Source organism: Burkholderia pulmonis (assembly GCF_984667975.1).
The window spans coordinates 2,675,710-2,787,718 of sequence record NZ_OZ480186.1 but is presented as its reverse complement, the minus strand read 5'-3'; the positions used below and the strand labels follow the sequence as shown (position 1 = coordinate 2,787,718).

Annotated in this window: 104 protein-coding genes and 2 tRNA genes (1 of these 106 cut by a window edge); 60 read left to right on the top strand and 46 right to left on the bottom strand. The window is 66.0% G+C overall.

The window, feature by feature from the left end; translation table 11 throughout:
* Together AC5LXK_RS12930 and AC5LXK_RS12925 are read right to left on the bottom strand one after the other, a co-directional pair.
* Positions 1-499: the 5' end (the start) of a porin gene (locus AC5LXK_RS12930; RefSeq protein ID WP_493389168.1), read on the bottom strand. It extends 578 nt beyond the left edge of the window; the window shows 499 of its 1,077 coding nt (coding positions 1-499); it begins with the start codon at positions 497-499; its stop codon lies beyond the left edge, outside the window.
* Between the two features lie 561 nt (positions 500-1,060).
* Positions 1,061-1,987, bottom strand: coding sequence for a LysR family transcriptional regulator (locus tag AC5LXK_RS12925; RefSeq protein WP_493389167.1), 927 nt, complete (start codon positions 1,985-1,987; stop codon positions 1,061-1,063).
* 133 nt (positions 1,988-2,120) lie between these two features.
* Here AC5LXK_RS12925 and AC5LXK_RS12920 point away from each other — a divergent pair, with 133 nt between their 5' ends.
* On the top strand, positions 2,121-2,618 hold the full coding sequence (locus AC5LXK_RS12920; protein ID WP_493389166.1) for a GNAT family N-acetyltransferase: 498 nt from the start codon (positions 2,121-2,123) through the stop codon (positions 2,616-2,618).
* A gap of 64 nt (positions 2,619-2,682) precedes the next feature.
* Here the strand turns inward: AC5LXK_RS12920 and AC5LXK_RS12915 are convergent, their stop codons facing one another.
* The 4 genes from AC5LXK_RS12915 to AC5LXK_RS12900 all read right to left on the bottom strand — a co-directional run bounded on the left by AC5LXK_RS12915 (position 2,683) and on the right by AC5LXK_RS12900 (position 5,879).
* On the bottom strand, positions 2,683-3,462 hold the full coding sequence (locus tag AC5LXK_RS12915) for an ABC transporter ATP-binding protein (protein WP_493389165.1): 780 nt from the start codon (positions 3,460-3,462) through the stop codon (positions 2,683-2,685).
* 18 nt (positions 3,463-3,480) lie between these two features.
* The gene (locus AC5LXK_RS12910) at positions 3,481-4,194 is read right to left on the bottom strand and encodes an ABC transporter permease (RefSeq protein ID WP_282505738.1); all 714 of its coding nucleotides are present in this window, start codon (positions 4,192-4,194) and stop codon (positions 3,481-3,483) included.
* The gene (locus tag AC5LXK_RS12905; RefSeq protein ID WP_089468159.1) at positions 4,191-4,880 is read right to left on the bottom strand and encodes an ABC transporter permease; all 690 of its coding nucleotides are present in this window, start codon (positions 4,878-4,880) and stop codon (positions 4,191-4,193) included. The genes AC5LXK_RS12910 and AC5LXK_RS12905 overlap by 4 nt, the downstream gene beginning before the upstream one ends.
* 216 nt (positions 4,881-5,096) lie before the next feature.
* Positions 5,097-5,879, bottom strand: coding sequence for an ABC transporter substrate-binding protein (locus tag AC5LXK_RS12900; protein ID WP_493389164.1), 783 nt, complete (start codon positions 5,877-5,879; stop codon positions 5,097-5,099).
* 364 nt (positions 5,880-6,243) lie between these two features.
* Between AC5LXK_RS12900 and AC5LXK_RS12895 the strand changes: the two genes are divergently transcribed.
* A complete protein-coding gene (locus AC5LXK_RS12895) occupies positions 6,244-6,942 on the top strand; it encodes a pirin family protein (RefSeq protein ID WP_493389163.1) in 699 nt (232 codons plus the stop codon).
* Between the two features lie 70 nt (positions 6,943-7,012).
* On the opposite strand, the gene AC5LXK_RS12890 is transcribed toward AC5LXK_RS12895, so the two are convergent.
* Positions 7,013-7,570, bottom strand: a complete 558-nt coding sequence (locus tag AC5LXK_RS12890; RefSeq protein ID WP_493389162.1) for a periplasmic heavy metal sensor — start codon at positions 7,568-7,570, stop codon at positions 7,013-7,015.
* A 224-nt stretch (positions 7,571-7,794) separates the two neighbouring features.
* On the opposite strand from AC5LXK_RS12890, the gene AC5LXK_RS12885 reads away from it, so the two are divergent.
* Positions 7,795-8,520, top strand: a complete 726-nt coding sequence (locus tag AC5LXK_RS12885; RefSeq protein ID WP_006493394.1) for a response regulator — start codon at positions 7,795-7,797, stop codon at positions 8,518-8,520.
* On the top strand, positions 8,504-9,820 hold the full coding sequence (locus tag AC5LXK_RS12880; RefSeq protein ID WP_493389161.1) for an ATP-binding protein: 1,317 nt from the start codon (positions 8,504-8,506) through the stop codon (positions 9,818-9,820). The genes AC5LXK_RS12885 and AC5LXK_RS12880 overlap by 17 nt, the downstream gene beginning before the upstream one ends.
* 42 nt (positions 9,821-9,862) lie before the next feature.
* Here the strand turns inward: AC5LXK_RS12880 and AC5LXK_RS12875 are convergent, their stop codons facing one another.
* Positions 9,863-10,129, bottom strand: a complete 267-nt coding sequence (locus tag AC5LXK_RS12875; protein WP_493389160.1) for a double-stranded DNA-specific endonuclease — start codon at positions 10,127-10,129, stop codon at positions 9,863-9,865.
* Between the two features lie 506 nt (positions 10,130-10,635).
* Here AC5LXK_RS12875 and AC5LXK_RS12870 point away from each other — a divergent pair.
* The 9 genes from AC5LXK_RS12870 to AC5LXK_RS12830 all read left to right on the top strand — a co-directional run bounded on the left by AC5LXK_RS12870 (position 10,636) and on the right by AC5LXK_RS12830 (position 22,118).
* Positions 10,636-12,393, top strand: coding sequence for an ABC transporter permease (locus tag AC5LXK_RS12870; protein ID WP_493389159.1), 1,758 nt, complete (start codon positions 10,636-10,638; stop codon positions 12,391-12,393).
* A gap of 22 nt (positions 12,394-12,415) precedes the next feature.
* Complete coding sequence (locus AC5LXK_RS12865; protein WP_493389158.1) at positions 12,416-13,753, top strand: ABC transporter ATP-binding protein; 1,338 nt, start codon at positions 12,416-12,418, stop codon at positions 13,751-13,753.
* A 572-nt stretch (positions 13,754-14,325) separates the two neighbouring features.
* Positions 14,326-17,325, top strand: a complete 3,000-nt coding sequence (locus AC5LXK_RS12860; protein ID WP_493389157.1) for a type VI secretion system Vgr family protein — start codon at positions 14,326-14,328, stop codon at positions 17,323-17,325.
* Between the two features lie 95 nt (positions 17,326-17,420).
* Positions 17,421-18,107, top strand: coding sequence for an ankyrin repeat domain-containing protein (locus tag AC5LXK_RS12855; protein WP_493389156.1), 687 nt, complete (start codon positions 17,421-17,423; stop codon positions 18,105-18,107).
* Positions 18,108-18,121: 14 nt separating this feature from the next.
* A complete protein-coding gene (locus AC5LXK_RS12850) occupies positions 18,122-19,018 on the top strand; it encodes a DcrB-related protein (protein ID WP_493389155.1) in 897 nt (298 codons plus the stop codon).
* A gap of 10 nt (positions 19,019-19,028) precedes the next feature.
* Positions 19,029-20,372, top strand: coding sequence for a PAAR domain-containing protein (locus AC5LXK_RS12845; RefSeq protein ID WP_493389154.1), 1,344 nt, complete (start codon positions 19,029-19,031; stop codon positions 20,370-20,372).
* Positions 20,373-20,416: 44 nt separating this feature from the next.
* Positions 20,417-20,848 (top strand): hypothetical protein, encoded by a 432-nt coding sequence (locus AC5LXK_RS12840; RefSeq protein WP_493389153.1) that lies wholly within the window; start codon positions 20,417-20,419, stop codon positions 20,846-20,848.
* Positions 20,849-20,911: 63 nt separating this feature from the next.
* On the top strand, positions 20,912-21,394 hold the full coding sequence (locus AC5LXK_RS12835; protein ID WP_493389152.1) for a tetratricopeptide repeat protein: 483 nt from the start codon (positions 20,912-20,914) through the stop codon (positions 21,392-21,394).
* A gap of 55 nt (positions 21,395-21,449) precedes the next feature.
* Positions 21,450-22,118, top strand: a complete 669-nt coding sequence (locus tag AC5LXK_RS12830; RefSeq protein ID WP_493389151.1) for a hypothetical protein — start codon at positions 21,450-21,452, stop codon at positions 22,116-22,118.
* Positions 22,119-22,278: 160 nt separating this feature from the next.
* Here the strand turns inward: AC5LXK_RS12830 and AC5LXK_RS12825 are convergent, their stop codons facing one another.
* Both AC5LXK_RS12825 and AC5LXK_RS12820 read right to left on the bottom strand, forming a co-directional pair.
* Positions 22,279-22,773, bottom strand: a complete 495-nt coding sequence (locus tag AC5LXK_RS12825) for a hypothetical protein (protein WP_493389150.1) — start codon at positions 22,771-22,773, stop codon at positions 22,279-22,281.
* Positions 22,770-23,321 carry a hypothetical protein gene (locus tag AC5LXK_RS12820; protein WP_493389149.1) on the bottom strand — a complete coding sequence of 184 codons (552 nt, stop codon included), beginning with the start codon at positions 23,319-23,321 and terminating at the stop codon, positions 22,770-22,772. The genes AC5LXK_RS12825 and AC5LXK_RS12820 overlap by 4 nt, the downstream gene beginning before the upstream one ends.
* 287 nt (positions 23,322-23,608) lie before the next feature.
* Between AC5LXK_RS12820 and AC5LXK_RS12815 the strand changes: the two genes are divergently transcribed.
* From AC5LXK_RS12815 to AC5LXK_RS12805, 3 genes are all read left to right on the top strand, one after another.
* Complete coding sequence (locus tag AC5LXK_RS12815; RefSeq protein WP_493389148.1) at positions 23,609-23,806, top strand: hypothetical protein; 198 nt, start codon at positions 23,609-23,611, stop codon at positions 23,804-23,806.
* A gap of 138 nt (positions 23,807-23,944) precedes the next feature.
* Positions 23,945-25,366, top strand: a complete 1,422-nt coding sequence (otsA, locus tag AC5LXK_RS12810; RefSeq protein ID WP_493389147.1) for an alpha,alpha-trehalose-phosphate synthase (UDP-forming) — start codon at positions 23,945-23,947, stop codon at positions 25,364-25,366.
* Positions 25,359-25,952, top strand: coding sequence for an AAA family ATPase (locus AC5LXK_RS12805; RefSeq protein ID WP_493389146.1), 594 nt, complete (start codon positions 25,359-25,361; stop codon positions 25,950-25,952). The genes otsA and AC5LXK_RS12805 overlap by 8 nt, the downstream gene beginning before the upstream one ends.
* A gap of 30 nt (positions 25,953-25,982) precedes the next feature.
* Here the strand turns inward: AC5LXK_RS12805 and AC5LXK_RS12800 are convergent, their stop codons facing one another.
* Both AC5LXK_RS12800 and AC5LXK_RS12795 read right to left on the bottom strand, forming a co-directional pair.
* Positions 25,983-27,350, bottom strand: a complete 1,368-nt coding sequence (locus AC5LXK_RS12800) for an MFS transporter (protein ID WP_493389145.1) — start codon at positions 27,348-27,350, stop codon at positions 25,983-25,985.
* A gap of 185 nt (positions 27,351-27,535) precedes the next feature.
* On the bottom strand, positions 27,536-27,916 hold the full coding sequence (locus AC5LXK_RS12795; protein WP_493389144.1) for a DUF5594 family protein: 381 nt from the start codon (positions 27,914-27,916) through the stop codon (positions 27,536-27,538).
* A 117-nt stretch (positions 27,917-28,033) separates the two neighbouring features.
* Here AC5LXK_RS12795 and AC5LXK_RS12790 point away from each other — a divergent pair, with 117 nt between their 5' ends.
* Entirely contained in the window at positions 28,034-28,435 is a 402-nt protein-coding gene (locus AC5LXK_RS12790) for a hypothetical protein (RefSeq protein ID WP_059499108.1), read from the top strand.
* Positions 28,436-28,630: 195 nt separating this feature from the next.
* On the opposite strand, the gene AC5LXK_RS12785 is transcribed toward AC5LXK_RS12790, so the two are convergent.
* Complete coding sequence (locus AC5LXK_RS12785) at positions 28,631-28,951, bottom strand: hypothetical protein (RefSeq protein ID WP_493389143.1); 321 nt, start codon at positions 28,949-28,951, stop codon at positions 28,631-28,633.
* Between the two features lie 143 nt (positions 28,952-29,094).
* Between AC5LXK_RS12785 and eco the strand changes: the two genes are divergently transcribed.
* The gene (eco, locus tag AC5LXK_RS12780; RefSeq protein WP_493389142.1) at positions 29,095-29,595 is read left to right on the top strand and encodes a serine protease inhibitor ecotin; all 501 of its coding nucleotides are present in this window, start codon (positions 29,095-29,097) and stop codon (positions 29,593-29,595) included.
* Between the two features lie 30 nt (positions 29,596-29,625).
* On the opposite strand, the gene AC5LXK_RS12775 is transcribed toward eco, so the two are convergent.
* Positions 29,626-30,249: a TetR/AcrR family transcriptional regulator gene (locus AC5LXK_RS12775; RefSeq protein WP_493389141.1), complete on the bottom strand. Its 624-nt coding sequence runs from the start codon at positions 30,247-30,249 to the stop codon at positions 29,626-29,628.
* Between the two features lie 115 nt (positions 30,250-30,364).
* On the opposite strand from AC5LXK_RS12775, the gene AC5LXK_RS12770 reads away from it, so the two are divergent.
* On the top strand, positions 30,365-31,105 hold the full coding sequence (locus tag AC5LXK_RS12770; protein ID WP_493389140.1) for an SDR family NAD(P)-dependent oxidoreductase: 741 nt from the start codon (positions 30,365-30,367) through the stop codon (positions 31,103-31,105).
* 51 nt (positions 31,106-31,156) lie between these two features.
* Here the strand turns inward: AC5LXK_RS12770 and AC5LXK_RS12765 are convergent, their stop codons facing one another.
* Positions 31,157-31,489 (bottom strand): hypothetical protein, encoded by a 333-nt coding sequence (locus tag AC5LXK_RS12765; protein WP_493389139.1) that lies wholly within the window; start codon positions 31,487-31,489, stop codon positions 31,157-31,159.
* A 464-nt stretch (positions 31,490-31,953) separates the two neighbouring features.
* On the opposite strand from AC5LXK_RS12765, the gene AC5LXK_RS12760 reads away from it, so the two are divergent.
* Positions 31,954-33,102 carry a right-handed parallel beta-helix repeat-containing protein gene (locus AC5LXK_RS12760; RefSeq protein ID WP_493389138.1) on the top strand — a complete coding sequence of 383 codons (1,149 nt, stop codon included), beginning with the start codon at positions 31,954-31,956 and terminating at the stop codon, positions 33,100-33,102.
* Positions 33,103-33,262: 160 nt separating this feature from the next.
* Here AC5LXK_RS12760 and AC5LXK_RS12755 read toward each other — a convergent pair.
* Positions 33,263-33,339, bottom strand: a tRNA-Met gene (locus AC5LXK_RS12755).
* A 745-nt stretch (positions 33,340-34,084) separates the two neighbouring features.
* Here AC5LXK_RS12755 and AC5LXK_RS12750 point away from each other — a divergent pair.
* From AC5LXK_RS12750 to AC5LXK_RS12740, 3 genes are all read left to right on the top strand, one after another.
* The gene (locus tag AC5LXK_RS12750; RefSeq protein WP_172411440.1) at positions 34,085-34,225 is read left to right on the top strand and encodes a hypothetical protein; all 141 of its coding nucleotides are present in this window, start codon (positions 34,085-34,087) and stop codon (positions 34,223-34,225) included.
* 14 nt (positions 34,226-34,239) lie between these two features.
* Positions 34,240-34,533 (top strand): hypothetical protein, encoded by a 294-nt coding sequence (locus tag AC5LXK_RS12745; protein WP_493389137.1) that lies wholly within the window; start codon positions 34,240-34,242, stop codon positions 34,531-34,533.
* A gap of 115 nt (positions 34,534-34,648) precedes the next feature.
* Positions 34,649-35,890, top strand: coding sequence for a hypothetical protein (locus AC5LXK_RS12740; RefSeq protein ID WP_493389136.1), 1,242 nt, complete (start codon positions 34,649-34,651; stop codon positions 35,888-35,890).
* A 59-nt stretch (positions 35,891-35,949) separates the two neighbouring features.
* On the opposite strand, the gene AC5LXK_RS12735 is transcribed toward AC5LXK_RS12740, so the two are convergent.
* Entirely contained in the window at positions 35,950-36,543 is a 594-nt protein-coding gene (locus AC5LXK_RS12735) for a recombinase family protein (RefSeq protein WP_493389135.1), read from the bottom strand.
* 157 nt (positions 36,544-36,700) lie between these two features.
* Here AC5LXK_RS12735 and AC5LXK_RS12730 point away from each other — a divergent pair, with 157 nt between their 5' ends.
* The 11 genes from AC5LXK_RS12730 (at position 36,701) to AC5LXK_RS12680 (ending at position 46,364) form a co-directional block, all read left to right on the top strand.
* Positions 36,701-38,278, top strand: coding sequence for a TIR domain-containing protein (locus AC5LXK_RS12730; RefSeq protein ID WP_493389134.1), 1,578 nt, complete (start codon positions 36,701-36,703; stop codon positions 38,276-38,278).
* Between the two features lie 151 nt (positions 38,279-38,429).
* Positions 38,430-39,494, top strand: a complete 1,065-nt coding sequence (locus tag AC5LXK_RS12725; protein ID WP_493389133.1) for a hypothetical protein — start codon at positions 38,430-38,432, stop codon at positions 39,492-39,494.
* A gap of 73 nt (positions 39,495-39,567) precedes the next feature.
* The gene (locus AC5LXK_RS12720) at positions 39,568-39,828 is read left to right on the top strand and encodes a helix-turn-helix transcriptional regulator (RefSeq protein ID WP_493389132.1); all 261 of its coding nucleotides are present in this window, start codon (positions 39,568-39,570) and stop codon (positions 39,826-39,828) included.
* Positions 39,828-40,304: a hypothetical protein gene (locus tag AC5LXK_RS12715; RefSeq protein ID WP_493389131.1), complete on the top strand. Its 477-nt coding sequence runs from the start codon at positions 39,828-39,830 to the stop codon at positions 40,302-40,304. The genes AC5LXK_RS12720 and AC5LXK_RS12715 overlap by 1 nt, the downstream gene beginning before the upstream one ends.
* A 370-nt stretch (positions 40,305-40,674) precedes the next feature.
* On the top strand, positions 40,675-40,851 hold the full coding sequence (locus AC5LXK_RS12710; protein WP_493389130.1) for a hypothetical protein: 177 nt from the start codon (positions 40,675-40,677) through the stop codon (positions 40,849-40,851).
* Positions 40,844-41,146 (top strand): hypothetical protein, encoded by a 303-nt coding sequence (locus AC5LXK_RS12705; protein WP_493389129.1) that lies wholly within the window; start codon positions 40,844-40,846, stop codon positions 41,144-41,146. Before AC5LXK_RS12710 ends, AC5LXK_RS12705 begins: the two co-directional genes overlap by 8 nt.
* Positions 41,139-41,351 (top strand): hypothetical protein, encoded by a 213-nt coding sequence (locus AC5LXK_RS12700; protein ID WP_493389128.1) that lies wholly within the window; start codon positions 41,139-41,141, stop codon positions 41,349-41,351. The genes AC5LXK_RS12705 and AC5LXK_RS12700 overlap by 8 nt, the downstream gene beginning before the upstream one ends.
* On the top strand, positions 41,344-41,691 hold the full coding sequence (locus tag AC5LXK_RS12695) for a hypothetical protein (RefSeq protein WP_011545898.1): 348 nt from the start codon (positions 41,344-41,346) through the stop codon (positions 41,689-41,691). Before AC5LXK_RS12700 ends, AC5LXK_RS12695 begins: the two co-directional genes overlap by 8 nt.
* A gap of 9 nt (positions 41,692-41,700) precedes the next feature.
* Complete coding sequence (locus AC5LXK_RS12690) at positions 41,701-42,027, top strand: hypothetical protein (RefSeq protein ID WP_009906778.1); 327 nt, start codon at positions 41,701-41,703, stop codon at positions 42,025-42,027.
* A gap of 127 nt (positions 42,028-42,154) precedes the next feature.
* Positions 42,155-45,016: a DUF927 domain-containing protein gene (locus tag AC5LXK_RS12685; RefSeq protein ID WP_493389127.1), complete on the top strand. Its 2,862-nt coding sequence runs from the start codon at positions 42,155-42,157 to the stop codon at positions 45,014-45,016.
* Positions 45,017-45,734: 718 nt separating this feature from the next.
* Entirely contained in the window at positions 45,735-46,364 is a 630-nt protein-coding gene (locus AC5LXK_RS12680; RefSeq protein WP_493389126.1) for a hypothetical protein, read from the top strand.
* Between the two features lie 119 nt (positions 46,365-46,483).
* Here AC5LXK_RS12680 and AC5LXK_RS12675 read toward each other — a convergent pair whose 3' ends face one another.
* The 3 genes from AC5LXK_RS12675 to AC5LXK_RS12665 form a co-directional block, all read right to left on the bottom strand.
* Positions 46,484-47,698, bottom strand: coding sequence for a tyrosine-type recombinase/integrase (locus tag AC5LXK_RS12675; RefSeq protein ID WP_493389125.1), 1,215 nt, complete (start codon positions 47,696-47,698; stop codon positions 46,484-46,486).
* Positions 47,699-47,861: 163 nt separating this feature from the next.
* Positions 47,862-47,936, bottom strand: a tRNA-Arg gene (locus AC5LXK_RS12670).
* 147 nt (positions 47,937-48,083) lie between these two features.
* Complete coding sequence (locus tag AC5LXK_RS12665; RefSeq protein WP_034190709.1) at positions 48,084-48,266, bottom strand: rubredoxin; 183 nt, start codon at positions 48,264-48,266, stop codon at positions 48,084-48,086.
* A gap of 198 nt (positions 48,267-48,464) precedes the next feature.
* Between AC5LXK_RS12665 and AC5LXK_RS12660 the strand changes: the two genes are divergently transcribed.
* From AC5LXK_RS12660 to AC5LXK_RS12640, 5 genes are all read left to right on the top strand, one after another.
* The gene (locus tag AC5LXK_RS12660; protein WP_493389124.1) at positions 48,465-48,869 is read left to right on the top strand and encodes a DUF4399 domain-containing protein; all 405 of its coding nucleotides are present in this window, start codon (positions 48,465-48,467) and stop codon (positions 48,867-48,869) included.
* A gap of 265 nt (positions 48,870-49,134) precedes the next feature.
* The gene (locus tag AC5LXK_RS12655; protein WP_493389123.1) at positions 49,135-51,084 is read left to right on the top strand and encodes an ATP-binding cassette domain-containing protein; all 1,950 of its coding nucleotides are present in this window, start codon (positions 49,135-49,137) and stop codon (positions 51,082-51,084) included.
* Positions 51,085-51,304: 220 nt separating this feature from the next.
* Complete coding sequence (gene parE / locus AC5LXK_RS12650; protein WP_493389122.1) at positions 51,305-53,287, top strand: DNA topoisomerase IV subunit B; 1,983 nt, start codon at positions 51,305-51,307, stop codon at positions 53,285-53,287.
* 69 nt (positions 53,288-53,356) lie between these two features.
* Positions 53,357-55,678, top strand: a complete 2,322-nt coding sequence (gene parC / locus AC5LXK_RS12645) for a DNA topoisomerase IV subunit A (protein WP_493389121.1) — start codon at positions 53,357-53,359, stop codon at positions 55,676-55,678.
* Positions 55,679-55,925: 247 nt separating this feature from the next.
* Positions 55,926-56,384 (top strand): CopD family protein, encoded by a 459-nt coding sequence (locus tag AC5LXK_RS12640; RefSeq protein ID WP_493389120.1) that lies wholly within the window; start codon positions 55,926-55,928, stop codon positions 56,382-56,384.
* A 47-nt stretch (positions 56,385-56,431) separates the two neighbouring features.
* Here the strand turns inward: AC5LXK_RS12640 and AC5LXK_RS12635 are convergent, their stop codons facing one another.
* The gene (locus tag AC5LXK_RS12635; protein WP_493389119.1) at positions 56,432-57,316 is read right to left on the bottom strand and encodes a LysR family transcriptional regulator; all 885 of its coding nucleotides are present in this window, start codon (positions 57,314-57,316) and stop codon (positions 56,432-56,434) included.
* 112 nt (positions 57,317-57,428) lie between these two features.
* Between AC5LXK_RS12635 and AC5LXK_RS12630 the strand changes: the two genes are divergently transcribed.
* On the top strand, positions 57,429-57,875 hold the full coding sequence (locus AC5LXK_RS12630; RefSeq protein ID WP_309291370.1) for a multidrug/biocide efflux PACE transporter: 447 nt from the start codon (positions 57,429-57,431) through the stop codon (positions 57,873-57,875).
* A gap of 41 nt (positions 57,876-57,916) precedes the next feature.
* On the opposite strand, the gene AC5LXK_RS12625 is transcribed toward AC5LXK_RS12630, so the two are convergent.
* The 7 genes from AC5LXK_RS12625 to AC5LXK_RS12595 all read right to left on the bottom strand — a co-directional run bounded on the left by AC5LXK_RS12625 (position 57,917) and on the right by AC5LXK_RS12595 (position 66,274).
* Positions 57,917-59,125 carry a chromate transporter gene (locus AC5LXK_RS12625; protein ID WP_493389118.1) on the bottom strand — a complete coding sequence of 403 codons (1,209 nt, stop codon included), beginning with the start codon at positions 59,123-59,125 and terminating at the stop codon, positions 57,917-57,919.
* Between the two features lie 203 nt (positions 59,126-59,328).
* The gene (locus AC5LXK_RS12620; RefSeq protein ID WP_493389117.1) at positions 59,329-61,668 is read right to left on the bottom strand and encodes a bifunctional diguanylate cyclase/phosphodiesterase; all 2,340 of its coding nucleotides are present in this window, start codon (positions 61,666-61,668) and stop codon (positions 59,329-59,331) included.
* Positions 61,669-61,884: 216 nt separating this feature from the next.
* A complete protein-coding gene (locus AC5LXK_RS12615) occupies positions 61,885-62,769 on the bottom strand; it encodes a PhzF family phenazine biosynthesis protein (RefSeq protein ID WP_493389116.1) in 885 nt (294 codons plus the stop codon).
* A 13-nt stretch (positions 62,770-62,782) separates the two neighbouring features.
* Entirely contained in the window at positions 62,783-63,241 is a 459-nt protein-coding gene (locus AC5LXK_RS12610; RefSeq protein ID WP_006478174.1) for a RidA family protein, read from the bottom strand.
* 42 nt (positions 63,242-63,283) lie between these two features.
* Complete coding sequence (locus AC5LXK_RS12605; protein ID WP_493389115.1) at positions 63,284-64,465, bottom strand: aminotransferase-like domain-containing protein; 1,182 nt, start codon at positions 64,463-64,465, stop codon at positions 63,284-63,286.
* Positions 64,466-64,617: 152 nt separating this feature from the next.
* Positions 64,618-65,526, bottom strand: coding sequence for a DMT family transporter (locus tag AC5LXK_RS12600; RefSeq protein WP_493389114.1), 909 nt, complete (start codon positions 65,524-65,526; stop codon positions 64,618-64,620).
* A gap of 55 nt (positions 65,527-65,581) precedes the next feature.
* Complete coding sequence (locus AC5LXK_RS12595) at positions 65,582-66,274, bottom strand: VOC family protein (protein WP_493389113.1); 693 nt, start codon at positions 66,272-66,274, stop codon at positions 65,582-65,584.
* A gap of 230 nt (positions 66,275-66,504) precedes the next feature.
* Between AC5LXK_RS12595 and AC5LXK_RS12590 the strand changes: the two genes are divergently transcribed.
* From AC5LXK_RS12590 to AC5LXK_RS12575, 4 genes are all read left to right on the top strand, one after another.
* Positions 66,505-67,965 carry an aminotransferase-like domain-containing protein gene (locus AC5LXK_RS12590; protein ID WP_493389112.1) on the top strand — a complete coding sequence of 487 codons (1,461 nt, stop codon included), beginning with the start codon at positions 66,505-66,507 and terminating at the stop codon, positions 67,963-67,965.
* 158 nt (positions 67,966-68,123) lie between these two features.
* Positions 68,124-70,022 (top strand): molecular chaperone HtpG, encoded by a 1,899-nt coding sequence (htpG, locus tag AC5LXK_RS12585; RefSeq protein WP_493389111.1) that lies wholly within the window; start codon positions 68,124-68,126, stop codon positions 70,020-70,022.
* Positions 70,023-70,030: 8 nt separating this feature from the next.
* The gene (locus AC5LXK_RS12580; protein WP_493391222.1) at positions 70,031-70,627 is read left to right on the top strand and encodes a chorismate--pyruvate lyase family protein; all 597 of its coding nucleotides are present in this window, start codon (positions 70,031-70,033) and stop codon (positions 70,625-70,627) included.
* The gene (locus AC5LXK_RS12575) at positions 70,627-71,103 is read left to right on the top strand and encodes a DNA-deoxyinosine glycosylase (RefSeq protein WP_493389110.1); all 477 of its coding nucleotides are present in this window, start codon (positions 70,627-70,629) and stop codon (positions 71,101-71,103) included. Before AC5LXK_RS12580 ends, AC5LXK_RS12575 begins: the two co-directional genes overlap by 1 nt.
* Positions 71,104-71,144: 41 nt before the next feature.
* On the opposite strand, the gene AC5LXK_RS12570 is transcribed toward AC5LXK_RS12575, so the two are convergent.
* Positions 71,145-71,399, bottom strand: a complete 255-nt coding sequence (locus AC5LXK_RS12570) for a hypothetical protein (RefSeq protein ID WP_493389109.1) — start codon at positions 71,397-71,399, stop codon at positions 71,145-71,147.
* Between the two features lie 143 nt (positions 71,400-71,542).
* Between AC5LXK_RS12570 and AC5LXK_RS12565 the strand changes: the two genes are divergently transcribed.
* The 4 genes from AC5LXK_RS12565 (at position 71,543) to AC5LXK_RS12550 (ending at position 75,402) form a co-directional block, all read left to right on the top strand.
* Positions 71,543-72,460 carry a class I SAM-dependent methyltransferase gene (locus tag AC5LXK_RS12565; RefSeq protein WP_493389108.1) on the top strand — a complete coding sequence of 306 codons (918 nt, stop codon included), beginning with the start codon at positions 71,543-71,545 and terminating at the stop codon, positions 72,458-72,460.
* 199 nt (positions 72,461-72,659) lie between these two features.
* Complete coding sequence (locus tag AC5LXK_RS12560) at positions 72,660-72,902, top strand: DUF3311 domain-containing protein (protein ID WP_493389107.1); 243 nt, start codon at positions 72,660-72,662, stop codon at positions 72,900-72,902.
* Complete coding sequence (gene mctP / locus AC5LXK_RS12555; protein WP_493389106.1) at positions 72,899-74,449, top strand: monocarboxylate uptake permease MctP; 1,551 nt, start codon at positions 72,899-72,901, stop codon at positions 74,447-74,449. Before AC5LXK_RS12560 ends, mctP begins: the two co-directional genes overlap by 4 nt.
* A gap of 431 nt (positions 74,450-74,880) precedes the next feature.
* Complete coding sequence (locus AC5LXK_RS12550) at positions 74,881-75,402, top strand: hypothetical protein (RefSeq protein WP_493389105.1); 522 nt, start codon at positions 74,881-74,883, stop codon at positions 75,400-75,402.
* A gap of 55 nt (positions 75,403-75,457) precedes the next feature.
* Here the strand turns inward: AC5LXK_RS12550 and AC5LXK_RS12545 are convergent, their stop codons facing one another.
* The 5 genes from AC5LXK_RS12545 to AC5LXK_RS12525 all read right to left on the bottom strand — a co-directional run bounded on the left by AC5LXK_RS12545 (position 75,458) and on the right by AC5LXK_RS12525 (position 80,587).
* Positions 75,458-75,913, bottom strand: a complete 456-nt coding sequence (locus tag AC5LXK_RS12545; protein WP_493389104.1) for a VOC family protein — start codon at positions 75,911-75,913, stop codon at positions 75,458-75,460.
* A 241-nt stretch (positions 75,914-76,154) separates the two neighbouring features.
* Entirely contained in the window at positions 76,155-77,108 is a 954-nt protein-coding gene (gene tal / locus AC5LXK_RS12540) for a transaldolase (RefSeq protein WP_493389103.1), read from the bottom strand.
* Between the two features lie 168 nt (positions 77,109-77,276).
* Complete coding sequence (locus AC5LXK_RS12535; protein ID WP_493389102.1) at positions 77,277-78,488, bottom strand: benzoate/H(+) symporter BenE family transporter; 1,212 nt, start codon at positions 78,486-78,488, stop codon at positions 77,277-77,279.
* Positions 78,489-78,543: 55 nt separating this feature from the next.
* Positions 78,544-79,719, bottom strand: a complete 1,176-nt coding sequence (locus AC5LXK_RS12530; RefSeq protein WP_493389101.1) for a vWA domain-containing protein — start codon at positions 79,717-79,719, stop codon at positions 78,544-78,546.
* A 25-nt stretch (positions 79,720-79,744) separates the two neighbouring features.
* Positions 79,745-80,587 (bottom strand): AAA family ATPase, encoded by an 843-nt coding sequence (locus tag AC5LXK_RS12525; RefSeq protein WP_059236665.1) that lies wholly within the window; start codon positions 80,585-80,587, stop codon positions 79,745-79,747.
* Between the two features lie 245 nt (positions 80,588-80,832).
* Here AC5LXK_RS12525 and AC5LXK_RS12520 point away from each other — a divergent pair, with 245 nt between their 5' ends.
* Together AC5LXK_RS12520 and AC5LXK_RS12515 are read left to right on the top strand one after the other, a co-directional pair.
* Complete coding sequence (locus AC5LXK_RS12520; protein WP_048249237.1) at positions 80,833-81,192, top strand: c-type cytochrome; 360 nt, start codon at positions 80,833-80,835, stop codon at positions 81,190-81,192.
* Positions 81,193-81,232: 40 nt separating this feature from the next.
* Entirely contained in the window at positions 81,233-81,592 is a 360-nt protein-coding gene (locus AC5LXK_RS12515) for a c-type cytochrome (protein WP_493389100.1), read from the top strand.
* 108 nt (positions 81,593-81,700) lie between these two features.
* On the opposite strand, the gene AC5LXK_RS12510 is transcribed toward AC5LXK_RS12515, so the two are convergent.
* A complete protein-coding gene (locus tag AC5LXK_RS12510) occupies positions 81,701-82,168 on the bottom strand; it encodes a DUF1841 family protein (RefSeq protein ID WP_493389099.1) in 468 nt (155 codons plus the stop codon).
* 179 nt (positions 82,169-82,347) lie between these two features.
* Between AC5LXK_RS12510 and AC5LXK_RS12505 the strand changes: the two genes are divergently transcribed.
* Entirely contained in the window at positions 82,348-83,277 is a 930-nt protein-coding gene (locus AC5LXK_RS12505) for a DMT family transporter (protein WP_493389098.1), read from the top strand.
* A 100-nt stretch (positions 83,278-83,377) separates the two neighbouring features.
* On the opposite strand, the gene nth is transcribed toward AC5LXK_RS12505, so the two are convergent.
* Positions 83,378-84,022, bottom strand: a complete 645-nt coding sequence (nth, locus tag AC5LXK_RS12500; RefSeq protein ID WP_493389097.1) for an endonuclease III — start codon at positions 84,020-84,022, stop codon at positions 83,378-83,380.
* Positions 84,019-84,927, bottom strand: a complete 909-nt coding sequence (rsxB, locus tag AC5LXK_RS12495; protein ID WP_493389096.1) for an electron transport complex subunit RsxB — start codon at positions 84,925-84,927, stop codon at positions 84,019-84,021. The genes nth and rsxB overlap by 4 nt, the downstream gene beginning before the upstream one ends.
* Positions 84,928-85,178: 251 nt before the next feature.
* Here rsxB and AC5LXK_RS12490 point away from each other — a divergent pair, with 251 nt between their 5' ends.
* A complete protein-coding gene (locus tag AC5LXK_RS12490) occupies positions 85,179-85,811 on the top strand; it encodes a TetR/AcrR family transcriptional regulator (RefSeq protein WP_493389095.1) in 633 nt (210 codons plus the stop codon).
* Between the two features lie 84 nt (positions 85,812-85,895).
* On the opposite strand, the gene AC5LXK_RS12485 is transcribed toward AC5LXK_RS12490, so the two are convergent.
* Both AC5LXK_RS12485 and AC5LXK_RS12480 read right to left on the bottom strand, forming a co-directional pair.
* Positions 85,896-87,371 carry a polyhydroxyalkanoate depolymerase gene (locus AC5LXK_RS12485; RefSeq protein ID WP_493389094.1) on the bottom strand — a complete coding sequence of 492 codons (1,476 nt, stop codon included), beginning with the start codon at positions 87,369-87,371 and terminating at the stop codon, positions 85,896-85,898.
* Positions 87,372-87,582: 211 nt separating this feature from the next.
* On the bottom strand, positions 87,583-89,412 hold the full coding sequence (locus tag AC5LXK_RS12480) for a glycoside hydrolase family 15 protein (RefSeq protein WP_493389093.1): 1,830 nt from the start codon (positions 89,410-89,412) through the stop codon (positions 87,583-87,585).
* Between the two features lie 165 nt (positions 89,413-89,577).
* Here AC5LXK_RS12480 and AC5LXK_RS12475 point away from each other — a divergent pair, with 165 nt between their 5' ends.
* The gene (locus AC5LXK_RS12475; RefSeq protein ID WP_493389092.1) at positions 89,578-90,822 is read left to right on the top strand and encodes a lactonase family protein; all 1,245 of its coding nucleotides are present in this window, start codon (positions 89,578-89,580) and stop codon (positions 90,820-90,822) included.
* Between the two features lie 112 nt (positions 90,823-90,934).
* Here the strand turns inward: AC5LXK_RS12475 and AC5LXK_RS12470 are convergent, their stop codons facing one another.
* Both AC5LXK_RS12470 and AC5LXK_RS12465 read right to left on the bottom strand, forming a co-directional pair.
* A complete protein-coding gene (locus AC5LXK_RS12470) occupies positions 90,935-95,500 on the bottom strand; it encodes a DNA translocase FtsK (protein WP_493389091.1) in 4,566 nt (1,521 codons plus the stop codon).
* A 177-nt stretch (positions 95,501-95,677) separates the two neighbouring features.
* Positions 95,678-96,223 (bottom strand): META domain-containing protein, encoded by a 546-nt coding sequence (locus AC5LXK_RS12465; RefSeq protein ID WP_493389090.1) that lies wholly within the window; start codon positions 96,221-96,223, stop codon positions 95,678-95,680.
* Positions 96,224-96,436: 213 nt separating this feature from the next.
* On the opposite strand from AC5LXK_RS12465, the gene purT reads away from it, so the two are divergent.
* From purT to AC5LXK_RS12445, 4 genes are all read left to right on the top strand, one after another.
* Complete coding sequence (gene purT / locus AC5LXK_RS12460) at positions 96,437-97,651, top strand: formate-dependent phosphoribosylglycinamide formyltransferase (protein WP_493389089.1); 1,215 nt, start codon at positions 96,437-96,439, stop codon at positions 97,649-97,651.
* A gap of 18 nt (positions 97,652-97,669) precedes the next feature.
* A complete protein-coding gene (locus AC5LXK_RS12455; RefSeq protein WP_493389088.1) occupies positions 97,670-97,855 on the top strand; it encodes a DUF6726 family protein in 186 nt (61 codons plus the stop codon).
* Positions 97,856-97,940: 85 nt separating this feature from the next.
* On the top strand, positions 97,941-98,321 hold the full coding sequence (locus tag AC5LXK_RS12450; protein ID WP_493389087.1) for an MliC family protein: 381 nt from the start codon (positions 97,941-97,943) through the stop codon (positions 98,319-98,321).
* Between the two features lie 452 nt (positions 98,322-98,773).
* Positions 98,774-100,276 (top strand): DEAD/DEAH box helicase, encoded by a 1,503-nt coding sequence (locus AC5LXK_RS12445; protein WP_493389086.1) that lies wholly within the window; start codon positions 98,774-98,776, stop codon positions 100,274-100,276.
* A gap of 225 nt (positions 100,277-100,501) precedes the next feature.
* Here AC5LXK_RS12445 and gluQRS read toward each other — a convergent pair whose 3' ends face one another.
* Together gluQRS and AC5LXK_RS12435 are read right to left on the bottom strand one after the other, a co-directional pair.
* On the bottom strand, positions 100,502-101,395 hold the full coding sequence (gene gluQRS / locus AC5LXK_RS12440; RefSeq protein ID WP_493389085.1) for a tRNA glutamyl-Q(34) synthetase GluQRS: 894 nt from the start codon (positions 101,393-101,395) through the stop codon (positions 100,502-100,504).
* 19 nt (positions 101,396-101,414) lie between these two features.
* A complete protein-coding gene (locus AC5LXK_RS12435) occupies positions 101,415-102,269 on the bottom strand; it encodes a sulfurtransferase (RefSeq protein WP_493389084.1) in 855 nt (284 codons plus the stop codon).
* A gap of 216 nt (positions 102,270-102,485) precedes the next feature.
* On the opposite strand from AC5LXK_RS12435, the gene dnaE reads away from it, so the two are divergent.
* From dnaE to AC5LXK_RS12420, 3 genes are all read left to right on the top strand, one after another.
* Positions 102,486-106,016 carry a DNA polymerase III subunit alpha gene (gene dnaE, locus AC5LXK_RS12430; RefSeq protein ID WP_493389083.1) on the top strand — a complete coding sequence of 1,177 codons (3,531 nt, stop codon included), beginning with the start codon at positions 102,486-102,488 and terminating at the stop codon, positions 106,014-106,016.
* Positions 106,017-106,323: 307 nt separating this feature from the next.
* Complete coding sequence (locus tag AC5LXK_RS12425; protein WP_493391221.1) at positions 106,324-107,409, top strand: glycosyltransferase family 9 protein; 1,086 nt, start codon at positions 106,324-106,326, stop codon at positions 107,407-107,409.
* A gap of 132 nt (positions 107,410-107,541) precedes the next feature.
* Complete coding sequence (locus AC5LXK_RS12420; RefSeq protein ID WP_493389082.1) at positions 107,542-108,720, top strand: glycosyltransferase family 9 protein; 1,179 nt, start codon at positions 107,542-107,544, stop codon at positions 108,718-108,720.
* Between the two features lie 127 nt (positions 108,721-108,847).
* Here AC5LXK_RS12420 and AC5LXK_RS12415 read toward each other — a convergent pair whose 3' ends face one another.
* The 3 genes from AC5LXK_RS12415 to AC5LXK_RS12405 all read right to left on the bottom strand — a co-directional run bounded on the left by AC5LXK_RS12415 (position 108,848) and on the right by AC5LXK_RS12405 (position 111,977).
* Complete coding sequence (locus AC5LXK_RS12415) at positions 108,848-110,128, bottom strand: O-antigen ligase family protein (protein ID WP_493389081.1); 1,281 nt, start codon at positions 110,126-110,128, stop codon at positions 108,848-108,850.
* Between the two features lie 133 nt (positions 110,129-110,261).
* On the bottom strand, positions 110,262-111,104 hold the full coding sequence (locus AC5LXK_RS12410) for a glycosyltransferase family 2 protein (RefSeq protein ID WP_493389080.1): 843 nt from the start codon (positions 111,102-111,104) through the stop codon (positions 110,262-110,264).
* A gap of 120 nt (positions 111,105-111,224) precedes the next feature.
* Complete coding sequence (locus AC5LXK_RS12405; protein WP_493389079.1) at positions 111,225-111,977, bottom strand: glycosyltransferase family 2 protein; 753 nt, start codon at positions 111,975-111,977, stop codon at positions 111,225-111,227.
* Positions 111,978-112,009: the final 32 nt, after the last annotated feature.

Genomic DNA, 112,009 nt, shown 5'->3' with positions numbered 1-112,009 from the left:
ACGAGAACTGGCCGTAGAAGTCGAGGCCGTAGAGCGACGGCGACTGGTACGACACGTTGTTGCTGGTCTTGTTCCAGTTGCGGCCGCGGACGAGCGAGGCGGTCGACCAGGCCGACTGGCCGAACGGGTCGAAGTCCCACACGCCGTTGGCGATCGCGAGTTCGCGACCCAACAGCAGCGTACCGTAGCGGTCGTTCGAGATACCGACCGTCGCATAACGATCCCAGATCGAGCCGCTGAAGCCGCCGGTCATCGTGTTGAACGCGCCTTCGAGGTGGAACAGCACCTTGTTGCCGCCACCGATGTCTTCGCTACCCTTCAAGCCCCACAGGCTCGTGCCCCAGTCGCCGCTTTCCGCGCGCACTTGGTGGCCGTTTTGCAGGCCGTTCATGTACTCGATGCCTGCATCCAGGCGGCCATACAGCGTGACGCTGCTCTGCGCGTGCGCCGTCACCACCCCAGCAGCCATCAGCGCGGCCGCGACCAAAGCTTTCTTCATCGTCTCCTCCATACCCTGTCAAAAAGTCAACCCAGAACTGCACGAGATGCCCGGAGCGACAAGCGCCGGGCAAAAGCGGGATAACCAGGGAGACCTCGTGCAGGGCCGGTAAGCGCAGCACGCGGGCAAGCGGACGGAAATACCGTTGAGCGGTCCCGCGCAGCCGGGTCGGCCTGCAGGGTCTCCTTGTAGTGTCGTGAAGCTAAACTACATTTCACGAACTTCGTTTTGCTACTTTGGTTACTAATTTAGCAAAAATACAATTTTGTGGCGATGGAAATCGTTGTTTGACTAACCGCTGTCGCCAAATTGCCATGCAACACGGTGCGCAACAGGTACACCAAGGGTTCGCAACTACCGGAAAACCCTTGTCCCGTAAGGGAGACACGATTTCTGCGGACATGGGTCAAGGATTGCCACTATTGACGTTGCCGGGGCGCGAGCGTAAGCGCGAAAGTCGCGAAATTGGTAAGTATTTCGTAATGAATTCCGCGCTTTCGACAGATGCCGGCTGGCGCCTGAAGCCCTGTCGTACAAGGCGTGCGGCCGGGCGTCCGGAATTCAGCCGGGGCTCGGCCGTGCGTCGAGCAACTGGGCGCGAATCCAGCGGTGTGCATCGGTGCGCGCATGCTTGGCATGTGAGTAGACCTTCACCGTGTAGCGCGGGATCTCGAACGGCGCGGGGAAGACGCGGATCGGCGCCGCGTGCCGCAGCGCCTGCGCCGCGCGGTTCGGCACGGTCATCAGCAGTGACGATTCGGCAATCACGAACGGCGCGGCCAGCACGGTCGGCAACTGTACGGCCACGTGCCGCGCGAGGCCGAGCCGGTCGAGCACATGGTCGACGACGCCGCGCGATTCGTTCCACGGCGTGACGACCACGTGGCGTGCCGCGAGATACTGGTCGAGCGTCAGCCGGCGGCCGATGTCGGGGTGCGCGGCACTGGCGATCACGACGTAGTCGTCGGAGAACCAGTCGAAATCCTCGATACCCGGTGCATCGGCCGCCGATTCCTCGTGATAGCCGAGCGCGAAATCGATGCGGCCGGCCGCGAGTTCGTCGACCGAAATCTTCCGGTCGGAATGGACGACGCGGATCCGCAGGTGCGGCGCGACGTGCTGGATGCGGGCCAGGAACGCCGGCAGCACGGCGAACGCCGTGTAGTCGGTCGCGGCGAACACGAACGTGCGGTCGCTTTGCGCGGGATCGAACCGGCGCGCGCGGGCGAGCCCCTTCGACATCGCGTCGAGCGCGTCGCCGGCCCAGGTGGCGATGTCGTCGGCGCGCACGGTCGGCTGCATCTCGTTGCCGAGGCGCACGAACAGCGCATCGCCGATCGCGTCGCGCAGCCGCGCGAGCGCATGGCTCAACGCGGACGGGCTCAACGCGAGCTCGTGCGCGGCCGCTGCGACCGACCGGTGGCGGTACAGCGCGTCGAACACGAGCAGCAGGTTCAGGTCGAGGCGGCGCAGGTCAGGATGCATCATGTTCAGGTCTGGATGAATAAACTGCACTTCCTGCAGTCACCGCGTGAACGTAGCATGACGGTTTGATCGGCGCCAGCGCGGTTCTGTGCTGCCGCCTTCCGTTTCAGATCCGGGCCGGAGGAGGGCTCAACCCGTGCAAATCGATATCCGTTCCGCGACCGTCGCCGACGTACCGCTGATCCTGCGCTTCATCACCGAGCTGGCCGTCTACGAGAAGGCGGAGCACGAAGTCGTCGCCACGCCCGCGTCGCTCGAACGCAGCCTGTTCGGCGAAGGGTCGCCGGCGCGCGCGCTGATGTGCGAGGTCGACGGCGAGCCGGCCGGCTTCGCCGTGTATTTCTTCTCGTACTCGACGTGGCTCGCGCGCCAGGGGCTCTATCTCGAGGATCTGTACGTGTCGCCGCGTTTTCGCGGGGCGGGCGCCGGGTTGCGGCTGCTGAAGGCGCTCGCGCGGATCGCGGTCGAATCGGGCTGCGGGCGTTTCGAATGGAGCGTGCTCGACTGGAACGAACCGGCGATCCGCTTCTACGAGAGCGTCGGCGCGGCGCCGCAGAGCGAATGGGTGCGCTACCGGCTGGCGGGCGACGAACTGCGCGCGTTCGCCGACGGCGCGCCGGTGAGCGCCGCGTAAACGCAAAACGGGCGCCGCGCGGCGAACCGCGGGGCGCCCGTCCGGGCATCGTGAGATGCGTGCGTTACTTGAGGCTGCCCGACAGGAACCCGCGCAGGCGTTCGCTCTTTGGATTGGCGAATACCTCGGCCGGCACGCCTTCTTCCTCGACGCGGCCCTGATGCAGGAACATCACGTGGTTCGACACGTTGCGCGCGAAACCCATCTCGTGCGTGACGACGATCATCGTGCGGCCTTCCTCGGCGAGCTTCTGCATCACCTTCAGCACTTCGCCCACCAGCTCCGGGTCGAGCGCCGACGTCGGCTCGTCGAACAGCATCACGTCCGGATGCATCGCGAGCGCGCGCGCGATCGCCACGCGCTGCTGCTGGCCACCCGACAGGTGCGACGGATACTGCTTCTCGACGCGCGGCGCGAGGCCGACCTTCTCGAGATACTCGCGGGCGCGATCCTCGGCTTCCTTCTTCGGGAGGCCCAGCACGTTCACGGGCGCTTCCATCACGTTCTCGAGCACGTTCATGTGCGACCAGAGGTTGAAGTGCTGGAACACCATCGACAGCTTGGTACGCACGCGCTGCAGCTGTTTCGAATCGGCCGCGCGCAGTGCGCCCGTCTTGTCCTTCGTGGTCCGCACTTCCTCGCCGTCGACGACGATGCGGCCCGCGTTCGGCTGCTCGAGGAAGTTGATACAGCGCAGCATCGTGCTCTTGCCGGAACCGGACGAGCCGATCACGCTGATCACGTCGCCGGAGTTCGCCTTCAGCGACACGCCTTTGAGCACCTCGTTGTCGCCGTACCGCTTGTGCAGATCGTCGACGAAAAGCTTCTGAGTCTGGGAATTCATCAATAGTCCTGCGAAAACTTACTTGCCTTGCGGGCGCAGATACGCGAGCCAGCGGCGCTCGGCCTGGCGGAACAGCCACACGAGCGTGAACGAGATCACGAGGTAGAGCAGGGCGGCGATGCCGAACGCGTGGAACGACATGTAGGTCGCCGAATTCACGTCGCGCGCGATCTTCAGGATGTCCGGCACGGTCGCGGTGAACGCCACCGTCGTCGCGTGCAGCATCAGGATCACTTCGTTGCTGTACAGCGGCAGCGCACGGCGCAGTGCCGACGGCAGGATCACGCGGCGATACATCGTGAACGTGGACATCCCGTACGCACGCGCGGCTTCGATCTCGCCGTACGACGTCGCCTTGATCGCGCCCGCGAAGATCTCGGTGGTGTACGCGCAGGTGTTCAGCGTGAACGCGAGCAGCGTGCAGTGCATGCCGTCGCGGAAGAACGCGTCGAGCATCGGCGTGCCGCGCACGGCCTGCAGGCTGTAGAGGCCCGTGTAGCAGAGCAGCAGCTGCACGTAGAGCGGCGTGCCGCGGAACACGTACGTGTACAGCCACACGGCGCTCGACAGCCACTTCTTCTTCGACACGCGCGCCACGGCGAGCGGTACCGACAGGCAGAAGCCGAGGCCGATCGACACGACGAGCAGCCACAGCGTGATCGCGACACCGGTGATGCGATAGCCGTCGGTGTAGAGATAGTTGCGCCAGTATTCTTGGATGAGTTCGATCATAGGTCAGCCTTGCGGACACCGGTCGAGTAGCGCTTTTCGAGCCACATCAGCACGAAGTTCGAGATCGTCGTGATGGCGAGGTAGACCGCACCCGCGATCAGCGTGAAGAAGAAGAACCGCAGCGTGCCCTTGCCGGCATCCTGCGACGCCTTCACGACGTCGGCCAGGCCGATGATCGACACGAGGGCGGTCGATTTCACGAGTACCTGCCAGTTGTTGCCGATGCCCGGCAGCGCGAAGCGCATCATCTGCGGGAACATGATCCGCGTGAACACCTGCCAGTTCGTCATCCCGTATGCGCTGCCGGCCTCGAGCTGGCCGCGCGGCACCGACAGGAACGCACCGCGGAACGTCTCGGTGAAGTACGCGCCGTAGATGAAGCCGAGCACGAGCACGCCGGCGAGGAACGGGTCGATGTCGATCTGGTCCCAGCCGAGCGCGTCGGTCGCCATGTTCAGCCAGATCTGCAGGCTGTAGAACAGCAGCAGCATCAGCACGAGGTCGGGTACGCCGCGGATCAGCGTCGTATAGACGGTGCCGATGCCGCTCGTCACGCGGTTGCGCGACAGCTTCGCACCGGCGCCGAGCAGACCCAGCAGGAAGGACAGCGCAAGCGAAAGCACCGCCAGTTTGACGGTTTGCCAGGTGCCTGCGAGGATCAGCGGGCCGTAACCTTGTAGAAACATATGTGGTCCTTGACGGCGCACGCGGTGCGCCGCGAAAGACGCGCCCGCCAAGCTGCGCGGAACGCCCCGTGCGTATCATGACCGTCCGCCCCGGCAACGGTGCCGGGCGAGCCCGTCGCGCGAGCGGCGGGCAAGGGGGCGGGCGGCGCGTGGTTGACTGCCTTTACTGCCGACTGCGGGGCCGCCCCCGCATCCGTTGCTTCTTCCGGTCTGCGCTCAGCGGGCCGGAGCCGAATAGACGCTGAACGAGAAGTACTTGTGCGACAGCCGGTCGTACGTGCCGTCCTTGTGCATGTCGGCCAGCGCCTTGTTGATCTTGAGCTTCAGGTCCGTATCTTCCTTGCGCAGGCCGATCGCGGTACCGTCGCCGATCGTCTTCGGATCCTTCACTTCCGGCCCGGCGAACGCAAAGCCCTTGCCGCGCGGCGTGCGCAGGAAGCCGTAGTCGGCCTGCAGCTCGTCCTGCAGCGTCGCGTCGAGGCGGCCCGAGCCGAGATCGGCGTAGACCTGGTCCTGGTTCTGGTAAGGAATGATCGTCACGCCCTGCGGTTCCCAGTACGCCTTCGCGTAGGTTTCCTGCGTCGAGCCCTGCTCGACGCCGACGCGCTTGCCCTTCAGCGACGCGATGGTCGGCAGCAGCGGCGAGCCGGTCTTCGCGATCATGCGCGCCGGCGCGTCGTACACCTTGTCGGAGAAGTCGATCTGCTCGCGGCGCTTGTCCGTGACGGTCAGCGACGACACGATGACGTCGTACTTCTTCGCCTTCAGCGCCGGGATGATCCCGTCGAGATCCTGCGCCACCCACACGCATTTCACGTTGATCCGCTTGCAGATTTCCTTGGTGAGATCGACGTCGAAACCGACGATCTCGCCGCTCGGCGCGGTCGACTCGAACGGCGGGTAGCTGGCATCGACGCCGATCCGCACGGTCTTCCACTCCTTCGCGAAGGCGCTGCCCGCCACGAGGGCGAGGGCGGCGCACAGGGCGGCCTTCTTCATTTCCATCCTTCTGTTGCTGACTTTCCGGGGGCGCTCGCGGCCGGTCGGACCGGGCGCCGCGGCGTATTCTAGACGGCCAAAAATCGCCGAACGGCGCTTGGGCGTTGGCGGCCGCCGGAACGGCGAACGCCAAAAGGGCGGTATTTTACCCGAACGCGATACCCGGAAAACCGCAATCCGGCCCGATCGATCGATTCTTCGATTCGGCTGTTGCGACAATCGTGGTATTCGCAACGAGTATTACGATCATTGGCGACGCGGGTGCAACGATGCGGTGCGCCGGCGGCGGATTGTGGCGCGTTCGGCCTCCTACTAAAGTCGAGGTAAACCCGAACAAAGAATCTGCCCCCGGAGTGTCCGCCCCATGTTCCAGATCCGCCGCGCCGAAGACCGCTGCCGCTCGCACCAGGGCTGGCACGAATCGAGTCACAGCTTTTCGTCCGCAGGCCGTGCCGCGAACACGCATCCGCCGGTCGGTGCGCTGCAGGTGCTGAGCGAGGACCTGATCGCGCCGACGCGCGGTTTCGGGATGCAGCCGCGCCGCGACGTGGAGATCCTGACTTACGTGCTGGACGGCGCGCTCGCGCACCGCGACAGCCTCGGGTGCGGCGCGATCGTCCGTGCCGGCGGGATCCAGCGAATGAGCGCCGGCACGGGGCTCGTGCACAGCGAAACCAACGCATCGTGCGACCGGCCGCTGCATCTGCTGCAGATCTGGCTGCAGCCGGCCGAGCGGGGCGGGCGGCCCGGCTACGAGGAGCGGCACTTCGCCGACGACGAGAAGCGCGGCCGGCTGCGGCTCGTCGCGGCGCCGGACGGCGGCGGCGGGGCGCTGTCGACGCGGGCCGACGCCCGCATCTTCGCGGGGCTGATCGACGGCGACGAGGCGGCTGCGTTCGATGTGCCGGCCGGGCGCAGCACCTACGTGCACGTGGTGCGCGGCGACGTCGAGGTCAACGGCCGCGCGCTGGCCGCCGGCGACGGCGCGCGGATCGGCGGCGTGGACGCGGTGGCGTTCGCGCGCGGCCGGTCGGCCGAGGTGCTGCTGTTCGACGTCGCCTGAAACGTAAAAAAGGGGGCGCAGGCCGGTGCCTGCGCCCCCTTCGGCGCCGCTCGGGGAGCGGCCCGCCGGCTTACTGCGCCGGGGCCGACGCGGCCTTCGCCGCGCGGTGTTGCTGCCAGCGTTCCTTCATCTTCTCGTGGCGCTGCTCCATCTTCGCGAATTGCTGCTTGAGCGCCGTGCTGACCGTGGTCTTCTGCTGGTCGTTCAGGCCGTTGTAGAACGCGAGCCATGCGGCGGACGACTGCTCGCGCAGTTGCGCGTTCTGCTGCTCGGCCTGCTGGCGTGCGGCGTGCATCGCGCTCAGGTCGAGGATCGGCTGGCTCTGCTGCGCCTTGAACTGCTCGCGCATCTGCTCGTGGCTCTTGCGCATCGCTTCACGGTTCTGCTTCATCGTGTTGACGGCCGTCTGCCATTGCTGTTCCTGCGACGCGTTGAGCTTCAGCTGATCGTGCAGTTTCATGATCACGCCGAACGGGCCGCCGTCGTGGTGGCCGTGCCAGCCTGCTTTCTGGTGCATGCCGGGGCCGCCCGGCGGCGGCGCATCGGCCGATTGGGCATGCGCGGTGCCGAATGCGAGAGCGAGCACGGTGGCGGCCGCGATGGCCACGCGGGAAGTCTTCTTATACATTTCAGAAACTCCTTGTATCCAAAGGGTCCGGCGATGCGGTGCCGGGAAAGCCGTGTACCGCATCCGGTAAGACGCAGGTTAGCGATGCAGGCCGCGGCCGGTGTTACGTGGGAAGACAGCCCGGTTACCGTGCATTACAGTTCCCTTGCGCGGTAACCCGCAGTAACCCTTTCGTCCCTTTGTTTCGTTCTTTGACTCCGCCCCCGCGCGGTAAACTTCGAGCCATGACTACCCAGATCCTCATCGTCGACGACGACCAAGAACTCCGAGACCTGCTGCGCGACTATCTCGTGCGCCAGGGGATGGAAGTGTCCGTGCTGCACGACGCGGCCACGCTCGAGAAGCGCCTCGAGCGCGAACGGCCCGACCTGATCGTGCTGGACCTGATGATGCCGGGCGTGGACGGCCTGACCGCGCTGCGCCAGCTGCGCGCGGCCGGCGACGACATCCCCGTGATCATGCTGACCGCCCGCGCGGACGACGTCGACCGCATCGTCGGGCTCGAGCTCGGCGCGGATGACTACCTCGGCAAGCCGTTCAACCCGCGCGAGCTGCTCGCGCGCGTGCAGGCCGTGTTGCGCCGCCGCCGTGCGACGCCGTCGGCGGCCGCGCCCGAGCAGCGCGAGCCGTTCGCGTTCGGCCGTTTCCTGCTTGACTTCCAGGCGCGCACGCTGTCGGTCGACGGCAAGCCGGCCACGCTGTCGAGCAGCGAATTCGCGCTGCTGAAGATCTTCGTGAACCATGCGCTGCGCACGCTCACGCGCGAGCGACTGCTCGAGCTGCTGCACGGCCCCGAGTACGACGGCACCGACCGCGGCATCGACGTTCAGGTGTGGCGCCTGCGCCGCATCCTCGAAACGGATCCGTCGACGCCCCGCTTCATCCAGACGGTCCGCGGGCGCGGCTACGTGTTCGTGCCCGACGGCGAGGCCCATGCGCAAACCCATTGATTCACTGTTCGGGCGGCTGGCGCTGCTCGTCGTCGGTGTCCTGCTCCTGTCGCACTTCGCGTGGTTCTTCGCGATGCGGCTCGAGCGCAACCAGATGCAGACGCGTTATGCCGTCGAGGAAGCCACGTTCCTCGTCGACGCGGTGCGCCAGCACGTCGCGCGCACGCCCGACCAGCCGCTGCCGTCACGTGTGCGGCTCGTGGCGCCGGGCAGTGCCGACGTGCCGACCGGCGGCGATTCAGGGCTGCCGCCGCCGCTCAAGCGGTTCCGCGACGATGTGAGCGACCGGATGCCGGCCGGCACGCAGGTCCAGATCGGCGCACCCGGCCATCCGCCCGTGCTGTGGGTGAAGGAACCGACCGACAACAACTGGATCGTGGTGCCCGTGCAGCCGCTGCGCCCGCCGCGTTCGCTCGACCGGATGCTGCTGTGGCTCGGCACGATCTTCTCGGCCGGCGTGATCGCCGCGCTGTTCGCGGCGTGGCAGTTGCAGCAGCCGCTGCGCTCGCTCGCGCGCGCGGTCGCGCGTTTCGGCCGCGGGCAGCCGGTGCCGCCGCTGCGCGAGCGCGGCCCGCGCGAGCTGCGCCAGCTCACGCACGGTTTCAACCAGATGGTGGAACAGGTGTCGCAGGCCGAGAGCGATCGCGCGGTGATGCTGGCGGGCGTCGCGCACGACCTGCGCACGCCGCTGGCGCGGATGCGCCTGCGGGCGGAAATGATGGATGACGCGCGGTTGCGCGACGGCGTCGTGCGCGACGTCGACTCGATGTCGCACATCGTCGACCAGTTCCTGGTGTTTGCGCATGGCGGGGCCGATCGCAGCGAGCCGGTGCCGGTCGACCAGACATGCGAGCGGATCGCGCGCAGCTATCGCGCGGTCGCGCCGAATGCGCCGACGGTCCAGACGCGGCTGGAGGCCGATCCGGGCTTCCGGCTGCCGACGGCGACGCTCGACCGGATCCTGTCGAACCTGCTGGACAACGCGCATGCGTACGGTGCGCCGCCCGTACTCGTCGAGACGGCGCGCACGCCGGCCGGCTATGTGTTGTCGGTCAGCGACAGCGGCGGCGGGATCGCCCCGCGTGACCTTGCGGCCGCCACGCGGCCGTTCGTGCGGCTCGATCCCGCACGTGGCGGGAACGGCCACAGCGGGCTCGGCCTCGCGATCGTCGAGCGGCTCGTGCTCAGGCTGGGCGGCGCGTGCGACATCGGCAACCGCCCCGAAGGCGGGCTGCGTGTGTCGATGACGTTCCCGTTCGAGGTCGTGCCGAAGGACGAACCCCACGCCCAGGCCGCATAAACGGCTGCGGCGCCTGCCCGTCAGGGCAGGCGCCGCGCGGCATCATTCGCCGAACAGCGAGCCGAGCGTCTCGGCCGCGTTGCTGTCGATCGTGTTGTAGGTCACTGTGGTGGCCTCGAAGATGTACACGGTCGTATACCGGCCGAGGCGCTCCAGGATTTCCTCCTGCAACGATTCCGGCACGATGTTCATGTTCAGGTACCACGCCGTCGACGACAGCCGTGTCTGGAACGACCCGTACTCCTGCATGAGTTCATAGAACGCGTCGGCATCCTGATCGCGGCAGACGATCACCAAGTTTCCTGCCATTCCCTTCCTCCCGCTCGTCGGTCGATCCCCGGCGGCCTGTTTACACGGGGAACGCGCGTGCGTTGCCACGAGACGGCCGAAACAGGCCCCTGGGGGCTAACCCCGATCATACCTGCTTCGCCGTATCCGGCTGCTGATGCGCGACACGGATTGCGCTTGCGTGCGGCTGGCGGGTTCCCGGCCGGGCCGGATCACGGCATAATTCGGGCCTGCGCCGGCCGAAGGACTGCGGCCGGGCTGTTCCGTCCGCGCGCCCGCCACCCGCCGCGTGCCGGGCACGATCCGTGCGCCGCCTGCGCCGTCCCCGGACGGTTGTACCTGAAATACAGGTTGGTGTAGTGTCGTGCCGTCGCGGGCCGGCTCGACCGGGCCGCGGCAGCGCATGCACGCACGGCGCCTCGCGCCTGCGCGAGATCGTCAGTCAATCGAATTACCGCGCCCGTGCGCTTTGCCATGAATCAACATCGACTGCCGGCTTCGTTCGGCCTTACCGGGGAGGGCGCCTGATGGACGTCGGATTCTTCAATCCGAACCGGACCGCCAACGCATCCGCGTGGCGCGTGCTGCCCAACCGGTGGGACTTCATCGCATTTCCGCTGATCATCTGCCTGATTGCGATGGCGGTCGTCGGCTTTCACGAGACGATGGCGCCGATCGGCGTGCTGCAGACACAGAAGATCTCGCTCGATCCGTCGAACCTGCCCGAATACGCACTGCGTACCACGCTGCGGATGCTCGCCGCGATGGTCGCGTCGCTCGTGTTCACGCTCGTCTACGGCACGCTCGCGGCCAAGAGCCGCCGCGCGGGCATGGTGCTGATCCCGATCCTCGACATCCTGCAGTCGGTGCCGGTGCTCGGCTTCATCTCGTTTACCGTCACGTTCTTCCTCGCGCTGTTCCCGAGCCGCGTGCTCGGCGCGGAGCTCGCGGCGATCTTCGCGATCTTCACGAGCCAGGCGTGGAACATGACGTTCAGCTTCTACCAGTCGCTGCGCACGGTGCCGCGCGATCTCGACGAAGTGGCGCGGAGTTTCCACCTGACGTCGTGGCAGCGGTTCTGGAAGCTCGAAGTGCCGTTCTCGATGCCGGGCCTGATCTGGAACATGATGATGTCGATGTCGGGTGGCTGGTTCTTCGTCGTCGCGTCGGAGGCGATCACGGTCGGCAACCAGACGATCACGCTGCCGGGCATCGGCGCGTATCTCGCGCAGGCGATCTCGGACAAGAACCTCGGCGCGATCGGCTGGGTGATCGTCACGATGACGGTCGTGATCCTCGCGTATGACCAGCTGCTGTTCCGCCCGCTCATCGCGTGGGCCGACAAGTTCCGGATGGAGAACACCGCGTCGGGCGATGCGCCGCAATCCTGGCTGCTCGACCTCGTGCGCCGCACGCGCCTGATTCATCAGCTGCTCGTGCCGGCCGGCTGGTTCTTCGCGAAGGCCGCGCGGATTCCGCTGCGCCTGCCACTGTCGGGCGCGATGCGGTTTTCGCTGCCGCGCGTCGAGAGGAAGGCGTCGCGCACCGTCGACATCACGTGGGCGATCCTCGTGCTGCTCGGCACGGCCTATATCGTGTGGCGCGTCATCAGCTTCGTCGCGACCGGCGTGACGATGGACGAGGTCGGCCACGTGGTCGTGCTCGGGCTCATCACGCTGCTGCGCGTGGTCGTGCTGATCGCGATCGCGTCCGTGATCTGGGTGCCGATCGGGGTGTGGATCGGGCTGCGCCCGAAGCTGGCCGAGAAGCTGCAGCCGCTCGCGCAGTTCCTCGCCGCGTTCCCGGCCAACCTGCTGTTCCCGGTATTCGTGATCGTGATCGCGCGGTTCCACCTGAACGCGGACATCTGGCTGTCGCCGCTGATCGTGCTCGGCACGCAGTGGTATATCCTGTTCAACGTGATCGCCGGTGCAACCTCCTACCCGAACGACTATCGCGAAGCGGCGACGAATTTCCGCATTCGTGGCTGGCAGTGGTGGCGGCAGGCGATCCTGCCCGGCATTTTCCCGTACTACGTGACCGGCGCGATCACCGCATCGGGCGGCGCGTGGAACGCGAGCATCGTGTCGGAAGCCGTGCAGTGGGGCAACACCAAGATCGAGGCGCACGGCCTCGGCGCCTACATCGCACAGACCACCGCCGCCGGCGATTTCCCGAAGATCATCCTGGGCATCGCCGTGATGTCCCTGTTCGTCACCCTGTTCAACCGCCTGCTGTGGCGCCCGCTGTATGCCTTCGCCGAAGCGAAGCTGCGGCTCGACTGAGACCGATTGAGAGCGAAACGCGATGCACAATCCGAATGCTGTAAACGCCCCCGTCCAGACGTCCCAGCCGCCGCGCCTCGGTGAGGAAATCCTGCGGGTCGACCACGTTTGCCGCGGCTTCAACAAGACGCAGGGCGAACTGCTCGTGCTCGACGACGCGAACCTGTCGCTGCGCGAAGGCGAGATCGTCGGGCTGCTCGGCCGTTCCGGCTCGGGCAAGTCGACGCTGCTGCGGATCATCGCCGGCCTGATCGAGCCGACCGGCGGCGAAGTCAGCTATCTCGGCAAGCCGCTGAGCGGCCCGGCCGAAGGCGTCGCGATGGTGTTCCAGACCTTCGCGCTGTTCCCGTGGCTCACGGTGCTGCAGAACGTGGAAGCCGGTCTCGAAGCGCTCGGCGTCGGTGCGCGCGAGCGGCGCGAGCGCGCGCTCGCCGCGATCGACCTGATCGGCCTCGACGGCTTCGAGAACGCGTACCCGCGCGAGCTGTCGGGCGGCATGCGCCAGCGCGTGGGCTTTGCGCGCGCGCTCGTCGTCGATCCGACGATCCTGCTGATGGACGAGCCGTTCTCGGCGCTCGACGTGCTGACGGCGGAAACGCTGCGTACCGACCTGCTCGATCTGTGGACGCAGGGCCGCATGCCGATCAAGTCGGTGCTGATCGTCACGCACAACATCGAGGAAGCCGTGTTCATGTGCGACCGGATCCTCGTGCTGTCGTCGAACCCGGGCCGCGTGATCGCCGAGATCAAGGTGCCGTTCAAGCATCCGCGCAATCGTCTCGACCCGGCGTTCCGCAAGCTCGTCGACGACATCTACGCGAAGATGACGGCGCGCCAGACCAACGAGGCGACGAAGAAGGGGCTCGAACTCGGCAGCTGGCTGCCGCAGGTGTCGACCAACCTGATGGCCGGCCTGATCGAGACGCTCGCGATGGCGCCGTACCACGGCCGCGCCGACATGCCGGAAATCGCGCGCACGCTGCACCTCGAGGTCGACGACCTGTTCCCGATCGCCGAAGTGCTGCAGTACCTCGGCTTTGCGGACGTGCGCGAAGGCGACGTATTCCTGACGCCGCCGGGGCGTGTGTTCGCGGAATTCGGCACGCAGGAGCGCAAGCTGATGTTCGCCGATCATCTGCTGAAGCACGTGCCGCTGGCCGCGCGGATCAAGAAGGTGCTGAACGAGCGTCCGGGCCATCGCGCGCCGCGCGTGCGCTTCGAGCAGGAGCTCGAGGATTTCCTGTCGGACGGCGCCGCCGAGGAAACGCTCGACGCGGTGATCGACTGGGGCCGTTACGGCGAAATCTTCTCGTACAACGACCAGACCGAGATCTTCAGCCTCGAGGACGTCGAGTCCTGAAGCCGGCGAAGTCGGTCGAAAGCATCCGTCGGACATCGCACGGATGCTTGCCGCGGTTCGAATCGACCGCTCCCCTCAACGGGCCGCACGGCCCGTCCACGGCGTTCGCAACGAGCGCCGGGCGTGACCCCCGGCCACTGCCCACTTGAGCACCTGATCGTGCCCCTGCCGGGGGTACGGGCGCATGGCATGCGTCAAGCATGCCGCGCCCGGTTCGATCTTCGCGCCGCCCCCTCGCTCACGACCGGCTGCGCCATGCGGTCCGCCCCCCCCGTTGAATTGCGCCGCATCGACTCATTCGTTTTCCGGTGTACGCCGCGCGCCGGCCATTCATCGCAGGCCGATCGCGTGCGATGCGTCCGACAGGCGTGCAATTGCTGTCGGTGCTGGCAATAGATATTGGGGATCGATCATGATTGTCGCTGCTCCTCGACATTAAATGCTGACAAATGGTTATGAATTTTCTTGCGGTTTGATATATTTGGCGCCTCCAAGGTGGCTGAGAGCGCCTTGTTGGTGCAATAGCGTCCAGGTCGCGGCGGGTTCGCCGGACAAAAAGAACGAGGTTAATGATGAGTTTCGCAGCAAACGGAAACCCCGAAGGGACGGGAGGGGGCGGTGCGGCCTTGGCCGGCGGCTTGGGCAACCTGGGTTCGATTGCCGGAATGGCGGGACAACTGGGGGCGCTGACCGGCATGCCCGGTGCGGGGCTGCTTGGCGGGGCCGCGAGCGCGGTGCAACTGGCGCAGACCGGCTTGTCGTTGATGGGCAAGGCGCCGGAGTCGATTGCCGAAGCCATCAACAGCCTGACGGGCGGGCTTCCGCGTCTGACCCAGGACAATCGCTTCATCACGATCGAAACGCCGCTCGGTCCGGACGTGCTGCTGGTCAGCGCGGCGGTCATCGACGAACACGTCAATCAGCTGACCGAAACGCATCTCGACCTGCTTTCCCATCGCAACAATATCGAACCCCAGGAAATTGTCGGGCAGCGGGTCAAGATCACGCTCGAGCCGCAGAGCCGCAATTTCAGTCTGACGCGCGTCGTGACGTCGGCGGCGGATACCGAGACGAAGCGATATTTCGACGGTTACGTCGCGTCGTTCGGCCGGGTCGGCAAATCGGGCTCGGTGACCCGTTACGAAATGTCGATCGTGCCGTGGTTCTGGTTTCTGACGCGCTCGACCGATTGCCGGATCTTCCAGAATCAGACGCCGCAGGACATCCTGGCCGACATTTTCCGCGAGATGGGTTTTGCGGATTTCGAGTTCGCGATGCAGGGCGAGCGTCCGAAGCTCGAATACATCGTCATGTACGACGAGTCGTACTACAGTTTCTGCTCGCGCCTGATGGAGCAGGAAGGGCTGATCTGGACGCTTCGCTACGAACAGGACAAGCACGTTCTCGTGATCGGCGACACCAACGCGGTGTTTCAGCCGATTCCGAACCTGAAGACCATTCCGTACGAAGCCAACAGCGCCGCCAGCGAGCAGAACGGCATCGATCGATGGGACGAGGCGTTCAGTTTCCGGGTCGGCAAGATCACGTACCGGGATTTCAACTATAACCAGCCGTCCTCGCAGCTGATGCATGTCGAGGTACCGACGGTCAACCTGAAGCACCCGAACATCCAGACGACGGAGCGTTACCAGTTCCATTCGCTGTATGACCACGGCGACGACGGGCAACGTTACGCGTGCTATGCGATGGAAGCGGAAGAGGCGCTCGCACATCGTTTCAATGGCGCGGGGCATGCGCACGGCATGACGACGAACGGGCGATTCACGCTGGTCAATCACGGCACGTCCACCTACAACAACAAGGACTTCGTGATCCTTCGCGTTCGACATCAGGTGGCGAACGACTATACCCAGCAGACGTCGAAACTGCCGTATCACAACACGTTCACGTGCCTGCCGATCGATATCCCGTTCAGGCCGGAGCGGCGTACGCCCAAGCCGCACATGCAGGGCACGCAGTCCGCGATCGTGGTCGGGCCGAAGGGCGAGGAAATTCACACCGACGGCAGCCGGATCAAGCTGCATTTCATGTGGGACCGGCGCGGCAAGCTCGACGGTTCGGACTCGATGTGGGTGCGCGTGTCGCAACCTTGGGCCGGCAAGGGCTGGGGCGGATCGGCGATTCCGCGGATCGGCCAGGAGGTGCTCGTCTCGTTCAACCAGGGCGATCCGGACAACCCCATCGTCGTCGGGCGCGTGTTCAACGGCGATTCGGGCAACCCGTATCACGGCAGTGGCGGCCAGACGATGGGGATGCGTAGCCAGACGCACAAGGGCGACGGCTTCAACGAACTGCGCTTCTCGGACGTGAACGGCTCGCAGGAAGTTTTTCTGCATGCGCAGAAGGACATGAAAACGATCGTCAAGGACAGCGAGTCGCACACGGTCGAATCCGGTGCGCGGAACGTGTCGGTGCTGAAAGGCGACGAGAGCAAGCATGTCGCGGAAGGCAACCTGTCGGAAAAGATCGCGAAAGCGCGCTTCACCACGGCCAACAGCGTCGGCGTGCAGGCGCTGGCCGGCGATGCCGGGCCGGGCAAGCAGAGCTATCAGGCGACCGACGAGATCGAGCATCGCGTGGGCGCGAGCGTCGTGACGCTGAAGCCGGACAGCATCAAGCTGTCCCACGGCGCATCGAGCATCCTGATCAACCAGAGCGGCATCTTTCTCGACGGCCCGGTGATCCACCTGAACCAGGGGCTGTTCGTGACGCCCGAGCAGGCGATGGCGATCGAGTGGGCCAATCAGCAAGCGATCATCGCGGCGGGTCTCGCATCGGCCGATCCGAAGGTGCAGGCAGCGGCACGCAAGCTTCAGGCGACGGTCAAGGCGCAGCAACTGGCCAAGCTCGCGGAGGCGGTGTACACGCCGGGCACCGCGCCGCCGGGCTGGAAGAACGTGTCGAACGATCCGGAAGCTCTGAAGAAATTTGGCCTGAGGCCGCAGGACCTCCAGATTCCCGGCAGCAATTTCGGATCGCAGGTCTATGCGCCCGATCCCGCGGTGTTCGGCGACAGCATGAAGCCGACGCTGGCCTTCAAGGGAACGCAGCCCAAGGTCAAGGAGGACTGGTCGAACAACCTCAACCAGGGGCTGGGAGACAATTCCCCGTACTACGATCGTGCGGTGACGCTCGGCAAGAAGGTTTACGGCTCCGGAAATGCGGCTGGCCTCGACTTCACCGGTCATTCGCTCGGCGGCGGGCTGGCCTCGGCCGCATCGCAGGCCAGCGGCGCCGGTGCGACGACTTTCAACGCGGCGGGTCTCAATGCCGAGACGCTGCCGCTGTACGGCGCAACGCCGCGGTCGTCGGCCATCACGAACTATCGCGTCGACGGTGACATCCTGACGGGTGTGCAGGAAGGTACGCTGGGGCCGATCAGCGACGTGACGTCGCAATTGATGCCGAAGGCCGTCGGCGAGCAGATCACCATTCCCGGCACCAGCGTGACGACCGTCCAGCGGCACATGATGGGACAGGTGACGAGCGGGCTGAATACGACCGTCGCCGAGCAGCAATCGTCGCTGCTGAGCCAACTTCAGGGACATTGATGAAATACAGCAAGGTCATCGCCGCGGGCGCGGTTGTCGCGGTCATCGGTTTGTCGTCGCCGTTCTGGTGGCCGACTCAAGCACAGGAAACAAAAATGGCAGACTTCAAACGTTACCCGCCCGAAGACTTTTTCGCGGGACCGCAACTCGAGCTGGCGCGTGCCATTCGCGACGGGAACCTCGAGCAGGTCAAGGCGCTCGCGACGCATACCGATCTCGCTACGCTCGGCAACAAGAAGGCCAGCCTGTTGTCGTTCGCGGTGCAGGAAGCCGTGCCGGTGAAGACGGATGCCGCGAACGTGCGCCTGCAGATCGTCAGCGAACTCGTCCGCGACGGCGCCAAGCCCGAACAGCCGTTCGGCGAGAACGGCGCGAACGTCGCGTATCTGGCCGCGCGGGCCGACACGCCCAACCTGCTGAAAGCGTTGCTGGCCGGCGGCATGAGTGCGGATCTCAGGTATGACGGCGATACGCCGCTGCTGTTCGCCACCTGCAAGGACACGCTGTTGCCGCAAATGAGCGTGCTGGTCGAGCACAAGGCGAACGTCAATCTGCGGGATTCGATGAAGGAAACCGCACTCTACGAAGCGACGCGCCTGCGGCAGTGGGACGTCGTCGATTACCTGCTCGCGCACGGCGCCGATCCGTCGGTGAAGAACGATAACGGCCTCGCGTACGCGAAAGTCCTCGGCGACGAGCTGCAGCAGACGCCGAAAGGCTCGCCGCAGCTGGGCCGCATCGAAGCCATTCACAAGCGTCTCGTCACGGCCGGCGTGCAATAACTGCCGCCTGATGGATGCGCCGGCTGCGCCCGTGCAGCCGGCGAACAGTTTCAATCCGGCGCCTGCCCCGACGGGCAGGCCGAACCGAGAAGAGCATGCCCGAATATCAGATGAACGATGCCGTCATTCAGTTGCCGGCGCACTTCAAAGACAAGACGATTCACCTGTTCACGGTCGATGAGGCGGGTAGCAGCGGATTCACCTTCGTGGTTTCGCGTGCGCCGATGGAGCAGGACGACACGGTCGACACGTTCGTGACGCGGCTCGTAGCGGAGATGCGCAAGTCGCTTCCGCGTTTCGAACTGAAGCAGCTGGAGAACCGCGAAATCGACGGCGAGACCGCGCGCGAAATCGACTATCAGTGGGTGTCGGAGGGTTCGCCGCTGCATCAGCGCCAGACGGTGGTGATGTCGCCAAAGGCGGGGCGCGAGCGCATGGCGATCAGTTTCATCGGCACTTGCCCGAAGTCGTTTACCGAGGACAAGAGCAAGGAGTACAAGAGCCTGCTCGCGAGCGTCGTGCTGGCCCGGCCCGACCGGGCGGCCTTCGTGCCGACCGCGCTCGGCCAGGACGCGGCGGGCATCGTCTTCGTGCTGCATGAGCCGAGCGCGACGTTGTACGTGCTCACCGGCATGGCCGAGCTGTATCGGCACGACGTCACGGAAATGTTCGACGACACCGCATTCTTCGGCCCGGGCGGCGAACCGCTGGCGTTGCAGCCGGCCCCGGACGGGCGGCAGGGCTGGCGGGCATCGGACGGCCGCCAATTTGCGCTCTGGAACGTGGATCCGCGCGAGCACGCGCCGCTGGGCGAACGGCTTGGCAAGGTGACGGCGGTGAAGGGCATGGTCGGCATGCAGAACGTCGAGGCCGTGCGTGCGTATCTGAGCGCGGTTGCGAACGCGGGCTGAAGGGGGGCGCGTGGATACATTGCTTGCTGCTGCGCGGTTCGGCGATCCGATCGCGCATACGGCGTCCAAGGGATGGATGATCGCCGGGCTGATCGCCGGCGCGGTGATCGGGGCCGTGGCGGTGGTCGCAACGGGCGGCGCCGCGTTGACGGTGATTGCCGCAGTCGCGGCGGGCGCTGCCGCGGGCGGCGGACTCGGCGAAGTGCTGGGCACGATGTCGTGGGCGCCCCGGCATGTCACGGGAAGCCTGATAAAGGGCTCACCCAACGTCTTCATCAACAGTCGCGCGGCGATGCGGGCCATCCTGAGCCTGGGTCTGTGCAGCGACCATGCGGGACCGCCGCAGGTGGTCGCGCAGGGTTCGTCGACGGTCTACATCAACAGCCAGCCGGCGAGCCGCAAGGAAGACCGGATGATGTGCGGCGCGTTGATCAACGACGGATCGCCGAACGTGTTCATCGGTGGCCCGGCGGTCGGGGAGTTCAATCCCGAGATCCCGGCGTGGGTCAACTGGACGATGGCCGCCGTGGGCATTGCCGCCGCGGCCGTCCTCGCGGGGCCGGCGCTGGCGATTCTCGGCGCGGCCGGCGGCTTTCTCGGCGGCGAAGTCGGCGGGTGGCTGGGTGGGAAGATTTTCGGCGAGGGTTCCGACGGACAGAAGTGGTCGATGCTTGGAGGAAGCTTGCTGGGCGGGTTCGGGGCGGCGAAGGGCGCGGGGTTCATCGGCGGGGCGAGGGGAGCGGGCTCCGTGGCTGGCGAACTGTCGGCGCTGGAGGCTACCGAAGGTGCTGCGGGCGCGACGGAGCAGCCGACGATTTCGTTGTTCGGGGTGCGTGGTGGCGGACGGGTGTCCGACGTCGAAGGCGGGATGCATCCGTATCAGTACACTGGCCACGTCGGGTACTCGTTGGACGGAGGCAAGACGATATGGGGCTTTGGCCCGGCAACGGGAGATGCGAGCGCGGCGGAAGTGTTTGCTAATCTGAAGGGATCGGGCAGCTACCCCGGGATGCTTACCCCGGATCAAGACGCATTCATCGCAATCGCGAAAAACCCGATGGCCGCTCGTGGTGGTGGCGGAGCGCTACAGACTGTGTACGAGCAAAAGATACCGGTCACGCAAGAGCAGTACGAATCGATACTGGCGGCGCATGAGGAACTGGTTGCGCGTGGGCCGATGGATGACATTCGGTATCAGTGGCCCCCCAAGTCTGGCGAATGGCCGGAAAACAACTATAACTGTGCAACGTTTCCAGGTCGCCTCGGCATTCCCATTCCCGAAGGGACAGGGAAATTGCAGAACTACATGCCGGAGCTCGAGAAAGTCGGCACGCCTTGGACGCCCGGGAATTAAATCTTATGAATGTGTCAGAGAGCCTCTATTCAGTCGCTGCCGGAATGCACGACCTGGTGTTCGTGTCCGTTCTCGGTTCGCCGAGTCCGCACGTTTTGCGCGCAAGAATCGAGCAGATCTATTCCTGTGGAAGGGGCATCACACCCGATCGTCTCGGGACGGAGTTCGAGTTTTACAGCGGACCTGCGACGTGGGGGAACGTACCACTCCAGATCGGGGAGCGGGCCCTACTCTTCGTGCATCAGGTGTCCGGCGTGTTCAACGAATATCCATGGCGCGGCCACATGGTCCTGGAGGACATTGATGGTGAATCGTACGCGCGGTTGCAGATTCCCGAGCTGTGGTTGAGGGCAGATATCCCGGAAGCCGTGAAAGCTGCGGCGGGTCCGCATCCAACCAGGCGAAACGCGTCGATTGTCCGGTTCAGTGTGCTTGAGAGTTACCTCAAAGATCTCGTCGAGAAATCGGTTGGCTGAGCCGTGGCGGTTTCCGGACGGCGAAGCGGATAATGAAGTGCGAAGTTTTTGGAGCTGAATTGAATGACCGATAAGAATCCCGATTTTTCACCGATTCGCATGCGGGCGCGCGGGTTTGTGTCGCAGGGGCGCATCGAGGACGCGCTTGGGCTGTACGGCGACATCCTGAAAATTGCGCCGGAAGATGCGGCGACGTATGCCGATCGCGGTACGACTTTCGCGATGATCAAGAAGACGGATCTCGCGTTGAACGATCTGAATCGCGCCATCGAGCTGGGATACACGGACCCGTCGGCGTACTGCACGCTCGCGACGATTTTCCTCGAAGGCGGCGGCTACCAGAAGTCGCTGGAGTATTTCGACAAGGCGCTGAAGCTCAATCCCGATCAGCCTTTCGTCTATTTCAACCGTGCAAGGGCATACGAGACGCTGGGCGACGTCAAGGCTGCGATCGCCGATCTGGAGCGGTGCCTGACCTACGACCCGGACGATGCGCTGTCCGCGAAGATCAAGGAACGGGTGGCGCAGCTTCGCGCACGCGTATAGTGGCTGCCTCCGGGCAACTTGCTTGGGAGCAGTTGCGATGTTAAGGCGTGACAGGTTGCCGTACACCGCGCTGCCGTCACCACTGGCAGCGTTGATCCCCGAGGCCGTCTTTCTGAAGGCGTTCGAGAATGCCGAGTCGACAACGGTGATCGTTTGGTACGCCGACGCGAAAATCGGCCGCCAGCATGAAGTCGAGTTTTCGCCGGAGCTGGGGCGCCTGCTGTCACGCGGTGAGCGCGAAGCACGATTCCCGCTGGAGCGGCAGATCGTTCTGCAAGACGGGATCCGGGTGCAGATGGGCAATCGACTCGAGGTCGATACCGACGTTCGCCATGAAACCTATGCCGCGTACGATCCGGTGACGTCGTCGAGGCTTGCAGTCGACGAGCAGATGTTCTTCATGCCGTTTCTGGCCGAGCCTGAGACCGTCGTTCGGCAAGCGATCGAAAAAGCGAGGTTCCCGAACACTTATGCGGGATGGAGCGCCATCGAGCGCACTCGATATTGGGTCGGCGTGCTGTATCGTGCGAGGCGTCAGACGGGGGAGTCGGGAATCGATGAAGATGAAGCTTTCAGGCCTGCGTTGTTGACGCAGATGAGAGCGGTGGATCCCGATGTCGACGGGATCCTTGCGGCGGTCCTGGCCGAGCTGAGCCGAATGGAAATGATCGGCCCGGATGTCATGCGGGCTGCGTTCAATCAACGGACAGGCGCATCGATCTGATTGCCCGGACCGGAACGTTGCGTACCCCTCGATTGACCTGGGCCGCCGTCAGGAGCGCGATGGCTGGCCTGCGCTCCTGGCGATGAATGAGTTGTCCGCGAGGATCAGGGGCAGCATGACCCGCCAGGGCGCCGCGTACGATGCGCCGCGCATCGCGCCACTACTGCAAATTCCCCCACCGGTCGACCGCCGGTTCCGCCGACGCCCACTTCCAGTGCGTGCCTTGCTGGCACGCATTCGCGAAATACCAGTCGGCCTTGTCGCCGTCCTTCACAGAGAACGCGAACTCCTTGCACAGCGCGAGCGCCGTCGAGTAGGCGCGCGCGACGCGCACTTCGCCTTCGCCGTTTTCCAGCGGCAGCGTGTTCTTCACCTTCCACGGCTTCACTTCGCCGACGGCCAGGCTGCCGACCACCTTCGCGATCGCGTCCTGCTGGTTCTGATGGAGCTGCTTCATCGTGCGGTTGACGGCTTCGTCGGTCGCGGCCTGCACGGCAATCCCGACGCCGATGCCGACCGCCGGATTCGCGGTAACGAGGCCCGTCGCCGCGCCGGCCAGTGCGCCGCTCGCCGCGCCGACCGACCCGCAGCCCGACAGCGCGGCGGTGGCCGCGCACAGCGCGCCGATCGCCGCGATACGGATCGCGACGCTCATTGCAGCGCGCCCCAGCGTTCGGTCGCGGGTTCTGCCGATGCCCATTTCCACGCGGGACCGTCGCGGCAGATCGTGGCGACGTAGAACGCCGATTGCGCGGCCTTGTCGGCCTTCGCGGGCGTGTCGACCGCGAACACGATTTCCTTGCAGTCGAGCGGGCCGACGCTGATCATCCGGCTGACCGTCACGCGGCCCTGCTCGTCGTCCTCGATCGGGAACGAGTGGTGCGTCGACCACGGCGCAACGCCGCCCACGTCGAGCGGACCGGCCGCCTTCGCGATCTGTTCCTGCGTGTAGCGGTGCGCAACGCGCTGCGTGTACTGGACGCCTGCCCGTGCGCCGGCGACGGCGCCGAGGCCGATGCCCGTCGCGACGGCCGCGTTGTTGGTGACCTTGGAAGCGATCGCGGCGCCCGCGATACCGGCGCCGGCTGTCGCGCCTTCGCTGTACAGCGAATTGCAGCCGGACAGCAGTGCGGCCGTGGCGATTGCGGCCAGCACGATGCGCGCCGACATGGCCCGGCGCGGCGATTCGAAACGAATGTTCATCCCTGAGTGCAAGTCCTGTCTGGGTGAGCGGCGACGCATGCACGCCCCGATGCCGTGTCATTGTTTCGCAATTGTCATAGGAAAACTGCAAAGCTTTGACAAATCACCGGCCGGCGTGCGCGCGCGTACGCGCGGCGCTATTGTCGAATAGATGATTGACGAGGGGTCGAAACGTTACAAATTGAAGGTAATTGTTACCTCGGCGCGCAAGGAACCGACCTAGACTGTTTAGTTATGGAATGTTTCTGCGACGGCTTCGAGCCGCACCGAATATGAGACACCCAGCCATGCGTCGTTCGAAACGGTTGTCACACCGGCCGCCTGAAGCGGAGTCCGACCGCCCGCGTCCGCAGACCGACGCGCCGTCGGCGCCGCCCGCCGGCGCACCCGACGAGACGCCGTCGGACGGCGATCACAACCAGGGCGGTGCCCGCCCGGAAGGGCTCGACTATCAACGCGACCTCGGCCAGGAGCAGGACGCCTGATTTTGTCGTCGCCGCATTCCACTGCCGTATTTCATTGCATTTCTCGGAACTGAATCGCCGCGCGGCCGCCTTCGGGCCGTCGCGTCAGCATGGGCGTGCGTCGCGCGCCAGCCAATCGAATCGAGGAGGGGAAGCCGCATGAGCAGATTGATCGTGGTATCGAACCGTGTCGCCGCCGGCGAGGACACGCGCCCGAGCGCGGGTGGCCTGGCCGTTGGTGTGATGGACGCGCTGAAGGAAACGGGCGGCGTCTGGTTCGGCTGGAACGGCGAGATCGTCGGGGCGCCGGACGCCGAACCCGCGATCCAGCGGGACGGCAACGTGACCTACGCGACGGTCGGGCTGACCCGGCGCGACTACGATCAGTACTACCGCGGGTTCTCGAATGCGACGTTGTGGCCGGTATTCCATTACCGCGGCGATCTCGCACGCTTCGACCGTCAGGAGTACGCGGGTTATCTGCGCGTGAACGCGATGCTCGCCAGGCAGCTCGCGGCGCTGCTGCGGCCTGACGATCTGATCTGGGTGCACGACTACCACCTGTTGCCGTTCGCGCATTACCTGCGCGAGCTCGGCGTGAAGAACCCGATCGGCTTCTTCCTGCACATCCCGTTTCCGTCGCCCGACATGCTGCGCCTCGTGCCGCCGCACGAGGAACTCGTGAAGTTCATGTGCGCGTACGACGTCGCGGGGTTCCAGACCGAGAGCGACAAGCAGGCATTCACCGACTACATCGAGCGGCGCGGAATCGGCGCGGCGAGCGACGACGGGATGCTGCATGCGCACGGTCGCGTCGTGAAGGTCGCCGCCTATCCGATCGGCGTGCATCCCGACGCGATCGCGCAGGCGGCCGTCCAGTACGGCACGCGCAAGCCGGTGAAGATGCTGCGCCAGGCGCTCGACGGCCGCAAGCTGGTGATGAGCGTCGACCGCCTCGACTATTCGAAGGGGCTCGTCGAGCGCTTCCAGTCGTTCGAACGGATGCTCGCGAATGCGCCGGGCTGGCAGGGGCGCGTGTCGCTGTTGCAGATCGCGCCGCCGACGCGCTCCGATGTGCAGACCTATCAGAACATCCGCGAAACGCTCGAAGGCGAGGCCGGCCGTATCAACGGACGCTTCTCGCAGCTCGACTGGACGCCGATCCAGTACCTGAACCGCAAGTACGAGCGCAACCTGCTGATGGCGTTCTTCCGGATGTCGCAGGTCGGCTACGTGACGCCGCTGCGCGACGGGATGAATCTTGTCGCGAAGGAATATGTCGCGTCGCAGGATTCGGCCGATCCGGGCGTGCTCGTGCTGTCGGAGTTCGCGGGCGCGGCAGCCGAGCTGACCGGTGCGCTGCTCGTCAATCCGTACGACCTGTCGCAGATGGCCGAGGCGCTCGAACGCGCGCTGTCGATGCCGCTCGCGGAGCGGCAGGCGCGTCACGAGGAGAACCTCGCGCGGCTACGCGAGAACGACCTGTCGGTCTGGCGCGATACGTTCGTCGCCGACTTGCGCAGCGTCGCGGCGACTGCGTCGGTCACGCGGCGCGCAGGCCGGCGGGTTGCGCATGCGTGAGGTCGAGCAGGGCGCCGGTGTCGAGGACGACGCAGCCGACGATGCCACGGGCCGTTTCTTCGTTGTGACGGGCGGCCCGGGTTCGGGCAAGAGCACGTTGCTCGATGCGCTGGAGCGCGCCGGTTTCGCGCGCTCGCAGGAGGCCGGGCGTGGCGTGATCCGCGACCAGATGGCCGTCGACGGCCGCGCGCTGCCGTGGCGCGACCCGGCCGCGTTCGCCGAGCTGATGCTGAGCTGGGAGATGCGTTCGTACCATCTCGCGCGGCAGGCGCGCGGGCCCGTGTTCTTCGATCGCGGCGTGCCCGACGTGGTTGGCTACCTGCGGCTGACCGGGCTGGCGGTACCCGCGCATGCGGAAGCTGCGGCCCGGCGTTTCCGCTATCACCGGCGCGTGTTCATCGCGCCGCCGTGGCCCGACATCTATGCGCAGGACACCGAGCGCCGGCAGGATTTCGCGGAAGCCGTGCGGACCCATGACGCGATGGTCGATTGCTACACGTCGTACGGCTATCGGCTGATCGAGCTGCCGTGCGTGAGCGTGAAGGCGCGCGTGCGCTTCGTGATGGGCGCGCTCGATGCCGCGTGACGCGTATCGCGGGCGCGGCGCGCGACTGTATCAGCTCGCCGTGTCCGGGCTGGGCGACGCGATGCGCAGCATGCTGACGACTGCGGCTACCGCCGCGAAAACCGTCGCGACATAGAGCGCGATCGTCGGCCCGCGATCGGGCGCAAGCCCGAAAATCAATGCGACCAGCGCGGCGCCGAGCGTCTGGCCCGACAGGCGCGCGGTGCTCAGCATGCCGCCCGCGCCGCCGCTGCGCTCGCGCGGTGCCGACGACAGCATCGCGCGATTGTTCGGCGACTGGAACAGCCCGAAGCCCGCACCGCACAGCGCCATCCGCCAGACGATGTCGACGGTGCCCGGGTGCGCACCGATCGTCGCGAGCGACAGCAGGCCGGCCGCGAACAGCGCGAGCCCGACCCCACCGAGAATGCCGGCCGAATAGCGGTCCGACAGCACGCCCGCGAGCGGTGCCGCGAACACGATCACGAGCGGCCACGGCGTCATGTAGAGACCCGTCTCGACCTGCGAGAAGCCGAGCGAGTTCTGCAGCCAGAACGGCAGCGCGACGAACGCGAGCATCTGCGACGTGAACGACGCCATCGACGTGTAGATCGACAGCGCGAACATCGGGATGCGCATCAGGTCGACCGGCAGCAGCGGCGCCGGCTGCGACAACTGGCGCTTCACGAAGAAGTAGCCGACGACGAACGCGACGGCCAGCTCGGCCACGACGTACGCGTGACCTTCGCCGTGGCCGAGCCCGTCGACGGCCGTGATCAGCAGGCCGAACACGCAAGCGTTCATCAGCGCGCTCGGGAAGTCGTACGGCGCGTCGTGCAGCGGGTTGGCCGGCAGCGCGCGCAGGCTGCCGAGCACCGCGGCGATGCCGATCGGCACGTTGACCGCGAACAGCCACGGCCACGACGCGAACGACAGGATCGCGGAGGCGACCGTCGGCCCGATCGCCGACGACAGTGCGACCACCATCGCATTGATCGACAGCCCGCGCCCGAGCATCGACGACGGGTAGATCATCCGCACGAGCGCCGCGTTGACGCTCATGATGCCGGCCGCGCCGAACCCCTGGATCACGCGCATCACGGCCAGCATCGGCAGCGAGCCGGCGAGCGCGCAGCCGAGCGAGGCCGCGGTGAACAGCGCGAGCCCGGCGATGTAGATGCGGCGATAGCCGATGCGCTCGCCGAGCGACGCGAGCGGCAGCAGCGTGATCGTGACCGCGAGCTGGTACGCGTTGACGATCCAGATCGACGCGGCGTCGGATGCGTGCAGGTCGCGTGCGATGGTCGGCAGTGCGACGTTTGCGATGGCGCCGTCGAGCACGGCGAGTGTGATGCCCAGGGCGACGCAGACGATCGCCCAATAGCGTTGCGGAAGCGGCAAGCCGGTATCGGCGTTCATGACGGGAGCGAAAGCGTGGTTGTCCGCGCGCCCGGTTGCCGGTTGCGTGCGCAACCATGGACAAGGGTGGAGGCGGCGATGAACGGCCCGGCCGGCGCGGCGGCACCGGAGCGGGACCGGTCGAGTGTATCACCGGGCCGCGTGACGCGCCGCCGACCCGCGCGGCTGCCGGCCCGCGCGCGCACTCAGCCTTCGAAGTCGAGGCCGCCGAGCCGCACGAGCGGGTCGGCCTGCGTGCGCGACGCGAGATCGATGTCGCGCGCGCCCTGCCACGCGCCGAGCTTCTTCGGCAGCGCGGCCAGGTAGTGCTCGAAGCGCTGCGGGCCGTCCGGTTCCATCAGCCGCTCGATTTCGTCGGTGTCCCAGGTCAGCTCGAGATTCAGTGGATGCACGAAGCCGCTCACGTGCTCGTGCTGCGCGCTGCGGATCTGCACGCGCGTCGGGTGCCCGTGCCCGCCGTACGGGACGACATCGGTCTGCACGTGCTCGGCGAAGAACGCGGCGATCGCCTGCGCGATGCGCGGGGCGAATTCGGTATCGAAACGGCGGGCGGTTTCGGGCTGCATGAAGGCGTCTCCTGTATGCCGAAAATCGTAGCACGGCCACGCCGCGTTTCGGTGCGCGTGACACCGGTAATCGCGCGTTACCACTTGCTGCATCTATTACGGCCGCGTACCGCCACAATGCATCGCATCCAGTACCACTTCGCGTGGGAGTCCATCATGAAAAAGATTGCCGCAGTGTGTGTCCTCGCCGGTTCGCTCGCCGTGGCGGGCCCGGCGTCCGCGCATGGCCGCGACGGGGGTGCCGTCATCGGCGCATTGATCGGCGGCGCGGTGCTGGGCGCGATCGTGACGTCCGCGATGAATCCGCCCGTCGCGTATCAGGCGCCTGCGTACCAGGCACCGGCCTATCAGCCGCCGACGTACTACCAGGCGCCTGCGTACCAGCAGCCTGCGTATCCGACGTATCAGCAGGCGCAGTACCAGGACGACGGCCCGAACTATTGCTACGACCGCTACCAGCGTGCGTACGTGTGCGGTGCGCCGGTGCAGGGCGGCTACGCGCAGCCGGCCGGCTGGTAAGCGGACCGGACGGACGCGCGAGCGGGTGCGATGCCGGGCGGCCGGCACCCGCGAACGTTCGCTTCGCCGCACCGGACGACGAAAGGCCCTCGCATCATGCGAGGGCCTTTGTCTTTTGCGCGGCTGGTTCGTTGATGGCGTGTGCCGCCGGTCGTCGGCGGGCCGTGTGCGGATACAAACGGTTGCAATTGCACCTTAGTGGCGATGGCCGCCACCGCCGTCGCCGCGACCGCGTCCGCCGCCGCCCCCTTCGTTCCAGTCGCCGCGACGTCCGCCGCCGTGCCCCCAGCCGCCGCCGCGGTTGCCGTCCCAGCGATGGTAGTCGCGCCGGCCGCGATCCCAGTCGCGTCCGCCGCCACCGCCCCAGATGTTCACCGTACCGTACACGGGGGACGGGGCGTATGCGTAGCCGGGATCGGAATAGTAGGGCTGCCCGTAGCCGTATCCGGCGTCCGGGGCGACGACGCAGCCGGCCAGCAGGGTGGCGACGCCGGCGGCAGCAATGAGCTTCAGCATGATGTTCTCCGTGGGTTCCCTTATAAGTACCGCGCAAGGGGATTGGAGGCTGTTTGCAATTGTGTCTGTAAATTACGGCTTAGTAAGGTCCGGATACGAAAGTGTTAGCATCCGAGGCTCATTTGTTTTTCAGGAGCACATCGATGAAATTCGCGATCCGGGCCGCACTGGCCGCCTTCTGCGTGACGACTGCCGCCGCGTGCGTGGCCGGGCCAGCATCCGCGCCGGCCGTACCGGCCGAGTCGATCAAGATGTTTCCGCAGGCAGCGGCCGGCCAGCAGCGCGTCGTGATCGCGCTGCCCGCGCTCGAGAACGAGGGCGATGCACGCGTCGAGCTGATGATCGGCAAGACGCTGCAGACCGACTGCAACCAGCAGTGGTTCGGCGGTGAGCTGAGCGCCGAGGACGTGAAGGGTTGGGGCTACACGTATTACCGGCTCGCCGACGTGAAGGGTCCGGCGTCGACGTTGATGGCGTGCCCGGGCCAGGCGCCGCAGCAGCGATTCGTGCAGGTACGCGGCGATGGCCAACTGCTGCGGTACAACAGCCGCCTGCCGCTCGTCGTCTACGTGCCGGACGGCTTCGAGGTGCGCTATCGCGTGTGGCATGCGTCGAAGGACGTGCAGCACGCGGCGAAGCAGTAACGCCTGCCGGCGCGGCGGCGGCCTGCCGTATTACGTGCCGACCGCGTGGCCCGTCCCGACGAGCACCGGCCATGCGGCCAGCGCGGCCTGTGCGACGTCCTCCAGATCGCGGCGGCTCGCGCCGTCGCGCGCCTGGATCGACATGCCCTGCTGAACCGTCACGTAGTAGCGGGCAATTGCATCGAGGTTCGCGTGTACCGGGATCTCACCGGTCGCGACGCCTTGCTGCAGGCGTTCCCGCAGCGCCTCGACCGCGCCTGCGCGCATCGCGATCAGCGTTTGCCGGACCGTATCGGAGCGCTCGGCCGGATGCAGCGCCGACAGCACGACCAGGCAGCCGGCCGGCTTCGAGCGCCGCGTGAACACGCGCGCCGTATTCATCAGGTAGTTCTGCATGGCGTCGTGCGCGCTGCCTGCCTGTTCGACGCCATCCCAGATTTCCCGCCCCTCCGTTGCGCCGTAGTGCTCGAGCGCCTGCCGGAACAACGTTTCCTTGCTGCCGAACGCCGCATACAGGCTCGGCGACGCAATGCCCATCGCGGCCGTCAGGTCCGTCATCGACGCACCCTCGTAGCCGAGACGCCAGAACACCTGCATCGCTCGATCCAGCGCCGCTTCCTTGTCGAAGCTTCTTGGTCGGCCCCGTTCAGCCATTGCGTCCGTCCTGTCGGTGATATCTGTATCAATCGATAAAATAAATCAATTGACTGTGCGGCGCAACTTGCCACATTCTGTGTCGGTCGTTACATAAATTAGGAAAGGAACCGACATGAACCGACTTCAGGGCAAGCGTGCACTCATCACGGGCGGCAGCCGCGGCATCGGGGCGGCGATCGCGAAACGGCTGGCGGCCGACGGCGCGGACGTCGCGATCACTTATGAAAAATCGGCCGAGCGGGCACAGGCCGTTGTCGCGAGCATCGAGGCGCTGGGCCGTCGCGCCGTTGCGATCCAGGCCGACAGCGCCGATCCGGTGGCCGTGCGCAACGCGGTCGACCGTGCAGCGGAGACGTTTGGCGGGCTGGACATTCTCGTCAACAACGCCGGTATTTTCCGCGCGGGCGCGCTGGGCGACCTCACGCTCGACGATATCGACGCGACGCTGAACGTGAACGTGCGCGCGGTGATCGTCGCGTCGCAGGCGGCGGCGCGGCATCTCGGGGAGGGCGGGCGCATCGTGTCGACCGGCAGTTGCCTCGCGACGCGCGTGCCCGACGCGGGGATCAGCCTCTATGCGGCGAGCAAGGCCGCGCTGATCGGCTGGACGCAAGGGCTTGCGCGTGACCTTGGCTCGCGCGGCATCACGGTCAACATCGTGCATCCGGGTTCGACGGATACCGACATGAATCCCGCCGATGGCGAACATGCGGGCGCGCAGCGCTCGCGGATGGCGATTCCGCAGTACGGCAAGGCGGATGACGTCGCGGCGCTCGTGGCGTTCGTCGTCGGGCCGGAAGGGCGGTCGATCAACGGGACCGGACTGACGATCGACGGCGGTGCGAACGCGTAAAGGCCGGTGCCCGGCGTGAGTTGGCCGGGCGGCGGCGGGTGCTCGTGTGCGTTACGGGCAGCCGAGGCGCTGGTGCTCGGCTTCCAGGTCGGCCCGTTTGTCATAGGCGCGCAGTTCGTTGCGCGGCTTGCCGTCCGGGCCCATCCCGCGCACGACCTTCTGGCCGCGGTCGGGCGAGTGCGTTACCGCGTCGATGCCCGTGGCCAGTTCCCGGCAGCGGGTATCGGAGGATGCGGTTTCCTGGCGCGGTGCGGCTGCGGCCGTGACGTTGGCGATGCCCGGGCTGACGTAGCGCGGTTTTGCAGGCACCGTGCCGGTATCGGTGGCGTTCGCCGTGCAGGTCAGGGCGGAAAGTACGGCCAGCGCCGCGAGGGTTCGAATCATGGTCGAGTCCGAGTACGGGCGAAGGTTCGGGATTCTACGCAATGCGCGGTGCGTGTCTGCGGCGATTGGACGAAGTGCGATCGCATGTCGCATGTCACGGCGATGAATCGGCGAGGATCGCCAACGGCTTGTGCACGGGACATACAGTGTGGCGGGGGGGACGAAGGTCTCATTTACAAAGGGGCCGCGCATACATACGATGGCGCCATCTCGGGCTCGTCAGAAATCCTATGCGTACAGTCGATCGGGCGATGCTCGCCGCGTTTTGCCTTGGCCTTGCCGCGTGCGGCGGGGGTGGCGACAATGCGGCGCCGGCGGTGCAGACCGTTGCGGGCACACCCGTTTCGCCAGCATCGCCCGCCGAACCTGCCAGCGCGGCATCCGGTACCCCGCCCTCGTCGACAAACCCCGCCAGCCCCGCGCCGGCGTCCAGTCCGGCCGGTACGACGCCAGGCGCGGCACGCTTGCCCACGCAGGGTGCAAATCCCGTGCTCGTTGCCGACGTGACCGTCTATCCGGCTGCCGACGGCAGCGATCAGGCTGACGCGCTGCAGAACGCATTCGACAGCCTGAAGGCCGGCCAGCGCCTCGTCATCGCGCCGGGGCGTTACGTCGTCGGGCATTCGCTCACGGTGAGCGTGCCACAAGCCGTGATTTCCGGATACGGCGCGACGCTGGCCGCGACGAATCCGGCGGACCAGACGATCGTGATGAGCGGCACCGGTTCGATGCTGGTGGGCGTGACGCTGGCCGGCACCGGCACGACGCGGCTCACGACGCCGGCCTCGACCAAGGTCGAGGTGACGGGCGCGGGTGTCCAGGTGTTGCACGTAACGATCGACGGCGGCGCGAGCGCGGGGATCTTCGTGTTCGGCGGCAAAAGCGTCGCGATCGTCGGCAATACCGTCCACGCGACGCTGGCCGACGGCATCCATGCGACCTACGGGTCGGCCAACGTGCTCGTGCAGAACAATACGGTGACGGACACCGGCGACGACCTGATCGCCGTGGTCAGCTATCTCGGCGACGGCCGCATCACCAGCAACGTGCTGATCGACCATAACGCGGTGTCCGGCAACCCGTGGGGGCGCGGCATTGCGGTGGTTGGCGGGCAGGCCGTGACGATCTCGAACAACACGGTCGACGGCGTGCAGAAGGCGGCGGGCATCCTGGTGGCGCAGGAGGACAGCTGGAACACGTACGGTGCGTCGAACGTCGTGATTTCCGGCAACGTCGTGACCAACATCCAGAATTCGAACGTGAACAACGGGCTGCAGCCGACGCAGCAGGCGGCGATCGAACTGGATACGTGGACGGGCACGGTGACGAACGTCGCGGTGACGGGCAACAGTGTGTCCGGTTCCGGGTATGCCGGTTTCCGGGCGTACGGGAATGTGTGCTCGTTCAGTGTGACGGGGAATACGTTCTCGTCGATCGCCGGTACGGCGGTGTCGCTGTTGGCGAATGGGTGTGCGGCGAGTCAGATCGTTGTCGCTGCGAACCGGTCGGGTGACGGTAGCTTGATGGCGGAGCCTTCTGGGTCGTCGGCGAAGGGGACGTTTACCGTGACCGGTGCGGATGCGAGCCTGATGCCGCAGGTAGCCACATTCTGATCGTCCGGGATCCCTCCGAACAGGAGCGATTCCTCCGACTGCAGTCGCTATGGCGCGATGTTCAGCAAGGAATTTGTGCCGTTCTGGTGCGGTTGATTTCCTGTACGGCAGCTACGGCGAAGAAAAAGCCCGCTTGCTTTCGCAGAGCGGGCTTCGGTATTGGTTGCGGGGATAGGATTTGAACCTATGACCTTCGGGTTATGAGCCCGACGAGCTGCCAGACTGCTCCACCCCGCGACACGTAGTGTACTCCATACTGTTGCAGTGCGTCAAACGATTGGCGATATGGTTGCCGGCAGAAGGCTGGCGTCTGGCTACCTTGAGGTCGGTAAGCGCCATGTGCCGATGTCTCGAGGGCTGAAGGCGGTGTTTTACGAAGCCACCGGAACAGCCCTGAATCGAGCGTTGTTTCCGCTGGTGGTCGCTGATCGATGGTCGCGGCTTGCAACAAAAGCCGTACGCGCAAGCGCGATGGGGTTCCTGTGGCGAAGCTGGTGAAACTTGGGAGGTTCTCTGGTCCCCCGACAGAATTCATATCTTTCGGCTGTACAGGGCCTCCCGACGAACTCTAACTGTAGATACCAACGGAAATACCAACACGCGTTCGAGCGTAGGCTTCGGCAGGTCGACGATCCGGTGTATGCACCCTGCCTTGCCGCCGGAAAGCCAAATATTTTTGGAGAGTTGGAGATAGTTGCGCGTTTTCGCTCGTCAGCCTTGTCGGGTAAGGCTTTATCTATCTCCAAGTCTATCTCCAACACACCCAAAATCTTGGAGATAACGCTGGAGACACTGCTCGGTCCATAGCTTCGTAAGCCGCCCCTGCCACTGGAACTTCGCGCGCAAAGTGTCCCCGTGCCGCCAGCATCCCGGCGGCCAATGGGGCTTCGCTACGACCTTGAGTGTTGAAAAAGGACAGGTTTCGCCATAGGATCATTGTGCCTGCTGCAGGTAGGCAAACTAATCCGATCAAGGGGCGATCATGGCTACGGGGAAAAAGGCTGCATCGGACGCCGCAAAAATGCTGCGTGACTCGAAATCGACGAAGAAGCAAAAGGAAGTTGCTGCATCAGATCTTGCGCAACGTAAGGGAGCGCCTGCGGATAAAAAGAAGAAAAAATAATCACTGGGGGCTATATGAATTATACCGTGCGTGTGGAACTTCATGGTGTCAAGCATGATTCTGAGAAATACACTGATCTGCATGATGAAATGAAGGGTCAGGGATTTACCCGTAGCGTGAAAATAGATGGTGTTTCATATCGATTGCCGACGGCGGAGTATAGTCGCATATCGGATGAGGCGAAGACCCAGATTTTAGATAGGGCAAAAACGGCAGCGCGTAATGTGATGGGTTCGGATGGTAAATATTCAGTTCTTGTGACTGGTGATGAAAATCCGCGTGCTCAACACAATTTAGAGAAAATTTGACGGGCATTTATTGTGCGTGTCGTGATCTCCGCTCATTGTTTGAGCGGGGGTTGTCTCTGTTATTGATGCGCTATCGGAATGTGTGCGTTGATGGTTGGGTTGGCGATATTTTGAAATGATAAAGCGATTTCTGTCGAAGTGCTCCCTTTGTGGGCATGCAAATACTTTAAGAGTCTCTATAGGGATTAATGCAAGGCAGCGTCATGCATTTGAGTGTCAGGGGTGTGGTGAGGAAGCGTTTATTGAACTGGAAATCGATTTTGTTGATCGCGAGTCAATCGAAATTCCAGGGTTTGGGAGTATTTCGGGGCCACGAATAACGAGTGCCAAGTTGGAGAATGCAGGGTGGACTGATGAAGAAGGGACGATCACTAATCTTGATCCGTCTTTTCTGGTTCCAGAAGAAGAGCTGCATAAAGATCGCGTTTTTGCTTGGATGCATTCGCTTAACGATGTTGCGAAATTGGCGGAGAAGGATGGTCCCAGGCACAGGGATATAATTGACGAGATTGGCATGTCTCGTGGTATACGAGAAGGGATCTCGGCGGCGATTAAGGCAGTTGAACTCCGTAGGCGTGGTCGCGATGATCTTGCGAAGGCCAAGCTCGAAGAGTTATCTAAAATTAGCGGTATAGAGATCCGCAATGTCGCGCATGCGGTTGGAATGATTTCTTCGGCAATTCTAGGAAAGGGCGCGGCTGATGATGTCTATGGGATCACGGCTGCGGCCAATCGCGCATTTGAATTAAGTGCGGAACAATTCGTAAGGATGCGCGTTAGTCTTATGACTGATGTGGCGAGCGACTTCTTTGAGCGTCAACTGATCGTGCTGAAGGACTACTTGCGCGGGTATGATCAGTTTAATCAGGCGTGGGTTTACGCAGCTCATGGATTGCCTGTTGATCAGAGGCTTCAGCCTTCGGTGCGTGGGTTGGATGCGGTTCGCATGTTTTACGGGACTGCTTTTGAGCATCTGTCGTCCGGGCTTGTTCTTCCTGCATGTATCAATAATATATTGAGTGGTCGGCCATTTGATCAATTCTCTAGTATGGATTTGAAAAAATACCTGACTACGGACAAGGCGGGGCGTGCTCGGTGTATCGAAGGGCGGCCTGAATTTGCACCGCTGTGGAGTGAACTCGATAGCACCTTGAGAAATGGATCCTATCATCAAGGTTTGCGTTTGAGGCAAGGCTCAAAGTACATTATTCAATATCGTACGGGGGATTCGCAGAGCTGGAGGGAGATTTCGTATGCGGAATATTTGCTTAGATGCAACAAAATTATGATGTGTTTGATGAAATTGTTGGTGCTCCAGATTTTTGTATTCAGGCCTGCTGCTTTCGAGGAAAAGTAAATAGTGTTCTTCTGGCGTGTTGGGTTAAGCGTGATGGGAAAGCTGGATTTGTTGGAAAGTTACTTTGATATTGGATCGTGCATCGTGTCGCGTACTCGCATAATCGTTTGACGACTTGTGCGGTAACGCTTGGCGATGCCTGCTACAGGCTCTCCTTCATTCAACAGTTTTCGGACTTCGTCTTGTTGATGCTTGTCCAATGCCGGTGGGCGGCCCATCGCTTTTCCCTCCGATCTTGCCCGCGCAATTCCAGCTTGGGTTCGTTCGATTAGCAAGTCGCGCTCGAATTCCGCAACGGCGTTCAGAACTTGCATTGTCATGCGGCCTGCCGCGCTTGTTAGATCGACACCTCCGAGCGCGAGACAATGAATCTTGATGCCGCGATCGGCCAACGCTTCAACGGTTGCACGGACGTCCATTGCGTTACGTCCAAGGCGATCAAGCTTCGTCACAATCAGCACATCGCCTTGCTCCATCTTCAGAAGCAATTCTGCAAACCCCGGTCGCTGGTCAGCGCTTACGCTTCCAGAGATGCTTTCAGTAATGATGCGGCGCTTGTCGACTGTGAAGCCTGCCGCCTCGATTTCGCGAAGTTGGTTGGCTGCGGTCTGATCGATTGTGCTGACTCGGGCGTAGGCAAAGGTACGTGACATATTCGGCAATTGGCCTGTTCGGAATGGGTGTCCGAATCATACCCTATGTCCGAATATCTGTTGGCCTAGTTTTTGGACAGGGCTGTGTCACTATGTCCGAAACCGTTCGTTTTCGGACAGTGGGTCATTGGGCGAACAGACGGCTCGCAGTAGAATCGTGAACATCATCAGACTAAGCGCGAGCCATATGACTACGAACGCCACGGAACAAGTGCCGAAGCTTCAATTGCAGGATGTCTTTAAGAAGAGCGGGGTTCCCACGCATACCTTTGTTGAACCCAGCGAGTTCAATCGCCTGGTAGTGGCGTTACGCACTCCGGGGCGCGGAATCATCATCGAAGGGCCGTCGGGAATCGGAAAGACCTCTTCGGTTCGGCGGGCACTTGAACAAATGTCGGAGGCCTCGTACACCTTTCTGTCGGCTCGGCGTCCGCCAGACGTTCCGCTGATCGAAGATTTGCCGAACATGAGCAAGATCGGGCTCGTCATTGTCGACGACTTCCATCGGCTGAGGGGCGATATCAAAGGGCGTTTGAGCGACATGATGAAGCTACTGTCTGATGAAGAGGATCAGCACAGCAAGCTTGTCCTTATCGGCATAAATCGCGCCGGTCAGTCGCTAATCGATCATGGTGAAGATCTGCTGCATCGTGTGGAGAACATTCGATTTGGTCGCACCAACATCGAGCGAATTGTTGCTTTGATTGAACGAGGGCAACGAGCGTTGAACTGTACCTTTGCCGCCGCCGAAGCGTTGGCCGAGGAAGCCGAGGGTAGTTTTGCAATGGCGCAGGTTCTCTGCCACGAAGCTTGCTTGCAAGCCGACGTGTTGGAGTCCGGTAGTACCAACGTACAGGTGACGGCTAGTGTTCCCGCTATCCGTGAAGCTGTTATCCGTGAATTGTCACCGGCATTTTTCCCGGCCGCGCGTGATTTTGCTACGGGCAATAAGCTACGTCGGGAGGGGCGTGCTCCGTATCTTCATCTGCTGAAGTGGTTGTCGAACACTGCCGAGGGAAGTCTTGATACTAGGGAAGCGCTGCGTGCAAACCCCGCGCTCAAGGGCAGCGTGTCGCAAGTGATCGAAAAAGGACATCTTTCGACTTTGCTGGATGGTAACGAACGTCTCTCGAAACTGCTCCATTTCGACGAGCGAAGCCAGCTCCTCAGCTCTGAGGATCCAAAGTTTCTGTATTTTATTCGACACCTAATTTGGTCGAAATTTGCACGTCAAGTCGGTTACGACAAGATTGACTTTGCGTCAAAGTATGATTTCGCTCTGTCGTTCGCTGGTGAGGATCGCGACGTGGCAAAACTTCTCTTTGACAAGCTGCAAGCCCATGAAATGCAGGTGTTTTACGACGAGCAGGAGTCGCATCGCATTCTCGGGAATGATGTTGAGCAGTATCTTGAGCCGATCTATCGTACAGAGGCAAGCTATGTTCTGCCTATCGTCAGTCAAAAATACCCTGTCAAAGTATGGACAAAATTTGAATCTGATCAATTTAAGGATCGATTTGGCAGCAACTCGGTAATCCCGGTATTCCTCAATGATTTTCGCCCTACGCAATTTGATGTGACTGGGTCGGTTGGCTACCTGACAATCAGCGCAGGTGAGCATCTTGCGTCGGATGCTGAACGAGCGGTAGACAGCTTGTGCCGGAAGATTACTGAAGAGCGCGCCGCACGTGATGCTATTGACGACGCGGAGCAACCCGATCTCTTTGATCAGTAAGCCATTTTTGTCGCATTCATGGGTGCTGTTGTCCCTTGAGGCGAGCCAGCGAGTTGACGATAGAAACGCAGCGTCAATCCTCCGAGGGGCACCGGAGGCTTTTACTGGTTGGCTCAGCGACTGTTATAAGTTTGCATACTAAAAGCACACGATGAACGTGGACGTGTCGTTTGGTGCAGTTGTTGGTGATCTTGATGACGAGGCGAACTGTCTTGAAACGATCGCGGTGCGGAATCGCCGCCATGCAATCAATCCGCTCTCGGAGTACTACCTGGAGGACTTGCTTGCACCGCTTGACAGCTATGAGGTGATTCTCCGTCGTCCGGAGTGGCGACGGATCGCCGCCGGTCTCGCGCATTTCATTGAGACTGCGCTCACACGTCATTGGGAAATTGACGGTGCATGCCGCCGAAACGTGTACTGCTGGCGACGTGCTGAGGTGGTAGAGCGATGGGACTATCCAGCGTGGGCGCAATGCGCTGCGACGAACCTCATGCGTCAGGCGTACAGCATTTTGAAGCTAGGCGATGAAGCGGACGCTGATGACGGCGATTTACTCGATGCCGCACGTCAGTACATCGGCTACAGCGATCACCTGTCCGATGCGCAGTTACTGTCCGGGCTTGCAGCCCATCAGGCGAGTATGGCGATCAAGTGTTTGATCGACAGCGCGAATGCTGTTGAGAATGACGCATCGTTCGTCCGACGGTTACATCGGTCGCACGAGCCAGACATTCAAGCAGACGAGATTGGACGCTTGATGTTTGATGACGAGGTGGAGTTAGCCCTTGATCGTGCTGCGCTTCGTTGTTTCTATCCGGGCTTGGAGGAAGTAGCGGAGTACCGTATCCATGCGGAAAAGCTACTTTTGCTTGCGGGCGTGAGCGCGCTTGGCCGCCTATCTGCCCGCGAGACGAGTCAACTTGTCGCAAGCATAGCTTTCGAACGTGAGGAAGTGAGCAAGCTGAACGGAGAAATAAGCGCGCGTCGGCAACGCCAGCAAGACAATGCGGCTAAAGCCACTGATGCTACGCGCGTATTAACCGATGAGCTAGCTATTCACATACGAAAGGAATATCAGGCGAGAAGGGATGCCGATCCGATCGCGAAAGTTGAGGTCATAGAAAGCGAACTCGCAGCTAAGTATCGAGTGTCGCGTAGCACTATCCAGCGCGCTCGAGGGGTAAGGCAGAAGAAACAGAACCAATCGAAGTAATCGCATGTCAGCCATTTTGGTTGACATGCGTAGCGCACTTAAATTTGTGCCCACCTTTACACAAGGAGCACAAATGTCCAAAAGCAATGCATTCACGTCGGCCCCGGTCGGGCTGCCTCTTGATGGTTTTTCCCGCTGGGAGAATCTGCGTCGCTTCATCCCCTTGTCTCGCGAGACCGTTCGCCAGCGCGAGCTGGAGGGCCGCTTCCCGCGTGCAAGTCGTCTGACGCAGCGGTGTACCGTATGGGCAAATCGTGAGATCCATCGCTGGATGGCTGACCCGTTGAACTATCGTGCCGCTGACGTGGCAGTCGACGTGACGGAGGAGGCGTAATGGCCAGTCTGACGAGTGCACAGGCACGCGTGTTGGTGCGGCCGGCGGCCCACACCTGTCGTATGTGGCTTGATGCCTGCGCGGCATTTGACGATGTTCGGGGGAAGTGCAGCGATGCCGAATTGCTTGGCAAGGTTGCGTACCTGGAGCGCATGTCGTCCGCCCTCTGGGAACACGGCGGCCGTTCATGCTGCCTCTCTGCGATTCGAGCAATGCAGATTGCACGGCTGCTCGTCGCTCAGAGCAAGCCGCCGGTGACGTCGCGCGCGATATTGGCGAGTGAACTGGAGGGTGCTGTTCTCGATGTCTGGGACGCGCTCGACAGCGCTGGTCGCTTGCTCTCCGATCCGATGGTGCAGCAGGTTGACCTGCTTACGGAGCTGCTTTGGTCGCGCGGCGATCACAAGCATGCCCGCGCCGCTGCACGTCTGCAACGTATCGCGGTAACGCTGATTCAGAGCGGGGTACGGGTATGACCGCAACGCTTCGCCAAAGTCACTTTGCAATGGTGCAGAGCGGCGACCTTCGGTCGGCTTGCTTGGCCGTCTCTGGCCTGTTCCTCCCTCGATTTGCACATCGGGACGGTGCGCAGTATCCTATGACCGTCGCTGAGACAGCAGCGGTCCGGATTGGCGTCCGGAATCTGAAAACGGCGGACGACCGCCATCTGGCGGTATTTTTTCGTCCGCGCGTCAACGCACGCCTTCAATGGTCGGGCCTTGGCGGGGGTGCCTTCGGGCACGCCGGTTTCCGTTTTCGCCGGTACGCCAACTCCGCCATGTGCCCGGCCACCCCAATTGGCGTTGGGAGCCGGGTTCGTTATCACGAAAACGGAGGTCGCACCCAATGCGCCAGCCCTTGCACGCCCATAGCGGGCAGCAATCCCACCTCATTCAATCCATCGTCCGTGCAGCACTGCGCGACGCGGCAACGGCCAACACGTATCAAGACGCGCTCGACGCAACCGGTGCGGCATTGGCCGCAATCGCCGCGCTCGTCCGTCCGGAGGTGCGTCATGGCTGAGCTGCGCTGCAAGATTGGCGATCTGGCGATCGTCACGAAGTGCGACGCTCGCGCTCGCATCGGCATGCTGGTCGAGGTGGCATCGGCTCGTCCGACGCCCGATCACGATTGGCGCGTGCGGATCTTGGGTGGCCCTGTCACAGGGCGCAGCGTCTACGACCGGCGGTTCGGCGAATTCACGGACGCAGCTGTCCACGACTGGAACCTCACGCCGATTCGCGGCGGAGCGGAGCTGGACTGCACGGTCGACGTCGGGCAACTCTTCGCGTCGATTCTGGAGGTGCGCCATGTCTGAATACCGCCTGCCGAACGAAGTCACGATGATCGCCATGTGTGCGGCCCATCAATTCGCCCAGCTCGAAGCCCTGTTCGATGCTGTCCGTTCGCATCTTGCGGAGGGCACCTACGAGCGCGCGCTCGTCGACATGGGGCAAAGCGTTGCGAGCCGCTATTCGGCCGAAATGCGCCGTACTGCGCAGCCGGAGGTGTGCCATGACTGACCAGCGCATCCGAACCGCGGTTATCAATGGCTTCGACAACGCACCGCCACTCGATACCGGCGCTCCGATCGAGCTGCAGTTCGCCGTCGATCTGGGCGCGATCTGCGCCGACGCATGGCTCGACCTGAAAGGCGACGTGCGGCTGCACGACTACGCGGCGCATCAAGCCGCCGCGTTCGCACGCGGCATGGAATCCGCCATGCAGGACGCGGGCGACGTCGACGCGCACCGCGTGACGATCAGCCGTCAAGCGTTCGCGGCCGGCCTGATGGGGCGCGTGCAACAGCACCTGTTCGCGGCGCTCGGGCTCGTCACGCGCGAACCGCGCACGACGCACTGAGGGGCGGTCATGGCAAAGACGAACAAGAATGCCGTGCAGCCGCTCGCGTCGGACTTCGTGGCCGAGGTGAACCGTCCTGACCGTAACCGCATCGGCACGCGGATCAGTGACGCCATGGAGCTGCTGGACAGCCTGCATTGGGCGGCCGACAAGGCCATGTCCGATGACGACTACTGGCTTGTGCTGAGCCTGTTCCGTGCGTCCCTGCCGTCGATCGGCGCGGCGCTGGAGGCGGCAAACGACGCACTCGGCGAGTCGCGGCTCGGCCGCTACGTCTACAGCAACGACGTCACGGCCGGCGGGGCCGTTCTGTCGGTGCCTCGCGCGGCCGGCTAACGCTTCGCCGCTAGGCATCGCCGCATCATTCAATTCTTCGCGCGTCGGGTAGCTGCTTGCCCGATATGGACTACTAATCGGAAGCCGACCGACGCGCGTCCAGTGGGAACCTATGAGTAACGCACCCATGTCCGAATTCGAGCGGGCGAGAGTCGCGCTCGGCTATGTTCCGCCCGACGACCGCGACACGTGGAGTCAGGTGGGAATGGCGCTCAAGGCCGAGTTTGGCGAGGAGGGCTTTGCTCTCTGGAACGAATGGAGCCAAGGCGCGCAGAACTACAACGGCAAGGACGCGCGCGATGTGTGGAAGTCGTTCAAGGGCGGCAAGATCACCATCAACACGCTGTTTCATCTCGCCAAACAAGGCGGCTTCGATCCGCGCGCGCATCGGGCGAAGCCGGTCGATCCAGCGGAGCGCGAGCGACAGAAAGTCGAGCGCGCGGCCCGCGAAGCGGCCGAGCTGGCCGAACTGACAGAGAAACAGCAAGCCGCGTCGGCGCTCGCCGAATCGATCTGGTCGGCGGCCGAGCCCGCGCCGGCCGATCACCCGTACCTCGATCGCAAGCGCATCCCGGTCGACGCGCTGCGCGTCTATCGCGGCGGCTGGTGCATCGGCACGGCCGCATGCGACGGCGCGCTCGTTATTCCGGCCCGTGACGCGGACGGCAAGCTCTGGACGCTGGAATTCATCCTGACGGACGGCCAGAAGCGCTATCTGCCGAACGGCCGCAAGGCGGGGTGCTTCTCGCTGATCGGCGGGCCGCTATCCTCCGCCCCGTCCACGCTGCTGATTGGCGAGGGTTACGCCACATGCGCGACGCTCGCGGCCGTGACCGGCTATCCGGCCGCCGTCGCGTTCGACGCAGGCAACCTGCACGCCGTTGCGACGGCGCTGCGCGGCCAGTATCCAGACGCGCGCATCGTCGTATGTGCAGATGACGACCACACGACGAAGGGCAATCCGGGCGTGACGAAGGCCCGCGCGGCGGCCGAGGCCGTCGCCGGCATCGTCGCGGTGCCTGACTTCGGTCCGAACCGTCCGGCGGCCGGCACCGACTTCAACGACCTGGCTGCGCACCTCGGCCCGGATGCGGTGGGCGCCGCCGTGCGCGCTGCGCTCGCGCCGGCCGGCTCGGCTGACGTCGGCAAGGGCAAGACCGCTCCAGCCGCCGCGAAGCCCGCCAAGCGCCCCAAAACGGCCCGCGCGCAGGACGGTAAGTCGCGGTTCGTCGTCGACGACAAGGGCGTGTGGTTTCACGGCTTCAACAATCAGGGCGATCCGCTCCCGCCGCATTGGGTCAGCACGCGTATCGATGTGATCGCGGAGACGCGAAACGAAATGAACAGCGAGTGGGGCTACCTGCTCGAATTCACGGACCGCGACGGCATCCTGAAGCGGTGGGCGGTGCCGGCTGGCCTCTTTGCCGGCGACGGCACGGAGCTGCGCCGCATGCTGCTGGATTTGGGCGTGAAGCTCGGCGTCACGCAGATCGCCCGCACGCAGATCGCGAACTATGTGCAGATGGCGCAGCCGGACGAGCGCGTGCGCTGCGTGCCGCGTGTTGGCTGGCATCACGGGGCGTTCGTGCTGCCGGATCGCGTCATCGGCACCGGCAAAGAGGCGCTGATCTATCAGGCCGACACGCCGATCCAAAGCCAATTCAAGGAGCGCGGCACACTCGACGATTGGCAACGCGAGGTCGCGGCCTACTGCGTCGGCAATAGCCGGCTGCTGTTCTGCGTCGCTACCGCCTTCGCTGGTCCGCTGCTGCACTTCTCCGGGCTTCAGTCGGGCGGGTTTCACCTGCTCGGCACGACGTCCAAGGGTAAGTCGACGGGCGGCGTCATCGCCGCGTCCGTGTTCGGCTCGCCGGACTACGTGCGGAGCTGGAAGGCGACCGACAACGCGCTCGAAGCCGTCGCCACGCAGCATAGCGACGCGCTGCTGATCCTCGACGAAATCGGACAGGTCGAGCCGCGTTTGGTCGGCGATGTGATTTACATGCTCGCGAACGAGTCGGGCAAGGCCCGCGCGTCGCGTAGCGGCTCGGCCAAACCCGTGTTCACGTGGCGGCTGCTGTTCCTGTCGAACGGCGAAAAGAGCGTGTCCGCGCTGATGGCGGAGGGCAACAAGCCCATGAAAGGCGGTATCGAGGTACGTTTGCCCGCGATCCCGGCCGAGGTCGGCGAAATGGGCGTCGTGGAGAAGTTGCACGGCTTTCCGACGCCGGCAGCACTGATCGAGCATCTAGAGCGGCACGCCGGTATGCACTACGGCACGTCCGGCCCCGCGTTTATCGAGTGGGCGTCGTCGCAGGCCGGCGAGCTGGCCGAGCATCTGCGCATGCGCGTCGACGAGCTGGTCGGTCAATGGGTGCCGGACGGTTCGCATTCGCAGGTCGCGCGCGTCGCCAAGCGGTTCTGCCTCGTTGCGGTGGCCGGCGAGTTGGCGACGGCGCACGGGCTAACTGGCTGGCCGCAGGGCGAAGCGGTCGAGGCCGCGCGTCGCTGCTTCGAAGGCTGGCTCGAACTGCGCGGCGGCACCGGCAATTCGGACGAGGCGGAAGCCGTACGGCAGGTACAGCATTTCCTCGCCGCACACGGCGACAACCGTTTCGTGTGGATGAACCGTGCGCAGGACGACCATCGGCCGAACGTGCCGCATCGAGCGGGCTTCAAGCAGCACGTAAAGCGCGACGAGCGGCGCACGCCCATCGCATCCGATCGCGAGTATTACGCCGAGTTCGGCGGCAAGATGAGCGCCGACGATGCGGAAAGCGTCGAGACGGAATACCTGATTGAAGCGGCCGTGTTCCGCAAGGACGTGTGCGCCGGCTTCGACCACAAGATCGTCGCCAAGGCATTGATGAAGCGCGGCGTGCTGATGCCGCGTAGCGACGGGTATCCGTACCGGCAGGAGTACATCCCCGGTCACGGCAAGTTCATGGTCTATCGCGTGCTGCCGTCCATCTTCACGCTTGAGCTGTGAAGTGCTCCGCCGCCGTCCGGAAGGGCGGTGGCGGGCATTCCTTTGCGCGGCATTTTTGGCCCGTGCGTCAAAGTTACTTTGAGTGATCCGCTCCAGACGGAACTGGGCGGGCGCTTGCTGCGAATCTTGCCGCAACCGTAACAATTTAGCCCGGTTTATCTCCAGTATCTCCAGCGTTCTCCAAATCGCTTGGAGACACACGAAGCCTTATCCTACAAGGCTTTGCGGCCGATTCAGGCGTTTATCTCCAAATCTCCAACTCGTTTTGCACTGAGCGGACAGGTGTCGACTGACCGTAGCGACCGCGAAGCCAGACGGGGCGCGGCTCTCCGGGATTTGACGGGCATCAGAGGCGTGTTTTCGGAGGGGGGGCCGCGATGCGACCCGATCCGGCATTGTTGCGCCGGCCGCAAGCGTCGGGGTGGCCGGAAAGCGGGGGACCCTGCGTCTAGGGCAAAGACGCGGGGGCTCACACCCGCGTCTTTTCTCTACTGATGGAAGAATCGAGGGGGGCACATAATAAGGGGTCAGACCATGCGATCATCGAATGGCGAGGCCTTACCCGCTTTACTGGTGGGAAACGCACGGAAGGGGGACATGCTCGTTCAGTGAAGGTCGAGACGGACGACCGGATCGCTACTGATTAGGCCGTCCGCTTTATCATTGCGCCTGGCTCGCGTTTTACGCCAAATGAAACCACTGCGCTCACCAAAGTTGCGTGAGCAACGATTATCTGGGGAAATATATGCCGTCTGGAATCGAGGTCGACGGGATCTCGTTTAACGAACTCGCCTTGGTCAATCGACCTGAACATGCAGCTGTACTCGGCCGTATTTTCACCAGCTGGTCATTGATCGAAAGCTCGATAACGGCTCTGCTAGGGTTGATGATGCATGGCGATCACCGTGCGGCGCTGGCTCTACTGGACTCCTTTAACAGCAACCACAGCAGAGTCCAGGCAGTTAGGAAAATTGGCAAGGAGGTGCTGGATGCTTCCGTCCGCGAAGATTTTGACGCGCTCATGAACGACGTGCTTTCTTACGCGCGGGAGCGTAACGCGATTGCCCATAGTCTATGGGGATCACATGAGGATAAACCTGAGTGTGTGTATCGCATGCCGATGGCGGCACTCTCCTCAAAACTGGTCGAAGCGCCGAACACGCCCACTGTCGACGCCGAAGCATTCGTAAGCTCACTCAAAAAAGATATCGCCACCCTGAGTGTGGCTGATCTCGAACGAACTGAGCAGAAAGGGAGGGATCTCTTGTTTCGTGTCATGACAGAAACGACAAACAAGGTCTATTCGCGAGCATTGGAGAACCATATCGGAAAAGCCTCGGCTGCTTAACAGATAGATGTTGTCGCGCGGTTTCTTCGCGAATAGGTGCGAGCAACAGCGGTAAACGCCAGCTCCCATCATTGGCCTTGATGGGAGCTGGGCGAGATCGCAAAGAGGACGTGGCCCAGTTATCGAGTTGACGCGATACGGATGACTTCCGCACCTGCCTTTAGGCGATCGAGATGATCGCCCCATACCTGCATCATTCGCCTGCGTTCCGGCAGGTACTCAGCGTGGACGTAGGCGGCCGTCACTTGATTGCGTTCAGCGTGCGCCATCTGGCGCTCCACAACGTCCCGGCCGAAGCCAAGTTCTCGCAAAGCCGTAGCCGCCAGCCCGCGAAACCCGTGCCCCGTCATTCGCGACTTGTAGCCCATGCGATAGAGCGCATAGAGCATGGTGTTGTTCGAAATGTGGCTCCGGCCTTGAATGCTGTAGAACACGAATCGATGCTGGCCGTTAAGCGCGCGGAGCTGGGCGAGGACGTCGAGTGCTTGCCGCGATAGCGGCACGATGTGCGGGTCGCGCATCTTCATGCGTTCAGGCGGAACGCGCCATTCTGCGGCGGCCTCGTCAAACTCCGACCACTCTGCACGGATCATTTCCGTTGTTCGCACGAAGGTCAGTGCCATCAGGCGGAGCGCGAGCCGCGTGACTAGATCGCCTTGGTAAGCGTCGATGTCGCGCATGAGCTGCGGAATCTCCGTCGCCTTGACGCGGGCCATGTGCTGCACGCCGGGACCCTTCTTCAAGACCGTCTGCGCATCGATGTCGGCTGCCGGATTCCTGGAGCATCGCCCGGTCATGATCCCGTACTGGAAGACCGCGCGAGAGCGCTGGAGAATCCGCTTCGCTGTCTCGCGCACTCCGCGCGCCTCGACCTCGCGCACGATGCTGAGCATCTGCGGCGAGTCGATCTCCGCGATCGGGCGAGGGCCGATCTTCGGGAACACGTCGACCTCAAGCGAATTCAGCACCTTCTCCGCGTAGCCGTCGCTCCAGCCCGGACGCTGGGAGTCGTACCACTCGCGCGCTACCGCTTCGAACGAGTTTGCCGCCGCGATTTCGGCGGCCCGTTTCGCATCCTTCTTCGCTTCGCCCGGATCGACGCCGGCCGCGATCTGTTCGCGGGCCTCGTCGCGCTTCTTCCGTGCCGTCGCGAGCGTGACGGCCGGATAGACGCCGAGGGCGAGCGTCTTCTGCTTGCCAAGGAAGCGGTAGGACAAGCGCCAGTACTTCGCGCCGTTAGGTTGAACGAGCAAGAACATTCCGTTGCCGTCCGTGAGTTTGTACGGGGCCGCGCTGGCCTTCGCGTTCCGTACCTGCACGTCAGTGAGAGGCATTGTTGGTATCTGTGTTGTTGGTATCGGCTGATACCAACAAAAATACCAACACTTTCTCCGGCTGTCACTGAGCAACCTTGGGTAACGATGTGCGATAGAGGTCCGCCAGACGGGCTTGAGCGGGGGATTTCTTGTGAATCTTGGGGGAGGTTTGGGGCTTGGCTGGTCCCCCCGACAGGAATCGAACCTGTATCTAGCGCTTAGGAGGCGCTTGTTCTATCCATTGAACTACGGGGAGAGCCATGTCCGGGCAATCGCGCGAAAAACCGCGAACCGGACGGCAGTGTGGACAGCGCGCAGAGTATAGCAAACGCGCGGCGCGTCGGCGGGGCGGAATGCACACCGACGCGCGTGTCGCGGGCTCGGCCGCGACCGCAGTCGAAAATCAGAAATCGACGACGACGAAATCTTCCTTGCCCACGTCGCACAGCGGGCAGCGCCAGTCGGCGGGAATGTCGGCGAAACGGGTGCCGGCGGCGATGCCCTCGTCGGGCAGCCCTTCCGCTTCGTTGTAGACCCACCCGCAAATCAGGCAGACCCAGCTCTGGTATTCGGTTACTTCGCTCATGTGACGCTCGGGGAAATGAAGACTCGGTGATGCCGTCCGCGGCCTGGCCGGCGGACGAAAGGCGCAATGGTACCGGAATTTCGTCGAACGCCTCCGCAACGTCGTTTTAAACGTACGCATCGCGAACAAGGTGCCGAAACACCCGTGCCGTTCGTGCGGTGTATGCTTCCGGGGCTGTCCAATCATAAGGAGAATGCGATGCTGAACAGAAAGTGGATCGCGAGTGCGGTATGTGTGGCGGCGATGGCCGTGTCGACGGTCGCGCGGGCCGAGGCGCGCGTGTTTTTCGAAGCGCCGAGCGACGGTGCAACGGTGTCGAACCCGGTGACCGTGAAGTTCGGGCTCGAAGGGATGGAGCTTCGGCCTGCCGGCGACATGACGCCGAACACCGGCCATCATCACCTGCTGATCGACGAGCGGCCGGTTCCGAAGGGCGACGTGATTCCCGCGAGCGAGCGTTCGATGCACTTCGGCAAGGGGCAGACCGAAACCATGATCAAGCTGCCGCCCGGCCGGCATACGCTGACGCTGCAGTTCGGCGACGGCGCACATCGTTCGTACGGTCCCGAAATGAGCTCGACGATCACCGTCAACGTGCGGTAAGCGCGCATCCTGCGCGGGCGCCCGGTGCGCCGCGCGCGGGATCGCCGATCGGCCGGCCACGGGCATCCGGCCTGCATGCGCCCGCTCAGGCGGGCATGCAACCTGCGCGGCCGGTATCCTCGGATACCCGGCCGCAAGCCGCTCATGACGCCGCGCCGACGCGGTTCGCATGCCGCTCGCGGCGCTCGTCCATCCAGCCATGCCGATGCCGGCCCCCGCGCCCGGTACAATGGGCGCTTCCGATTCCTCTCTTCGCCGTCTCCCCATGTCGCTCTATTCCATTACCGGCGCGCAGCTCGCGTTCGGTCACGTCGCGTTGCTCGATCACGCGGATTTCTCGCTGGAAGCCGGCGAGCGCGTCGGCCTGATCGGTCGCAACGGCGCGGGCAAGTCGTCGCTGCTGAAGATCGTCGCCGATCTTGCCAAGCCCGACGACGGGCTGATCACGCGCCAGCAGGAGCTCGTGACCGTCTACGTGCCGCAGGAGCCCGAGTTCGAACCGGGCGCGACGGTATTCGACGCGGTCGCCTCGGGGCTCGCGCATACGCGCGAACTGCTCGAAGAATACGATTCGATCGCGCACCGCCTGGCGGAGATACCGGAAGGCGCCGAGCACGATGCGCTGCTCGCGCGGATGAACGCGCTGCAATCGTCGCTCGACGCGCACGACGCGTGGAACTGGCGCACGCGCGTGTCGATGACGCTCGCGCAGATCGGCCTGCAGGACGTCGACGCAAGCGTCGACGCGCTGTCGGGCGGGATGCAGAAGCGTGTGGCGCTCGCGCGCGCGCTGGTGCTGCAGCCCGACGTGCTGCTGCTCGACGAACCGACCAACCACCTCGACTTCGACGGCATCCGCTGGCTGGAAGAACTGCTCGTCTCGCAGCGCGCGGGCCTGCTGTTCATCACCCACGACCGCGCGTTCCTCGACCGCGTCGCGACGCGCATCGTCGAGCTCGACCGCGGCCGGCTGCTGTCGTACCCGGGCAATTTCTCCGCGTACCAGACGCGCAAGGCGCAGCAGCTCGAAGTCGAGCGCGTGGAAAACGACAAGTTCGACAAGCTGCTCGCGCAGGAAGAAGTGTGGATCCGCAAGGGCGTCGAAGCGCGCCGCACGCGCAGCGTCGGCCGCATCGCGCGGCTCGTGCAGATGCGCAACGAGCGCGCGGAGCGCCGCAATTCGCAGGGCAACGTGAAGCTCGACGTCGCGCAGGGCGAGAAGTCCGGCAAGATCGTCGCGGAGCTGACCGACGTGACGAAGCGCTACGGCGGCCGCACGGTCGTCGACCGCTTCACGACGACGGTCATGCGCGGCGACAAGATCGGCTTCGTCGGCCCGAACGGCGCAGGCAAGACCACGCTGCTCAAGCTGATCCTCGGCGAGCTGAAGCCCGATGAAGGCACGGTGCGCACCGGCACGAACCTGCAGGTCGCGTACTTCGACCAGATGCGCGCGCAGCTTGACCAGGACAAGAGCCTCGCGGATACGATCAGCCCCGGCAGCGAATGGGTCGAGATCGGCGGCGTGCGCAAGCACGTGATGAGCTATCTCGGCGATTTCCTGTTCGCGCCGGAGCGCGCGCGTTCGCCGGTGAAGTCGCTGTCGGGCGGCGAGCGCAACCGGCTGCTGCTCGCGCGCCTGTTCGCGCGCCCGGCCAACGTGCTGGTGCTCGACGAACCGACCAACGACCTCGACATCCCGACGCTCGAACTGCTCGAAGAGCTGCTGGCCGACTACGACGGCACGGTGCTGCTCGTCAGCCACGATCGCGCGTTCCTCGACAACGTCGTGACGTCGGTGATCGCGGCCGAGGGCGACGGCAAGTGGCGCGAATACGTCGGCGGCTTCAGCGACTGGCAGATCCAGAGCGAGCGTTCGGAGCAGCTCGCGCAGCAGGAAGCCGCGAAGCGCGCGGTCAAGGAAGCGGCGCCCGTGAAGGAAGATCCGGCGAAGAGCGCCGCGGGCCGCAACGCGCAGCGCACGGTGAAGCTGTCGTTCAACGAGCAGCGCGAGCTCGATTCGCTGCCGGAGAAGATCGCCGCGCTCGAAGAGGAGCAGAAGACGATCAATGCGCGGCTCGAGGACGGTTCGATTTTCGCGAAGGATCCGCAGGAAGGCACGCGCCTGACCGAGCGGTTCGCGGCGATCGACGACGAATTGCTCACCGCGCTCGAGCGGTGGGAAACGCTCGAGGCGAAGCGCAAGCCGGCGTGACGCGTGCGACGCGCGCCGATCCCGCGATTGGCGCGCCACGCGGAACCAGTAAAATACCGCGCGTTCAGGGTCGCGCAGCGCACGCCGCGCGCCCGCTTTCGGAGCAGTCCAAGCACACCGTTGTTTCGATTCGCTTTTTTACGGAACTCAACGTTTTGTCCACGACGTTATCCACACGAGGTGTGGACAACGTCCCGATGAATGACGAAATTCAGCGCCTATGTCAACGAAGAAACCCAGCGCGGCCTATAGCGAAGCATCGATCAAGGTGCTCAAGGGTCTCGAGCCGGTCAAGCAGCGGCCCGGCATGTACACCCGTACCGAGAATCCGCTGCACATCATCCAGGAAGTCATCGACAACGCGTCCGACGAGGCGCTCGGCGGCTACGGCAAGCAGATCACCGTGACGCTGCACGCCGACCAGTCGGTCTCGGTCGAGGACGACGGTCGCGGCATCCCGTTCGGCATGCACCCCGAAGAAGGCGTGCCGGTCGTCGAAATCGTGTTCACGCGCCTGCATGCGGGCGGCAAGTTCGACAAGGCCGCCGGCGGCGCCTATACGTTCTCGGGCGGCCTGCACGGCGTCGGCGTGTCGGTGACGAACGCACTCGCGACGCGTCTCGACGTGACGGTCTGGCGCGACGGCAAGATTGCCGAGCTCGGCTTCGCGGAAGGCGACGTGGTCAAGCAGCTCACGACGCAGGGCGCGGGTCGCGGCGAGAAGAAATCCGGCACGCGCGTGCAGGTGTGGCCGAATCCGAAGTACTTCGATTCGCCGAACCTGCCGCTCGGCGAGCTGCAGCGCCTCTTGCGCTCGAAGGCCGTGCTGCTGCCGGGCGTCGAGGTCGTGCTCGTCAACGAGAAGAGCGGCGAGCGCCAGACGTGGAAATACGAAGACGGCCTGCGCGGCTACCTGCTCGACGAAATGAACGGCAGCGAGCTGCTGATTCCGCTGTTCGAAGGGGAGCGCTTTGCCGATTCGCGTTCGGGCGACGATACGTTCGCCGAGGGCGAGGGCGCGTCGTGGGTCGTCGCATGGAGCGAGGAAGGTTCGCTCGTGCGCGAGTCGTACGTGAACCTGATCCCGACGCCGGCCGGCGGCACGCACGAATCGGGCTTGCGCGACGGCCTGTACCAGGCCGTGAAGAGCTTCGTCGAGCTGCACAACCTGCAGCCGAAGGGCGTGAAGCTGCTCGCGGAAGACGTGTTCGCACGCGTGTCGTTCGTGCTGTCCGCGAAGGTGCTCGATCCGCAGTTCCAGGGGCAGATCAAGGAACGCCTGAACAGCCGCGACGCGGTGAAGCTCGTGTCGTCGTTCTCGCGCCCGGCGCTCGAACTGTGGCTGAACCAGCACGTCGAGCACGGCAAGAAGCTCGCGGAACTCGTGATCAAGCAGGCGCAGGCGCGCACGCGCGCCGGCCAGAAGGTCGAGAAGCGCAAGAGCTCGGGCGTCGCGGTGCTGCCCGGCAAGCTGACCGACTGCGAGACCGAGGATATTACGCGCAACGAACTGTTCCTCGTCGAGGGTGACTCGGCAGGCGGTTCCGCGAAGATGGGCCGCGACAAGGAATACCAGGCGATCCTGCCGCTGCGCGGCAAGGTGCTGAACACGTGGGAAACCGAGCGCGACCGCCTGTTCGCGAACAACGAGGTGCACGACATCTCGGTGGCGATCGGCGTCGATCCGCACAGCCCCGATGACACCGTCGACCTGTCGAACCTGCGCTACGGCAAGATCTGCATCCTGTCGGACGCGGACGTTGACGGCTCGCACATCCAGGTGCTGCTGCTCACGCTGTTCTTCAAGCATTTCCCGCAACTGATCGAGCGCGGCCACGTGTGCGTCGCGCGGCCGCCGCTGTTCCGCGTCGACGCGCCCGCGCGCGGCAAGAAGGCCGCGCAGAAGCTCTATGCGCTCGACGATGGCGAACTCGAAGCGATCCTCGACAAGCTGCGCAAGGACGGCGTGCGCGAGACCCAATGGAGCATCAGCCGCTTCAAGGGCCTCGGCGAAATGAGCGCCGAGCAGCTGTGGGACACGACGATGAACCCCGATACGCGCCGCCTGATGCCCGTGAAGCTCGGTGAGCTCGACTACGAGGCGACCGTCGCACGCATGACGATGCTGATGGGCAAGGGCGAGGCAGCCGCGCGGCGCGGCTGGCTCGAGGAAAAGGGCAACGACGTCGAAGCGGATATCTAAGCGGGGAATCCGCGCGGCCGGGCAGGATGCCCGGCCCGGTTTCACGCGATTTACGAATACGGAATTCAGATGGACGACAACACTTCCGATCTCTTTGCCAGCCCCGACGCGCCCGAGAGTGACGCGCTGACGCTCGGCAACTACGCGGAGCAGGCGTATCTCAGCTACGCGGTCAGCGTGGTGAAGAGCCGCGCACTGCCCGACGTGTGCGACGGCCAGAAGCCGGTGCAGCGCCGGATCCTGTTCGCGATGAACGAAATGGGCCTCGGCCCGGACGCGAAGCCGGTGAAGTCGGCGCGCGTGGTCGGCGACGTGCTCGGTAAATACCACCCGCACGGCGACCAGTCGGCGTACGACGCGCTCGTGCGTCTCGCGCAGAATTTCTCGCTGCGCTACCCGCTGATCGACGGGCAGGGCAACTTCGGTTCGCGTGACGGCGACGGCGCGGCGGCGATGCGTTACACGGAAGCGCGCCTCACGCCGATCGCGAAGCTGCTGCTCGACGAGATCGACCAGGGCACGGTCGACTTCATGCCGAACTATGACGGCTCGTTCGAGGAGCCGAAGACGCTGCCGAGCCGCATGCCGTTCGTGCTGCTGAACGGCGCGTCGGGCATCGCGGTCGGCCTCGCCACCGAAATCCCGTCGCACAACCTGCGCGAAGTCGCGGCGGCGGCGGTCACCTTGATCCGCAATCCGAAGCTCACGCACGCGGAGCTGATGAACCTGATCCCCGGCCCGGATTTCCCGGGCGGCGGCCAGATCATCTCGAGCGACGCCGAAATCTCGGCGGCCTATGAAACGGGGCGCGGCAGCCTGAAGGTGCGCGCGAAATGGAAGATCGAGGATCTCGCGCGCGGCCAGTGGCAGCTCGTCGTGACCGAACTGCCGCCGAGCACGTCGGGCCAGAAGGTGCTCGAGGAAATCGAGGAACTGACCAACCCGAAGCTCAAGCTCGGCAAGAAGACGCTGACGCCCGAGCAGCTCAACACGAAGAAGGCGATGCTCGACCTGCTCGACGCGGTGCGCGACGAGTCGGGCAAGGAAGCAGCAGTGCGGCTCGTGTTCGAGCCGAAGTCGCGCACGATCGACCAGACGGAATTCGTGAACACGCTGCTCGCGTACACGAGCCTCGAATCGAACGCGACGCTGAACCTCGTGATGATCGGCGCCGACGGCCGGCCGGGCCAGAAGGGCCTGCTGACGATCCTCGACGAGTGGGTGAAGTTCCGCCAGCTGACGATGACGCGCCGTTGCCGCCATCGTCTCGCGAAGGTCGACGACCGCATCCACATCCTCGAAGGGCGGATGATCGTCTTCCTGAACATCGACGAGGTGATCCGCATCATCCGCGAGTCGGACGAGCCGAAGGCCGCGCTGATGAGCGCGTTCGGCCTCAGCGATCGTCAGGCGGAAGACATCCTCGAAATCCGGCTGCGCCAGCTCGCACGGCTCGAGAAGATCAAGATCGAGAAGGAACTCGAGACGCTGCGCGACGAAAAGGCGAAGCTCGAGGAGCTGCTCGCGAACGAAAGCGCGATGAAGCGGCTGATGATCAAGGAGATCGAGGCCGATGCGAAGCAGTACGGCGACGATCGCCGCACGCTGATCCAGCAGGAAAAGCGCGCGACGTTCGAAGCGAAGGTGGTCGACGAGCCGGTGACGGTCGTCGTGTCGCAGAAGGGCTGGGTGCGCGCGCTGAAGGGCCACGGGCTCGACCCGGCCGCGTTCACGTTCAAGGCTGGCGACAACCTGTACGCGGCGTTCCAGTGCCGCACGCCGGACCGGCTGATCGCGTGGGGCAGCAGCGGCCGCGTGTACTCGGTCGACGTGTCGGTGCTGCCGGGCGGGCGCGGCGACGGCGTGCCGGTCACGTCGCTGATCGAGCTCGAATCGGGCTCGCACCTGATGCACTACTACGCGGCGCCGGCCGACCAGCAACTGCTGCTCGCGTCGAGCAACGGCTTCGGCTTCCTCGCGAAGGTCGGCGACATGGTGAGCCGCGTGAAGGCCGGCAAGTCGTTCATGACGATCGACACGGGCGCGGTGCCGCTCGCGCCGATGCCGGTGCTGCCGAACGCGACGCAGGTCGCGTGCCTGTCGAGCGGCGGCCGCCTGCTCGTGTTCGGGATGGACGAGATGAAGACGCTGTCCGGCGGCGGGCGCGGCGTGATCCTGATGGCGCTCGACGACAAGGAAACGCTCGTGCAGGCGCTGGCGATCGATCCGGCCGGCGTCGTGCTGATCGGTACCGGCCGCGGCGGCAAGGCGCAGGACGAGACGCTGTCGTATGCAGGGCTTGCGCCGCACATCGGCAAGCGCGCACGCAAGGGCCGCACGCCGGAGACGAAGCTCAAGGTCGTCAACGAACTGCGTCCGCTGCTTCGTTGATGCCGGGCCCGAGCCGCCCGGCTCGGCCGCGATCGAAGGCCGCACGTCCGCTTCGGCGAGCGTGCGGCTTTTTCTTTGGGGCGGGAATTCGGGTAAGCCACGCGTGGCGCTGTCACGCGGAACTTGCAAAATATTGTGAAATCTCGCCGGGGGTCTGAACCGCGACGCGGCTGGCCGGTCGAACGTCGCTTGATGCCGCGTGTAACGCGGCCGTTCGCCGCACCCCACTCATCACAGGATTGTCGCCATGTCCCACGCCGTTGCCGTCGCGCTGTTTCTTCATCTGCTGGCCGTTGCCGTGTGGGTGGGCGGGATGGTCTTCGCGAACTTCTGCCTGCGCCCGGCGCTGTCCGACCTGTCGCCGCAGCTCCGGTTGCCGCTGATCGAAGGCGTGTTCGGCCGCTTCTTCAACTGGGTGTCGGGGTCCGTGATCGTGATCCTGCTGTCCGGCGGCTTCCTGCTCGTGGAATTCGGCGGTGCGCACGCGACGTGGTCGCTGCACGCGATGGCCGGGCTCGGCGTCGTGATGATGCTGATCTTCGGGCACATCCGCTTCGCGCTGTTCCCGCGCATCCGTCGCGCGGTGCAGGCGCAGAACTGGCCGGACGGCGCGCGCGCGGTGAACGCGGTGCGCCTGCTCGTCGTCGTGAACCTGGTGCTCGGCGTCGTCACGGTCGGCGCAGCCGTGCTGTCGCGCGGCTTCTGACCGACTGGCGTCAGCACTCGGCCGCAGGCCCGGCAGCAAGCGCCGCGCTACGCGGCCAGCATCGCGTCGAGCAGCCATGAGCCGGCCGGCCCGAGCGGCCGGTTGCGCGACCACACGGCATCCACCCGCACGCGGCGCGGCCAGCCGCGTGAGCGCAGCTCGCACAGGCGGTCGCGTGCGAAGTGCTCGACCATCCAGCGCGGCAGTTCCGCCCAGCCGAACCCCAGCACGGCCATCTCCAGCAGCATCAGGTAGCTTGGCGCCAGCCAGTGCTGCGTGCCGACGACGATCCGGTCATCGGTGCTGCGGCCTTCCGTTTTCACGTAGGTATTGAGGCGCAGTTCGCGCACGTCGCGCAGCGCCGCGTGCGGCACCTCGGTGTCGCCGTATTCGGCGAGCGCATGCGTGCGTCCGACGAACAGCCCGATCTCCGATTCCTCCGCCACCGTCGCCGCGCCGATATCGGCCGGGTAGGCCGCGCGCGCGGCCATCAGCCCGAGCTGCGCGCGACCCTGCTGGATCAGGTCGAGCACGTCCTCGTGCTCGGCGATCTGGCATTCGAGCTCGAGCGCCGGAAAGTGCCGTTCGAGCGCCATCAACGTCTCCTCGTAGCGCTTCGACTGGTACGTATCGGACACGACGAGCGTCAGCCGTGCCTCCTCGCCGTGCGCGAGCCGGGCCGCCGTGCGGTCGATCGCCGCGCTGGCCTCGAGCGCGCGTTGTACCTGCGGCAGCAGCGCGCGCCCGGCGTCGGTCAGTGTCGGCGTACGCGTGGATCGATCGAACAACTGCACGCCGAGATCGATTTCGAGGTTCGCAATCGCTTCCGACACGGTCGACTGGCGCTTGCCGAGCTTGCGGGCGGCGGCCGTGAACGAGCCGAGCAGCGCGGCTTCTGCGAACGCGAGCAGGGCTTCGGGGGCGTGATGCATGCGGCGCTCCAGACTTTGTTGTATCGGTAAAACCGATGATAACAAACTGGATTCAACCGGTATCGCCGATCAAAATGGCCAGCATGGATCAAGCAACGGATGAGAGGGAATCATGAAACAGATGAACAAAACGGTGACGGAACGGCTGCTGCACGCGCTGACGTTCGAGCTGGTCGCGATTGCGCTGTGCGCGCCGATCGGTGCTTGGCTGCTCGACATGCCGGTGTCGCACGTCGGCGTGCTGACGGTGATGGTGTCGTTGATCGCGATGGCATGGAACATGGCCTTCAACACGCTGTTCGACCGCTTCGAGCGGCGGGCGGGGCTGAAGCGCACGCTCGGCATGCGGATCGCGCACGCGGTCATGTTCGAACTCGGCCTCGTCGCGATGGTGGTGCCGGTTGCCGCGTGGTGGCTGAACGTGAGCCTCGTCGAGGCGCTGCTGCTCGACCTCGGCATCGTGCTGTTCTTCCTGCCTTACACGTTCTGCTTCAACCTCGCGTACGACGCGCTGCGGGCCCGCTGGATGGCGCGCCGGGTCGCGGTGCAGGCCGGTTGAGGTTGGCCAGGGCGGGCCGGGCCGGGCGACCGCCTGGCCCTTCAGCGTGCGGCGGCCCATAGCCACACGCTGCATCCGACGGCGACCGCACCGTAGACGGCATAGACGGGCACCTTGAAGCGCGTGAAGCACAGCGTGGCGAAGGCGCCCGTCAGCCAGTAAACGGGGTCGGTCGGCTCGCGGTGCAGGATCTTCACGACGGCGACGACGAGAAAGCCCGTCGTCGCCGCGCGTAGCAGGCGCATGCCATGCTCGAAGCGCGCATGGCGCTTGAGCCGGGACAGGTGGTTCTGCGCAAACACGACGAGGCATCCCGACGGAATGAACAGCGCGGCCGTGGCGAGCAGGGCGCCGATCCAGCCGTCGGTCAGGTAGCCGAGAAACGGCACGACGTTCAGCAGCGGCCCCGGCGCCACGGGAGACAGCGCGAACGCCAGCGTGAAGTCGTGATCGGAGATGCCTGTCGCCGGCGAGACGAACAGCGTCTTGAGCACCGGCAGCGCGGAGAAGCCACCGCCGAACAGCGTCATCCCGGCGCCCGCGAGGCGCGGCCACAGCAGCTGTGCCTGGTAATCGCCGGGCAGCGGCACCGCGAACAGCACGACGAGCACGCCGAGCAGCACGAGCAGGTTGCGGTCGCGTTTCGACAGCGTGAAATCGACCGCGTCGCGTTGCGATGGCCCCGTCAGCCAGCCTGCTGCAAACGCAGCGAACAGAATCCCGACGAAAGCGGCCGGACTATGCGCGAAAGCGAGCAGAATCGTCGACAGCGCGGCGATCGCCTGTTCGAGCCGCGTGCGGGCGAGCGTGCGCAACTGCTTGACCCACGTGACGCCGATCAGCGCGGCGAGCACCATCCCGAAGTGATTGATCAGCATCGGCGCGGCAAGCGAGCGCACGAGCGGCGTCTGATAGAAGACCGCGAACAGCGTCATCAGGATCGAGAACGGCAGCACGCTCGCGATGCCGGCGATCCATGCGCCGGCGCGGCCGTGCAGTGTCTGGCCGACCTGCACCGCAACATTGCAGCCGACGGGGCCCGGCACGAGCCACGCGAGCGCGACGAGATCGCCGAATACGTGCGGCTCGATGCGCTGCAACCGCTCCACGTAGTGGCGTTCGAGCTGCGCCATCATCGACAGTCCGCCCCACGAGACCGCAGAAATGCCGGCAACGACCTTGAACAAGGCCCACAGGGATGCCGGTGCCTCTTCGACACGGGCGGTCGCTTCGACTTCGACGGTGGTCATGATTGTGTTGTTGGCGCAGGGCCGGATCTCTCGCGTATGGTCATGCCGGCGGCCCGCCGACACGTAGGCCCTCCCGATTGTCCGCTGCGCACCATGACACTGCCATGCGCGAAAACGCTAGTTAATGAACTAAACGATCGGATCGGAAAACGAAACAATTGCGGCGGCGCGCAACGCGCGCCACGGTCGCAGCCGGGATGCGATCAGGCGCCGGTGCTGCCGGTCGCGCGATGCGCGATGACGTTCGGATGGTCGCCGCGCACGCCGAAGCGCGCGATCAGCGCGGGAATCGCGTCGGCGGGCACCGGGCGCGAGAACAGGAAGCCCTGCGCCTCGATCTCGCCGAGTGCGGACAGCCACGTGATCTGCTCCTCGGTTTCCGTGCCCTCGACGACGACGGTCAGGCCGAGCGAGCGTGCGAGATGCACGATCGACGACACCATCACGCACACGCTGCGATCGTTCGGGATGGCCTGCACGAACGAGCGGTCGACCTTCAACGTGTCGACGGAGAAGCGGTGCAGGTACGACAGCGACGAATAGCCGGTGCCGAAATCGTCGAGCGCGATGCGGATGCCGAGCTTCTTCAACGCAATGATCTTCTCGGACACCAGTTCCGGATATTCCATCATCGCGGTTTCGGTGATCTCGAGTTCGAGCCGGCTCGCGTCGATGCCGGTTTCCTGCAGCGTGCTCGAGATCGTTTCGATCAGGTCGCCGCGCCAGAACTGCACGGGTGAAATGTTGACGGCGAGCGTCAGCGTGTCGTGGCCCTCGTCGCGCCAGCGCGCGATCTGCTCGCATGCGGTGCGGATCACGAAGTCGCCGATCGGCACGATCAGGCCGGTCGATTCGGCGATCGAAATGAATTCGTTCGCGGAGATGATCCCGTGCTCGGGGTGATCCCAGCGCGCGAGCGCCTCAAAGCCGGTGATGTATCGATGGGTGAGATCGATCTTCGGCTGGTACGCGAGGAACAGCTGTCCCTCGGCGAGCGCGACGCGCAATTGCTGTTCCCAGCGCATCAGATGGTCGGCACGGTGCGACAGGTGCGGCGCATAGAACTGGTAGCAGTTCTTGCCGGCGTCCTTCGCGCTGTACATCGCGAGGTCGGCCTTTTTCAGCAGGTCGATCTCGCTTTCGTTCGCGACGGTGTGCAGCGCGATGCCGATGCTCGCATGCAGCACGAACGAACTGCCGCGTACGTCGAACGGTTCGCTGAACATCCGGATGATCGCTTCGGCGAGCCGCACCGCGCGCCGCTCGACGTCGTCGCCCTTCATCACGACGACGAACTCGTCGCCGCCGATGCGCGCGAGCGACCCTTCGTCGCCGACCGCATCGGCCAGGCGCGACGCGGTCATTTGCAGCACGATGTCGCCGGCGTTGTGGCCGAGCGTGTCGTTGACGGTCTTGAAGTTGTCGAGATCGATGAACAGCAGGCCGAGCCGCGACAGGCTCGCGGGCATCGACACGTCGTTGCGCAACCCGCGCAGCGTCGCGTAGCGGTTCGCGAGGCCGGTGAGCAGGTCGTATTCGGCGAGCTGCGTCATTTCGCGCTCGCGGCCGAGCAGCTTGCCGATCAGGCCCGTCGCGACACCGAAGAACGCGAGCATCGCGAGCGTGATGAAGCTCGTCATCAGCAGGTAGACGTTGCGCGTGTGGTAGTAATCCGCGAACTCTTCCGTCTGCGACAGCCCGACCATCACCGCGAGCGGGTAGCCGTCGAGGTGGCGGTACGACACGATGCGTGTCACGCCGTCGATCGGGTCGATGATCGTACCCGTCACGCGCTCCGCGATCGGGTAGACGCCCGATGCCGAGAACGCGCCCGGCGCGTTGCTCACCGAGCCCGTGCGCCGCGCGAGCACGGAGCCCGTGTCGGATACGACCGCGATCACGCCTTCCTTGCCGATCGCCGCGTTGTTGTAGAAGTCGTTCGTGAAGTAGCTCGGGTCTTCCGACACGACGACGATGCCCGCGAAGCTGCCGTCCGGATTGTTCAGGCGCCGCGTCATCTGCAGTGTCCAGTGGCTCGACACGCGGCCGAGCACGGGCTTGCTGATGAAGAGGCGATCGTCGTTGTGCGCGAGGTGCACCTTGAAGTGCTCGCGGTCGGACAGGTTGATCGGTTGCGGATGGAGTTCGGCGGTGTTCGCGAACAGGATGCCCTTCGCGTTGACGAGCGACACCTGGATCAGCGTATCGCTCGGGACGACGCCTTTTTCGACGGCGCTCGCGAGATTGAAGCGGGCCGGCGACTTCTCGAATTCGAACTTGACGAAGCGGGTGATCTGGTCGACCTGGTGGATCGCCTTGACCGTATGCTGCTCGAGCGCGGACGACAGGATCGCAGCGGAGGCCGCCGCTTCCTTGTAGGCGCTGTCCTTCTCGACCGACAGGCGCGCGATGATCACGGCCCACAGCAGCGCGAGCGCCAGCATCCCGAGCAGCGGGATGGCAAACAGCGCCCGCCGGCGCGATTTGCGCGGCGCGCGTAGCGGCCGGTTCGGCGGCGTGTGGTTGGACCGGGCGGAGCTCATCGAAGCGGGTGGCGTCCTGCTCGCGTGCGCCATCCGTGTGGATGGCCGGCTAGGGTTGGGGTTGTCCCGACGTCTGTTCGTTCGCGGGATGCGCAAGCATGGACAGACCTCCGAAACAACGGATTAGGCCCGATATTACTGGCTGGAACGTTTTTGCGATAGTTGGGCAAACCGTAGGGCGCCGGGCGGGCCGGCGCCATCGCACATCGCGGAATGTCAGGCGGGCGAGCGGAACGTGCCGTCGATGACCGTGACGGCCTGGCCGCCGATCCACGTCGTGCCGTCTTCGTCGTAGCTGACGAAGATGCGGCCGTCGCGGCCGATCGCCGTGCCCTGGCGGGCCGTATACGACGGGCCGGGGCGGCGCGCCTGCCGCGTCAGCAGCCCGGCCACGGCGGCGTTCGCGCTGCCGGTGACGGGATCCTCGCCGGGGGTGCCGAACTTGCCGCCCGTCATCAGGCAGCGGATCTCGAACGTCGCGGGGCCGCCTTCGGCGTGCGGCGCGTAGGCGGCGAGGCCGTCCACGCCGTAGCGGCGGGTCAGCGCCTCCAGCGCGGCCGGATCGGGCGACAGGCCGATGCACGCATCGGCCGACTTCAGCCGCGCGACCAGCCACGGCGCGCCATTGTCGACCGCGCACGGCTCGGCATCGAGGTCGAGCGCATCGCTGCGCAGCGCGGCGGCCAGCGCCGCGTAGTCCGAACGGTCGAGCGGCGTGACGCGTGCCGGCGGCGCGGCAAATGCCCAGCCGCCGGCCTGCTCGCGCAGCGCGACCTGGCCGACCCCGCATTGCTGGATCAGCCGGCCCGGCGTGCGCGGCCGCGCGCCGCTTTCCAGGAACGCATGCGCGGTGCCGAGCGTCGGATGGCCCGCGAACGGCAGCTCGCCGCCCGTCGTGAAGATCCGGACGCGGTAGTCGGCTTCCGGATCGGTCGGCGTGCAGAGGAACGTCGTTTCCGACAGGTTCGTCCAGCGGGCGATCTCCAGCATGGCGTCGTCGCCGAGCGAATCGGCGTCGAACACCACGGCAAGCGGATTGCCCTTGAACGGTACCGACGTGAACACGTCGACCTGCTTGAAGCGGACGAGGCGGCCGGACATCGCTGTGCGCCTGTTACGCGACTTCGGCGATCAGCTCGATCTCGACGCACGCGCCGAGCGGGATCTGCGCGACGCCGAAGGCCGAGCGCGCGTGCTTGCCCGCGTCGCCGAACACTTCCGCGATCAGTTCCGACGCGCCGTTCGTCACGACGTGCTGTTCCGTGAAGTCGAGCGTCGAGTTGACGAGGCTCATCAGCTTGACGATGCGCGTGACCTTGTTCAGGTCGCCGGTGTGCGCGTGCAGCGTCGCGAGCAGGTCGATCGCGATCGAGCGCGCGGCCGCCTTGCCGTCTTCCGTCTGCAGATCCGCGCCGAGCTTGCCGGCCCAGACCTTGCCGTCCTTCTTCGCGATGTGGCCCGACAGGTACACCGTGTTGCCGCTTTGCGCGCTCATCACGTAGGCGGCGGCCGGTGCGCCGGCGGTCGGGAGCTCGATGCCGAGCGACTTCAGTTTGTCGTAGACGTTAGCCATGTGTTCGAATCCTCGTAGAGAGTCGTGACAGGAAAAAGGGGATCAGAGACGTTCGCGCAGCAGCTTGCCGAGGCGCGCCACGCCTTCCTCGATCTTTTCGGGCGGCACCGTCACGAACGACAGGCGCAGCGTGTTCTGCTGCGCGTTCTCCGCGAAGAACGGTGCGCCCGGCACGAACGCGACGTGATCGTCGACGGCCGCGGCGAGCAGCTTCATGCTGTCGATCTGCGCGGGCAGGTCGACCCAGATGAACATCCCGCCTTCCGGGCGGTTCCACGTGACGCCTTCCGGCATGTGGCGCGCGAGCGCGTCGAGCATCGCGTCGCACTGCGCGCTGTACAGCTCGCGGATCGTCGGGATGTGCTCGTCGAGGAAGCCGTCCTTGATCACTTCGTGCGCGATGCGCTGCGTGAGCGTCGGCGTGTGCAGGTCGGTGGCCTGCTTGGCCTGCACGAGCTTGAAGTGGAGCTCCTCGGGCGCAATGATGTAGCCGATCCGCAGGCCCGGCGCGAGCACCTTCGAGAACGTGCCGAGGTGCACGACGTGGTCGGGCGCCATCGACAGCATCGTCGGCAGCGGCTCGCCGCGATAGTTCAGCGCGCCGTACGGATCGTCCTCCAGCACCGGGAACGGGCTCGACTGCGCGAACGCGGCGAGTGCGCGACGGCGCTCGACGGGCAGGCGGCGGCCGGTCGGGTTCTGGAAGTTCGGCTGCGCGTACAGCAGGCGCGCGCCTTGCGTGAGTTCGGGCGTGAGGCCTTCCGGCAGCAGGCCCTGTTCGTCGGTCGGCACCTGCACGTAGCGCGGCTCGTACAGCGAGAACGACTGCAGCGCGCCGAGGTAGGTCGGCGTTTCGACGAGGATCGGGCTGCCCGGATCGATGAGCGCCTTGCCAAGCAGGTCGAGCGCCTGCTGCGAGCCGGTCGTGATCAGCACTTGCGACACGCGCACGCTGTAGCGCTCGGCGATCCATTCGCGCAGCGGCAGGTAGCCTTCGGTCGCGCTGTACTGGAGCGCGGCGGCCGGTGCGTCGCGCAGCACGCGATCGGCGGCGGCGCGCATGCGCTCGGCCGGGAACGTCGCGGGAGCGGGCAGGCCGCCGGCGAACGAGATGACCTCGGGGCGTTCCGTGACCTTCAGGATCTCGCGGATCGCAGAGCTTGTCAGCTTGCGGGCGCGTTCGGAAAGCTGCCAGTGCGGCGGGTGCAGGTCGCTCGGATTCATAGTCTCCTCGTTCGGATATCGTGGTCAGTCAAGAAAGGTCGTTCGGGCGCATCGCTTCGACGCTGCCGGGTGGGCAGGCACGAGTGCGATCGGGCCTTCGCGGCCGGGTGGGCAAAACCGATCAGGCAAAACAAACATTATGGCGCACCTCATCAACCGGCGCGAGCGGGGCGCGTGGCCGTGGCGACCGCGGAGCGGCGCCCGAGCACCACGGTGGCGATCACGGCGGCCGCGAACAGCCACGTCGACGACGTGACCGTTTCGCCGAACAGCAGCGCGGAAAACGCGATCGTGAAGAAAATCTGCAGCAGCTGCACCTGGCCGACGCGCGCGATGCCGCCCATTGCGAGCCCCGCATACCACGCGAAAAAGCCGATGAATTGCGAAAAGAGGGTCACGTAGCCGAATGCGAGCCAGGTGCGCAGCGCAAGCGGGCCCGGATGCGCGGCATGCTGCATCCAGGCGAGCCAGCCGACCGGCAGCACGAGGAACGGCGCGGACACGACGAGCGCCCAGCAAATCACCTGCCAGCCGCCGATCTGGCGCGCGAGGCGTGCGCCTTCCGCATAGCCGAGCGCGCCGATGCCGACCGCGACGAGCATCAGCGCGTCGCCGGCCTGCACGGTGCCGCCGCCGTCGCGCAGCGCGAACGCGATCACGAGCGCGCTGCCGGCCACCGCGCTGGCCCAGAACGCCTTCGACGGCCGCTCGTGCGACAGCCACGCCGCGTACAGCGCGACGAACAGCGGTTGCAGCCCGTTGACCACCGCGCCGTGCGACGCCGGCACCGATTTCATCGCCCACGCGGAGAACACCGGATACGCGATGATCACGCCGGCCGACGTGATCGCGAGGCTTTTCAGCTGCGCGCGGGTCGGCAGCGCCTCGCGGCGCCACCACAGCAGCAGGCCGGCCGGCACCGAGGCCGCGAGCGCTCGGCCGAGCCCGTTGAGCAGCGGGTTGAGTTCGGACACGACGATGCGCGTCATCGGCAGCGTCAGGCTGAAGATCATCACGCCGATGAGGCCGAGCAGCATGCCCCGGGTTTCGCGCGAATTCATGTTGCAGGTGTCTCCGTATTGCAGGGTCGTTGTAATCGGGAAAGCGGCAGGGCGGTCAGCGCAGCGTGCGCGCGCCCTGCAGCGTATCGAATTCGGCGACGAGCGCGGGCGGGCCGTCGGTGGACGCAAGGTCGAGCAGGTGGGCGGCGCCGAGCCAGTCGAGCTGTGCGCGGATCGTATCCGCATGCGGGTGGGCGCCCTTGAGCGCCTTCAGCGCGACACCGTCCCCCGGCAGCGATTCGGCCGGATGGGGCGGGCTGTCCCACTGGATCAGCGACGGTACGAGCCCGTCGCCCGCACCCTGCCAGGCGGGGAAGCTGCCGTCGTCGGGCACCGTGAGGCCCCAGTTCAGGTCGCCGCGCCGCATCGCGACGACGGGCGCGATGCGGGCCGGGTACTGGCTCTGCCACAGCGCAAGCTGGCGCGGCCGGTCGACGCGTGCAACCCAGTGCGCGAGAAACGGGCCCTGCGCGAGCCGCGCGTGCATCGCCGGATCGTCGAGCCCGAACAGCCGCGCGCGCGGCGGCTTTGCGCCGTCGTCCGGGGCTGGCGCGTCGGGATCGATCGCGATCACTTCGAGGTAGAGCCCGCCCCATGCGCCGAACAGCGCATTGTGGGTCCGCATCAGCGGGTGGCGGCCGCCGCCGGCCGGTTCGATGCCGAGTGCGTCGGCGACATGGCGCACGCCTTCGTCGAGCGTGCGCGCGGCGATCACGAGATGGTCGAGTGTCAGGGAGCGGGCAGGCATGAGCGTCGGTCGGGAAGCGAAAGTGTCATGGTAGGCGGACGAGGTGCCGGGCGGGGGACGGACCGGCCGGCGCACCGGCCGCGACGCGGGCCGGCGGGCGCAGCGCCAGGTGCGGCGGGGCCGGAACGGCGGCCGCACGATCGCCATTCCGGTCAACTGTAATCGTCGCTACCGGCACAGTAACGGTACAATCGGCGCGATAGCCTTCGGTACAGTTGGAGCCCCCGCCCATGTCCACCGTCCCACTCGCCCAGATTCCCGTGCCGCACGATACGGCCACGCTCACGCTCGTCGACCAGCTCGTCCAGTGGGCGCGGCGGCGCATCGACGAGCGCGTGTTCCGGCCCGGCATGCGGATGCCGTCGATCCGCAAGCTCGCGCTCGACAAGAGCGTGTCGCGCTTCACCGTCGTCGAGGCGTACGAGCGCCTCGTCGCGCAGGGATACCTCGATTCGCGGCGCGGCTCGGGTTTCTACGTGCGCGAACGCACGGCGGCCGGCCCGCAGCCGGCCGACAGCGTCGCACGCGTGGCCGAGGCCGCACCCGTGCACAACACGATCGACGTCGTCTGGCTGCTGCGCAACATGCTGCACACCGTCAGCCCGGAGAAGGGCCCCGGCCTCGGCTACCTGCCGGGCCGCTGGCTCGACGGCGAGCTGATCACCGGCGCCCTGCGCGCGCTCGGGCGCCAGTCGGGCGCGCAGATGCTCGGCTTCGGCACCGCGCAGGGCTTCCTGCCGCTGCGCCAGCAACTGCAGACGCGCCTCGCCGAAGTCGAGATCGGCGCGAAGCCCGAACAGATCGTGATGGTCTCGGGGATCACGCAGGCGATCGACCTGATTTCGCGGATCTACATGCGGCCGGGCGACGCGGTGATCGTCGGCGATCCGGCCTGGTTCCAGATGTTCGGCCGCTTCGCGGCGCAGGGCGCACAGCTCGTCGGGATGCCGTACACGCCGGAAGGCCCCGATCTCGACGCGCTCGAAACGCTCGTGCAGATGTGGCGGCCGAAGATGCTCGTGATCAACTCGGTGCTGCAGAACCCGACCGGCACGTCGCTGTCGGCCGCGCAGGCGTTCCGGATCCTGAAGCTCGCGGAAGCGTACGATTTCCTCGTCGTCGAGGACGACGTGTACGGCGATCTGTGCCCGCCGAGCTATCCGGCCACGCGCCTCGCGAGCCTCGACCAGCTGAAGCGCGTGATCTATCTCGGCAGCTATTCGAAGACGCTTGCGGCGAACCTGCGGGTCGGCTACGTGGCCTGCGCGCCGGAGATCGCGAAGGCGGTCACCGACCAGAAGATGCTGGTCGGGATGACGACGCCCGAGCTCAACGAGCGCGTGCTGTACAAGATCCTGACCGAAGGGCATTACCGGCGCCACGTCGAGCGGCTGCGCGCGCGGCTCGACGGCGTGCGCGACAAGACGGCGCGGATGCTCGAGCGCACCGGGCTCGGGCTCTTCACGATGCCGGCGGCCGGGATGTTCCTGTGGGCCGACACGGGCGTCGATTCGGACGCGCTCGCGGCGGTCGCGCACGAGGCCGGCTTCCTGCTGACGCCGGGCAGCCTGTTCTCGCCGCAGCAATCGCCGTCGACGTGGATGCGCTTCAACGTCGCGAACTGCGGCGATCCGGCGCTGCCGGGCCTGCTGGCAGGCTACATCGACTCGGCGGTGCGGCGCGCGTCGTGACCCGGCGCGGCATCCCGGCTATTGAAATCCCGCGCGCCGTCCCCAGATACGCGCGCAAACCGCTGGCGCCGGGCGGTCGCCCTTCACGGGCCCGCCGGCATCGCGCACCGGGCGCCTGCGTCACACCATTCCCGTTCACGTAAGAGGAAACAGCATCCATGGCACACGAAACGATGAGCTTTCAGGCAGAGGTCAAGCAACTCCTCCACCTGATGATCCATTCGCTCTACAGCAACAAGGAAATCTTCCTGCGCGAACTGGTGTCGAACGCGTCCGACGCGGCCGACAAGCTGCGTTTCGAAGGGCTCGCGGACAACGCGCTGTACGAGAACGATCCGAACGTGCGCATCCGCATCGGCTACGACAAGGCCGCGCGCACGATCACGATCGACGACAACGGCATCGGCATGAGCCGCGACGAAGCGATCGCGAACCTCGGCACGATCGCGCGTTCGGGCACCAAGGAATTCTTCACGAAGCTGTCGGGCGACCAGCAGAAGGATGCGGCGCTGATCGGCCAGTTCGGCGTCGGCTTCTACTCGGGCTTCATCGTCGCCGACCGGATCACCGTCGAAACCCGCCGCGCGGGCGCGCCGGCGAACGAAGCCGTGCGCTGGGAAAGCGCGGGCGAGGGCGATTTCACGATCGACGCGATCGAGCGCGCGCAGCGCGGCACGACGATCACGCTGCACCTGCGTGACGGCGAGGACGAGCTGCTGTCGTCGCACCGCCTGCAGTCGATCATCCAGAAGTACTCCGACCACATCGCGCTGCCGATCCTGATGCAGAAGGAAGAATGGGATCAGGAAAAGGGCGAGATGCTCCTGAAGGACGAGGACGAGACCGTCAACCAGGCGAGCGCACTGTGGACGCGTTCGAAGAGCGACGTCACCGACGAGCAGTACACGCAGTTCTACCAGCACATCGCGCACGATCACCAGGATCCGCTCACGTGGACGCACAACCGCGTCGAAGGCCGCAGCGAATACACGCAACTGCTGTTCGTGCCGTCGCACGCGCCGTTCGACATGTGGAACCGCGACTATCGCGGCGGCCTGAAGCTGTACGTGAAGCGCGTGTTCATCATGGACGACGCCGAGCAGCTGCTGCCGCAATACCTGCGTTTCGTGAAGGGCGTGGTCGATTCGGCCGACCTGCCGCTGAACGTGTCGCGCGAGATCCTGCAGGAAAGCCGTGACGTGAAGGCGATCCGCGAAGGCGTGACCAAGCGCGCGCTGTCGATGCTCGAAGAGCTCGCCAATGCGGAAGAGGATGCCGGCAAGGAGAAGTACAAGACGTTCTGGGGCGCATTCGGCCAGGTGCTGAAGGAAGGCCTCGGCGAGGATCACGCGAACCGCGAGCGCATCGCGAAGCTGCTGCGCTTCGCGTCGACGCACGGCGACACCGACGCGCAGGACGTGTCGCTCGCCGACTACGTGTCGCGCATGAAGCCCGAGCAGAGCAAGATCTACTACGTGACGGCCGATGCGTGGCTGGCTGCCAAGAACAGCCCGCATCTCGAAGTGTTCCGCAAGAAGGGCGTCGAGGTGCTGCTGCTGACCGACCGCGTCGACGAATGGATGCTGTCGTTCCTGCAGGAATTCGACGGCAAGCCGCTCGCGAGCGTCGCGCGTGGCGACCTCGATCTCGGCGAGCTGAACGACGAGGAGAAGAAGGCGCAGGAGCAGGCGGGCGAGGCAATCAAGCCGGTCGTCGAGAAGATGAAGGAAGCGCTCGGCGACAAGGTGAAGGAAGTGCGCGTCACGTTCCGGCTGACCGATTCGCCGTCGTGCCTCGTCGCGGACGACAACGACATGAGCGGCTACCTGCAGCGGATGCTGAAGGCGGCCGGCCAGAACGCGCCTGCGATGCAGCCGATCCTCGAGATCAACCCGGAGCACGCGCTCGTGAAGCAGCTGAACGCCGACAGCGCCAACTTCGGCGACTGGTGCCATCTGCTGTTCGATCAGGCGCTGCTGGCCGAAGGCGGCATGCTCGAGGATCCGGCGAGCTTCGTGAGGCGGACCAACGCGCTGCTGCTGTCGCGCGCCGCGTGAATGCACGGATGCGGTTCGACGGCGGTCAGGCCGGCTGGCGCGAGACGCCACGGCCCGGCTGCACGCTCGACCAGCGCGACTGGCTGACGCGCGGCGGATCGCTGACCGCGCATCTCGCGCGGCTCGGCCGCGTGACCGTGCGCGTGACGCGCGAGGCTGTCGATTGCCCGTGGTTCGACGAGCCGGACGCGCTCGCCAGTTCGCCGCGCGCGCCGATGTGGGTGCGCGAGGTGATCCTGTCGGTCGACGGCACGCCGTACGTCGCCGCGCACAGCATCGCGCCGCTCGCCGCCAGCAAGGGCGTGTGGCAGGCAATGCGGCGGCTGCGCACGCGGCCGCTCGCGGAGCTGCTGTACAGCGATCCGCAGGTCGAGCGCTCGGCGCTCGTCAGCCGGCGCGTGATCGCCGGGCATCCGTTGTATACGCTGGCGAGTCATGCGCTCGCGGGTGAGCGCGCGCCGCACGCGTTCGCCGCGCGGCGCTCGGTGTTCCAGCGGCACGGCAAGCCGCTGATGGTCACCGAGTGCATGCTGCCGGCGCTGTGGCGCCATCTCGCCGCGCACGGCGACGGGTCATGCGCCGTCGGACCGCACGGAGGCGCGTGATGCTGCAAGGCTTTCCGCCGGTCGTCGGACCGGATACGCACACGATGATCCTCGGCAGCTTTCCGGGCGAGGCGTCGCTCGATGCCGCGCAGTACTACGCGCATCCGCGCAACCAGTTCTGGCGCCTGCTGGGGGCGGTGGTCGGCGAGCCGACGCTTCACGAACTGCCGTACGACGCGCGGCTCGTGCGCGTGCTGTCACACGGCATCGGCATCTGGGATGTCCTCGATGCGTGCCATCGTCAGGGCAGTCTCGATTCTGCGATCCGGCATGCGAAGCCGAACGATTTCGATTCGCTGCGCGAGCATGCGCCGTTGCTGAAGCGCGTGTGCTTCAACGGCAAGACGGCGGGGCGGTTTGCCGACGTGATCGGCCAGGCCGGGTACGACACGCTCGTGCTGCCTTCGTCGAGCCCGGCGAATGCGATGCTGTCGTTCGAGCAGAAGCTCGCGCAGTGGCGGGGGATCTGCGGCTGATTTCGCCACGAGTACCGACGAGGGGGCAACGCCCCCGGCGCTCACTTGTCCTTGCCCCATCTCCACCCGGGCTTCTCGCCCTTGATCCAGCACACCACGGTCAGCAGCGCGACCAGCACCACGATGCACGCGCCGTATCCGACCGGCGAACGTTGCGGCGGCACCAGCCATGCGCTCGCGATGATTCCGAGCACGAACAGCAGCAGCACGATCCAGCCTTGCCAGGCGACCGGCAACCCCCATCCCCAGCCATAGCGTTTCGCCGGAAACCAGATTTTCTTGTCGTTCGAGGTCATGTGTCCTCCTTCGATCAACGATTGCAGCGTAGCGCCAACGGGAGCCGAAGTCATGCACGATCGGGCGGTCGGCACGGCTTCCGCCCTGCACCAATGCTATCCTCTCGTCCGCTAAAACCAGCATCACCCAGCGAGATTCAATCATGACCCGACTGATCAAGCGCGCGTCCGCCGAGGCGCGTGCGTTCAAGCAAGGCAAGCCGTCCCCGTACAACGGCTCCGAAAAACTCCAGCCGCCGCGCGTGAAGCGCCGCCCGGAGATCGACGAACACGACGACGTGCCGGTGCTCGAAGCGCCGCGCAAGCCGCGTTTCGCACCCGTGACGTTCTCCGAAGAGGGCGGCGTGCGCTTCCTGCATTTCGGTACCGAATGGGTTCAAGGCGCGATGCGGATCTCGAAGCCGCTGCACATCGAGCTCGAATACGCGCAGCAGATGATGGCGTGGCTGCTGTTCCTCGAAACGCCCGAGCGGATCGTCCAGCTCGGGCTCGGCACCGGCGCGCTGACCAAGTTCTCGCACCGTTTCCTGCCGAGCGCGAAGGTCGAGGCCGTCGAGCTGAACCCGGCCGTGATCGTCGCCGCACGCACGATGTTCGCGCTGCCGCCCGACGACGCGCGCCTCGCCGTGCACGAAGCCGACGCATGGGACTTCGTCAACGACCCGGCCAACCGCGGCACGACGGGTGCGATCCAGATCGACCTGTACGACGCGACCGCGCGCGGCCCCGTGCTCGACAGCGTCGCGTTCTACCGCGCGGTGCGCGGCTGCCTCGCCGACGCGGGCATCGCGACGATCAACCTGTTCGGCGATCATCCGAGCTTCGTGCGCAACATGAAGCACCTGAACGCGGCGTTCGATCACCGCGTGATCGCGCTGCCCGAAGTGCACGACGGCAACCGGATCGCGATCGCATTCTCGGGCCCCGCGCTCGACGTGCCGTTCGCGCAGCTCGACGCCCGCGCGAAGCTGATCGAGGACACGCTGAAGCTGCCCGCGCGCAAGTGGGTGAAAGCTTTGAAAGAAACGACCGGCGCACGCGACGCCGCGTTCGCGATCTGACGCTTCATGCACCGGCAACAGGCCGGTGCAACCACGCGACAAGGGGCGGATCACCTCGGGTTCGCCCCTGCTTGACCGCGTGCTCGCGGCTCCTATACTGGCGCGAAGCCAGGGGAGCCGCAGCCTACCCGTTTCGCCGCTCCTCCCGGCGCCGTACCCGCTCAACAAGATCGATAACCGGGAAAGAAGAGGAGACGTCATGGCTCACGATGCCGACGCCAACCGAGCCGCCAAGCGCTGGCTCTGGCTGCTGGTACTGCCGCTGATCGCGATGGTCTGGGTGCCGTCGTACAGCAAGATCGAACCGCAGTTGTTCGGTTTTCCGTTTTTCTACTGGTACCAGCTGCTTTGGGTCTTCATCAGCGCGGTGATCACCGCGTTCGTGTACTTCAAGACCAAGAACGCGTGGAAGGCGACCGGCCCGCAGGGAGGTGCGCGATGAATCTCGGCGCAACCTTCGTCTTCGTCCTGCTGTTCATCGGCGTCACGATCATCGGTTTCCTGGCCGCGAACTGGCGGCGCGGCGATCTCGCCCATCTCGACGAATGGGGCCTCGGCGGACGCCGCTTCGGCACGGTCGTCACGTGGTTCCTGCTCGGCGGCGACCTCTACACCGCGTATACGTTCGTCGCGGTGCCCGCGCTCGTATTCGGCGCCGGCGCGATGGGCTTCTTCGCGCTGCCGTACACGATCCTGATCTACCCGTTCGCGTTCGTCGTGTTCCCGAAGCTGTGGAGCATCGCGAAGCGGCACGGCTACGTGACGGCCGCCGACTTCGTCAATGCACGTTACGGCAGCCGGATGCTCGCACTGGCGATCGCGGTGACGGGTATCGTCGCGACGATGCCGTACATCGCACTGCAGCTCGTCGGCATCGAAGTGGTGATCGGCGCGCTCGGCTTCGACACGACCGGCTTCGTCGGCGACCTGCCGCTGATCATCGCATTCGCGATCCTCGCCGCGTACACCTACACGTCGGGGCTGCGCGCACCGGCGATGATCGCGATCGTGAAGGACATCCTGATCTACATCACGATCGCCGCGGCGGTCATCGTGATCCCCGCGAAGCTCGGCGGCTTCGGGCACATCTTCGCGAGCGTGCCGCCCGCGAAGCTGCTGCTGAAGGCGCCCGATGCGATGAGCCTGAACGGCTACAGCGCGTACGCGACACTTGCGATCGGCTCGGCGCTCGCGCTGTTCCTGTATCCGCACTCTGTCACGGCAATCCTGTCGTCGTCGTCCGGCAACTCGATCCGCCGCAACATGGCGATGCTGCCCGCGTACTCGTTCGTGCTCGGCCTGCTCGCGCTGCTCGGCTACATGGCGCTTGCGTCGGGCGTGAAGGACATGCCGCAGTACGCGCCGTACTTCAAGGCGTTCGGCCCGAACTTCGCGGTGCCCGCGCTGTTCCTCGAGTACTTCCCGCCGTGGTTCGTCGGCGTCGCGTTCGCGGCGATCGGCATCGGCGCGCTGGTGCCGGCGGCCATCATGTCGATCGCGGCCGCGAACCTGTACACGCGCAACATCCACCGCGAGTTCGTGAACCGCAACATGTCGCACGAGCAGGAGACGCACGTCGCGAAGCTCGTGTCGCTGATCGTGAAGGTCGGCGCGGTCGCGTTCATCCTCGGGCTGCCGCTGACCTACGCGATCCAGCTGCAGCTGCTCGGCGGGATTTGGATCATCCAGACGCTGCCGGCGATCGTGCTCGGCCTGTACACGCGCGTGCTCGACCATCGCGGCCTGCTGGCCGGCTGGGCGGCAGGCATCGTGTGCGGCACGTGGATGGCGATCTCGCTGAAGCTGGCCGGGTCGATCTTCACGATCCACCTGTTCGGCCTCGCGATTCCCGGCTACGCAGCCGTGTGGTCGCTGATCGTGAACCTGGTGGTGGCGGTGGTGGTGAGCGTGCTGGTGCGCGTGATGGGCATGGCGCACGCGGAAGACCGCACGCGGCCGGAGGATTATCTCGACGTCGTCGAGGGCTGATTCCCCGCCTTTTTGTTGCAGTTTCGACACGACGCCCGCGACGCCAGTCGCGGGCGTTTTGCATGGTGCGCCGCGAACGCCCCGTGCGGCGGTGCATGCAGTTGCGCCGATCTCCAAGCGATTCTAAATCGGCCGCGCGGCGGCGAAAATCGGTGCAACACCGATTGGCTGGCGCACGACCAGCTTGCCAATAATGCGTCCCGCCCGGCTGTACCGGGTGTTTCGATCTCCACACGATCCGATTATATGAGGGATGCAATGACGAAGATTTGGTTGATGGTATTCGGTTTGTGCTGCGTGGCGCTGGCCGGTTGCGTGAACGCGTATTACCGGTGAGGCGCAGCATGAGAATCCTGTTGATGTGGGCGCTGATCGCGCCGGTCCTGCTCGCCGGCTGCGCGAACATGTACTACCGTTGACGGCGGGCCGTGATGAAAACGATATTGTCGGTAGCCGTGCTGTGTGCGGCGCTCACCGGCTGCATTTCGGTGTATGGCCCCGGGCAACGGTATGCGGCGCGCGCCGCGCCGCCGGAACAACACGATACGGCCGGCGGTGCGGCCGGCGCATCCGGTGTCGATGCCGCCTCGCGTATCGTGATCGGCAATCGCAAGTATGACGAAGTATGGGCGTCGGTCGCGCAGTTCTACGCGGATCACAAGCTCGCGGTACGCGTCAGCGATCGCGACGCGGGGCTCGTGGCCGCCGCGTATGCCGACTATCCGAACGCGGGCAACTTCCTGGACTGTTCCGAACTGAAGCAGACGTCGAACGTGACGCACACGCTGAAGGTCGTCACGCGGATCGACGAGGCAACGCAGGGCGTGACCGTGTCGATCGACGTGGCGGGCATGGCCGGCGTGGTCGCAGCCGGCAAGCAGAAGGGCGCGCGTGTCGCGTGCCGCTCGAACGGCACGCTGGAGCAGGCGCTGGCGGAGGTGCTGCGCAAGTAGCCGGCCGGCCCGGATCGCCGCGATGGCGCGGCGGTCCGGGCGGCACGCGCAGGCGTTACTGTCCCGCGCGTTTCGCGAGATCCTCGTGCTGCGACAGGTCTTCGACGTTGATCATCCAGTGCACGCCGAAACGATCCTTCGCCATCCCGAAGCCGAGCGCCCAGAACGTCTTGCCGAACGGCATCGTTACTTCGCCGCCGTCGGCGAGCGCATCGAACAGCTTCTGGCCTTCCTCGACCGTCGCCGGGTTCAGCGACAGCGAATAGCCGGCATGCATGCCGCCGCCGGGCTGGCTGCAGTCGCCATCCGAGCACATGATCATCGAGTCGCCGATCGTGAAGCTCGCGTGCATCACCTTGTCGGCCATCTCGGGCGTCATCGGGTAATCGGGATTCGGCGGCGCATCCTTGAAGTGCATCTTGAACATCGTCTTTGCGCCGAGAGCCTTTTCGTAGAATTGAATGGCTTCGTCGGCGCGACCGTAGAACGTCAGGTACGGTTGAACTTGCATTGTTGTCTCCTGTGATGGGCCGTGCCCGCGCGTCGGCGCAGGTTCGGCGTCGTGCAAGATTGACTGGGGAAGGGTGCATCGGGAGGCGGCCGCCGCACCCGTGACGTGGATTGTAGTGCGCGTGCTTGACGATGGAATGAAAAATAAAAACGGCCGCGAACGCAAGGTTCGCGGCCGTTTGCAGTGCGGCTGCTGACGGCTGTTGTCAGTGTTGCTGACAGCCGCTGACGTCTGTCGCGGCTCAGCGCAGCGCGTCGATCAGCTTCTCGAGCTTCACCGCGTCGGCGGCGAATACACGGATGCCTTCGGCGAGCTTTTCGGTCGCCATCGCTTCGTCGTTCAGCTGGAAGCGGAACGACGCCTCGTCGATCGCGACGCGCTCGGACGGCTTGTCCTGCAGCGATTCCGGCGACAGCTTGCGCGCGACCGTATCGTTGCTGTCCTGCAGCTTCTGCAGCAAATCGGGACTGATCGTCAGCAGGTCGCAGCCGGCGAGCTCGGTGATCTGGCTGGTCGTGCGGAAGCTCGCGCCCATCACTTCCGTGTTGTAGCCGAACGTCTTGTAGTACGTGTAGATGCGGCGCACCGACTGCACGCCCGGATCATTCGCACCGCCGTCCTTCTCCTCGTTCCATTCCGCGCCGGCCTGCTTCTTGTACCAGTCGTAGATGCGGCCGACGAACGGGGAGATCAGCTGCGCGCCGGCTTCCGCGCATGCGGCAGCCTGGACGAGCGAGAAAAGCAGGGTCATGTTGCACTTGATCCCTTCCTTCTGCAGCACTTCGGCCGCGCGGATGCCTTCCCACGTCGATGCGAGCTTGATCAGGATGCGATCGCGGCCAATGCCGGCTGCTTCGTACAGCTTGATGAGTTCGCGGCCCTTGTCGATCGAGCGTTGCGTGTCGAACGACAGGCGTGCGTCGACCTCGGTCGACACGCGGCCCGGGATCAGCTTCAGGATCTCGGTGCCGAATGCGATCAGCAGGCGGTCGATGATGAAGTCGGTGCTTTCGTTGCGATGATCGCGGACGGTTTTCTCGAGGATCGGCTTGTACGCATCCTTCTGGACGGCCTTCAGGATCAGCGACGGGTTCGTGGTCGCGTCCTGCGGCTTGTATTGCGCAAGCTGCTGGAAGTCGCCCGTGTCGGCGACGACGGTCGTGTACTGCTTCAGCTGGTCGAGTGCGGTAGTCATGGCGATTCGGAAGAAGGGCGCGGGGCGCCGGGTTCTCACGGGCCGCGCGAGCGCGGCGGCGAAGCGAAGCGGCGCCGGACGCCGCTTCCAATCCATCATTTTAGGCCCGATTCGCGTCGAGCACGTTTTGGCGTGTCCGGCGCGCGCCGTGGCGAGCGGAAAGCCGCGTCACGCGGGGCGCCGCGCGTTCAGGATCACCTGCGTGACGATGCCCGCGACGAGCCCCCAGAACGCCGAGCCGATCGACAGCAGCGTGAGGCCCGAGGCGGTCACCATGAACGTGACGAGCGCCGCTTCGCGCTGCTTGACGTCCTGCATCGCGTTCGCGAGCCCGCTCATGATCGAGCCGAACAGCGCGAGCGCGGCGACCGACACGACGAGCGCCTTCGGCAACGCCGCGAACAGCGCGGCGATCGTCGCGCCGAAGATGCCGGCGACCAGGTAGAACGTGCCGCACCACACGGCCGCCGTGTAGCGCTTCGCATGATCCTCGTGCGCTTCGGGGCCGGTGCAGATCGCCGCCGTGATCGCCGCGAGGTTCACGCCGTGCGAGCCGAACGGCGCGAGCAGCAGCGATGCGAGGCCGGTCGTCGCGATCAGCGGCGACGACGGCGTCTGGTAGCCGTCCGCGCGCAGCACCGCGATGCCCGGCACGTTCTGCGACGCCATCGCGACGACGAACAGCGGAATGCCGATGCTGACGATCGACGCGATCGAGAACGCGGGCATCGTGAACACCGGCTTCGCGAGCGCGATCTGGAAATGGCTGAAGTCGAGCAGGCCGAGGCCGCCGGCCACGGCCGTGCCGATGATCAGCGTCGTGACGATCGCGTAGCGCGGCGCGAGCCGCTTGACGATCAGGTAGGTGAAGAACATCGCGAGCACGAGCGCGGTCTGGAACTGCGCGGCGCGGAAGATCTCGATGCCGATCTCGAACAGGATGCCTGCGAGCAGGGCGGCGGCGATGCCGGCTGGGATCCGGCGCATCAGCGTGTCGAACAGGCCGCTCACGCCGACGGCCGTCAGCAGCAGCGCGCACACGACGAACGCGCCGATCGCCTCGGCGTAGGGCACACCGGGCAGCGATGCGATCAGCAGCGCGGCGCCGGGCGTCGACCACGCGACCACGACAGGCGCGCGAAAGCGCAGCGACAGGCCGATCGTCGTCAGCGCCATGCCGATCGACAACGCCCAGATCCACGACGAGATCTGCGCATCGGTGAGATGGGCGGCGCGGCCGGCCTGGAACATCAGCACGAGCGAACTCGTGTAGCCGGTCATCATCGCGACGAAGCCGGCGACGAGCGCCGACACGGACGTATCGGCGAAAAAGCGGCGGCCGCCGGCGCGGCTGGCGCTCGCGGTGGGCGAGGGGTTCATGCTATCTCCGGGGCGGCCGCTCGGACGCGGCCTGGGTATCTGCGGGTGGGTTGCGTTACTTGCTGAGTGTGCGCATCGCGGTTTCGAGGCCGGCGAGCGTCAGCGGATACATGCGATGGCCGAGCAGGTCGCGGATGACCGCGACCGACTGCCGGTACTCCCATAGCCGCTCGGGCTCGGGGTTCAGCCATGCATGATGGGGGAACTGGTCGGCGAGGCGGCGCAGCCACACGGCGCCGGCCTCGGGGTTGTTGTATTCGACCGAGCCGCCGGGCTGCAGCACTTCGTACGGGCTCATCGTCGCGTCGCCGACGAAGATCAGCTTGTAGTCGGGCGTGAACTTGTGCAGCACGTCCCACGTCGCGGTGCGCTCCGAGTGGCGGCGGCGGTTGTTCTTCCACAGATGGTCGTACACGCAGTTGTGGAAGTAGAAGAATTCGAGATGCTTGAATTCGGCCTTCGCGGCCGAGAACAGCTCTTCGGTGCGCTTGATGTGATCGTCCATCGAGCCGCCGACGTCGAGCAGCATCAGCACCTTTACGTTGTTGTGACGCTCGGGCACCATCCGCAGGTCGAGCCAGCCCGCGTTCGCGGCCGTGCTGCGGATCGTGCCGGGCAGGTCGAGCTCCTCGGCGGCGCCTTCGCGCGCGAAGCGGCGCAGCCGGCGCAGCGCGACCTTGATGTTGCGCGTGCCGATCTCGACGGAGTCGTCGTAGTCGCGATACGCGCGCGCTTCCCACACCTTCACCGCGGTGCGGTTGCCGTTCGACGGGCCGCCGATGCGCACGCCTTCCGGGTTGTAGCCGCCGTGCCCGAACGGCGACGTGCCGCCCGTGCCGATCCACTTGTTGCCGCCTTCGTGGCGTTCCTTCTGCTCGTCGAGCAGTTCCTTCAAACGCTCCATCAGCTTGTCGAGCCCGCCCATCGCCTCGATCTGCGCCTTTTCCTCCGGCGACAGCTCGCGCTCGAGGCGCTTCTCGAGCCAGTCGAGCGGGATGTCGAACGCTTCGGACGGCAGCGCGGACACGCCGTGGAAATACGCGCCGAACGCCTGGTCGAACTTGTCGAAGTACTGCTCGTCCTTGACGAGCGTCATCCGCGCGAGGAAGTAGAACGCGTCGATCGACGGCGAGATCAGCCCGGCCTTCAGCGATTCGAGCAGCGTCAGGTATTCCTTCACCGAGACGGGCAGCTTGGCTGCGCGCAGCGCGTAGAAGAAATTGAGCAGCATGGCCGGGCCTTCGCGGGTGAGGGGATTACCGGTTGTGCCGGTTCATGTAGACGAGCCGTTCGAGCAGGCTCAGGTCCTGCTCGTTCTTCAGCAGCGCGCCCGCGAGCGGCGGCACGATCTGCTTCGCGTCCGCGCCGCGCAACGCGTCGGCCGGGATGTTCTCGGCGAGCAGCAGCTTCAGCCAGTCGAGCAGCTCGGACGTCGACGGCTTCTTCTTCAGGCCCGACACGCCGCGCAATTCGAAGAAGCTCTCGAGCGCCGCACGCAGCAGCTCCTCGCGGATGTCCGGGAAGTGGACCGCGACGATCTTCTGCATCGTCGACGGGTCGGGAAACTGGATGTAGTGGAAGAAGCAGCGGCGCAGGAACGCGTCGGGCAGCTCCTTCTCGTTGTTCGACGTGATGATCACGAGCGGGCGGTGCTTCGCGCGGACCGTCTCGCGCGTCTCGTACACGTGGAACTCCATCCGGTCGAGCTCGCGCAGCAGGTCGTTCGGGAATTCGATGTCGGCCTTGTCGATCTCGTCGATCAGCAGCACGCTCGGCTGCTCGGCGTCGAACGCCTGCCACAGCACGCCCTTGACGATGTAGTTCGAGATGTCCTTCACGCGCTCGTCGCCGAGCTGCGAGTCGCGCAGCCGCGACACGGCGTCGTATTCGTACAGGCCCTGCTGCGCCTTGGTGGTCGACTTGATGTGCCACTGCAGCAGCGGCATGTCGAGCGCGGCGGCCACTTCCTCGGCGAGCATGGTCTTGCCGGTGCCGGGTTCGCCCTTGATCAGCAGCGGGCGTTGCAGCGTCAGTGCGGCGTTGACTGCGAGCTTCAGATCGTCGGTGGCGACGTACTGCGAGGACCCTTCGAAACGCATGGCGGCGCTCTTCTTCATCGGGAAAAAAACCCAGTATAAGTCAGAAGGGCTGTCCGGTTGGGCCGCGCCCGCGTATCGTTGCGGGGCTGCGGCGGGGCGAACCGGGGTGCCTTATGGACGCGTTCCCCGTCGGCGCGGTACAATCTGGCCGTTTTTTTTGGCCTGCGTGGCGACCTGATAAGCAAAACGGCGCGGGCCGTTGCCGCTTCGGCGCCAGTTTCCCCTCAAGCTAGGTTACAAGAGCTATGAACAAATTCGTCGGCAAACACGTCGTTGTCGCAGCGCTCGTGGCGCTCGCGGGCAGCGCGCAGGCGGCCGGTGTGGTCGGCAACCCGAAGGACGGGGCGAGCAAGGTCGCCATGTGCATCGGTTGCCACGGCATCCAGGACTACCGCACGGCGTACCCGGAGGTCTACCGGGTGCCCGTCCTCGGCGGCCAGAACCAGCAATATCTCGAGAACGCGCTGAAGGCCTACCGCAAGAAGGATCGTCACTTCCCGTCGATGAATGCGGTCGCCGGTTCGCTGACGGACCAGGACATCGCGGATCTGGCGGCCTACTACGCCGCCCAGAAGGCCGACTCGAAGGACAATCCCTACAAGTAAAGCGCGCGCCGCCGATCTCTCCGGCGGGACAGGAGCATTCATGAACAACGCATTCAAGACGGCGGCAGTGGCACTGGCGGCCGGCCTCGCGATCGGTACCGCGCACGCAGCGGACGCCACGAAGGGCAAGGAGCTGGTCGAGTCGCACAACTGCGCGGCCTGCCACGGCGCGCAGCTGAACAAGCCGATCAACGCCGAGTACCCGCGCCTTGCCGGCCAGCACGCCGACTACCTCGTGTGGGCGATGCGCCAGTACCAGATGGGGCTGACGAACCCGCTGCTCGGTCGCAACAACGCGATCATGCAGGCACAGGTGCAGAACCTGTCGGTCAGCGACATGAAGGACATCGCGTCCTACATCGAGTCGCTGAAGGACACCGACCTCGTGTTCAAGAAGTAAGCGCGACGGGCCTCACGGGCTCGCGCAGCAAAAATACCCCGCCACGGCGGGGTATTTTTTTGTCCGCGGCCGGGCGGAACCCGGTGCGGACGCGCCGGCGCCGTGCGCTCAGTCGCGCGATGCGCGGCGCAGGATGCGCTGCAGGTACGCGTCGGTGTCGGGCGGCGTGCCGGTACGCTGCGCTTCCCAGATCGTCTCGCCGAGGCACTCCATGATCGCGTGCTGCGCGTCGTGGGTCGAATCGAGCTTCGCGGCCAGCTTGTCGTGCGCGGCGCGGATGCCGGGCGGCTGGTCGATCGACAGCTGCTCGCTGATCGCGAGGTGCATCGACAGGTGCAGGAACGGGTTCGTCCGGCCTTCCTCGGGCGTGTAGTTGCGCGCGGCCGCACCGTCGGCGTCGGCGAGCTCGTCGTGGTATTCGGGATGCTCGACGATCCAGTCGGCTGCAATCGCTTCCAGCGGCGTCAGGATCTCGCCTGCGCGCTGCTTGCGCCAGGTCTCGGTGAAAAAGCGACGCACGTCGTCGCGGCTTGGATTGAACATGGTGGGGAAACGTCGTGATTCGGGCGGCGTCATGCCGCGTCGCGCATTGTACGCCGGGTCGGCGGACGGCGCTGGCGGCGGGGCGGCGGGGCGGCCGGCGCGGTGCTGGCCGGCCGCCCGCCCCGGAACGGGTTGGCGCGGGCTAGGCTCGCCGCCGTCGCGCCGCTACACTCCGACGATCCCCGTCACGGCGCCTTGCCGCCTGTTTCATCATGACCGCCACCGCCCGCCCGTCATCCGCCGCCCTGCAGGGCACGCTCTACGTCGCGTTGTCCGCCGCCGCGTTCGGCGCGATGGCGATTTTCGGCCGCTACGCGTATGCGGCCGGCGTCGACGTGCTCGGGCTGCTGATCGTGCGCTTCGCGATCGGCGGCGCGGTGCTCGCCGCGATCGCGCGGCATCGTCGCGTCGCGTGGCCACGCGGGCGGGCGCTCGCGCCGCTCGTCGCGATGGGCGCGCTCGGCTACGTCGGGCAGTCGTTCTGCTATTTCAGCGCGCTGCAGCACGCGCAGGCGAGCCTCGTCGCGCTGCTGCTGTACCTGTATCCGGCGTTCGTCACGCTGCTGGCCGCGTGGTGGCTCGGCGAGCGCCTGACGCGGGCGAAGGCCGTCGCGCTCGTGCTGTGCGTCGCGGGTTCGGCGCTGATGGTCGGCGGCGGGCATGGCGAGCCGCTCGGGATCGCGCTCGCGCTGGCGGCCGCGGTGATCTATTCGCTGTACATCGTCGGCGGCACGAAGGCGACGCGCGGTGTCGATCCGCTGGCGACGACCGCGATCATCTGCCTGTCGGCCACCGCGACGCTCGTGACGATCGCCGTCGTGCGCACCGCGGTGTTCGATGCGCCGCCGCGCTGGCCCGCGACGGGCGGCGGCTGGGCGTCGATGCTCGCGATCGCGCTCGTGTCGACGGTCGCGGCCATGCTCGCGTTCTTCGCCGGGCTCGAGCGGCTTGGCGCCGCGCGTACGTCGATGCTGTCGACGCTCGAACCGGTCGTGACGGTCGCGCTCGCGGCGCTGCTGTTCGGGGAAGCGCTGTCGCCGTTGCAGTGGGCGGGCGGTGTCGCGATTCTGGCTGCCGTGCTGGCGCTCGTGCGGGCCGGCGGGGCGGCGGCCGACGATGCCACGGCGACGTCCAACGCGTAGTCGGAGCCGGGAAAACCGCGTGCGCCACGGCTGTACCTACGGATTCGCGGCGTGCCCGCGCGGTTCGATCTGCCGGCACGGCGCGCGTTACACCTGACGCTTACTCGTTGGGCGGTGGCGTCTTCGGCCTGAATTCGCACAGCGGCTCGATCGCGCAGTGCCAGCATTCCGGCTTGCGGGCCTTGCAAACGTAGCGCCCGTGCAGGATCAGCCAGTGATGCGCGTCCTGCAGGAATTCCTTCGGCGTGAACTTCTCGAGCGCGGCCTCGACGGCCCGGACGTCCTTGCCAGGCGCAAGCCCCGTGCGGTTCGCGACGCGGAAGATATGCGTGTCGACCGCGATCGTCGGCTCGCCGAATGCGGTGTTCAGCACGACGTTCGCGGTCTTGCGGCCGACGCCCGGCAAGCCTTCGAGCGCTTCGCGATCGGCCGGCACCTCGCCGTCGTAGCGGTCGAGCAGGATCCGGCACGTCGCGACTACGTTCTTCGCCTTGGTGCGATAGAGGCCGATCGTCTTGATGTACTCGGTGACGCCTTCCTCGCCCAGCGCGACGATTTGTCGCGGGGTGTTCGCGACCGGGAACATCTTCCGCATCGCCTTGTTGACCGACACGTCGGTGGCCTGTGCGGACAGCATCACGGCGATCAGCAGCTCGAACGGCGTCGTGTATTCGAGCTCGGTGGTCGGATGCGGATTGAGGCTCTGCAGCGTTTCGTAGATCGCGCGTCGTTTGCTGGCGTTCATGGAGCGTTCGGGTCGGACGGCGTGGACGGGCCGCGTGGCGCGTCGTTGCCTGCGTCGTTTTCGTGGTCGTTGCCGCCCGATGCCGCCGCTTCGGCGTCGCGCTGCGCCTGCTGTTCGGCGAGCCGCTTGCGGCGGGTCTCGGCCGCGTCTATCTGCGCCTGGACGGCCGCGCTCACGCTTTCGGTGTTCTTCGGCCCGGCGCCTTGCCCGGACAGTTCTTCCTTCTTCTTGCGCGCGCGTTCGAGCGCGGCAGCGATGATCGCGCGTTTCTTCGCTTCGGCGTCGTCGGCGGCCGGCGCGGCGGGGGCGGCGTCCGGCTGCGCCGCGGGTTGCCCCGCAGCCGGCTTCGCGGTGCTGGCCGCGCGCCGCGCCGCGGCACGCGCTTCGGCGGCCTCGCGCTCGCGGCGCTGGCGCGCGAGCCGCAGGTCATGGCGTTCGCGCGCGGCATCGGCCTGTTCCTGCGACCACGCATCCCAGCCCGTGCGATCGCCGGTCACCGGCAGCATCGCGATGCAGTCGACCGGGCACGGCGGCACGCACAGGTCGCAGCCCGTGCACTGCGCTTCGATGATCGTGTGCATCTGCTTCGGCGCGCCGACGATCGCGTCGACCGGGCACGCCTGCAAGCACAGCGTGCAGCCGATGCACAGGCTCTCGTCGATGAACGCGACCGCACGCGGGTGCTCGCTGCCGTTGACGGGGTTCAGCGGAATCACCGGCTTGCCGAGCAGGCCCGCGAGGCGCGCGATGCCTTCAGCGCCGCCGGGTGGGCACTGGTTGTAGTTCGCGTCGCCGGCGGCGATCGCCTCGGCGTACGGGCGGCAGCCGTTATAGCCGCACTTCGTGCATTGCGTCTGGGGCAGCAGATCTTCGATGCGATCTGCGAGTGTCTTGGAATCGGTCACGGTGACAACGGGCGCAGCGGCGCCGAATGGCTCTCGGCCGCGTCGGGCGCGGCCGGAAAGGTTTGCCAAAGCTCGATTATCGCCGATTTCCCGCATTGCGCTGGACGCCGTCTGTGCGCATAATCGAACCGCTTTTTTGCAGGGGCTCAGCAGGAGGGCGGCCGTACGCGGCGCGCCCGTTCCAGGGCGGCCGGCGCCAAGGCGTTGGGGTGCCGGTCCGGATCAAGCGGCTCACATAGCAAAATGCCACCATGAATCAGCCAAAAATCAAAAGAGATCCTGAAGGTACGCGCCGTCGCATCCTGATGGCGGCAGCCGAAGAGTTCGCGAGTGGAGGGCTGTTCGGCGCGCGCGTCGATCAGATCGCGCGCCGGGCCGAAACGAACGAGCGCATGCTCTATTACTATTTCGGCAGCAAGGAGCAGCTCTTTACGGCTGTGCTCGAACACGCGTTCTCCGCGCTGACCGAGGCCGAGCGCGTGCTCGATCTCGACGGCGTCGCGCCGGTCGAAGCCGTCACGCGGCTCGCGCATTTCGTTTGGGACTACTACCGCGACCATCCGGAGCTGCTCAGGCTCATCAACAACGAGAATCTGCACGAAGCGCGCTACCTGCACAAGTCGACGCGGATCCGCGAGATGATGTCGCCGATCGTCGCGAAGCTCGGCAACGTGCTGATGCGCGGCCAGAAGGCCGGGCTGTTCCGCAACGACGTCGATCCGCTGCGCTTCTACGTGACGCTGTCGGGGCTCGGCTACTACATCGTGTCGAACCGCTTCACGCTCGCCGCGACGCTCGGCCGCGACTTCACCGACACCGACGAGCGCGCGGAGATGGTCCGGATGAACACCGAAGTGCTGCTCGCGTATCTGCTGCGGCGCTGACGCGCCAGCCGGCAGTTTCCCCCGGATGTAAAAACGCCGCCGTGCACAGGCAACGGCGGCGTTTTTTCGTCGGAACGCAGCGGGTCAGGCGGCCTTGCGGACGCGCACGGCTTTTGCGCGCGGGCTGGCGGCGGCCGTACGTTTCGCGGCAGGTGCGGCCTTGGCGGGGGCGGCGGCCTTTGCCGGCGCCTTGGCGCGCGTGCGCTTCGCGGCGGTGGCACGCGTCGTCTCGGCCGGCGCATTACCGGCCGGCACGGTCGTGAGCGTCGTGGCCGCCGGCGTATCCGGGTGATCCTTCGCTGCGCCGTGCTTCGGCTCCGGCGCATGCTCGCGGATGAAGTCGCGCAGCTGCGGGTAGATGATCGTGCGCCAGCGGCGGCCCGAGAAGATCCCGTAGTGGCCGCACTTCTCGGCGGTCAGGCTGCGGCGGTCGTCTTGCGGGATGCCCGTGCACAGCTCGTGCGCGACGTGCGTCTGGCCGCTGCCCGAGATGTCGTCGAGTTCGCCCTCGATCGTCATCAGTGCGGTGTGCCTGATGTCCTGCGGCCGCACGCGCTCGCCTTCGACGTCCCACGTGCCTTCCGCGAGACGGAATTCCTGGAACACGACACGGATCGTCTCGAGGTAATACTCGGCGGCCATGTCGAGCACCGCGTTGTACTCGTCATAGAAGCGGCGGTGTCCCTCGGCGTCTTCCTCGTCGCCGCGCAGCAGGCTCTGGTAGAAATCCCAGTGCGATTGCGCGTGCCGCTCCGGGTTCATCGCGACGAAGCCCGTGTGCTGCAGGAAGCCCGGATACACCTGGCGGCCTTCACCCGGATAGTTCGCCGGTACCGTGTGGATCACGTTGTTCTCGAACCACGCGGTCGAGTGCTGCGTCGCGAGCGAATTCACCGACGTCGGGCTGCGGCGCGCGTCGATCGGGCCGCCCATCATCGTCATCGTGAGCGGCGTGTCCTCGCCGCGGCTCGCCATCAGCGAGATCGCCGCGAGCACCGGCACCGTCGGCTGGCAGACCGAGATCACGTGCAGGTTGCGTGCGCCGATGTGGCGGATGAATTCCTGGATGTACGCGATGTAGTCGTGCAGGTGGAACGGGCCCGTCTCGATCGGCACCATCCGCGCGTCGATCCAGTCGGTGATGTAGACCTTGTGATCCTGCAGCAGCGTGCGCACGGTGTCGCGCAGCAGCGTCGAATGGTGGCCCGACAGCGGCGCGCAGACCAGCACGACCGGCTCGTCCTTCAGTTGCGTGACGGCGTCGGCGTCGTCCGAATAGCGCTTGAAACGCAGCAGCCGGCAGAACGGCTTCTCGACGATCGTCTGCTCGACGATCGGGATGTTGTGGCCGTCCTTGACGATCTGGTGAATATTGAATTCCGGCTTCTCGTAATCCTTGCCGAGCCGGTACATCAGCTCGTACGCGGCGGCCATGCGCGTCGCGCCGGGCATCAGCGAGAACGGGCTGGACGGATTGGCGAACGATTTGGACGCGGCCTGGGCCCAGGCCGTCAGCGGGCTCAGCATGGCGCGCTGGAATTCGTGCAGTTGGTAAAGCATGCAGGCTACTCCCGCGTGGGGGACGGTGCGCAAAGGCGGCGTGAGGCGTCGCGGCGTGCCGTGTGGGTCAGCGACCGGCCATGTTGCACTGCAGCCGGACAATCGCGTCGATCATATCGGACAACGATCGGTGGTGCAATGCAACATTTCCCCGATTTTTCATCAAAATTTTGCGATTTGACGATCTCTGACCAAGCCGGCCGCACCTCGCTCAGCGCCCCGTCGCCACGGCAGGCGCAGGCTGGCCGGCCGCGCGCGCCATGGCCTCTTCGTGGTGCATCAGGTTCATCGCGGTATGCACGAGGGCCACGTGCGAGAACGCCTGAGGGAAATTGCCGACCAGCCGCCCGGCGACCGGGTCGTACTCCTCGGCGAGCAGCCCGAGGTCGTTCGACAGCGCGAGCAGCCGGCTGAACAGCCGGTGCGCGTCGTCGATCCGGCCGAGCAGCGCGTAGTTGTCCACCAGCCAGAAGCTGCACGCGAGAAACGTGCCTTCGCCAGGCGGCAGGCCGTCGTCGTAATCGGTCGTGCGGTAGCGCATCACGAGCCCGTCGTGCAGCAATTCCCGCTCGATCGCCTCGACCGTGCTGACGATGCGCGGGTCTTCCGGCGGCAGGAAGCCGAGCAGCGGCATCAGCAGCACGCTCGCGTCGAGCTCGTCGCTGCCGTAGCTTTGCGCGAATGCCTGCTTGCCTTCATGCCACGCATTGGTGCAGACGTCGGCATGGATCTGCTCGCGCAGCGCACGCCAGCGGTCGAGCGAGCCGGGCAGCCGGAACATTTCCGCGGACTTGATCGCGCGGTCGAACGCGACCCACGCCATCACCTTCGAGAACGTGAAATGACGGCGGCCGCCGCGGGTTTCCCAGATCCCCTCGTCGGGTTCCTGCCAGATCTTTTCGAGATGGTCGAGCAGCGCGCACTGCACGGACCAGACGGTGTCGTCGGCCTGCAGGCCGCCCACGCGCGCGAGGTGCAGCGCGGCCATCACCTCGCCGAACACGTCGAGCTGGAGCTGGTTCGCGGCGCCGTTGCCGACGCGCACCGGCTTCGAATCCTGGTAGCCGGGCAGCCAGTCGAGCTCCATTTCCGGCAGCCGGCGCTCGCCGGCGATCCCGTACATGATCTGGATCTGCTCGGGCGAGCCGGCCATCACGCGGCCGAGCCACGTGCGCCACGCGCGCGCCTCGTCGTAGTAGCCGCCGCGCATCAGCGCGAGCAGCGTGATCGTCGCGTCGCGCAGCCAGCAGTAGCGGTAGTCCCAGTTGCGGTTGCCGCCGATCTTCTCGGGCAGCGACGTGGTCGGCGCCGCGACGATGCCGCCCGTCGGCTCATATGCGAGCGCCTTCAGCGTGATCAGCGAGCGGCGTACGGCGGCCGCGTAGCGGCCCTGCACCTGGCAGCGGCCCGACCATTCGAGCCAGTAGTTCTCGGTGCGCGCGAGCATCGACAGCGGATCGCGCGCGGGCGGCAGCCGCATGTGCGACGCCGCATAGCTGAGCGAGAACGGCACGCGCTCGTCGGCGCTGACCGTGAATTCCGCGAGCGTATGGAGATTCTTGCCGGTGAGCGGCACCGGCGTGCGCAGCACGACGGTATCGGGGCCGGCGATCGCCTTCATGCCGTCCTCGCGGGACAGTTGCGTGACCCACGGGATCGAGAAGCCGTAGTCGAAGCGCAACACGAGTTCCATGCGCATCTTCATCGTGCCGTGGCGGCCGACGACGATCCGCACGAGTTCGGACCAGCCGTTGCCGGGCGGCATGAAGTCGATCACGGTGACGGCGCCGTCGGCGCTTTCGTAATCGGTTTCGAGAATCAGCGTGTCGCCGCGATAGCGGCGCGTGGTGTGCGTGATCGCGGCGTCGGCAGCGGGAGCAAGCAGCCAGCGGCCGTGCTCGGGGGTGCCGAGAAGCGCCGCGAAGCAGGCGCCCGAATCGAAGCGGGGCCAGCACAGCCAGTCGACGGAGCCGTCTTTTGCGATCAGCGCGGCGGTATGGCCATCGCCGACGAGGGCGTAGTCTTCGATCAGGGCGGGCATGGGCAGGCGGTCCTTGGGTATTCGAGTTCACAATGCGGGCGGCGGCGGCCGGGCTTCACGCCCGGGCGTCGCGCCCCGTATACTCGGCCGGGCGGCGGAGCGCATGAACGGCCGGCGTTTCGTCCTATCTCAACACTTGAAGCGACTCGATGCAAGGAGGATTCAATGCCCAACCGTTTACGCGAGCGTGACGCACACGCTTCGACACGAGGGTTCCCGCTTAGGCTCGCTCACTGGATGAAAGGTTTCGCGATCGTGCTCTCCCTGTCCGCGACCCATGCCTTTGCGCAGCAATCGCCCGCCCCGGCCGATGGTGTCTACAACCTGCTGGTCGGCACCTATACGGGCGGCGGCAGCGACGGGATCTATGTTTACCGCTTCGATACTAAAACCGGCAGTGTCGCGCCGGTGTCGTCGGCGAAGACCGTGAATCCGTCGTATCTGTTGCCGAGCCGCGACGGTCGCACGGTCTACGCGGTCAACGAACTACCCGGCGACGACGGGCCGGCGTCGCAGCGCGGCGGTGTCAGCGCGTTCCGTTTCGACGCGAAGACGGGGGCGCTGAGCTTCATCGACCGCGTATCGTCGGAAGGGAACGATCCTTGCTATCTCGCGCTGTCGCCGGACGGCAAGTACCTCGTGACGGCCAACTATTCGGTCGCGAAGGATCCGGGCGGCAGCTTCGCGGTGTTTCCGCTGCGCGACGACGGCGCGGTCGGCCAGGCCGTGCTGACCGTGCATCACGAAGGCACGGGGCCGGTGAAGGGCCGACAGGACGGCGCACACGTGCATTCGACGGTGTTTTCGCCGGACGGCCATTACCTGTTCGTGCAGGATCTCGGCGCGGACAAGATCTACGGCTACCGCTACACGGTGGACGGCAGCCGTGGGCTGATCAGCCCGACCGATACGCGCTACACGCCGGTGAAGGCCGGGTCGGGCCCGCGTCACATGGTGTTCAGCGCCGACGGCCGGTTTGCGTACGTGACGAGCGAGCTGAACGCGTCGGTCGAGGTGTTCGGCTACCACGACGGCAAGCTGACGCCGATCGAGACGCTGCCGATGACGGCGCCGGGCTTCAAGGGCAAGGTCGGCGGCGGCGCGATCCACCTGTCGCCGGACGGCCGCTTCCTGTACGTGAGCAACCGCGGCGACGCGAACGATCTCGTGATCTACGCGGTGAACCAGGCCGATGGCCGGTTGAAGCAGGTCGGGCGCCAGTCGAGCCTCGGCAAGACGCCGCGCGAGTTCCTGATCGATCCGACCGGCAAGTGGCTGATCGTCGGCAACCAGGACAGCGGCACGTTCTACGTGTTCAGCCGCGATGTCGAGACGGGGCTGCTCGGTGCGAATCCGCAGAAGGTCGCGGTCGGCAGCCCGGTCGACTTCAAGCTGGTGCCGGTGCAGTAAATGCACGGGCGGTGAATGAAAAAGGGCGCTGCCGATGCAGCGCCCTTTTTTCCGGGCGTCCGGTTTCCCGGTGCGCCCGTATGGGGTGAAGGCGGCCGGCTGGCCGCCGTGCTCACTCGGCCGCGGCCGGCACGAGCACCTCGCGGCTGCCGTTGATGCCCATCGCCGATACGAGCCCGGCGGCCTCCATCTGCTCGACGAGGCGGGCGGCACGGTTGTAGCCGATGCGCAACTGCCGCTGCACCGACGAGATCGACGCGCGCCGCGTGCGCACGACGAACGCGACCGCTTCGTCGTACAGCGGATCGGCTTCCGCGTCCGGCGCGTCGCCGAACAGGTCCTGCGTCGCGCCGTCGGCGGCCGGGCCGTCGAGGATGCCTTCCTCGTACTGCGGCTCGCCGAACTGCTTCAGGTACTCGACGATCCGGTGTACTTCCTCGTCGGCGACGAACGCGCCGTGCACGCGCTGCGGATAGCCGGTGCCCGGCGGCAGGAACAGCATGTCGCCCATCCCGAGCAGCGACTCGGCACCCATCTGGTCGAGAATCGTGCGCGAGTCGATCTTCGACGACACCTGGAACGCGACGCGCGTCGGGATGTTCGCCTTGATGAGGCCCGTGATCACGTCGACGGACGGACGCTGCGTCGCGAGGATCAGGTGGATGCCGGCCGCGCGCGCCTTCTGCGCGAGGCGGGCGATCAGCTCTTCGATCTTCTTGCCGGCGACCATCATCAGGTCGGCCAGCTCGTCGATCACGACGACGATCAGCGGCAGCTTCGACAGCGGCTCGGGATCGTCGGGCGTCAGCGAGAACGGGTTGCCGATCTTCTTTTCCTTCGCTTCCGCGTCGCGGATCTTCTGGTTGAAGCCCGCGAGGTTGCGCACGCCGACGGCCGACATCAGCCGGTAGCGCTTCTCCATTTCGCCGACGCACCAGTTCAGCGCGTTCGCCGCGAGCTTCATGTCGGTGACGACCGGCGCGAGCAGGTGCGGGATGCCTTCGTAGACCGACAGCTCCAGCATCTTCGGGTCGATCATGATGAGCCGCACGTCTTCCGGCGTCGCCTTGTACAGCAGCGACAGGATCATCGCGTTGATCGCCACCGACTTGCCCGAACCGGTCGTGCCGGCGACGAGCATGTGCGGCGCCTTCGCGAGATCGGTGACGATCGGGTGGCCCGTGATGTCCTTGCCCATCGCGATCGTCAGCTGCGACGCCGAATGCTGGTACTCGCGCGACGCGAGGATTTCAGACAGGCGGATCATCTGGCGCTTCGCGTTCGGCAGTTCGAGGCCCATGCAGGTCTTGCCGGGAATCGTCTCGACGACGCGGACCGACGTGAGGCCGAGGCCGCGCGACAGGTCCTTCATCAGCCCGACGATCTGGCTGCCGCGCACGCCGAGTGCGGGTTCGATCTCGAAGCGCGTGATCACGGGGCCGGCCGATGCGCCGACCACCGTCACCGGCACCTTGAATTCCTGCAACCGCTGTTCGATCACCTGCGCGGTCTGCGCGAGATGTTCCTCGGTGATCGTTTCGACGTCGCCGGATGCGGGCTCGAGCAGGTCGAGCGTCGGCAGTTCGACGTTGAACGTCGCGGGCGCGTGGAATTCGAACGCGTTCGGGCGCGGCTGGCGCACGGGGGTGTCGGGGGCCGGTGCGTCGACTGCGGCCGGTTCGGTTGCCTCGCCGGCCGTTGCGCCGATCGACGGGGCGGCAACGGGCAGCGTCGGCGCGGCAGCGACGGTCGCCGACGTGAACGGGTTCACGCCCGGCGCGGTTGCGGCCGGCAGCGGCTCGGCGATCGACGCGGCAGCCGGCGTGCCGGGCACGTGATTCGACATGGACCAGCTCGCCGGCGATGCGGCAGGCGCGGACTGTGTCGTGAACGTCGGGGCGGCGACCGCGGCAGGTGCGGACGCGATCGACGGAGCCTGCGCAGCGGCGGTTGCACCGATCGACATCAGCGATCCGACCGCAGCGGCAGGCGAGCCCGCGACAGGGAGAGCAGGCGCAGTGGCGGCCGTGGTCGCCGCTGCGGTCGCGCCCGAGGACGTTGACGTCGCGGTGGATACGGCAGGCGGCACGGGCAGGCTGATTGCCGGCTGCGGCGCGACTGCGCCGAACGGGCCGGATGCGCTGAATGCCGTATCGGGCGACGAGGGCGTCGTGCTGGCCGAAGGCGCCGGTGCCGGCGCGGAAGGTTGCACCGCGAACGAGACGGGCGTGAACGTCGCGGGTGTCGCCGGCGCGGACGCCTGCGCGGTCGAACCGGACGGCGAATTCGGCACGCCGGCCGCCGACGGCGCCGCGGTCGATGCAAACGTCGATGCGCGGGCGAGCGAACCGTACGTCATCCCCGCGACACCGGTTGCCGTTGCCGCTGCGGACTCGCTCGCTGCAACGCTCGATGCCGAAGCCGCCGGTTGCGACGGCGAAGCGGATGCCGTGCCGGTCAGGCCGGGCGTTGAAGTCGTCGCGATGGCCGGCGCAATGGTCGATGCGGATGCCGGTGCTTGCGCGGTTGCGGTGCCGGCGAACGGCGCTGCGGCGGTGGCCGAAGCCGTCGGTGCGGCGGCAAACGGTTGAACCGCCGGCGATTTCGGCAATTCCCCGGAGGCGGCCGTAAAGGGCGCCGCAGGTTGCGCCGACGGCGAGGCCGCCGGTGTCCAGTGCGTGCCGGGCGCGGCGTCGCGAGCGATTTCCGGCAGCGGCGCCGCGCGTGCCGGGGTGTCCGGTTTGGCGACGTCCGGTGCGGGACTTGCTGCAGCCGGCGCCGACGTCGCGGCAATCGGCGTCGCATCGGAAGATGCGTGCGCCGAGGTTCCTGCGATCGCCGAAGCGGGGAGGGCAGCGAATGGTGCGATGCCGCCGGCCGGTTTCACGCCGGCGTGCGCACCGGTGCCGCCGTGGGGCTCGTGGGCCGCGGCGGCATGATCGATTGCGGGTGCCGGTTGCGCGTCGCGTACGTCATCGGCGGCGACGGACATCGCCGGCTTGCTTGCGGCGAGGGCTTGAACCGCGTCATTTTCCTGTGGCACGAAGGCCGGGTTCACCGATTCCGATCCCGTTTCGTGCGCCAGCGATGCAGCGACCGGATGCGCGGCCGGCACGCCGAGCGCGGAAACCGGTGAGGAGACGAGGTCTTCCCACGGCGCGAGGTCGACGGGTGTGTCGAACGACGACGCAGGCGCGGCCCCGAATGCCGGCGCGGCGGGCGTGCTGTCGACGTGACGGATCCCGGCATCGGTGCGATGCGCAAGCGCCGCATCGTCGGTGCGGGTATCGGTCCATGCGGACGATGCGGTGTCGTCGAATGCCACGGTGCGGGAATCGAACGCCGGCGCGTGCGTGATGCCGGGTTCTGCCGGCATGAACGCATCGAGCACGATCGGCGCGTGGTCGTCGTAGGCGGCCGCTGCATCGTGTTCGACCGGAGCAGGGGTGTCATGGCCGGCGATGCCGGGCGCCGCCGAGACGGCCACGCTCGACACGGCGGCCGACACCGGCGCGGCAATGCCGCCTGCCGCTGCTGCCATCGCGGCCACGGCTGCCGTGGTGGCGGCTGCCGGCGTTGCGTCGGACGATTGCGAACCACCACCGATCGACGCCCATTGCGCAGTGCTGGCTTCGATCGAGCGCAGCGTGTCGTGAACGCTCGGTGCCGGCGTGATCGGCGCGGCGGGCTTCTCTGTCCATGCATAGAGCGGTGCGCGCGCCGGCGTTTGCGGCGACGCGCGACGTCGGGCCGCGTCCGGCAAGCCGGTGGCAGCCGTTCCCGAGGCTGGGCGTACCGGTGGACGCTGCGGTTGCGCACCGGCCGCCGGCCGCGGTGTGACTGTCGCGCGCGGCGGCGTCTGCTTCAGCGCAGCGGTGGCCGCCGGTCGCGCGGCGGTCGGCCGCGGGCGGACCGGTTCGAATCCGGCAGGAAGCGGGGCGGGATCAGGGCGCGGGACCTGCGCGTTCGCTGCCGCGCGCGCAAGGCTGGCGGTGCTGCCGGTCGTGGGCGGCGGCATTGCGCTGGTCGGGATCGGTGCGGGCGGTGCCGGCGTGCGCTGAGGCGCGGTCGGCTTCAGCCAGCCCGATGGCGCGACGGGTTCCGCGAGCGGGCGCGGCGGCGTCTTGCTGCGCGGCTTCGGCCGCGCCTGCGGGTCGGGTTTCCACAGCGTCGGGCGCGAATACCGGCCGTTCTGGCGCGGCGCCATCGAGTTGACGGTGTGCGCGGTGGTCGGCTGCACGATGTCGTCGTCGCGATGCAGCGCGCTACGCGGCAGGTCGGCGATGCCGCGGGCATCGTCGTCGCCGCCGTCGCGCGACAGCTTGACGCCGAACGACGTGTCGACCCACGCGGCGAACTGCCGCCAGCCGATGCCGGTCAGCCAGGGCAACCCGGCGAAGAACAGCACGACCATCGCGACCGGCGTGCCGATCGGGCCGAGCACGTGGGCGAAGCCGGCCGAAAATGCATGGCCGAGCGCGTTCGTGTCGGGGCCCGACAGCGGGCTCGTCAGTGCGCAGCTTGCAACGAACACCGCCACAAAGCCGATCCACAGGCGGATCGAGCCGCGGCCGGCGAGCCCGCCGCCGCCGGGCAGCATCGCCTGCACGAGACGCCAGAAGAGAAGGAGGAACCAGACGGCGGAAATGCCGAACCAGCCGAAGACAACCGTGTGCATGCTTTGAAACAGGAGAGGGGTGGGGCGCGCAGGGCGCGACCCGCCGAGTTTAACCGGCCGGCGAACAAGATTCCCGGATGGCGTGAATTCGTTTCACGCCGAGCGGCGCGTGCGTTCGGCACGCGCGCGCGACGCGCAACGCGAAGGTGGTCGGTCGGCCTTCGCGCGCACGCTGCATCAGGGGCTCCGGTGCGTGAAGGTCAGCGTTGCGCCGGCGTTGGTCACGATCTGCAATTGCTGCGGCGCGCGCATCTGCACACCGGTCTTGTCGACGTGGGCGAGCGCGTCGAGGTAGGCGGATTCGAGCTGGCCGCCGAGCGTATTCGGGCAGGCCATCCGCGTGCCGGCGAGCGGGCCGAAGCTCAGCAGGCCGTTCTTGATCGCGTAGGTGCCCGCGTAGCGGTTGCAGCCCGAGAAGCCGCTGGCGCGCCGGATGCCCGAATCGGTCGACAGCGCGAGCTTGATCGGCTCGCCGTTGTCGCCGTGCGGGATCGCGCGTTGCGTGCCGTCGGCGTTCACCCAGCTCGTGAGCTCCCAGCTGGTGTCGTCGAGCAGCTGGACGGCGGCGGGGTTGTACGGGTCGGGCGCGGGGGCGGCGGAATCGGGATGGGTCGGCATCGCGCAGGCGGCGAGAAGCGTGGCAAGCGTCAACGCGCAGAGCGGCGCGCGCAACGGGCGAAGCAGGCCGGTGCGTGCGCGTGCGGCTGCGGACAGGTAGGACATGAGCCTCGTTCCTCATCGGATTCTGATCAAGGCGTAAGAGTAACGCACCCGCCCCGCGGCAGGCGAGCCGACACTTCACGCGTGAAAACGTTCGCACCCCGTCCACGCGCCTCGCACGGGCGCGCGCCGGCGCGGCGCAACGCCCAAAACCGGCGCGATCCTGCGTGTTAACATCGGAGCCGTTTTCGTCCTCCATTTGAAGCGGGAAATCACATGCAGATCGGTCAGCGGCTCGGTACGCCGCTTTCACCCTCGGCCACGCGCGTCATGCTGCTCGGCGCCGGCGAGCTCGGCAAGGAAGTCATCATCGCGTTGCAACGTCTCGGTGTCGAAGTCATAGCGGTCGACCGCTATCCGGATGCGCCGGGCCACCAGGTCGCGCATCGCGCACACGTGATCGACATGACGGACGCGGCCGCGCTGCGCGCGATCGTCGAGGCCGAGCGCCCGCACCTGATCGTTCCCGAGATCGAGGCGATCGCGACCGACGCGCTCGCGGCGATCGAGGCGGCCGGCCTTGCCGAAGTGATCCCGACCGCGCGTGCGACGCAGCTCACGATGAACCGCGAAGGGATTCGCCGGCTTGCCGCCGAGGAACTCGGCCTGCCGACGTCGCCGTATGCGTTCGCGGATTCGTTCGAGGCGTTCAGCGCGGCCATCGCGACAATCGGCATGCCGTGCGTCGTGAAGCCCGTGATGTCTTCGTCGGGCAAGGGGCAGTCGGTCGTGAAGACCGAAGCCGACGTGAAGCCCGCATGGGACTACGCGATGGCGGGTGGACGCGTGAACCACGGCCGCGTGATCGTCGAGGGCTTCGTCGATTTCGATTACGAGATCACGCAGCTGACCGTGCGTGCGATCGACCCGGCGACGCTCGGCACGCGCACCTATTTCTGCGAGCCGGTCGGCCACGTGCAGGTCGCGGGCGACTACGTCGAGTCGTGGCAGCCGCAGCCGATGAGCGCGGCGGCGCTCGAGAAGTCGCGCGAAATCGCGCACAAGGTCACCGAGGCACTCGGCGGGCGCGGGATGTTCGGCGTCGAGCTGTTCGTGCGCGGCGACGACGTATGGTTCTCCGAGGTGAGCCCGCGGCCGCACGATACGGGCCTCGTCACGCTCGCGTCGCAGCGCCAGTCGGAATTCGAGCTGCACGCACGGGCGATTCTCGGGCTGCCGGTCGATCCGGCGCTCGGTACGCCGGCCGCGTCGGCCGTGATCTACGGCGGGCTCGACGAGCGCGGGATCGCGTTCGAAGGCGTGCGCGATGCACTCGCGGTGCCGGGCGCCGACCTGCGCCTGTTCGGCAAGCCGGAAAGTTTTGCGAAGCGGCGCATGGGCGTCGCGCTGGCGACCGGCGCGACCGTCGACGAAGCCCGCGAGCGCGCCAAGCGCGCTGCCGCGGCCGTCCGGCCCGTGTCGGCGCGCTGACGGAACAAGGAGAGCACGATGGTATCGAGATGGTTGCGTTTCGGAAAGCTGGGTGCCGCGCTGGCGCTCGTAGCGAGTCTCGCCGGGTGCGGCCTCGCGGCCGCGCCGTGCCGCGTGGCATCGGCCGGACTCAAGATCGTGCCGCTCGTCGGCCATATCGCGGCGGCGCCGACCGATGCGTGCGCCGGCGTCATCGATCCCTGATCCCGGCACCCGGCCCGATCACCCACAAACAATAACCGCGCGCCCCGTGCGGGCGCGTTTCCACCCGTCTCGTGAGAGGACCTGCATGATCCGCCAAACCCTCGCCGCGCTCGCGCTTGCCGGCACCGCCGTTTCCGTTGCGCACGCCGCGCAACTGACCGTCGAGGAAATCGACGCCGATGCACGCCAGCAGACCGTCTACCAATGCGCGAACCAGAAGCAGCCCGTGCGCGTGTCGTACTGGCTCGCGGGCAACGGCCAGAGCTTCGCGCTCGTGCCGGTCAACGGGAAGCAGATGCTGTTCGTCGACACGGTGTCGGCGTCGGGTGCACGCTACCAGGCCGGCCGCTACACGTGGTGGACGAAGGGCAAGGAAGCGACGCTGCGCGACGAGATCGCCGACCAGAATTCGCCGCCGCTGCTGGGCGACTGCGTGCAGGTCGAGAAGAAAAAGAAGAAGGGCTGAGCGCCGGGCGCGATCGCGGATCGTATTCGCGCGTAGCGACCGGCTGCGGACGGGCAGGCCCGGTACGCGGGCCTGCCACGGGCGTTCGGGTACGATCATCCAGGATCGGTCCCCTTATATGGCTCGCCAGCCGATCGAGATAGCCCGGTCGGGCTGTCCATCGCCCGCACGGGCCGCTGCAGGCTCGCCTGCGAACCGCCGCTGTGGCCGTTCGCGGCGTTGTCACGGACAGATGGCCGCGCAGTGCTACAATACGGCCCTTTCCGCCGGCATTCGCGCCGAACGGAGTCCGCACGGCCTGGCGTCCAGCGTTCTCATTGAACCGGTCCCAAGCGCCAGAGCGGCGCCGCGCGGCGCGCCGCGGCTCCGTCTATTTCCGAATTGTGATGAGCGCAGGCCCGGCTGGCCTGACGCACGATGTCCCCGCCGCGCCTTTTGAGCGAAACGCCACCATGTCCGATTCTGTCGCCAAGCCCGTCGACGCAACCTTCGACCAATTCGGCCTTGCCGCCGATATCCTGAAAGCCATTGTGGAGCAGGGCTATACGACGCCGACGCCGATCCAGGCGCAGGCCATTCCGGTCGTGCTCGCCGGCCGCGACGTCATGGGCGCCGCGCAAACGGGTACCGGCAAGACTGCGAGTTTCTCGCTGCCGATCATCCAGCGCCTGCTGCCGCAAGCCAATACGAGCGCGTCGCCGGCGCGCCACCCGGTGCGGGCGTTGATCCTCACGCCGACCCGCGAACTCGCCGACCAGGTCGCCGCGAACGTGCACGCTTATGCGAAGCACACGCCGCTGCGCAGCGCGGTCGTGTTCGGCGGCGTCGACATGAACCCGCAGTCGGCCGAGCTGCGCCGCGGCGTCGAGATCCTGATCGCGACACCGGGCCGCCTGCTCGACCACGTGCAGCAGAAGACGGCGAACCTCGGCCAGGTGCAGATCCTCGTGCTCGACGAAGCCGACCGGATGCTCGACATGGGCTTCCTGCCCGATCTGCAGCGCATCCTGAACCTGCTGCCGAAGGATCGTCAGACGCTGCTGTTCTCGGCCACGTTCTCGGGTGAAATCAAGAAGCTCGCATCGACCTATCTGCGCAACCCGCAGACGATCGAGGTCGCGCGCAGCAACTCGACGAACGCGAACGTCACGCAGATCGTCTACGACGTCGCCGAAGGCGACAAGCAGGCGGCCGTCGTGCAACTGCTGCGCGATCGCGGCCTGAAGCAGGTGATCGTGTTCTGCAACAGCAAGATCGGCGCGAGCCGCCTGGCGCGCAACCTCGAGCGCGACGGCGTGGTCGCGTCGGCGATTCACGGCGACAAGACGCAGCTCGAGCGGATGCAGGCGCTCGACGCGTTCAAGCGCGGCGAGATCGAGGCGCTGGTCGCGACCGACGTGGCCGCACGCGGCCTCGACATCGCCGAGCTGCCGGCCGTGATCAACTTCGACCTGCCGTTCAGCGCGGAAGACTACGTGCACCGGATCGGCCGTACCGGCCGTGCGGGTGCGACGGGCGATGCGCTGTCGCTGTGCAGCCCGAACGAGCGCAAGCAGCTTGCCGATATCGAGAAGCTGATCAAGCGTCCGCTTGAAGTGCAGACACTCGCGCTCGACAAGCCGGCACGCCAGCGTCACGACGACCGTGGCGGCGAGCGCGGTGGTGAGCGTGGCGGCGATCGCCACGGCGAACGCGGTGGCGATCGGGGTGGTCGTCGCGATCGCGAAGAGCATCGTGGCGCGTCGGGACACCGGTCGGCCGGTGCCGAGCGTGGTGGCCGTCCCCGTCGCCACGAAGCGCCGGTGGATGATTTCTTCCTGAAGCCGTACGAGCCGTCGGCACCGGCAAAGCAGGCGGACGACGCACAGCCGCAGCAGCCCGAGAAGAAGGGGCCGAAGCGTCAGGTTGCGGCGCTGCTTGGCGGGTTCGGGATGCCGCGCAAGCCGTCTGCGTAACCGGACGACTCAAGCAGTCGAGGCGGCGCGGGAGCGCTGCCGAGGAAACGGGTACATGCGATGAGCATGTGCCCGTTTTTCATTGGGCGAAGCGATCGGGAAGGGGCGTGCGCGTGAGGGCGGCTGGATGCGCGGCGCCCGGGTTTTCGTCACGGTTTCATGCGACCGGGTTCGGCGCAAACAGGCAGGAGCGCGGCCGGTACGGGCCGCGCTCCTGCCGGTGATTCAGCCGGCGCGGGGCCCGAAGCGACGCGCCCATGCAGCGGTCGCGGCCGCGTAAAACGCGTCCATCGCATGGCTCGCCAGAACGCCGCCGTCCGCCAGGCCGAGATGCGTGGCGGCCGCCCGCAGCGCCGGCAGCGGATCGTCGCGTTCGAGCGCAGTCGCGCCCGTCTGCTTGCTGAGCTTTTCGCCATTCGCATCGGCGACGACGGGCACATGCAGATAGTCGGGCGTCGGCACGCCGAGACAGCGCTGCAGGTAGACCTGGCGCGCAGTCGAATCGAGCAGGTCGGCGCCGCGCACGACGTGCGTGATGCGCGCGTCGGCATCGTCGACCACGACCGCGAGCTGATACGCCCATTGGCCGTCCGCGCGTTTCAGCACGAAATCGCCGACTTCGGTCGCGAGGTTCTGCGTTTGCGGGTGCTGCCAGCGGTCGTCGAACCTGACGATCGCGTCGTCGCCATCGGGCACGCGCAGCCGCCATGCGCGCGGGGGCTTGCCGTGCAGGCCGGTGCGGCAGGTGCCCGGATAGGCGAGCGTCGTGTGGCGTTCGTGCGCGGCGCGCAGCGAGTCGGCGATTTCCTTGCGCGTGCAGCCGCACGGATAGACGAGCCCCGCCGCGACGAGCTGCTCGAGCGCGACCGAGTAGGCCGTATCGCGCGTGTCTTGCCAGACGGGCGGCTCGTCGGGCGTCATCCCGAAATGCGCGAGCGTCGCGAGGATGTCGTCGGCCGCGCCGGGCACCGTGCGCGGGCCGTCGAGATCCTCGATGCGCACGAGCCATGTACCGCCGTGGGCGCGTGCGTCGAGCCAGCTCGCGAGCGCACCGACCAGCGAGCCGAAGTGCAGCGGGCCGGTAGGCGACGGCGCGAAGCGGCCGCGATAGCCGTTCATCGGGGCGCGGGTCGCGCGCTTACGCGGCGCTGGCTGCCTGCGCGCAGGCCGGGCACGACTTGCCGGGCACGTAGCTCGGCGATTGTTGCGCTTCCGGCGTGACGACCGCGCGGCACGCGAAACACGTGACGTTCTCGGTGGGCTGGAGCTGCGGGTTCAGCGCGGTGCGGTAGTCGAACACGAAGCAGTCGCCGTGATAGTGCGCGCCGCCGACTTCCTCGAAATACTTCAGGATCCCGCCTTCGAGCTGGTACACGTTGTCGATGCCGATTTCCTTCATGTGGATCGCGGCCTTCTCGCAGCGGATGCCGCCCGTGCAGAACGACACGACCGTCTTGCCTTCGAGGTCGGCGCGGTTCGCGTCGATCACTTCCGGGAATTCGCTGAACTTGTCGATCCGGTAGTCGAGCGCGTTGTCGAACGTGCCGACGTCGACCTCGAACGCGTTGCGCGTGTCGAGCATCACGACCGGGCGGCCCGTATCGTCGTGGCCGCGGTCGAGCCACGCCTTCAGCGTCTGCGCGTCGACGAACGGCGCGCGGCCGAGTTCCGGCTTGATCGCGGGCTTCTTCATCGTGATGATCTCGCGCTTCAGGCGCACGAGCATGCGGCGGAACGGTTGCGAGTCGGACAGGCTTTCCTTGAACTGCAGTGTCGCGAACTTGCCCTCGAACAGCGGATCGTGGCGGAGGTACGCGACGAAGGCGTCTGCGGCTTCGCGCGTGCCGGCGATGAACAGGTTGATGCCTTCCGGCGCGAGCAGGATCGTGCCGCGCAGGCCGAGTTCGTTGCAGCGGGCGGTGACGAGCGGGCGCCATTGCTCGTTCGCGTCGAGCGACACGAAGTGGTAGGCGGCGAGGTTGACGATGGTCATGATGGTCCGACGGGAAAACGGCCGCACGGCGGCCCGCAAAAAAGGGTGCGAAGCCGGGGCGTTGATTCGAAAAACCGTATTATCCCGCAAACCGCGCGCGCACCGGCATCCGGCCGTTCGGCCAGCCGCGCGACGTGTCGCCGCGTCCATCGACCGAACGGCCGGCGCGGGGATTTTTTGGGCAGCCGGCGCGGCGGGGCGGCTACAATAGCGCCCATGTCAGATCCCCGCTTCGTCCATCTTCGCGTTCACTCCGAATTCTCGATTGCCGACGGCATCGTGCGCATTGACGACATCGTCAAGGCGGCGGCCGCTGACGGTCAGGGCGCGCTCGCGCTCACCGATCTCGGCAACGCATTCGGCCTCGTCCGTTTTTACCAGGAAGCCCGCGGCAAGGGCATCAAGCCGATCGCCGGCTGCGACGTCTGGATCGCCAATCCGGACGATCGCGACAAGCCGTCGCGGCTGCTGCTGCTCGTCAAGGACAAGGTCGGCTACCTGAATCTCTGCGAGCTGCTGTCGAAGGCGTGGCTCACGAACCAGTACCGCGGCCGCGCGGAGCTCGACGCAAGCTGGCTCGACGGCGAGCTCGCGCAGGGGTTGCTCGCGCTGTCCGGCGCGCAACAGGGCGATATCGGGCTCGCGCTCGCCGCGGGCAACGAAGAAGCCGCGCGCCGTCACGCCGAGCGCTGGGCGAAGGTGTTCCCGGGCGGCTTCTACATCGAGCTGCAGCGTTACGGCCAGCCGGGTGCGGAGGCGTACATCCAGCAGGCCGCCACGCTCGCCGTGGCGCTGAAGCTGCCGGTCGTCGCGACGCACCCGACGCAGTTCATGACCGACGACGACTTCACCGCGCACGAAGCGCGCGTGTGTATCTCGGAAGGCGACATCCTCGCGAACCCGCGGCGCCAGAAGCGTTTCACGACCGACCAGTATTTCCGCACGCAGGACGACATGGCCGCGCTGTTCGCCGACCTGCCGTCGGCGATCGCGAACACGGTCGAAATCGCGAAGCGCTGCAACCTGAAGCTCGAGCTCGGCAAGCCGAAACTGCCGCTGTTCCCGACACCGGACGGCATGTCGCTCGACGACTACCTCGTCCAGCTGTCGAAAGAAGGGCTCGAGACCCGTCTCGTGCAGCTGTATCCGGTCGAAGCCGAGCGCGATGCGCAGCGCGACACGTACTACAAGCGTCTCGAATTCGAGTGCGGGACCATCACGAAGATGGGCTTCCCGGGCTACTTCCTGATCGTTGCGGACTTCATCAACTGGGCGAAGAACAACGGCGTGCCGGTCGGTCCGGGCCGCGGCTCGGGCGCGGGTTCGCTGGTCGCATACGCGCTCGGCATCACCGACCTCGATCCGCTGCGCTACAACCTGCTGTTCGAGCGTTTCCTGAACCCGGAACGCGTGTCGATGCCCGACTTCGACATCGACTTCTGCCAGCACGGCCGCGACCGCGTGATCCAGTACGTGAAGGAGAAGTACGGTGCGGACGCCGTATCGCAGATCGCCACGTTCGGCACGATGGCCGCGAAGGCGGCCGTGCGCGACATCGGCCGCGTGCTCGACCTCGGCTACATGTTCACCGATGGCATCGCGAAGCTGATCCCGTTCAAGCCGGGCAAGCACGTGACGATCGCCGACGCGATGAAGGAAGAGCCGCAACTGCAGGAGCGCTACGACCACGAGGACGAAGTCCACCAGCTGCTCGATCTCGCGCAGCGCGTCGAGGGCTTGACGCGTAACGTCGGGATGCACGCGGGCGGCGTGCTGATCGCGCCCGGCAAGCTGACCGATTTCTGCCCGCTGTACACGCAGGGCGACGACGGCGGCGTGGTCAGCCAGTACGACAAGGACGACGTCGAAGCCGTCGGCCTCGTGAAGTTCGACTTTCTGGGCCTCACGACGCTGACGATCCTCGACTGGGCGGAGCGCTACATCCGCCGCCTCGATCCGGCGAAGGCCGACTGGTCGCTCGCGCAGGTGCCGCTCGACGACGCCGCGTCGTTCCAGATCCTGAAGAAGGCCAACACGGTTGCCGTGTTCCAGCTGGAAAGCCGCGGGATGCAGGGCATGCTGAAGGATGCGCAGCCCGACCGCTTCGAGGACATCATCGCGCTCGTGTCGTTGTACCGTCCGGGCCCGATGGACCTGATCCCGAGCTTCTGCGCGCGGAAGCACGGCCGCGAGAAGGTCGACTATCCGGATCCGCGCGTCGAACCCGTCCTGAAAGAGACCTACGGCATCATGGTCTATCAGGAGCAGGTGATGCAGATGGCGCAGATCATCGGCGGCTACTCGCTCGGCGGCGCCGACTTGCTGCGTCGTGCGATGGGCAAGAAGAAGCCCGAGGAAATGGCCAAGCATCGCGAGATCTTCGCCGAGGGCGCGGCGACGAACGGCCTCACGCGCGAGAAGTCCGACGAGATCTTCGACTTGATGGAGAAGTTCGCGGGCTACGGCTTCAACAAGTCGCACGCGGCCGCATACGCACTGCTCGCGTATTACACCGCGTGGCTGAAGGCGCACCATCCGGCCGAATTCATGGCGGCCAACATGACGCTCGCGATGGACGACACCGACAAGGTGAAGATCCTGTTCGACGACTGCGCCGTGAACAACCTCGCCGTGCTACCGCCGGACATCAACCAGTCGCACTACCGCTTCGAGCCGGTCGCCGAAGCCGACGGCAAGCGCTCGCGCACGATCCGCTACGGCCTGGGCGCCGTGAAGGGCAGCGGCCAGAACGCGATCGAGGAAATCCTGCGTGCCCGCGAGGAAAAGGCGTTCACCGACCTGTTCGACTTCTGCGAGCGGATCGATCGACGCATCGTCAACCGCCGCACGGTCGAGGCATTGATCCGAGCCGGCGCGTTCGATTCGCTGAACGCGAACCGTGCGCAGCTGATCGCGTCGGTGCCGCTCGCGATGGAAGCGGCCGACCAGGCCGAAGCGAACGCGATGCAGGCCGGCCTGTTCGACATGGGCGCCGAGTCGCCGCACGCGCATGCGCTCGTCGACGAACCCGCATGGGACGACAAGCGTCGCCTGCAGGAAGAAAAGGGCGCGCTCGGTTTCTACCTGTCCGGCCACCTGTTCGACGCGTATCGCGACGAGGTGCGCCGCTTCGTGCGGCAGAAGGTCGGCGACCTGAAGGAAGGGCGCGACAAGCTCGTCGCGGGCATCATCGCGTCGCTGCGCACGCAGATGACCCAGCGCGGCAAGATGCTGATCGCGCTGCTCGACGACGGGTCGGGCCAGTGCGAGATCACGATCTTCAACGAGCAGTTCGAGGCGAACAAGGCGCTGTTCAAGGAAGACGAGCTGCTGATCGTGCAGGGGCAGGCGCGCAACGACGCCTTCACGGGCGGCATCCGCTTCACGACCGATACCGTGATGGATCTCGAGCGCGCCCGCAGCCGCTATGCGCAGGCCGTGCGGCTGACGATGAACGGCAACGCCGACGCGGTCGCGCTGCGCCGCGTGCTGGAGCCGCACGTGTCGAAGGACGATCCGGCCGCGAATGCGGTCGAAGCGCCCGCACCGCGTGGCGGCGGGCGCGACGGCGGCCGACGCCCGCAGGCGCCGTTGCCGAACGGGCTCGCGGTCCAGATCCACTACAGCAACGCGCGCGCGCAGGGCGAAATGCGTCTCGGCGACGCGTGGCGCGTGAAGCCGAGCGACATGCTGCTGGCGGAACTGCGCGCGACGTTCGACGGCAGCGTCGTCGAAATCACGTACTGACGCGTCCCGCGTCGACGGCTGTCGCGACCGGCGGCCCGCTGCATCGCCATTGTGCGGTGCAGCGGGCCGTTTTCACGTCTGAGGGTAATCGGGCCTTGGGCTGGCCATCCGGACGCTATACAATCCGGCGCTAGTCGCACGAACGCGGCGCCTGCCGAGGGTTCGCCCCGAGATTGGCGCGGGTATCGCGCACATAAACGGGGGCTGATCCGTGCTTCGAGCAGCATGCGCGGTTCGGCCGCACCGGACCAGGATGCCGTGAAACGGTCCGTCGCGACGACAAAAAACTGACTGTCACCACATGACCATGGCCAATGGGAACCCGACGCAGCGGATCCTCGTGATCCGGATTGATTTTCTGGGCGACATGCTGTGTACGACGGCCTTTCTCGGCGCGTTGAAGGAGCGCTGGCCCGGCGCGGAACTGCATGTGGTCGCGAACCGCTACAACGCTGCCGCGCTGGCCGGAAACCCGGACGTGCACGCGATCCACACGTACGTCTACAGTCGCCAGTGCGAGCGCAACGACCGTCCCGGACGGATGCGTGCATTTTTCGACCGGATGGGGCTCGTGCGCCGTCTGCGCCGCTTGCGGTTCGACCTCGTGGTCGTGCCGAATGGCGGCATGCACCGCAGCAGCATGCAGTTCGCGCGCCAGCTTCGCGCGAAGGATTGCCGCTGGCACGATGCCGAGACCGAATTCGACGATCGCAAGCCCGAACACGTCACGCAACGGCCGATGTGTCATGAGGCGTTGTCGGGCTTCCGGCTCGTGCCGGAACTCGGCCGCGCCGATCTCGACCGTCTCGAGCTGTCGGTTCATCCGGATGGCACGCTGCAGGAGGCGTGGCATCGCCTGCTCGGCCCACGCACGAAGCCGCGCATCGGGCTGTTCGTGTCGAACAAGGCGGTCGAGCGCCGCTGGCCGGCAGACCACTGGCGCGACCTCGGCGTTCGGCTTGCACCGTTCGCCGACGTGATCGTGTTTCGCGATCCGGCCGTCGGCAAGGCTTCCGGGGACGACACGTGGCGCGACGTGAATGCGCGCCATGTCGCGCCGAAGTCGGTCGCCGAACTGGTGGCCGCCGCGAGCCTGCTCGACGTCATCGTCTCGGCCGACAGCGCGCCCGTCCATCTTGCGTCGGCGCTCGGCGTGCCGGTTGCCGCACTGTTCGAGGACCGGCCGGAGAAGTACCTGCGCTGGCATCCGCTCGGCGTGCCGCACGTGATCCTGCGCGCGGGCGCGACCGTCGATGCGATCGGCATCGATGCGGTCGAGCGCGCCGTGCGCCATCTGCTGTCGCAGGCCGGCCATCGCGATGAACCGGTGCCCGACACGCGGCTCGCGCAATCGGCGGCCGCCGCGCCCGCGATCATGACGATCGCGTCGTAGCGCGGGGTGCGCCTCGCGCGGCGCGAATGCCGGCGGGGACGCATCAGCGCGGCATGCGCGGCCGGTGCGCCGCGCCGGCTGCGGCAAAATCCTGTACATTGCCAGCCTTGTTCAGCCAGCTAGACGATCGCCGTGGCCCTGTTTTCTACCGCCCGCCCGCCCAAAAACATCCTCGTAGCCGCACCGCGCCGTATCGGCGACGTGCTGCTGACGACGCCGCTCGTGCGTTCGCTGAAAGCCCGCTGGCCGGATGCGCAGATCGACATGCTGGTGTTTCGCGGTACCGAGGGCGTGCTCGAGCACAATCCGGACGTGCGGCGCGTGATCGTCGTCGCGCAGCGCGCGGGATTTCGCGAGCGGCTGCGCGATGCGCTGTCGATGTGGCGCCGCTACGATCTCGCGTGCGCCGCACTCAGCTCCGACCGGCCGCGTTTCTATAGCTGGTTCGCCGGACGCAAGCGGGTCGGCCTCGTCGATCCGAATCGGGTCACGTGGCTCACACGGATGATGCTGAACGGGATCGCGATCAATCACCACGAATCCGCGCATACGGTCGTCAGTACGCTGGCGCTTGCGCCGGTGATCGGCATCGAGCCGGTATCGGAGGTCGTTGCGCCCGGCATCGGCGACGATCCCGCACGGCGCGCGCGCTTCGATGCGTGGCTCGCCGAGTCGCCGGCGATCCGCGCCGGCAAGCCGCTGGTCGTCCTGCATCCTTATCCGATGTTCCGTTACAAGCAGTGGCGGCTCGACGGCTGGGTCGAGATGATCGGCTGGCTGCGCGAGCAGGGCTTCGCGATCGCGCTGTCGGGCGGCCCGGCCGACAATGAGCGCGAATATGCGGAGCAGGTCGCGACCGAAGCAGGCGGCGACGTGCTGAACCTGGTCGGCCGCCTGACGTTCGGCGAGAGCGCGGAGCTCGTGCGGCGCGCGCGGCTCTTCATCGGGCCCGACACCGGCGCGACACACGTCGCGGCTGCGACGGGCACCAACACGATCGCGCTGTTCGGCCCGTCCGATCCCGTACGCTGGGGGCCATGGCCGCAGCACTGGCCCGCCACCGAGAATCCGTGGCAACTGCGCGGTTCGGGGCGGCACGGGAACGTGTGGCTGCTGCAGGGGGAAGGCGAGTGCGTGCCGTGCCGGCACGAAGGCTGCGAGCGTCACGTCGACAGCCGCAGCGACTGCCTCGTCAATCTCGGTACGCAGCGCGTGAAGGCCGCGGCCGCCGAGATGCTCGGGCTGAATCCGCCGGGCCCGGCCGACGCCGTCGTCGATACGTCGCGGCTGCATCGCGCCGGATCCGACTGACGCGCGTTTTTCTTCATTTGCAGGAAGCCGGCTTCGCGGCAAGCCGCGAGGCTCACCGCGTCGATGGCGGGCGTCCGCTGCCGCCGAACCCGGCCCGGCAGGGCAGCCGAGCGCGGGCCTGCATGCGTTACGCGCTGCGCCGGATCGCCGACGTCTCGCGCGGCAGCGCCTCGCTGCGTTCGCCGCAACCGAGCAGGATGCCGGCCAGCAGTACGATCAGGTGGCCTTCGGCAAAATCGAGCAGCAGCGAATTCGCGAGACTGCCGATCGTGAAGATCGCGAGCCACGCGAGCAGCAGGTGCCGCGAGCGCGGATCGAGCGCACGGCTGCCGCGCGCGATCTGCACGATCAGGTTGATGAACAGCAGCACGCCGAGCGAGCCGAGCTGCACGGCCATCAGCAGGTATTCGTTGTGCGGGTTCGACGTGAGCTGGCCTTCGGCCGCCGTCTTGCCGGCCGTGAGCCGTTCGAATTCGGATTCGAGACCGCCTGCGCCGTAGCCGATCACCGGACGCTGGCGATACAGCTCGAGCCCCTTCTTGTACCACTCGAGGCGCAGCCCGGTCGACGTGGCCGCATCGCTCTGCCGGTATTGCTGCACTTCCGTCACGACCTTCGTCAGCCTGCCGTTGTGAACCGTGCAGGCGGCAACCACGAGGCCGACGCCTGCCAGGACGAGCACGCCGGCGGCGAGCCCCGCGCGCAGCGCCGACTGCCGGCGCAGCAACAGCACGAAACGCACGGCGACGACGAGGATCAGCAGCAGCGCGATGACCTGTCCCGTACGTCCCTGCAGCATCACGAACACGTTGACGAGCGACCATGCGGCGATGAACGCATACGCGATCCGCGACAACGTCGTGCGGGCCGCCAACGCGAGATCGGCCGCCTGGTAGAAGAGCAGCGCGCCGAACATGCCGGCGGCGATGTGGTTCTTGAACACCCACGCGCGCGACAGCGGCAGCTCGGTCGCGTGCGCGGGCCCGATCGACGTCAGTCCGAGATAGTTGGTCGTCGACAGCAACAGGATCACGCACAGCGTGCCGAACCAGCAGCGCCGCACGATCGGCGCCCAGTTCGAATGCCGGAACGCGAGCGCGGCGAACGGCAGCAGCAGCAGCTTGTCGTACTTCGCGACCCAGTTCCACGCCTTGCTGTGCGGCGCGACCGTATACGTGACGCTGGCGGCCAGCGCGGCCAGGATCAGCAGCGCCGCGAGCGAAGCCGGCTCGGTGACGAACGAGCGAAGATCACGCCAGAATTCGGGGGAAATCACGAGCGCCGCGGCGAACAGCCCGCAGAACACGTTGGTCAGCGCGGTCGAGACGGGCACCATGCAGAGCGCGGCGACGGCGAATGCGCGGGCGGCGGTCAGGCGCCGCGTGGCGGGAGCGGAAAACGAAAGCATCGGAACCTGTCGAATGGACGAATGCGGCGTGCGGACATCGTGCCCCGCGCCGTGCATCCCGGCGGGAGATCCGGGACGAACGGCGCAGTATACGCGAAGGAGGCGGCGTTTCCGTGCTGTTTTCGGGGCGCGATCAGCTGAATGCGCGCTTGATCCGCGAGCGCAGCAGCGCGCGCTTCAGGCGGCCTTCGACGGCCGGCGTGTCGAGCACGATTTGCGTGCCGGCCGGCTCGCCGCGATGCAGGTAGTAGCGGTCGAACGTCGCCTGGGTCATGCCCCATTTGTTCAGGAACTGGCGGCGGCCGTCGTTCTTGACGATCTTGCCGGTGCTCTTCTGCTGGAAGTGATAGACGAGGCTGTCGCCGACGCCGAGGAAGATCCGGCAGCCGGCATCCCAGAATTTCATCGAGAAGTCGTTGTCGCTGCTCATGCCGGGCGACAGCTCGCTGCTGTAGCCGCCGATCCGGTTCCACCAGTCGCGGTGCACGAGCGTCGGCGGCCAGGTCGAACCGAGCCAGTCGGCGCGCACGAGCTTCGGCGTCGCCGCGACGAGGCCGGCCGCGTCGAAGTGCTCGGCGTCGCGGCCGAAATTGCTCACGACGACACAGGGGTTGCGCGTGTCGACCGGCTCGACCATCGTGCCCGACAGCATGAAGAGGTCGGTCGGCATCTGTTCGATGCGGCGCACGAGCGCCGCATCCCAGCCCGGGCAGCAGAACATGTCGTCGTTCATGTAGACGACGTAGTCGCGCGTGGCGCGCGCGGCGGCGAAATTGACCGCGTGGCAGATGCCGATGTTGGTCGGCGACGCGGTGTGCTCGATCCCTTCGCTGCGCACCCAGTCGAGCGTGCCGTCCGAGCCGTCGTTCACGTGCACGATGATCTGGTGGTCATACGCGGAGTGGCGGCGCAGGCTGTCGACGACGAGCTTGAGGTACGGCAGGTTGTTCCAGGTCGGAATGATGATGGAGAACATGGCGGTCGGATTCGGTGGTCGTCGTGGCGGGCGGCGCGCAGCGCAGCCGCTCGGGCGGGCACGCATGGTGCGCGCAACCCGGCATTGTAACGCCGGGCCGGCCGCGCGCCGGGCGGGCGCCTAGCGGGCCGGTACGTGGCCGAGCTTCAGGAAGCGGTAATACACGGTTTCCGCGTTGAACACGGCGATCATGAAGCCCGCGCGGCCGTCGAGGAAGCCGCGCCGCAGCACGTAGGTGCGCACGAATGCCCAGGCGCCGCGCGCGAGCGCCTTGCCGAAGCCGCCGCGCTGGCCGGCCGCACGGCGCTGGCGCGCGCCGGCCGTCGAATACGCGTCGAGCTTGCGCACGACGGTTTCGAAGTCCTCGTACGAGTAGTGCATCAGCTTGCCGGACAGGCGCTGCGCGGCGCTGTCGAACACGAGCCGTTCGTGCACGAGATCGTCCGAGAAGCGCGCGGTGCCGCGCCGGAACAGGCGCGGCACCCAGTCCGGATACCAGCCGCTGTGGTGAATCCACTGGCCGCAGAAGCTCGACAGCCGGTCGACCGCATAGACCTGCGCGGCCGGCGCGCGGATCGTGTCGCGGATCGACCGCGCGAGTTCCGGCGTGACGACTTCGTCGGTATCGAGCGACAGGATCCAGTCGGTGCCGAGCGCGTCGAGCGCGCGGTTCTTCTGCGGGCCGAAGCCCGGCCAGTCGCGCTCGACAATCACGCGCGCGCCGTGCGCCTGCGCGATCGCGACCGTATCGTCGGTGCTGCCGCCGTCGATGACGACGACATCTTCGGCGAACGACAGCGCATCGAGGCACTGCGCGAGCCGCGCGGACGCGTTGAGGGCGATGAGGGCGACGCCGAGGGAGGGTTCAGCCATGAAGTCGTCGGGAAAGCGGAGAAAACGGTGAG

What these genes read in the sequence shown, in the direction of transcription:
- AC5LXK_RS12925 (WP_493389167.1), bottom strand. Translation starts at nt 1,987, where the DNA reads ATGATGCATCCTGACCTGCGCCGCCTCGACCTGAACCTGCTGCTCGTG.
- AC5LXK_RS12915 (WP_493389165.1), bottom strand. Translation starts at nt 3,462, where the DNA reads ATGAATTCCCAGACTCAGAAGCTTTTCGTCGACGATCTGCACAAGCGG.
- AC5LXK_RS12910 (WP_282505738.1), bottom strand. Translation starts at nt 4,194, where the DNA reads ATGATCGAACTCATCCAAGAATACTGGCGCAACTATCTCTACACCGAC.
- AC5LXK_RS12905 (WP_089468159.1), bottom strand. Translation starts at nt 4,880, where the DNA reads ATGTTTCTACAAGGTTACGGCCCGCTGATCCTCGCAGGCACCTGGCAA.
- AC5LXK_RS12900 (WP_493389164.1), bottom strand. Translation starts at nt 5,879, where the DNA reads ATGAAGAAGGCCGCCCTGTGCGCCGCCCTCGCCCTCGTGGCGGGCAGC.
- AC5LXK_RS12895 (WP_493389163.1), top strand. Translation starts at nt 6,244, where the DNA reads ATGTTCCAGATCCGCCGCGCCGAAGACCGCTGCCGCTCGCACCAGGGC.
- AC5LXK_RS12890 (WP_493389162.1), bottom strand. Translation starts at nt 7,570, where the DNA reads ATGTATAAGAAGACTTCCCGCGTGGCCATCGCGGCCGCCACCGTGCTC.
- AC5LXK_RS12885 (WP_006493394.1), top strand. Translation starts at nt 7,795, where the DNA reads ATGACTACCCAGATCCTCATCGTCGACGACGACCAAGAACTCCGAGAC.
- AC5LXK_RS12880 (WP_493389161.1), top strand. Translation starts at nt 8,504, where the DNA reads ATGCGCAAACCCATTGATTCACTGTTCGGGCGGCTGGCGCTGCTCGTC.
- AC5LXK_RS12875 (WP_493389160.1), bottom strand. Translation starts at nt 10,129, where the DNA reads ATGGCAGGAAACTTGGTGATCGTCTGCCGCGATCAGGATGCCGACGCG.
- AC5LXK_RS12870 (WP_493389159.1), top strand. Translation starts at nt 10,636, where the DNA reads ATGGACGTCGGATTCTTCAATCCGAACCGGACCGCCAACGCATCCGCG.
- AC5LXK_RS12865 (WP_493389158.1), top strand. Translation starts at nt 12,416, where the DNA reads ATGCACAATCCGAATGCTGTAAACGCCCCCGTCCAGACGTCCCAGCCG.
- AC5LXK_RS12860 (WP_493389157.1), top strand. Translation starts at nt 14,326, where the DNA reads ATGAGTTTCGCAGCAAACGGAAACCCCGAAGGGACGGGAGGGGGCGGT.
- AC5LXK_RS12855 (WP_493389156.1), top strand. Translation starts at nt 17,421, where the DNA reads ATGGCAGACTTCAAACGTTACCCGCCCGAAGACTTTTTCGCGGGACCG.
- AC5LXK_RS12850 (WP_493389155.1), top strand. Translation starts at nt 18,122, where the DNA reads ATGCGCCGGCTGCGCCCGTGCAGCCGGCGAACAGTTTCAATCCGGCGC.
- AC5LXK_RS12840 (WP_493389153.1), top strand. Translation starts at nt 20,417, where the DNA reads ATGCACGACCTGGTGTTCGTGTCCGTTCTCGGTTCGCCGAGTCCGCAC.
- AC5LXK_RS12835 (WP_493389152.1), top strand. Translation starts at nt 20,912, where the DNA reads ATGACCGATAAGAATCCCGATTTTTCACCGATTCGCATGCGGGCGCGC.
- AC5LXK_RS12825 (WP_493389150.1), bottom strand. Translation starts at nt 22,773, where the DNA reads ATGAGCGTCGCGATCCGTATCGCGGCGATCGGCGCGCTGTGCGCGGCC.
- AC5LXK_RS12820 (WP_493389149.1), bottom strand. Translation starts at nt 23,321, where the DNA reads ATGAACATTCGTTTCGAATCGCCGCGCCGGGCCATGTCGGCGCGCATC.
- AC5LXK_RS12815 (WP_493389148.1), top strand. Translation starts at nt 23,609, where the DNA reads ATGCGTCGTTCGAAACGGTTGTCACACCGGCCGCCTGAAGCGGAGTCC.
- otsA (WP_493389147.1), top strand. Translation starts at nt 23,945, where the DNA reads ATGAGCAGATTGATCGTGGTATCGAACCGTGTCGCCGCCGGCGAGGAC.
- AC5LXK_RS12805 (WP_493389146.1), top strand. Translation starts at nt 25,359, where the DNA reads ATGCGTGAGGTCGAGCAGGGCGCCGGTGTCGAGGACGACGCAGCCGAC.
- AC5LXK_RS12800 (WP_493389145.1), bottom strand. Translation starts at nt 27,350, where the DNA reads ATGAACGCCGATACCGGCTTGCCGCTTCCGCAACGCTATTGGGCGATC.
- AC5LXK_RS12795 (WP_493389144.1), bottom strand. Translation starts at nt 27,916, where the DNA reads ATGCAGCCCGAAACCGCCCGCCGTTTCGATACCGAATTCGCCCCGCGC.
- AC5LXK_RS12790 (WP_059499108.1), top strand. Translation starts at nt 28,034, where the DNA reads ATGCATCGCATCCAGTACCACTTCGCGTGGGAGTCCATCATGAAAAAG.
- AC5LXK_RS12785 (WP_493389143.1), bottom strand. Translation starts at nt 28,951, where the DNA reads ATGCTGAAGCTCATTGCTGCCGCCGGCGTCGCCACCCTGCTGGCCGGC.
- eco (WP_493389142.1), top strand. Translation starts at nt 29,095, where the DNA reads ATGAAATTCGCGATCCGGGCCGCACTGGCCGCCTTCTGCGTGACGACT.
- AC5LXK_RS12775 (WP_493389141.1), bottom strand. Translation starts at nt 30,249, where the DNA reads ATGGCTGAACGGGGCCGACCAAGAAGCTTCGACAAGGAAGCGGCGCTG.
- AC5LXK_RS12770 (WP_493389140.1), top strand. Translation starts at nt 30,365, where the DNA reads ATGAACCGACTTCAGGGCAAGCGTGCACTCATCACGGGCGGCAGCCGC.
- AC5LXK_RS12765 (WP_493389139.1), bottom strand. Translation starts at nt 31,489, where the DNA reads ATGATTCGAACCCTCGCGGCGCTGGCCGTACTTTCCGCCCTGACCTGC.
- AC5LXK_RS12750 (WP_172411440.1), top strand. Translation starts at nt 34,085, where the DNA reads ATGGCTACGGGGAAAAAGGCTGCATCGGACGCCGCAAAAATGCTGCGT.
- AC5LXK_RS12745 (WP_493389137.1), top strand. Translation starts at nt 34,240, where the DNA reads ATGAATTATACCGTGCGTGTGGAACTTCATGGTGTCAAGCATGATTCT.
- AC5LXK_RS12740 (WP_493389136.1), top strand. Translation starts at nt 34,649, where the DNA reads ATGATAAAGCGATTTCTGTCGAAGTGCTCCCTTTGTGGGCATGCAAAT.
- AC5LXK_RS12735 (WP_493389135.1), bottom strand. Translation starts at nt 36,543, where the DNA reads ATGTCACGTACCTTTGCCTACGCCCGAGTCAGCACAATCGATCAGACC.
- AC5LXK_RS12725 (WP_493389133.1), top strand. Translation starts at nt 38,430, where the DNA reads ATGAACGTGGACGTGTCGTTTGGTGCAGTTGTTGGTGATCTTGATGAC.
- AC5LXK_RS12720 (WP_493389132.1), top strand. Translation starts at nt 39,568, where the DNA reads ATGTCCAAAAGCAATGCATTCACGTCGGCCCCGGTCGGGCTGCCTCTT.
- AC5LXK_RS12715 (WP_493389131.1), top strand. Translation starts at nt 39,828, where the DNA reads ATGGCCAGTCTGACGAGTGCACAGGCACGCGTGTTGGTGCGGCCGGCG.
- AC5LXK_RS12710 (WP_493389130.1), top strand. Translation starts at nt 40,675, where the DNA reads ATGCGCCAGCCCTTGCACGCCCATAGCGGGCAGCAATCCCACCTCATT.
- AC5LXK_RS12705 (WP_493389129.1), top strand. Translation starts at nt 40,844, where the DNA reads ATGGCTGAGCTGCGCTGCAAGATTGGCGATCTGGCGATCGTCACGAAG.
- AC5LXK_RS12700 (WP_493389128.1), top strand. Translation starts at nt 41,139, where the DNA reads ATGTCTGAATACCGCCTGCCGAACGAAGTCACGATGATCGCCATGTGT.
- AC5LXK_RS12695 (WP_011545898.1), top strand. Translation starts at nt 41,344, where the DNA reads ATGACTGACCAGCGCATCCGAACCGCGGTTATCAATGGCTTCGACAAC.
- AC5LXK_RS12690 (WP_009906778.1), top strand. Translation starts at nt 41,701, where the DNA reads ATGGCAAAGACGAACAAGAATGCCGTGCAGCCGCTCGCGTCGGACTTC.
- AC5LXK_RS12685 (WP_493389127.1), top strand. Translation starts at nt 42,155, where the DNA reads ATGTCCGAATTCGAGCGGGCGAGAGTCGCGCTCGGCTATGTTCCGCCC.
- AC5LXK_RS12675 (WP_493389125.1), bottom strand. Translation starts at nt 47,698, where the DNA reads ATGCCTCTCACTGACGTGCAGGTACGGAACGCGAAGGCCAGCGCGGCC.
- AC5LXK_RS12665 (WP_034190709.1), bottom strand. Translation starts at nt 48,266, where the DNA reads ATGAGCGAAGTAACCGAATACCAGAGCTGGGTCTGCCTGATTTGCGGG.
- AC5LXK_RS12660 (WP_493389124.1), top strand. Translation starts at nt 48,465, where the DNA reads ATGCTGAACAGAAAGTGGATCGCGAGTGCGGTATGTGTGGCGGCGATG.
- AC5LXK_RS12655 (WP_493389123.1), top strand. Translation starts at nt 49,135, where the DNA reads ATGTCGCTCTATTCCATTACCGGCGCGCAGCTCGCGTTCGGTCACGTC.
- parE (WP_493389122.1), top strand. Translation starts at nt 51,305, where the DNA reads ATGTCAACGAAGAAACCCAGCGCGGCCTATAGCGAAGCATCGATCAAG.
- parC (WP_493389121.1), top strand. Translation starts at nt 53,357, where the DNA reads ATGGACGACAACACTTCCGATCTCTTTGCCAGCCCCGACGCGCCCGAG.
- AC5LXK_RS12640 (WP_493389120.1), top strand. Translation starts at nt 55,926, where the DNA reads ATGTCCCACGCCGTTGCCGTCGCGCTGTTTCTTCATCTGCTGGCCGTT.
- AC5LXK_RS12635 (WP_493389119.1), bottom strand. Translation starts at nt 57,316, where the DNA reads ATGCATCACGCCCCCGAAGCCCTGCTCGCGTTCGCAGAAGCCGCGCTG.
- AC5LXK_RS12630 (WP_309291370.1), top strand. Translation starts at nt 57,429, where the DNA reads ATGAAACAGATGAACAAAACGGTGACGGAACGGCTGCTGCACGCGCTG.
- AC5LXK_RS12625 (WP_493389118.1), bottom strand. Translation starts at nt 59,125, where the DNA reads ATGACCACCGTCGAAGTCGAAGCGACCGCCCGTGTCGAAGAGGCACCG.
- AC5LXK_RS12620 (WP_493389117.1), bottom strand. Translation starts at nt 61,668, where the DNA reads ATGAGCTCCGCCCGGTCCAACCACACGCCGCCGAACCGGCCGCTACGC.
- AC5LXK_RS12615 (WP_493389116.1), bottom strand. Translation starts at nt 62,769, where the DNA reads ATGTCCGGCCGCCTCGTCCGCTTCAAGCAGGTCGACGTGTTCACGTCG.
- AC5LXK_RS12610 (WP_006478174.1), bottom strand. Translation starts at nt 63,241, where the DNA reads ATGGCTAACGTCTACGACAAACTGAAGTCGCTCGGCATCGAGCTCCCG.
- AC5LXK_RS12605 (WP_493389115.1), bottom strand. Translation starts at nt 64,465, where the DNA reads ATGAATCCGAGCGACCTGCACCCGCCGCACTGGCAGCTTTCCGAACGC.
- AC5LXK_RS12600 (WP_493389114.1), bottom strand. Translation starts at nt 65,526, where the DNA reads ATGAATTCGCGCGAAACCCGGGGCATGCTGCTCGGCCTCATCGGCGTG.
- AC5LXK_RS12595 (WP_493389113.1), bottom strand. Translation starts at nt 66,274, where the DNA reads ATGCCTGCCCGCTCCCTGACACTCGACCATCTCGTGATCGCCGCGCGC.
- AC5LXK_RS12590 (WP_493389112.1), top strand. Translation starts at nt 66,505, where the DNA reads ATGTCCACCGTCCCACTCGCCCAGATTCCCGTGCCGCACGATACGGCC.
- htpG (WP_493389111.1), top strand. Translation starts at nt 68,124, where the DNA reads ATGGCACACGAAACGATGAGCTTTCAGGCAGAGGTCAAGCAACTCCTC.
- AC5LXK_RS12580 (WP_493391222.1), top strand. Translation starts at nt 70,031, where the DNA reads ATGCGGTTCGACGGCGGTCAGGCCGGCTGGCGCGAGACGCCACGGCCC.
- AC5LXK_RS12575 (WP_493389110.1), top strand. Translation starts at nt 70,627, where the DNA reads ATGCTGCAAGGCTTTCCGCCGGTCGTCGGACCGGATACGCACACGATG.
- AC5LXK_RS12570 (WP_493389109.1), bottom strand. Translation starts at nt 71,399, where the DNA reads ATGACCTCGAACGACAAGAAAATCTGGTTTCCGGCGAAACGCTATGGC.
- AC5LXK_RS12565 (WP_493389108.1), top strand. Translation starts at nt 71,543, where the DNA reads ATGACCCGACTGATCAAGCGCGCGTCCGCCGAGGCGCGTGCGTTCAAG.
- AC5LXK_RS12560 (WP_493389107.1), top strand. Translation starts at nt 72,660, where the DNA reads ATGGCTCACGATGCCGACGCCAACCGAGCCGCCAAGCGCTGGCTCTGG.
- mctP (WP_493389106.1), top strand. Translation starts at nt 72,899, where the DNA reads ATGAATCTCGGCGCAACCTTCGTCTTCGTCCTGCTGTTCATCGGCGTC.
- AC5LXK_RS12550 (WP_493389105.1), top strand. Translation starts at nt 74,881, where the DNA reads ATGAAAACGATATTGTCGGTAGCCGTGCTGTGTGCGGCGCTCACCGGC.
- AC5LXK_RS12545 (WP_493389104.1), bottom strand. Translation starts at nt 75,913, where the DNA reads ATGCAAGTTCAACCGTACCTGACGTTCTACGGTCGCGCCGACGAAGCC.
- tal (WP_493389103.1), bottom strand. Translation starts at nt 77,108, where the DNA reads ATGACTACCGCACTCGACCAGCTGAAGCAGTACACGACCGTCGTCGCC.
- AC5LXK_RS12535 (WP_493389102.1), bottom strand. Translation starts at nt 78,488, where the DNA reads ATGAACCCCTCGCCCACCGCGAGCGCCAGCCGCGCCGGCGGCCGCCGC.
- AC5LXK_RS12530 (WP_493389101.1), bottom strand. Translation starts at nt 79,719, where the DNA reads ATGCTGCTCAATTTCTTCTACGCGCTGCGCGCAGCCAAGCTGCCCGTC.
- AC5LXK_RS12525 (WP_059236665.1), bottom strand. Translation starts at nt 80,587, where the DNA reads ATGCGTTTCGAAGGGTCCTCGCAGTACGTCGCCACCGACGATCTGAAG.
- AC5LXK_RS12520 (WP_048249237.1), top strand. Translation starts at nt 80,833, where the DNA reads ATGAACAAATTCGTCGGCAAACACGTCGTTGTCGCAGCGCTCGTGGCG.
- AC5LXK_RS12515 (WP_493389100.1), top strand. Translation starts at nt 81,233, where the DNA reads ATGAACAACGCATTCAAGACGGCGGCAGTGGCACTGGCGGCCGGCCTC.
- AC5LXK_RS12510 (WP_493389099.1), bottom strand. Translation starts at nt 82,168, where the DNA reads ATGACGCCGCCCGAATCACGACGTTTCCCCACCATGTTCAATCCAAGC.
- AC5LXK_RS12505 (WP_493389098.1), top strand. Translation starts at nt 82,348, where the DNA reads ATGACCGCCACCGCCCGCCCGTCATCCGCCGCCCTGCAGGGCACGCTC.
- nth (WP_493389097.1), bottom strand. Translation starts at nt 84,022, where the DNA reads ATGAACGCCAGCAAACGACGCGCGATCTACGAAACGCTGCAGAGCCTC.
- AC5LXK_RS12490 (WP_493389095.1), top strand. Translation starts at nt 85,179, where the DNA reads ATGAATCAGCCAAAAATCAAAAGAGATCCTGAAGGTACGCGCCGTCGC.
- AC5LXK_RS12485 (WP_493389094.1), bottom strand. Translation starts at nt 87,371, where the DNA reads ATGCTTTACCAACTGCACGAATTCCAGCGCGCCATGCTGAGCCCGCTG.
- AC5LXK_RS12480 (WP_493389093.1), bottom strand. Translation starts at nt 89,412, where the DNA reads ATGCCCGCCCTGATCGAAGACTACGCCCTCGTCGGCGATGGCCATACC.
- AC5LXK_RS12475 (WP_493389092.1), top strand. Translation starts at nt 89,578, where the DNA reads ATGCCCAACCGTTTACGCGAGCGTGACGCACACGCTTCGACACGAGGG.
- AC5LXK_RS12470 (WP_493389091.1), bottom strand. Translation starts at nt 95,500, where the DNA reads ATGCACACGGTTGTCTTCGGCTGGTTCGGCATTTCCGCCGTCTGGTTC.
- AC5LXK_RS12465 (WP_493389090.1), bottom strand. Translation starts at nt 96,223, where the DNA reads ATGTCCTACCTGTCCGCAGCCGCACGCGCACGCACCGGCCTGCTTCGC.
- purT (WP_493389089.1), top strand. Translation starts at nt 96,437, where the DNA reads ATGCAGATCGGTCAGCGGCTCGGTACGCCGCTTTCACCCTCGGCCACG.
- AC5LXK_RS12455 (WP_493389088.1), top strand. Translation starts at nt 97,670, where the DNA reads ATGGTATCGAGATGGTTGCGTTTCGGAAAGCTGGGTGCCGCGCTGGCG.
- AC5LXK_RS12450 (WP_493389087.1), top strand. Translation starts at nt 97,941, where the DNA reads ATGATCCGCCAAACCCTCGCCGCGCTCGCGCTTGCCGGCACCGCCGTT.
- AC5LXK_RS12445 (WP_493389086.1), top strand. Translation starts at nt 98,774, where the DNA reads ATGTCCGATTCTGTCGCCAAGCCCGTCGACGCAACCTTCGACCAATTC.
- gluQRS (WP_493389085.1), bottom strand. Translation starts at nt 101,395, where the DNA reads ATGAACGGCTATCGCGGCCGCTTCGCGCCGTCGCCTACCGGCCCGCTG.
- AC5LXK_RS12435 (WP_493389084.1), bottom strand. Translation starts at nt 102,269, where the DNA reads ATGACCATCGTCAACCTCGCCGCCTACCACTTCGTGTCGCTCGACGCG.
- dnaE (WP_493389083.1), top strand. Translation starts at nt 102,486, where the DNA reads ATGTCAGATCCCCGCTTCGTCCATCTTCGCGTTCACTCCGAATTCTCG.
- AC5LXK_RS12425 (WP_493391221.1), top strand. Translation starts at nt 106,324, where the DNA reads ATGGCCAATGGGAACCCGACGCAGCGGATCCTCGTGATCCGGATTGAT.
- AC5LXK_RS12415 (WP_493389081.1), bottom strand. Translation starts at nt 110,128, where the DNA reads ATGCTTTCGTTTTCCGCTCCCGCCACGCGGCGCCTGACCGCCGCCCGC.
- AC5LXK_RS12410 (WP_493389080.1), bottom strand. Translation starts at nt 111,104, where the DNA reads ATGTTCTCCATCATCATTCCGACCTGGAACAACCTGCCGTACCTCAAG.
- AC5LXK_RS12405 (WP_493389079.1), bottom strand. Translation starts at nt 111,977, where the DNA reads ATGGCTGAACCCTCCCTCGGCGTCGCCCTCATCGCCCTCAACGCGTCC.